This window comes from Rahnella sp. PD4, from assembly GCF_049199325.1.
In the GTDB taxonomy this organism is placed as follows: Bacteria; Pseudomonadota; Gammaproteobacteria; order Enterobacterales; family Enterobacteriaceae; genus Rahnella; species Rahnella perminowiae.
Window position 1 is genome coordinate 229127 of sequence record NZ_JBLZQF010000006.1, and the last position, 92722, is coordinate 321848.

85 protein-coding genes, 4 tRNA genes and 1 rRNA gene (1 of these 90 only partly in view) are annotated in these 92722 nt (G+C 51.2%); 38 read left to right on the top strand and 52 right to left on the bottom strand.

What is annotated here, in order from left to right; translation table 11 throughout:
• The 4 genes from cgtA to rplU form a co-directional block, all read right to left on the bottom strand.
• Positions 1-532: the 5' portion of an Obg family GTPase CgtA gene (gene cgtA, locus ACOZIO_RS16700; protein WP_129954321.1), read on the bottom strand. 641 nt of this gene lie to the left of the window's left edge; only the first 532 of its 1173 coding nucleotides appear in the window; it begins with the start codon at positions 530-532; its stop codon lies beyond the left edge, outside the window.
• Between the two features lie 33 nt (positions 533-565).
• The gene (locus tag ACOZIO_RS16705; RefSeq protein WP_129954319.1) at positions 566-1522 is read right to left on the bottom strand and encodes a DMT family transporter; all 957 of its coding nucleotides are present in this window, start codon (positions 1520-1522) and stop codon (positions 566-568) included.
• 85 nt (positions 1523-1607) lie between these two features.
• A complete protein-coding gene (rpmA, locus tag ACOZIO_RS16710; protein ID WP_013573805.1) occupies positions 1608-1865 on the bottom strand; it encodes a 50S ribosomal protein L27 in 258 nt (85 codons plus the stop codon).
• Between the two features lie 18 nt (positions 1866-1883).
• Positions 1884-2195: a 50S ribosomal protein L21 gene (gene rplU, locus ACOZIO_RS16715; protein ID WP_013573804.1), complete on the bottom strand. Its 312-nt coding sequence runs from the start codon at positions 2193-2195 to the stop codon at positions 1884-1886.
• Positions 2196-2454: 259 nt separating this feature from the next.
• Here rplU and ispB point away from each other — a divergent pair, with 259 nt between their 5' ends.
• Positions 2455-3426 (top strand): octaprenyl diphosphate synthase, encoded by a 972-nt coding sequence (gene ispB, locus ACOZIO_RS16720; RefSeq protein WP_129954317.1) that lies wholly within the window; start codon positions 2455-2457, stop codon positions 3424-3426.
• 52 nt (positions 3427-3478) lie between these two features.
• On the opposite strand, the gene ACOZIO_RS16725 is transcribed toward ispB, so the two are convergent.
• Positions 3479-3838: a DNA-binding protein gene (locus tag ACOZIO_RS16725; protein WP_129954315.1), complete on the bottom strand. Its 360-nt coding sequence runs from the start codon at positions 3836-3838 to the stop codon at positions 3479-3481.
• A gap of 668 nt (positions 3839-4506) precedes the next feature.
• On the opposite strand from ACOZIO_RS16725, the gene ACOZIO_RS16730 reads away from it, so the two are divergent.
• On the top strand, positions 4507-4779 hold the full coding sequence (locus tag ACOZIO_RS16730) for a helix-turn-helix domain-containing protein (RefSeq protein ID WP_129954313.1): 273 nt from the start codon (positions 4507-4509) through the stop codon (positions 4777-4779).
• A gap of 44 nt (positions 4780-4823) precedes the next feature.
• Here ACOZIO_RS16730 and mdh read toward each other — a convergent pair whose 3' ends face one another.
• On the bottom strand, positions 4824-5762 hold the full coding sequence (gene mdh / locus ACOZIO_RS16735; protein WP_129954311.1) for a malate dehydrogenase: 939 nt from the start codon (positions 5760-5762) through the stop codon (positions 4824-4826).
• 463 nt (positions 5763-6225) lie between these two features.
• On the opposite strand from mdh, the gene argR reads away from it, so the two are divergent.
• The 3 genes from argR (at position 6226) to yhcN (ACOZIO_RS16750) (ending at position 7877) form a co-directional block, all read left to right on the top strand.
• A complete protein-coding gene (gene argR, locus ACOZIO_RS16740) occupies positions 6226-6696 on the top strand; it encodes a transcriptional regulator ArgR (protein WP_095923673.1) in 471 nt (156 codons plus the stop codon).
• A 452-nt stretch (positions 6697-7148) separates the two neighbouring features.
• Entirely contained in the window at positions 7149-7412 is a 264-nt protein-coding gene (gene yhcN / locus ACOZIO_RS16745; RefSeq protein WP_129954309.1) for a peroxide/acid stress response protein YhcN, read from the top strand.
• Between the two features lie 201 nt (positions 7413-7613).
• Positions 7614-7877: a peroxide/acid stress response protein YhcN gene (gene yhcN / locus ACOZIO_RS16750; RefSeq protein ID WP_129954307.1), complete on the top strand. Its 264-nt coding sequence runs from the start codon at positions 7614-7616 to the stop codon at positions 7875-7877.
• 308 nt (positions 7878-8185) lie between these two features.
• Here yhcN (ACOZIO_RS16750) and mpl read toward each other — a convergent pair whose 3' ends face one another.
• Positions 8186-9571 (bottom strand): UDP-N-acetylmuramate:L-alanyl-gamma-D-glutamyl-meso-diaminopimelate ligase, encoded by a 1386-nt coding sequence (gene mpl, locus ACOZIO_RS16755; protein ID WP_129954305.1) that lies wholly within the window; start codon positions 9569-9571, stop codon positions 8186-8188.
• A 167-nt stretch (positions 9572-9738) separates the two neighbouring features.
• Here mpl and fbp point away from each other — a divergent pair, with 167 nt between their 5' ends.
• Entirely contained in the window at positions 9739-10743 is a 1005-nt protein-coding gene (fbp, locus tag ACOZIO_RS16760; protein WP_129954303.1) for a class 1 fructose-bisphosphatase, read from the top strand.
• Between the two features lie 125 nt (positions 10744-10868).
• Here fbp and ACOZIO_RS16765 read toward each other — a convergent pair whose 3' ends face one another.
• Complete coding sequence (locus tag ACOZIO_RS16765; RefSeq protein ID WP_129991637.1) at positions 10869-12440, bottom strand: methyl-accepting chemotaxis protein; 1572 nt, start codon at positions 12438-12440, stop codon at positions 10869-10871.
• Positions 12441-12756: 316 nt separating this feature from the next.
• Here ACOZIO_RS16765 and ppa point away from each other — a divergent pair, with 316 nt between their 5' ends.
• Complete coding sequence (gene ppa / locus ACOZIO_RS16770; RefSeq protein ID WP_129954299.1) at positions 12757-13287, top strand: inorganic diphosphatase; 531 nt, start codon at positions 12757-12759, stop codon at positions 13285-13287.
• Between the two features lie 116 nt (positions 13288-13403).
• Here the strand turns inward: ppa and ACOZIO_RS16775 are convergent, their stop codons facing one another.
• The 3 genes from ACOZIO_RS16775 to tamA are packed head-to-tail and all read right to left on the bottom strand — an operon-like array spanning position 13404 to position 19337.
• The gene (locus ACOZIO_RS16775; protein WP_013573790.1) at positions 13404-13757 is read right to left on the bottom strand and encodes a gamma-glutamylcyclotransferase family protein; all 354 of its coding nucleotides are present in this window, start codon (positions 13755-13757) and stop codon (positions 13404-13406) included.
• A gap of 31 nt (positions 13758-13788) precedes the next feature.
• Positions 13789-17604 (bottom strand): autotransporter assembly complex protein TamB, encoded by a 3816-nt coding sequence (tamB, locus tag ACOZIO_RS16780; protein WP_421595514.1) that lies wholly within the window; start codon positions 17602-17604, stop codon positions 13789-13791.
• Positions 17601-19337 (bottom strand): autotransporter assembly complex protein TamA, encoded by a 1737-nt coding sequence (gene tamA / locus ACOZIO_RS16785; protein WP_129954295.1) that lies wholly within the window; start codon positions 19335-19337, stop codon positions 17601-17603. The genes tamB and tamA overlap by 4 nt, the downstream gene beginning before the upstream one ends.
• A 271-nt stretch (positions 19338-19608) precedes the next feature.
• On the opposite strand from tamA, the gene msrA reads away from it, so the two are divergent.
• Positions 19609-20244: a peptide-methionine (S)-S-oxide reductase MsrA gene (gene msrA / locus ACOZIO_RS16790; protein WP_370278352.1), complete on the top strand. Its 636-nt coding sequence runs from the start codon at positions 19609-19611 to the stop codon at positions 20242-20244.
• A gap of 227 nt (positions 20245-20471) precedes the next feature.
• The gene (locus tag ACOZIO_RS16795; protein ID WP_129954291.1) at positions 20472-21821 is read left to right on the top strand and encodes a hemolysin family protein; all 1350 of its coding nucleotides are present in this window, start codon (positions 20472-20474) and stop codon (positions 21819-21821) included.
• A gap of 113 nt (positions 21822-21934) precedes the next feature.
• On the opposite strand, the gene ACOZIO_RS16800 is transcribed toward ACOZIO_RS16795, so the two are convergent.
• Complete coding sequence (locus tag ACOZIO_RS16800) at positions 21935-22141, bottom strand: DUF1107 domain-containing protein (RefSeq protein ID WP_014333674.1); 207 nt, start codon at positions 22139-22141, stop codon at positions 21935-21937.
• A 303-nt stretch (positions 22142-22444) separates the two neighbouring features.
• Here ACOZIO_RS16800 and ACOZIO_RS16805 point away from each other — a divergent pair, with 303 nt between their 5' ends.
• Complete coding sequence (locus tag ACOZIO_RS16805) at positions 22445-23002, top strand: YtfJ family protein (RefSeq protein ID WP_217219316.1); 558 nt, start codon at positions 22445-22447, stop codon at positions 23000-23002.
• 36 nt (positions 23003-23038) lie between these two features.
• Here ACOZIO_RS16805 and cysQ read toward each other — a convergent pair whose 3' ends face one another.
• A complete protein-coding gene (cysQ, locus tag ACOZIO_RS16810; RefSeq protein WP_129954287.1) occupies positions 23039-23785 on the bottom strand; it encodes a 3'(2'),5'-bisphosphate nucleotidase CysQ in 747 nt (248 codons plus the stop codon).
• A gap of 198 nt (positions 23786-23983) precedes the next feature.
• Here cysQ and ACOZIO_RS16815 point away from each other — a divergent pair, with 198 nt between their 5' ends.
• Positions 23984-25933, top strand: a complete 1950-nt coding sequence (locus tag ACOZIO_RS16815) for a bifunctional 2',3'-cyclic-nucleotide 2'-phosphodiesterase/3'-nucleotidase (RefSeq protein ID WP_129954285.1) — start codon at positions 23984-23986, stop codon at positions 25931-25933.
• A gap of 124 nt (positions 25934-26057) precedes the next feature.
• The gene (ytfE, locus tag ACOZIO_RS16820) at positions 26058-26723 is read left to right on the top strand and encodes an iron-sulfur cluster repair protein YtfE (protein WP_217138281.1); all 666 of its coding nucleotides are present in this window, start codon (positions 26058-26060) and stop codon (positions 26721-26723) included.
• A gap of 65 nt (positions 26724-26788) precedes the next feature.
• Here the strand turns inward: ytfE and fklB are convergent, their stop codons facing one another.
• A complete protein-coding gene (gene fklB / locus ACOZIO_RS16825; protein WP_129954281.1) occupies positions 26789-27409 on the bottom strand; it encodes an FKBP-type peptidyl-prolyl cis-trans isomerase in 621 nt (206 codons plus the stop codon).
• A gap of 255 nt (positions 27410-27664) precedes the next feature.
• On the opposite strand from fklB, the gene ACOZIO_RS16830 reads away from it, so the two are divergent.
• Entirely contained in the window at positions 27665-28375 is a 711-nt protein-coding gene (locus ACOZIO_RS16830; RefSeq protein ID WP_421595515.1) for a LysM-like peptidoglycan-binding domain-containing protein, read from the top strand.
• 99 nt (positions 28376-28474) lie between these two features.
• Here the strand turns inward: ACOZIO_RS16830 and rplI are convergent, their stop codons facing one another.
• The 5 genes from rplI to yjfP form a co-directional block, all read right to left on the bottom strand.
• Positions 28475-28927 carry a 50S ribosomal protein L9 gene (gene rplI / locus ACOZIO_RS16835; protein ID WP_129954277.1) on the bottom strand — a complete coding sequence of 151 codons (453 nt, stop codon included), beginning with the start codon at positions 28925-28927 and terminating at the stop codon, positions 28475-28477.
• Positions 28928-28966: 39 nt separating this feature from the next.
• Positions 28967-29194 (bottom strand): 30S ribosomal protein S18, encoded by a 228-nt coding sequence (gene rpsR / locus ACOZIO_RS16840; protein WP_002210155.1) that lies wholly within the window; start codon positions 29192-29194, stop codon positions 28967-28969.
• 4 nt (positions 29195-29198) lie between these two features.
• Entirely contained in the window at positions 29199-29516 is a 318-nt protein-coding gene (gene priB, locus ACOZIO_RS16845) for a primosomal replication protein N (protein WP_013573777.1), read from the bottom strand.
• A gap of 5 nt (positions 29517-29521) precedes the next feature.
• The gene (gene rpsF, locus ACOZIO_RS16850) at positions 29522-29914 is read right to left on the bottom strand and encodes a 30S ribosomal protein S6 (protein ID WP_013573776.1); all 393 of its coding nucleotides are present in this window, start codon (positions 29912-29914) and stop codon (positions 29522-29524) included.
• Positions 29915-30064: 150 nt separating this feature from the next.
• Positions 30065-30814, bottom strand: coding sequence for an esterase (gene yjfP, locus ACOZIO_RS16855; protein WP_421595516.1), 750 nt, complete (start codon positions 30812-30814; stop codon positions 30065-30067).
• A gap of 278 nt (positions 30815-31092) precedes the next feature.
• Between yjfP and ACOZIO_RS16860 the strand changes: the two genes are divergently transcribed.
• Together ACOZIO_RS16860 and bsmA are read left to right on the top strand one after the other, a co-directional pair.
• Positions 31093-33042: a methyl-accepting chemotaxis protein gene (locus ACOZIO_RS16860; protein ID WP_421595517.1), complete on the top strand. Its 1950-nt coding sequence runs from the start codon at positions 31093-31095 to the stop codon at positions 33040-33042.
• A gap of 96 nt (positions 33043-33138) precedes the next feature.
• Positions 33139-33450: a biofilm peroxide resistance protein BsmA gene (gene bsmA / locus ACOZIO_RS16865; protein ID WP_129954269.1), complete on the top strand. Its 312-nt coding sequence runs from the start codon at positions 33139-33141 to the stop codon at positions 33448-33450.
• 7 nt (positions 33451-33457) lie between these two features.
• Here bsmA and ACOZIO_RS16870 read toward each other — a convergent pair whose 3' ends face one another.
• From ACOZIO_RS16870 to nnr, 15 genes are all read right to left on the bottom strand, one after another.
• The gene (locus tag ACOZIO_RS16870; protein WP_266059491.1) at positions 33458-35089 is read right to left on the bottom strand and encodes an isovaleryl-CoA dehydrogenase; all 1632 of its coding nucleotides are present in this window, start codon (positions 35087-35089) and stop codon (positions 33458-33460) included.
• 134 nt (positions 35090-35223) lie between these two features.
• The gene (gene rlmB, locus ACOZIO_RS16875) at positions 35224-35967 is read right to left on the bottom strand and encodes a 23S rRNA (guanosine(2251)-2'-O)-methyltransferase RlmB (RefSeq protein ID WP_014411562.1); all 744 of its coding nucleotides are present in this window, start codon (positions 35965-35967) and stop codon (positions 35224-35226) included.
• A 96-nt stretch (positions 35968-36063) separates the two neighbouring features.
• A complete protein-coding gene (gene rnr / locus ACOZIO_RS16880; protein WP_129954263.1) occupies positions 36064-38562 on the bottom strand; it encodes a ribonuclease R in 2499 nt (832 codons plus the stop codon).
• 41 nt (positions 38563-38603) lie between these two features.
• Complete coding sequence (gene nsrR, locus ACOZIO_RS16885; protein WP_421595518.1) at positions 38604-39029, bottom strand: nitric oxide-sensing transcriptional repressor NsrR; 426 nt, start codon at positions 39027-39029, stop codon at positions 38604-38606.
• Positions 39030-39256: 227 nt separating this feature from the next.
• On the bottom strand, positions 39257-40555 hold the full coding sequence (locus tag ACOZIO_RS16890; protein WP_013573768.1) for an adenylosuccinate synthase: 1299 nt from the start codon (positions 40553-40555) through the stop codon (positions 39257-39259).
• Between the two features lie 143 nt (positions 40556-40698).
• Complete coding sequence (locus ACOZIO_RS16895) at positions 40699-40899, bottom strand: DUF2065 domain-containing protein (RefSeq protein ID WP_129954259.1); 201 nt, start codon at positions 40897-40899, stop codon at positions 40699-40701.
• Between the two features lie 94 nt (positions 40900-40993).
• The gene (gene hflC / locus ACOZIO_RS16900) at positions 40994-41992 is read right to left on the bottom strand and encodes a protease modulator HflC (protein ID WP_013573766.1); all 999 of its coding nucleotides are present in this window, start codon (positions 41990-41992) and stop codon (positions 40994-40996) included.
• A gap of 2 nt (positions 41993-41994) precedes the next feature.
• Positions 41995-43278, bottom strand: coding sequence for an FtsH protease activity modulator HflK (hflK, locus tag ACOZIO_RS16905; RefSeq protein ID WP_421595519.1), 1284 nt, complete (start codon positions 43276-43278; stop codon positions 41995-41997).
• 33 nt (positions 43279-43311) lie between these two features.
• Positions 43312-44616, bottom strand: coding sequence for a ribosome rescue GTPase HflX (hflX, locus tag ACOZIO_RS16910; RefSeq protein ID WP_129954255.1), 1305 nt, complete (start codon positions 44614-44616; stop codon positions 43312-43314).
• A 98-nt stretch (positions 44617-44714) separates the two neighbouring features.
• Complete coding sequence (hfq, locus tag ACOZIO_RS16915) at positions 44715-45023, bottom strand: RNA chaperone Hfq (protein WP_095923701.1); 309 nt, start codon at positions 45021-45023, stop codon at positions 44715-44717.
• Positions 45024-45136: 113 nt separating this feature from the next.
• Positions 45137-46078: a tRNA (adenosine(37)-N6)-dimethylallyltransferase MiaA gene (gene miaA, locus ACOZIO_RS16920; protein WP_129954254.1), complete on the bottom strand. Its 942-nt coding sequence runs from the start codon at positions 46076-46078 to the stop codon at positions 45137-45139.
• Complete coding sequence (mutL, locus tag ACOZIO_RS16925; protein WP_421595520.1) at positions 46071-47990, bottom strand: DNA mismatch repair endonuclease MutL; 1920 nt, start codon at positions 47988-47990, stop codon at positions 46071-46073. The genes miaA and mutL overlap by 8 nt, the downstream gene beginning before the upstream one ends.
• Positions 47991-48021: 31 nt before the next feature.
• Positions 48022-49794 (bottom strand): N-acetylmuramoyl-L-alanine amidase AmiB, encoded by a 1773-nt coding sequence (gene amiB, locus ACOZIO_RS16930; protein ID WP_129954250.1) that lies wholly within the window; start codon positions 49792-49794, stop codon positions 48022-48024.
• Positions 49795-49801: 7 nt separating this feature from the next.
• Entirely contained in the window at positions 49802-50269 is a 468-nt protein-coding gene (tsaE, locus tag ACOZIO_RS16935; RefSeq protein WP_129991643.1) for a tRNA (adenosine(37)-N6)-threonylcarbamoyltransferase complex ATPase subunit type 1 TsaE, read from the bottom strand.
• Positions 50270-50279: 10 nt separating this feature from the next.
• The gene (gene nnr / locus ACOZIO_RS16940) at positions 50280-51794 is read right to left on the bottom strand and encodes a bifunctional ADP-dependent NAD(P)H-hydrate dehydratase/NAD(P)H-hydrate epimerase (RefSeq protein WP_258452557.1); all 1515 of its coding nucleotides are present in this window, start codon (positions 51792-51794) and stop codon (positions 50280-50282) included.
• Between nnr and queG the strand changes: the two genes are divergently transcribed.
• Positions 51793-52947: a tRNA epoxyqueuosine(34) reductase QueG gene (queG, locus tag ACOZIO_RS16945; RefSeq protein ID WP_421595521.1), complete on the top strand. Its 1155-nt coding sequence runs from the start codon at positions 51793-51795 to the stop codon at positions 52945-52947. The genes nnr and queG overlap by 2 nt on opposite strands.
• A 313-nt stretch (positions 52948-53260) precedes the next feature.
• On the opposite strand, the gene ACOZIO_RS16950 is transcribed toward queG, so the two are convergent.
• From ACOZIO_RS16950 to orn, 4 genes are all read right to left on the bottom strand, one after another.
• Positions 53261-53336: transfer RNA gene (locus ACOZIO_RS16950), tRNA-Gly, on the bottom strand.
• 61 nt (positions 53337-53397) lie between these two features.
• Positions 53398-53473 (bottom strand) — tRNA-Gly (locus ACOZIO_RS16955).
• 59 nt (positions 53474-53532) lie between these two features.
• Positions 53533-53608: transfer RNA gene (locus ACOZIO_RS16960), tRNA-Gly, on the bottom strand.
• Positions 53609-53912: 304 nt separating this feature from the next.
• Positions 53913-54458, bottom strand: a complete 546-nt coding sequence (gene orn / locus ACOZIO_RS16965) for an oligoribonuclease (RefSeq protein ID WP_129954242.1) — start codon at positions 54456-54458, stop codon at positions 53913-53915.
• Between the two features lie 126 nt (positions 54459-54584).
• On the opposite strand from orn, the gene rsgA reads away from it, so the two are divergent.
• The 3 genes from rsgA (at position 54585) to mscM (ending at position 60187) form a co-directional block, all read left to right on the top strand.
• Positions 54585-55622, top strand: a complete 1038-nt coding sequence (rsgA, locus tag ACOZIO_RS16970; protein ID WP_129954240.1) for a small ribosomal subunit biogenesis GTPase RsgA — start codon at positions 54585-54587, stop codon at positions 55620-55622.
• 181 nt (positions 55623-55803) lie between these two features.
• Positions 55804-56772, top strand: a complete 969-nt coding sequence (gene asd / locus ACOZIO_RS16975; protein WP_129954238.1) for an archaetidylserine decarboxylase — start codon at positions 55804-55806, stop codon at positions 56770-56772.
• Between the two features lie 46 nt (positions 56773-56818).
• The gene (gene mscM / locus ACOZIO_RS16980) at positions 56819-60187 is read left to right on the top strand and encodes a miniconductance mechanosensitive channel MscM (protein ID WP_421595522.1); all 3369 of its coding nucleotides are present in this window, start codon (positions 56819-56821) and stop codon (positions 60185-60187) included.
• A gap of 96 nt (positions 60188-60283) precedes the next feature.
• Here mscM and epmA read toward each other — a convergent pair whose 3' ends face one another.
• A complete protein-coding gene (gene epmA, locus ACOZIO_RS16985; protein WP_217158649.1) occupies positions 60284-61261 on the bottom strand; it encodes an elongation factor P--(R)-beta-lysine ligase in 978 nt (325 codons plus the stop codon).
• A 283-nt stretch (positions 61262-61544) separates the two neighbouring features.
• Here epmA and frdA point away from each other — a divergent pair, with 283 nt between their 5' ends.
• The 5 genes from frdA (at position 61545) to blc (ending at position 65511) form a co-directional block, all read left to right on the top strand.
• On the top strand, positions 61545-63344 hold the full coding sequence (frdA, locus tag ACOZIO_RS16990; RefSeq protein ID WP_421595523.1) for a fumarate reductase (quinol) flavoprotein subunit: 1800 nt from the start codon (positions 61545-61547) through the stop codon (positions 63342-63344).
• A complete protein-coding gene (locus ACOZIO_RS16995; RefSeq protein WP_421595524.1) occupies positions 63289-64071 on the top strand; it encodes a succinate dehydrogenase/fumarate reductase iron-sulfur subunit in 783 nt (260 codons plus the stop codon). The genes frdA and ACOZIO_RS16995 overlap by 56 nt, the downstream gene beginning before the upstream one ends.
• Before the next feature lie 11 nt (positions 64072-64082).
• A complete protein-coding gene (frdC, locus tag ACOZIO_RS17000; RefSeq protein ID WP_129954228.1) occupies positions 64083-64493 on the top strand; it encodes a fumarate reductase subunit FrdC in 411 nt (136 codons plus the stop codon).
• Positions 64494-64502: 9 nt separating this feature from the next.
• Positions 64503-64862 carry a fumarate reductase subunit FrdD gene (frdD, locus tag ACOZIO_RS17005; RefSeq protein WP_129954226.1) on the top strand — a complete coding sequence of 120 codons (360 nt, stop codon included), beginning with the start codon at positions 64503-64505 and terminating at the stop codon, positions 64860-64862.
• A gap of 124 nt (positions 64863-64986) precedes the next feature.
• A complete protein-coding gene (gene blc / locus ACOZIO_RS17010; RefSeq protein ID WP_129954224.1) occupies positions 64987-65511 on the top strand; it encodes an outer membrane lipoprotein Blc in 525 nt (174 codons plus the stop codon).
• 76 nt (positions 65512-65587) lie between these two features.
• Here the strand turns inward: blc and ACOZIO_RS17015 are convergent, their stop codons facing one another.
• From ACOZIO_RS17015 to efp, 3 genes are all read right to left on the bottom strand, one after another.
• The gene (locus ACOZIO_RS17015) at positions 65588-65722 is read right to left on the bottom strand and encodes an entericidin A/B family lipoprotein (RefSeq protein ID WP_129954222.1); all 135 of its coding nucleotides are present in this window, start codon (positions 65720-65722) and stop codon (positions 65588-65590) included.
• Between the two features lie 120 nt (positions 65723-65842).
• Positions 65843-65956: an entericidin A/B family lipoprotein gene (locus tag ACOZIO_RS17020; RefSeq protein ID WP_370278348.1), complete on the bottom strand. Its 114-nt coding sequence runs from the start codon at positions 65954-65956 to the stop codon at positions 65843-65845.
• Between the two features lie 114 nt (positions 65957-66070).
• A complete protein-coding gene (gene efp / locus ACOZIO_RS17025; protein ID WP_013573742.1) occupies positions 66071-66637 on the bottom strand; it encodes an elongation factor P in 567 nt (188 codons plus the stop codon).
• Positions 66638-66675: 38 nt separating this feature from the next.
• Between efp and epmB the strand changes: the two genes are divergently transcribed.
• Positions 66676-67704, top strand: a complete 1029-nt coding sequence (gene epmB / locus ACOZIO_RS17030) for an EF-P beta-lysylation protein EpmB (RefSeq protein ID WP_129954218.1) — start codon at positions 66676-66678, stop codon at positions 67702-67704.
• Between the two features lie 192 nt (positions 67705-67896).
• On the opposite strand, the gene ACOZIO_RS17035 is transcribed toward epmB, so the two are convergent.
• From ACOZIO_RS17035 to ACOZIO_RS17050, 4 genes are all read right to left on the bottom strand, one after another.
• Positions 67897-68241: a DUF4156 domain-containing protein gene (locus ACOZIO_RS17035; protein ID WP_129954216.1), complete on the bottom strand. Its 345-nt coding sequence runs from the start codon at positions 68239-68241 to the stop codon at positions 67897-67899.
• Positions 68242-68539: 298 nt separating this feature from the next.
• Positions 68540-70186, bottom strand: a complete 1647-nt coding sequence (gene groL / locus ACOZIO_RS17040) for a chaperonin GroEL (RefSeq protein WP_129954214.1) — start codon at positions 70184-70186, stop codon at positions 68540-68542.
• 53 nt (positions 70187-70239) lie between these two features.
• The gene (locus ACOZIO_RS17045; protein ID WP_009636718.1) at positions 70240-70533 is read right to left on the bottom strand and encodes a co-chaperone GroES; all 294 of its coding nucleotides are present in this window, start codon (positions 70531-70533) and stop codon (positions 70240-70242) included.
• A 216-nt stretch (positions 70534-70749) separates the two neighbouring features.
• Entirely contained in the window at positions 70750-71241 is a 492-nt protein-coding gene (locus ACOZIO_RS17050; RefSeq protein WP_014333639.1) for an FxsA family protein, read from the bottom strand.
• Between the two features lie 374 nt (positions 71242-71615).
• Here ACOZIO_RS17050 and aspA point away from each other — a divergent pair, with 374 nt between their 5' ends.
• The 10 genes from aspA (at position 71616) to ACOZIO_RS17100 (ending at position 82694) form a co-directional block, all read left to right on the top strand.
• Complete coding sequence (gene aspA, locus ACOZIO_RS17055) at positions 71616-73052, top strand: aspartate ammonia-lyase (protein WP_014333637.1); 1437 nt, start codon at positions 71616-71618, stop codon at positions 73050-73052.
• A 134-nt stretch (positions 73053-73186) separates the two neighbouring features.
• Positions 73187-74488: an anaerobic C4-dicarboxylate transporter gene (locus ACOZIO_RS17060; protein WP_129954212.1), complete on the top strand. Its 1302-nt coding sequence runs from the start codon at positions 73187-73189 to the stop codon at positions 74486-74488.
• A 171-nt stretch (positions 74489-74659) separates the two neighbouring features.
• Entirely contained in the window at positions 74660-76390 is a 1731-nt protein-coding gene (locus ACOZIO_RS17065) for a protein-disulfide reductase DsbD (protein ID WP_421595525.1), read from the top strand.
• Between the two features lie 43 nt (positions 76391-76433).
• Positions 76434-77009 carry a division control transcriptional repressor DicD gene (gene dicD, locus ACOZIO_RS17070; protein WP_129954208.1) on the top strand — a complete coding sequence of 192 codons (576 nt, stop codon included), beginning with the start codon at positions 76434-76436 and terminating at the stop codon, positions 77007-77009.
• Positions 77010-77138: 129 nt separating this feature from the next.
• A tRNA-Phe gene (locus ACOZIO_RS17075) sits at positions 77139-77214 on the top strand.
• A 223-nt stretch (positions 77215-77437) separates the two neighbouring features.
• Entirely contained in the window at positions 77438-78598 is a 1161-nt protein-coding gene (locus ACOZIO_RS17080) for a mandelate racemase/muconate lactonizing enzyme family protein (RefSeq protein WP_129954206.1), read from the top strand.
• On the top strand, positions 78591-79907 hold the full coding sequence (locus ACOZIO_RS17085) for an MFS transporter (RefSeq protein ID WP_129954204.1): 1317 nt from the start codon (positions 78591-78593) through the stop codon (positions 79905-79907). Before ACOZIO_RS17080 ends, ACOZIO_RS17085 begins: the two co-directional genes overlap by 8 nt.
• Positions 79908-79997: 90 nt before the next feature.
• On the top strand, positions 79998-81023 hold the full coding sequence (locus tag ACOZIO_RS17090) for a S66 family peptidase (RefSeq protein WP_129954202.1): 1026 nt from the start codon (positions 79998-80000) through the stop codon (positions 81021-81023).
• A gap of 248 nt (positions 81024-81271) precedes the next feature.
• Positions 81272-82147, top strand: coding sequence for a winged helix-turn-helix domain-containing protein (locus ACOZIO_RS17095; RefSeq protein WP_421595532.1), 876 nt, complete (start codon positions 81272-81274; stop codon positions 82145-82147).
• Complete coding sequence (locus ACOZIO_RS17100; protein ID WP_129954198.1) at positions 82137-82694, top strand: FidL-like protein; 558 nt, start codon at positions 82137-82139, stop codon at positions 82692-82694. Before ACOZIO_RS17095 ends, ACOZIO_RS17100 begins: the two co-directional genes overlap by 11 nt.
• 25 nt (positions 82695-82719) lie before the next feature.
• Here the strand turns inward: ACOZIO_RS17100 and ACOZIO_RS17105 are convergent, their stop codons facing one another.
• The 5 genes from ACOZIO_RS17105 to ACOZIO_RS17125 all read right to left on the bottom strand — a co-directional run bounded on the left by ACOZIO_RS17105 (position 82720) and on the right by ACOZIO_RS17125 (position 87967).
• Positions 82720-82992, bottom strand: a complete 273-nt coding sequence (locus ACOZIO_RS17105) for a helix-turn-helix domain-containing protein (protein ID WP_129954196.1) — start codon at positions 82990-82992, stop codon at positions 82720-82722.
• A gap of 25 nt (positions 82993-83017) precedes the next feature.
• The gene (locus ACOZIO_RS17110) at positions 83018-83989 is read right to left on the bottom strand and encodes a fimbrial protein (RefSeq protein ID WP_129954194.1); all 972 of its coding nucleotides are present in this window, start codon (positions 83987-83989) and stop codon (positions 83018-83020) included.
• A 9-nt stretch (positions 83990-83998) separates the two neighbouring features.
• Positions 83999-84736, bottom strand: a complete 738-nt coding sequence (locus ACOZIO_RS17115; RefSeq protein ID WP_421595526.1) for a molecular chaperone — start codon at positions 84734-84736, stop codon at positions 83999-84001.
• Positions 84737-84784: 48 nt separating this feature from the next.
• The gene (locus tag ACOZIO_RS17120) at positions 84785-87187 is read right to left on the bottom strand and encodes a fimbria/pilus outer membrane usher protein (protein ID WP_421595527.1); all 2403 of its coding nucleotides are present in this window, start codon (positions 87185-87187) and stop codon (positions 84785-84787) included.
• 201 nt (positions 87188-87388) lie between these two features.
• Positions 87389-87967 (bottom strand): fimbrial protein, encoded by a 579-nt coding sequence (locus ACOZIO_RS17125; protein WP_129954190.1) that lies wholly within the window; start codon positions 87965-87967, stop codon positions 87389-87391.
• 506 nt (positions 87968-88473) lie between these two features.
• Between ACOZIO_RS17125 and acs the strand changes: the two genes are divergently transcribed.
• Genes acs through actP form a run of 3 tightly spaced genes read left to right on the top strand, consistent with a single transcriptional unit; the run spans position 88474 to position 92466 of the window.
• Positions 88474-90435, top strand: coding sequence for an acetate--CoA ligase (gene acs / locus ACOZIO_RS17130; protein WP_129991651.1), 1962 nt, complete (start codon positions 88474-88476; stop codon positions 90433-90435).
• A 55-nt stretch (positions 90436-90490) separates the two neighbouring features.
• Positions 90491-90802 carry a DUF485 domain-containing protein gene (locus ACOZIO_RS17135; protein WP_129954186.1) on the top strand — a complete coding sequence of 104 codons (312 nt, stop codon included), beginning with the start codon at positions 90491-90493 and terminating at the stop codon, positions 90800-90802.
• Between the two features lie 29 nt (positions 90803-90831).
• Entirely contained in the window at positions 90832-92466 is a 1635-nt protein-coding gene (gene actP / locus ACOZIO_RS17140) for a cation/acetate symporter ActP (protein WP_421595533.1), read from the top strand.
• A 136-nt stretch (positions 92467-92602) separates the two neighbouring features.
• On the opposite strand, the gene rrf is transcribed toward actP, so the two are convergent.
• Positions 92603-92718 (bottom strand): 5S ribosomal RNA (gene rrf, locus ACOZIO_RS17145).
• Between the last annotated feature and the right edge of the window lie 4 nt (positions 92719-92722).

Consider the following 92722-nt stretch of genomic DNA (forward strand, 5'->3'; position numbering starts at 1 on the left):
AGCGGATAAACGTCGACTTACCCGCATTTGGCAGCCCCAGCATGCCCACGTCGGCCAGCAGCATCAGCTCAAGGGCGATATCACGCTCTTCACCTTTAGTGCCCATGGTTTTCTGACGCGGTGAACGATTCACGGAGGATTTAAAACGGGTGTTACCCAGTCCGTGGAAACCGCCTTTAGCGACCATATTAACCTGACCATTTTGAGTCATATCGGCCAGGACTTCGCCAGTACTTTGGTCAAGGACACGTGTTCCGACAGGCACTTTAATGGTGATATCTTTACCGCGTTTACCGGTACAGTCGCTGCTCTGACCGTTAGTACCGCGCTCAGCACGATAAGATTTCACAAAGCGGAAATCGATCAGCGTATTGAGGTTCTCATCAGCAACCAGGTAGACATCGCCGCCATCGCCGCCATCGCCGCCATCCGGGCCGCCACGTGGAATGTATTTTTCGCGGCGGAAGCTGACGCACCCGTTACCGCCATCACCGGCCACAACCAGAATCGTGGCTTCATCAACAAACTTCATTTGTACCGTCTCCGTAAATCATTCGCCGGGCAGCTAACGTTTAGCTACCAGGTTTTGCTCTGTCCGACGTGGCCACCATCGATGGCCAATTGCGGAAAACATTGCACCTGCCACCACCACAAATGCACCAAGATACCCAATGAAATTAAGCACCGGTGCAGCAAAAAAGTCAGGCCAGGCAAGTGCCAATAAATCTGAAAATAGCAGGGTAAACAGCGGAGTGAGTGTTACTAAAGCACTCACCTGAGCCGCCTGCCATCTCGCCATCGCTTCCGCTAAGGCGCCATATCCCACTAAGGTATTCGCGCCGCAAAACAACAGACAGGCAAACTGCCAGCCGCTGAGCTGTGAAAGCACCGCCGGGCTGGCCAGCGGGAGCAATGCGATAGAACATAAAGTGTACAGCAAAAACAGGATTTGCGGTGAAGCCAGTTGGCGCAGCAATACCTTTTGCGCCACACCGTATATCACCCAGACCATCGCTGCCCCGACGCCAAAAATCACACCCAGAGTGTAATCTGTCAGACGGGTAAAAATTTCAATCAGGCTGGTATTGAAAAACAATATCAGCCCGAAAATTAGCATAAGAGCGCCAATGACCTGCGTCACGCGCATCCTTTCTTTGAGGATGATAACGCTGGCCACCATCATACCGACCGGAGAAAGCTGGCCGATAACCTGCGACGCCGTTGGACTGAGAAACTGCAAAGAGGAACTAAAAAGCACAAAGTTTCCCAGCAATCCGCAGGTGGCGACCAGCACTAAGATCAACCAGCGCGGGCGGCTGAAAATCGCTTTAGAGGGCAATCGGCGTCTTACCGCCAGAATGCAACCCAATACGATCGCAGCTATCGAAAACCGATACCAGACCACGGTAAAGGGATCCATTACCACTAACACCTGCTTCAGGGCTATAGGCAAAGAACCCCAACTCATGGCAGTAATCAGCGCCAACAGAATCCCGACAGGTGCCTGCGATTTCGTATCCATATCCCGCCAGAATGGGCTAACCAGAATGTAAAAAGCCCCGCAACGAATTGCGGGGCTTACATCTATTTACTAAGACGCGAAAAACTTATTCAGCTTCGATGCTGATGTACTTACGGTTTTTCGGGCCTTTAACTTCGAACTTGACTTTACCGTCAGCCAAAGCAAACAGAGTGTGGTCCTTGCCGCAACCCACGTTGATACCCGCGTGGAATTTGGTGCCGCGCTGACGAACGATGATGCTGCCTGCCAGTACTGCTTCGCCGCCAAAGCGTTTTACGCCCAGACGTTTAGCTTCTGAATCGCGACCGTTACGTGTGGAGCCGCCAGCCTTTTTGTGTGCCATTGTTCCGCTCTCCTAATCTTAAGCGCTGATGCCGGTGATTTTAACGTCAGTGAACCACTGACGGTGGCCCTGCTGCTTACGATAGTGTTTACGACGACGAAACTTAACGATTTTGACCTTTTCGCCACGACCGTGAGCAACGACTTCAGCTTTGATTACACCGCCAGCAACTAAAGGCAGGCCGATGTTGATTTCTTCACCGTTTGCAATCATCAGAACCTGATCGAATTCGATAGCTTCGCCAGTTGCAACGTCCAGCTTCTCCAGACGAATAGTCTGTCCTTCGCTGACACGGTGTTGTTTACCACCACTTTGGAAAACCGCGTACATATAAAACTCCGCTTTCCGCGCACTCAACTTTGTATAGTCCAGAGGGCGCTATAAATATTCACAATAGGGCGCGAATTCTACGCAAAAAATCAGCATAAGACAAGAGCACAATCACGACAAAAGAAGAAAAAAAGCGCAGTTCTTCCGATAGCATTTATCTACACTGTTTTTCAAGTACAATCCCCTTTACAGTTAGCGCCATGTGCCAATGTGAGCCAGACCTCATTGCGGTGAAGAGAACAACAGCTGAAAAAACACAATGAACCTAGAACAGATTATTGATCTTACCCAGGACGACATGGCTGCCGTCAACGCATCCATCCTTGAACAGTTGAATTCAGAGGTTTCTCTCATCAATCAACTGGGATATTACATCATCAGTGGCGGCGGCAAACGTATCCGCCCGATGATAGCAGTACTGGCAGCCAAAGCACTATCCTACAAGGGCGATAAACACATCACGGTTGCCGCCCTGATTGAGTTTATTCATACCGCCACACTGCTGCATGATGATGTGGTCGACGAATCAGATATGCGTCGGGGAAAAGCAACGGCGAACGCTGCATTTGGCAATGCCGCCAGCGTACTGGTCGGCGATTTTATCTACACCCGCGCCTTTCAAATGATGACTGATCTGGAATCGCTTCCTGTTCTGGCTCTGATGGCAAAAGCGGTTAACGTGATTGCAGAGGGTGAAGTGCAGCAATTGATTAATTGCAACGATCCCGACATCACAGAAGCCAGTTATATGCAGGTGATTTACAGCAAAACGGCGCGTCTTTTTGAAGCCGCATCGCAAGCCTCTGCCATGCTGGCGGGTGGAAGCAGCGAGCAGATTACCGCCTTGCAAGATTATGGTCGTTATCTGGGCACGGCGTTCCAGCTAATTGATGATTTGCTCGATTATGATGCTGATGGCGAAACGCTGGGTAAAAACACCGGCGATGACCTTGATGAAGGCAAACCCACCCTGCCCCTTCTGCATGCAATGCGGCACGGCGATGCTGAGCAATCTGCTATGATCCGCAAAGCTATTGAAGAAGGTAACGGGCGTCATTTACTGGAGCCTGTGCTGGCAGCCATGCATCAGTGGGGCTCTCTGGCTTATACCCGCCAGCGTGCCGAAGAAGAAGCTGACAAAGCAATCCGGGCGCTTCAGGTACTGCCTGAGTCCGAATACCGCTCGGCGCTTGAAGGCCTTGCGCATATGTCGGTAAAACGCGATTTCTGACATTTGCCTGTCGCGCCTGCTGATTCTGGCAGGTACGACAGGCACTATTGTGCTAGTTTTTTTCAGGCTCACGTAATCTGTTGAGCAACTCAGATATCCCTTCCCTCACAATGAATGAAATGATCGTTTCACGTTCAGGTTCTCTCAGTTGCTTATAACTCTCAATCCAGATCGCCAGTGGGTCCTGATGTGATGTATAAACATATTCAGCAGAACTCTCATTCATTGATAAGCTGGCGGCGGCATTACCGGGCAAACTGTCGATGTGATATTCCACTGCACGTCCCTGAACACCCAGCCTGCGGCGTTTAATCCAGCACAATCTGCGAGCCATCCCATGGACACCTTGGGTTGACGTCGGCAGTCCTTCTTTTCCGGTCAGTTCCTTTGCTGCAAACCACTCTTTTTTCATAACATTCCTTGTTTCTTATTAAGTCAGTAAGAAAGATTGTTGTTATACATCCATGAGAGTAATACCAATATTTTCTGGTAATGAGCGTTTATATAAAGGATGGTACTAACACAAGTCATTTAGAAAAACACCTATTTGACAGAAAGAAGATATTCAATTTTCAGGAGTGAGTCTATAGATGTATTTAAATGCTTCCATGAATTATGTTTATCAAACATCTGTCAGGATGGTTAAAATTTTTTTTCGGAAAGCAGGTTAAATAAAATCTTAGAAAAAATTTAAAATCAAAAATAGATTATTTAAAAAAATCATATAGAACAAATGGATACATTAAACTAGAGATAAAAAAAACCCTCCTGAAATATAATAAAACCCTCTGAATTTTTATCTTTCATCAACGTAAAAAATGAATTAGATCAAAAAAAGAACACATCAGTTACGTTTTCATTTTAATGTTATTCAATGTAAATATTATAAACCGATACAAATCACAAAAAGCAAAAGGAATTTACTTGTTTGTCTAAATCAAAATAAGAATGTATTTTCTAAATAAGTAAAATAATGGATTTTAGGAAACATTGATATGGTTGATATAATGAGTGCACTCAGTATTGAAATCTATGTTTAATAAAATATTTATTGAAAGTCATTTTCAGAAGGAAAATATCATGACGACAAGGAATGAAGACTGGCATCAGGCAGATATTATTGCAGCACTGAGAAAGAAGGGCACCACACTCGCAGCAGTATCACGATCAGCAGGCCTGAGCTCTTCGACACTTTCTAATGCATTATCACGGCCGTGGCCAAAAGGAGAATTGCTTATCGCTGGTGCTTTGGGTGTCCATCCCTCGCTGATCTGGCCTAGCCGGTATTTTGATCCCAAAACCTCACAAATCATCGAACGCCGTTGCCGTCCGACCCATGAAACACCGCGTTAAGAAAAGCAAAAGCCGCCAGTTAACCCGGCGGCTTTGTTCAATGATCACTTATTAATAAACTGTTCACCGAGCTCAATATCTTTGCGAAGAATATCCAGCATAGAATCCAGCGATTGTTGTTCAAACGCACTGAGCTGACCGACATCGATAAGTTCTGCAATACCATTTTTGCCTAACAGAACGGGTTGTGCGAAAAATCGGGCATGATCGCCTTTACCTTCCACATAAGCACATTCCACCACATTATTTTCACCCTGCATCGCCCGTACCAGTGAAAGTCCGAAGCGTGCAGCCGCCTGCCCCATCGAAAGCGTCGCAGATCCGCCACCGGCTTTAGCTTCCACCACTTCAGTCCCCGCATTCTGAATACGTTGAGTCAGTGAAGCAATCTCGCTTTCAGTGAAAGAGATATCAGGGATCTGGGACAATAAAGGCAGAATCGTCACACCAGAGTGGCCGCCGATAACCGGCACTTCAATATCTTCCGGTGGCTTACCCTTCAGTTCAGCCACGAAAGTATTGGAGCGGATGGTATCCAGGGTCGTTACGCCAAACAGTTTGTTTTTGTCGTAGACACCAGCATTTTTCAATACTTCCGCAGCAATCGCGACTGTGGTATTTACCGGGTTAGTAATGATGCCGATGCAGGCTTTCGGGCAGGTACTGGCAACTTGTTGGATCAGATTGCGCACAATCCCGGCATTCACATTAAACAGATCTGAACGATCCATACCCGGTTTACGTGCCACCCCCGCAGAAATCAGGACGATGTCGGCCCCTTCCAGAGCGGGTTTAGCATCTTCACCACAGAAACCTTTAATTTTAACCGCGGTAGGGATATGGCTGAGATCGACGGCGACACCCGGAGTGACCGGTGCGATATCATATAATGAGAGTTCGGAACCGGAAGGTAGCTGGGTCTTGAGCAGAAGCGCGAGGGCCTGACCGATACCACCCGCAGCACCTAGAACTGCAACTTTCATCCTATACTCCTTTTTTATCATTAACTTATAAGTGTCGTGGAATTAATTGGGTGTGACCTTAATCACTTACGCCGTTAAAAACAATCGCTTACCTGCAGAGAATCTGAGGTGGGTCGTTTAGAAAGTAAAAAAACACCTCCTGGTCGACCTTTTCCGCTTTTAATCACTTTTTATCGGAAAGCTTCATCATTAAAAGTAGCACCACAAAATAGGCCAGGTTAATAAATGGTTAAATTCGGTCCAATGTGAGAGCTGAATCGAGATCATGAGAGTAAACTCTTGTGCAATACAGCTCAGCCGTAATGCAAAATTTTGGCATATTCATGAAATCATCGTGGGAAATTCGTCACTTACATTCCTTGTCGCAAGCTTAATTAATGATTTTTGCAGTTAACCTCTGTTGCATAAAAATTCAATTATCTGCATAATCAGCCCCACTATGATTCAGAGACCAGGGTGCAAAATGCGTAATCCTGCTAAACAGGAAGATTTGATCAAAGCCTTCAAAGCGCTGTTGAAGGAAGAGAAATTCAGTTCTCAGGGCGAGATTGTTGTCGCTCTTCAGGATGATGGTTTCGAAAATATCAATCAGTCAAAAGTCTCAAGGATGCTGACAAAATTTGGTGCCGTCAGAACCCGTAATGCGAAGATGGAAATGGTGTACTGCCTGCCTGCTGAGATTGGCGTGCCGACAACGACCAGCCCTCTGAAAAATCTGGTGCTGGATATCGACTATAACGATGCCGTTGTGGTGATCCGAACCAGCCCGGGAGCCGCACAACTGATCGCGCGTTTACTTGACTCCCTGGGGAAATCCGAAGGGATCCTCGGAACCATTGCCGGCGATGATACGATCTTCACGACACCGGCCCGCGGATTTAGCGTCAAACAATTACACGATGCGATTCTTAGTTTGTTTGAGCAAGAGCTATAGGGCTGCAACATTTTGCTCCTTTTGACGCCCTCATTCTGTGCCTGAGGTCAGAAGATCACTCCCTCTGACCTCATTCAATACACTTTCCTTCATTGATTACTGCCTTTGCGTTTATCAAAACAGCCGCCCGCACACCCCCATTTCGGTTAAATTCCGTCACAAACCACGCCATCCCGTCACATAAAGTTTTCCAGTATGTGATTCACAGCAAAAATAAGCACAAATAGTCAAATTCATTCAACTTATTGATTTTACGAAAAATTAACCTAAAAAGACCATTTTTTACTCTTTTTTTATGCTTTTTTGTTATTAAAAATACAAATAGTTGACATATAACAACCCAAATTACTATTAGCCCGCTATTAATTTATGCCGTGACTAGATGTATACTCATTCCCGTGGTGTGAAGCACCAGTTGTTAGAAACATAATAAAATCGACGAGGTCAAAATCATGAAAGTTAAAACTACTATCGCAACATTAAGCATTCTCTCTGCATTGTCATTTGGTGTTTTTGCAGCACAACCTGTTACGCAAGAACAAGCTTCAACAATGCAGCCAACAGGCATGATCAGCGTCAGTGGCGTAGCCGGCGCCCCATCAGATATCCGTCAGGCGCTGTCAGATAAAGCCGATACCAAAGGTGCTAAAGCATTCCGGGTTATCGAAGTTCGTGAGGAAGGTAACTACCATGCGACCGCAGAAATTTACCAATAAGTTCAGGTAAAAGAAGCGAAGGGGCCTGAATGACTCAGGCCCGCGCAATGCGCACTAAGAAGGATTTGTCACTGCACCATCTACGTTCCCGCACGCTTTACGTGCTCCTGAACCCGATATTACAGCCCTGATAAATCCAAACCTCAATTGACGTTGCTCTCTGATGAAAAGCACCAACGTCTGTATATTCAGGAAAATATCATGAAAATTATTACCACTATTGCCGCACTTAGCCTGTTGTCTGCTGTTTCTTTTGCTACCTCTGCCGCGCAGCTTGTCACAAACCAGCAAGCAGAAAATCTGCGACCTATGGGCACGATTAGCGTCAGTGGCGTCAACGGCGTGCCAATGGATATCCGCCAGCAGTTGTCTGATAAAGCTGAAAGCAAAGGCGCGAAATCTTTCCGTGTGATCGAGGCTTATAACAACGGCGCTTATCACGCGACAGCAGAAATCTATCAATAAGATTTCTGAGTTTCTCACTGAGATAAAACCACTGTTTGAGTATTTATTGAATTAGCGTTACCGGGTTTCAACAGCCACAAACCAGTGATAATGAGCGCTGTTGAGGCTGGAAAGAGAGTTGACACTGCCACTGCCTGACTCTCTTGCTAACGATACCCTCGTCGTCCTGTCCGACGACACCCTTTGGCCCTCAACTTTTCGAGGGCTTTTTTTTTGCCCGTTAATGACTTGAATGACTTGCTCCGGCCACTCACAGACATAAAAAAAGCACAGCGGCTGCTGTGCTTAACTCTCATAATGCGCCAGGATTATTGCTCCGGGACGGTTTTCGCTTTCACAGCCAGTGCCGCTAACAGCTTTTCATGTATGCCACCAAATCCGCCATTGCTCATGACCAGAATATGATCGCCAGGCTGCGAGGCCTTAATCACCATATCCACCAGAGAATCGACATCTGCACTCCAGTGAGCTGGCTGAATACAATGTTCAGCCACTTCGGCCACCTGCCAGGGAATGTGCTGTGGCTGTAAAAGGAAAACTTCATCAGCACGGCCCAGCGAAGGTGCCAGTTCATTTTTACTCATGCCCATTTTCATGGTATTTGAACGGGGCTCCAGCACCGCCAGAATACGCGCAGTTCCGCCGACTTTGCTGCGCAATGCAGCAAGCGTCGCCAGTATAGCCGTCGGATGGTGAGCAAAATCGTCGTACACACAGACGTTATTTTCTACGCCGCGCAATTCAAGGCGACGGCGGGCATTAATGAAATCGCCAAGTGCCCTGCAGGCATCTTCCGGCTTCACACCCACATGGCGTGCAGCAGCAATCGCCATCAGACCGTTATGCATGTTGTGCTCGCCAACCAAACTCCAGTTCACCTGCCCGACGGCTTCGCCATGCAGATAAACCTCGAAAGTGCTGGAATCCGGCGTCAGTTTTTTCGCATCCCATACACAATTTTCGGCATCACCGACAAATTCCTGCTCACTCCAGCACCCCATTGCCATCACTTGTTTCAGCGGCGTGTCGTGCTCAGGCAGAATGATTTTCCCCTTGCCTGGCACCAGACGTACAAGATGGTGGAACTGTTTCTGAATCGCTTTCAGATCATCAAAGATGTCAGCGTGATCGAACTCAAGGTTGTTGAGGATCAGCGTACGCGGGCTGTAATGAACGAATTTGGAACGTTTATCGAAGAACGCACAGTCATATTCGTCGGCTTCCAGCACCATAAACGGGCTGTTGCCCAGACGCGCGGACACCTCAAAATTGCCCGGAACGCCGCCGATGACATACCCGGGTTCATAACCACAAGCCTCCAGGATCCACGTGACCATGCCGGCAGTGGTGGTTTTACCGTGCGTCCCCGCAACAGCAATGACCCAGCGCTCTGGCAGGACATGATCATGTAACCATTGCGGGCCCGAGACATAAGGGATCCCCTGCTCCAGCACGGCTTCGACGCAAGGATTACCGCGCGTCATCGCGTTGCCGATGATCACCAGATCCGGTTGAGGATCTAACTGGGCAGGATCGTACCCCTGGATCAGGTCGATTCCCTGATTTTCCAGCAGCGTACTCATCGGTGGATAAACGTTATCGTCCGAACCGGTTACCTGATGCCCCTGTGCACGTGCCAGCATCGCCAGCCCGCCCATAAACGTGCCGCAAATCCCAAGAATATGAATGCGCATATATTTTCCATTAATGCCTTTAAGTCAGCCGCTATTCTAACGCTCAGAATCCTCCAGAAGAAATGGATTTGCCTATGATTCATCCATATATTTGGGCTAAACTGCTCACGTTCTTGTGAAATTTTTATTAACGTACCGTTATCTATCCTCGATTCAGGGAAAGTGTCATGAAAACGTTAGGCGAATTTATTGTTGAGAAGCAGCAAGATTTTCCACATGCAACGGGTGAACTCACGGCGTTACTTTCAGCAATAAAACTCGGCGCTAAAATCATTCACCGTGATATCAACAAAGCGGGTCTGGTCGACATTCTGGGTACCAGTGGTGCAGAGAATGTGCAGGGTGAAGTACAGATGAAGCTTGATCTGTACGCCAATGAAAAATTAAAAGCCGCAATGAAGGCGCGTGGTGAAATTGCCGGTATCGCATCGGAAGAAGAAGATGAGATTGTCATTTTCGAAGGTGAACGCGCTGAAAACGCAAAATACGTCATTTTGATGGATCCGCTGGATGGTTCTTCAAACATCGATGTTAACGTCTCTGTCGGAACAATTTTCTCGATTTACCGCCGTACTACCCCGCTGGGCCAGCCGGTAACAGAAGCTGACTTTCTGCAACCGGGGAACCGCCAGGTTGCCGCAGGCTATGTGGTGTATGGATCCTCCACCATGCTCGTTTACACCACCGGCGCAGGCGTGCATGCCTTTACCTATGATCCTTCACTCGGTGTTTTCTGTCTCTCTCATGAAAAAGTCTGTTTCCCTGAAAAGGGCAATATGTACTCAATCAACGAAGGCAACTACATTAAATTCCCGCTTGGCGTTAAAAAATACATCAAGTATTGCCAGGAGCAGGATGAAGCGACGCAACGCCCTTATACCTCACGCTATATCGGCTCGCTGGTGGCAGATTTCCACCGCAACCTGCTGAAAGGTGGCATCTATATTTATCCAAGCACGGCCAGCCATCCGAACGGAAAACTGCGCCTGCTGTATGAATGCAACCCAATGGCTTTCCTGGCCGAGCAGGCAGGCGGTAAAGCCAGTGACGGTAAAAACCGTATTCTGGATATCATCCCGCAGAAACTGCATGAGCGTGCACCCTTCTTTGTAGGCAACTGTTCGATGGTTGAAGACGCAGAACGCTTTATCGCCCAGTTCCCGGATGAATAACTGAACGACATATCAGAATCATCACAACATGAGCGTGGTCCCTGTGTAGCTTCGCATTGACCTGAATGTAAAAAGGTGACCTTAGGGCCACCTTTTTTATTGTTTACCGTTCAGGATTTCTGTTCTCAGAAATGATCGGCGCGATTGAGTTTAAATACCGCCATGCTTTTTGCCAGTAACTGCGCCTGCTCTTCCAGTGAACGCGTGGCTGCTGTCGCCTGCTCCACCAGCGCGGCATTTTGCTGCGCCACCTGATCCATCTGCGTAATCGCCACGTTCACCTGTTCGATGCCGTGCGTTTGTTCTGTCGTCGCGATAGAAATTTCACGCATCAGGCTGGTCACACGCGTCACTTCGCCGGAGATTTCCAGCATAGTGTCTGCAGCGGATTTCACCATCTCTGAACCTTCAGCGACCCGGCTTTCAGAATCCACGATCAGTTCTTTAATCTCTTTGGCAGATTGAGCACTGCGTTGCGCCAGGCTTCGCACTTCACCCGCCACCACGGCAAAGCCGCGGCCCTGCTCACCTGCACGCGCAGCTTCAACCGCCGCATTCAGCGCCAGAATATTGGTCTGGAAGGCAATGCCATCAATGACCGTAATAATATCGCCGATACGTTTTGAGCTCTCTGTGATGCCCTGCATTTTATCCATGACCTGATGGACGACCTCACTGCCTTTATTCGCAATCAATGACACACTTTGCGCCAGCTGATTAGCCTGGTCAGAGTTTGCCGCATTCATGCGAACGGTTGAAGTCAGCTGTTCCATACTCGCGGCAGTTTCCTCCAGCGACGCGGCAGATTCTTCGGTACGCTGCGCCAGGTGGACGTTACCGGCAGCCAGCTCGCGCGAGCCGACATCGATCTGATTTCCGGCATCACGTACGCGACCGACAGACAATGCCAGTGAATCCTGCATCTGCTTCATCGCTTTCAGCAGACGCCCCATTTCGTTATTACGGGAATCATCTATTTCGTGGGTCAGATCGCCCCTGGCGATATATTCAAGCTGCGCGATAGAGAAATTCAGCGGATGCATAATGATTTTTTGCAACGCGAACCACGCCAGCACAGCGATAATCAGCGCGATGATAAAACTCGTGATAATCACCGTCAGCTGAATACGTGCATTGGCGCGGGCCTGTTCGATCCGCTGACGGGTGTTATCTACGGCGTAGGTACGGAAATCCGCCAGCGCTTTATCATAAGCATTGCTGTAAGGCGTGATTTTATTTTCCAGCACATCGTAATAGCCGTCTGCACTTTGCGCCTGGATTGCTGCCAGCAGCGGCATTAATCCGTTAGCTTTATAGGCATCATAGGTTTTCTTCACCGCATCGGATAAATCTCTGCCCTGCTGAGTATCATCCTGGATGCTGACAAATTTCGCCAGATCGGCATCGGCTTGTTGGATATAACCGGCAATGCGGTTTGCTGTATTTTTCGCATCATCCATCATGCCAATTTCCAGCTGACGCACCGCCACACCGCTGGCAACACGCGTGCGCAGCGAAAAACTGTAGCTGTCGGCCAGTGAACCCAGTTCATCGCCCTGAAGCTGGTTAATGTGTTGCAGCGAAATCGCACTTTGCCGGATGGCATTTGCACCCAGTACGCTAACCAGCAACAGAATCAATGTCATAACTACCAGCAGGCCAATCAGACCGGCTTTTACGCTCAACTTATTCAACATACGGTGTTATCCAGCCATTCAGGTGAAAAGGAGTTGCATCAGATGGGTAGGGATCAGGTTAATCCTGATTTTTTGTTTGAATATTGTTATCGGCAATAGTTTGAATATCTTGATAAGAAAGGGAAAAACAGGCAGTTACGCGGAAAAATGTCAGGCAAGTAAATTTTACTGCCAGGACGGAAGATTCAGCCGGGGTTGAACAGCAGGTCATGCCGGGGAATGCGCATATACGATTCGATGAAAAGGGCGGGAAATCGCGGGAGAGTTGGCTATAATGTGCAGCACTCTATTCCTGGTTCAACGAAGGAAACCAACAATGAGCTTACTGAATGTGCCGGCAGGCAAAGAACTGCCAGAAGATATCTACGTAGTGATCGAAATCCCTGCAAACGCAGACCCAATCAAGTACGAAGTAGACAAAGACACCGGTGCACTGTTTGTAGACCGTTTCATGTCTACTGCGATGTTCTACCCGTGCAACTACGGTTACATCAACCACACGCTGTCTCTGGATGGCGACCCGGTTGACGTTCTGGTTCCAACACCATACCCGCTGCAACCAGGTTCTGTGATCCGTTGCCGTCCGGTAGGCGTTCTGAAAATGACGGACGAATCTGGCGAAGATGCGAAAGTTGTTGCGGTTCCGCACACCAAACTGAGCAAAGAATACGATCACATTAAAGATGTGAATGACCTGCCAGAACTGCTGCGCGGCCAGATCACCCACTTCTTCGAGCAATATAAAGCGCTGGAAAAAGGCAAATGGGTCAAAGTTGACGGTTGGGCAGATGCTGCTGCAGCAAAAGCTGAAATCGTGACCTCTTTCGAACGTGCTAAAAACAAATAAGTTTTCTGCCGTTTGAACGACCAACGTTCGGATAAAAAAACACCGCCAGATGGCGGTGTTTTTTTATGTATTAAGCGCTGTCAGACAACGATTATTTTAAGACGACCTTGCTCAGATTACTCACTTACTGCTTCGTTACGCTTAACCCAGTCGCCACCCTCAATTCTCGGCACACCATCCAGTGAGCGAATGTAGAGGTAAATCCAGGCGCTGCCATAAGGTGTCGAAATCAGCTCACGACGATAATCTTTCGTATTACTTTTCAGCTCATCTAACTCAGCCATAATGGACGAGTTAATGCGGTAAACTTCGCAATAGACTTTGCCTTCCCCTGGTATAACAGCAGGATAATGACCCAGATTATACAGGGCGTACCCTTCCAGCTCATGGTCACCCAACCATTGAGCATTCGTCATCCAATGACTGTTGCCTTGCTTGCGTCGTAAGCTACCGTAAACAATTATTCGCATGTTTATATTCGTATAGTAAAAGTCACATGAATTAGAACTCAAACTGATAGAGCAAATCCAATGCCTGATCGATGCCCGATACCGCCTGCAGGTAAAGTTTGGGCATCAACCGGTAGCGCAGGGTGAGCGTTGCCAGTGAGTCGAATATTCCGACGCCATATTTCACCTGTAAGCCCGGCAAAACATAACCACTGACCACGACCTGAGAGCTGTCTCCCACGCCCTGAGTATCCAGCGCCAGATTGCTGACACCGAATGCCTCGCCGATTTTACCCACAAGTTTACCACTTTGCGCAACCCCTAACCCGATAAGGGCTGAAGTCATTGCGCCGCTGTCTCCTCCGGAGTTGTCTAGTCCTTGCCCGCGAAGCAGGTAGGACAAGGCTTCCTGCTGCGACATTGCCGGATCTGAGAATATTTCAAGTTTAGGCGCATCAGCCTCACCGGTCACTCTCAAACCAGCCACTACATCATTTTCTGTCGCATCCGGGTTGCGGATCGCTTCCAGATTCAGTAGCGGTTGGTCCGCCGGACCGGAAAACAGCAACTGGCCTTTACGCACAATAAGATCCTGCCCGTAGGCATGGAAGCGTCCGGACGGAATATTAATTTGCCCGTTCAGTCCCAGACCTCGGCTGTCCTGTGCCACTTTCAGCGCACCTTCCAGCCGGGCTTTCAGGCCAAAGGCATCGAGGCGGACATCTTTACCAATGTTCACCATCAGATTGCTATTGATCGGAATAGAGGCTGAAGCCGGTGCGATCGGCTGACGCTGATCGTTGAGCATCACTTCATCCGACGATACGCCTACAGCGCTTTCCGGTAACTCCTGCGCCGTAATGCGCGCCCAGGGAATATCTACCGTTCCGTTTAACGAGAACAACTGCGGTGTGGCATCAAACACTAAATCCGGCGAAACGTCCAGACGGACCATCGGCGGCACGGAAACCCGCACTTTGTTGCCCCGGGCCGCAATCCGGGCGCGCCAGGCGTTAAGCTCACTCCAGTCGGCGTTACCGTTCAGTTCGAGCTGGCCCTGTGCCGTTTTGATTACCCCTTCCATGATGGAAGACATGCCGTTGAAATTGATGCCTATATTGGCATCAGTGATATCAAACGGCATAAATTGCGCGTCAAAATCCACATCGGTTAGTGCCAGTTTGCCGAAGACCAGCGGCTTCTGTGCATTGCCGCCGAGACGCAGACTGGCATTCAAAATACCCGAGGCTTTTTCACCGTCCATCAGCGCGGGCTGCAGCAAGTCCATTGAGATACGGGCAATATTCACATTACCGCTGAGGTTACGTTTTCCCTGCGGATCGGCAATCTGGATGCTGCCGTCAAGCTGACCGTTGTGAGTGATTTTAATCAGCCAGTCGAGACTGGCACGCCCGTTGTTCAGCCCGGCGTTCAGATTCAGCGTATCAAATGCTACCGGCAGCGGGCTGCCCTGTACCAGTTGCTGAACTTTGACACCTTTACCCACCAGTGAAACGCTGGCCTGCGGCAGACCACCTTCCGCTTTCCAGCTCACATCGGCTTTCCCACTGAAAACACCACTCAGTTGTGTGTCATCCGTCAGGAAAGGTTTGATCATCGCCAGGTCAAAACGGTTGAGTACCACACTCGCCTGTCCGCTGGCACCGGCATCAATTGTTTTCGGCACACATAAATCCGCGTTCGGGTTTTGCCAGCAATGCGGGCCAACGGTAATTCGCTGCTCTTTATTGAAATAATCCAGTGCAACCGAACGGTTCAGACGCCACTGTCCGACCGGGGTATCAAACAAAGTATTGGTGATACTGCCTTTCCATTCCTCGGTCGCACGGTCAAAACTACCGTTCAGCGCCAGGTGACCTGAAACCGGTTTGCCCTCAACTTTTAACGTCAGTTCATGTTTTTTCTCGTCACCTTTGGCATCGAGATTGATATCGGTAATATCCAGCGCATCCTGTTTAAGCTGCTGAACACGCACGGCAAGGTTGCCCTGGATCTGATCGGTAGAGCTGACATCGCCTTTAATATCCACGCGGCGCACCGTCAATGCCTGCCATTTCAGACCCGTCGCGGTCAGATCCGCCAGCAACTTCGGTGCCTTAAGATCCCCGCGCAGTTGCAGCATTCCCTTCACTACGCCGCCCAGCCCCGGTAAAGCGCCATCAAGATGCGGCGCGTCCACTTTGGCGTCCAGATCCCAGGTATCGCTGAGTGTGCCTTTTACATCCAGATTGTTGCGGCCCAGTTCCAGGTGCAGTTGTGGAATATCCCACTGACCGTAACTGTTTCCACGCACGTTACCCTGCGCTTTAACGGCGTTTTGCTTAACATTCCCGGTCAGGTCCAATACGGGGATCTGCATCTGCCACGTACCGCCATACAGGCTGCCGCGCGTGGTGATTTTGCCCTGCAACTTCGACGGCCAGTCCGGATATTGTTTGGCTGTGTTAATGCCGGTCAGCTTCAGTTCACTGTTCCAGCTGATGGCTTTACTCCAGTCCACCACACCGGTCAGGTCGGCATTCCCTTCCAGCGCGGCCAGACGCAGTAACTTCAGCCTGAACTGCTCAACATTGCCTGTACCGTCAAGCGTCAATGTGGCAGGCGGGATCTGATCGCCTTTGAAATCGGAACGTAGCGAAAGTGCGTAACCGGTCGCTTTACCGCTGACGTTAAACGTGAAACCTTTCACCTGATATTGCGGTGTACCGGTCAGCGGCCATTGCAGCGCATCGCTGCTGAGTTTCAGGTCCAGCGGCAATCCGGCTTCTGCCAGCTGCGTTTGCAGCGCAAGCTGAGCACGGACCGGGCCGGAAAGATTCAGACCAACATCCAGCTTATCGCGCAGCCCGCCCGCCACTTTCAGTTTGATCTTCTCGCCTTTCAGCGGATCAATATTCACGGCGGTATTGACGGTCATTTCAACCGGCCAGTTCTGGTTGAGTGTCGCCTGCCCCACACCATCCACCGAGCCCTGCGGCGAGCGAACGATCAGTTTATCCAGCGTCACACGCTGATTTTGCGTACTGGCTTTCAGCTCGAAACGGGTGATCAGCACATCAGTGTCACCGGTGAGGCGCAGGTTTTCGGCGAGAATTTGCTGAATATCCAGATCGACCGGCAGACGGAAATCAGGAAGCTCAGGCAGCAGCGGTTTGGCGAACAATGCCTGCAAGGTTTCACCCAGCGGCTTCTCCGGCACGACCGCCACCGGTTCCGCTGGTTTGCCGGTCGCTTTTTCGACGGCTTTATCCTGCGCGGCCTGCACCACTTCCGGTAACGGGCTGACCGGCGTTTTCGGCAGCGCAATCAGTAATCCGCCAATGCGCGTGGGCATCAGTTGGATTGCGCGGCCTTCCCAGCGGGCCCCTGTACGGAATGACGCCAGAGAAATAGCCCGGTCATCCAGCGTGATATTAATGTTATCCAGCGTCAGTAAGCGCAACGAGATCGGATACGGCGTACTGAGATTGGTCAGCGGCTCGCTGTTTTCGGGCTCAGGTTGTGCGGCGGCGGGTGTCATTTTTTGGGTATTGACCACCACATTAACGTCTTTAACCCGCAACGCATTGACGCACAGCGCGCTGTTTTTCAGGCAGGAGAAATCAAGGGAGAGGTGAAACTCCCCGGCTTTGACATCGACGCCCGGCATTTCGTAATGCACACCTTTCAGCGTCAGGTCACGCCATCCACCTTCGGTACTGGCAATGTTCAGCCCCGGCACAAACCGGTTAGCGCCATTGATCATCAGATGCAGGCCGGTTTGTGTGCCGACCAGAAAGGCCACCAGGCTGATTAACAACACCAGGAAAATCAGGAATCCCAGGCAGATCTTTTTAAATAAACTCATAATTCCGGACCCAAGCCGATATAAAACTGCAATCCATGCTCATCTTTGTCACCCACAGGGGCGGCAACATCGAGTTTCACCGGGCCGATCGGTGAAGCCCAGCGCACACCCACACCCGCACCGGTTTTGAAATCGTTTTGTGTAATGTCATTAACCGCCTCGCCGGAATCAACAAACACCGCACCCCACCATTTTCCGGTTACGTTGTACTGATATTCCACCGAACCGGTGCCCAGATAGGACGCACCGGTCAGTTTGCCTTCGTCATCCCGCGGAGAAATGGATTTGTATTTGTAGCCGCGAATGCTGCGGTCACCCCCGGCGAAGAAGCGCAGGGACGGCGGCACACGCTCAAAATCGTTGGTTTCAATCCAGCCGAGATTGCCACGAAATACGAAACGATGTTTGTCAGCCAGCGTACGGATCCAAACGTTTTGCGCCTGAACGACTGCAAAATCGACGTCAGACCCCCAGGTGGTGTTGGACACATCAAGAGAATAACGCTGGGAATCGCCCCAGGTTGGCATCAGGCCGCCGCGCTGACGCGTGCGGTTGAGACTGACGCCCGGGTAGATCAACATGGTGGTATTGGTGACGCTACCCTGCGTAAAGTGATCGAGGCTCCAGCGCAGATTGACCGCATGTTGCCAGCCGCTGGAAAGATCCCAATAACGCGCCAGGTTCACCGTCGTGGAATCTGAATTGGTATCGTTAAGATCTTCACGTTTGAAGCCGCCCTGCACCAGATAGTATTGTTCCAGCGGGGATTTCAGCAGCGGAATTTTATAACTGAGATCTAAAGATTGCTCCGGTCCGGAAAGCGTGGTTGAGGTTTCAAAACTCTGCCCGCGATCGTTAACCCACGGTTTCTTCCAGTTGGCCGTCACCCGCGGGCCGATGTCCGTGGAATAACCGATACCGGTTTCGATCGTATTTTCGGTACGCGGTGACACCACGGCATTCAGCGGCAAAGTTTTCGTGGTTTTGGCATCAGTAAAATCTGGGGACACGACAACGGAATTAAACCACCCGGTAGCAGACAGGCGACGGTTAAGTTCAGCCAGTTGCGCGGTGGTGTAATAATCGCCCTGATGGAATGGCACCAGATTTTGCAGATATTCATCACGGATCTGCGATCCCTGATAATGGACGTCACCGAAGCGGTAACGCTCACCGCTGTCGAACTGAATGTCCCAGAACGCTTTGTGTTCATCTTCGATGACGCCCAGCTGGCTTTTGCGCATCGTGGCGTCAAAATAGCCTTTGCGCAGGGCAATGCCGGTCAATGCGCTTTTGAAATTGTCGTACGTCCCGTGGTTTAAAATCGTCCCTACCGCAGGTACATCGCGCTGTTTGAGCTGTTCGAATTCATTATCTTTTTCCGCCTGCCCTTCAATCACTACGCGGGTGCCAGCGATCTTCACGGGTATTCCCGGTGTCACTTTGGCAATCAAAACCGGACGCCCCGGCGGCGGCGTTTCACGGTAATCAAAATCGATGGTCGGCGAATAATACCCCAGTGGCCGTAAACCCTGCTCAATGGCGGTACTCACACGGGCACGGAACCGTCCGTTAGCCCCGACTTCATCGCTTTGAATTGATGATAAACGAACGCGGACGTTCCTTTCTAAATCGCCATCCAGGCCTTCCAGTTGCAAACGCACCTTCGCTGCCATGGAAAGTGAGGGGGCCAGCAGTACCAATAACAAACCCAGTTCACGATATCGTGGCACACGCACTCCTGCTAAATTTTACTGTCCTGTTAAAATATCAGATGCCCGCCGGAGATTATCTGCCCGTCTTTGGCAGATTCATCTTTTTAACGTCTGATGAAAGCATTTTAGTGCTAATCCTCTGAAAATGTTCAACGACGAAGCAACGTCCTCCGTATTGTGTGCAAAGACGCAATCAGATACAACTAACACTGACCTGTGGTCGTTGTTATTCGTACCAACTTTTTGTTACAAACCTCGTTCACTAAAGCAACAACTGGAGTTTCCCGTGGTGCAACTTTCCGATAAAACGCAGTCTGTTACTCAGGCAGAAGCGTTACCTGGCCGTACAACCCCTATGCCGGTGGCGACCCTTCATGCAGTAAATGATCATTCAATGACACATGTCCCTGATAACATGGAAGTCGCGATTTTTGCGATGGGCTGCTTCTGGGGTGTAGAACGTTTGTTCTGGCAACAGGAAGGGGTTTACAGCACGGCAGCCGGTTACAGCGGCGGTTTCACACCGAACCCGACCTATCGGGAAGTGTGCACTGGCCAGACAGGCCATGCGGAAGTCGTGCGTGTGGTCTTTGACCCGGCGGTAATCAGCTACGCAAAACTACTGCAGATTTTTTGGGAGAATCACGACCCGGCGCAAGGCATGCGTCAGGGCGGCGATATCGGCACGCAATATCGCTCCGCGCTGTATGTGCTGAGTGCAGAACAGCAGGATCAGGCGCTGGCAAGCCTGGCGAGTTTCCAGCAAGCGATGGACGAAGCGAACGATAAACGCACCATCACCACGGAAATCACCGAAGCCCTGCCGTTCTATTATGCAGAAGACGAACATCAGCAATATCTGTTTAAAAACCCGGAAGGCTACTGCGGATTAGGCGGCATCGGCGTCTGTCTGCCGCCGCAATAATGCGGCATTTTTAAGCGCTGGCGGCAGTCTCAGTGCTGCTGCTATACTATGCGGGTCACAAATGTGGCACTTGAAACTATTTCTGGCAATTATCTTTGTTTTTCATTCTTAACGCTTTTTTCTTCTGAACAACTTTTTAATGGTTTTCTTAAAATGGTGTTCTTTAAGCAACAAAAATAATGAGTGCCTTTCCCTGCCGGTTAAGTTCGGTGTTAAACGGATAGATTATGTTAAACAGTATCTTACTGATTCTCTTATTAATCGCGATCAGTGCCTTTTTCTCGCTGTCTGAGATATCGCTGGCCGCTTCCCGCAAGATAAAACTTAAACAGTTGGCAGACGAAGGAAACGTCAATGCCGCCCATGTTATGAAATTACAGGCGACGCCTGGTTTGTTCTTTACGGTTGTGCAAATTGGCCTCAATGCCGTCGCGATCCTTGGTGGTATTGTGGGTGATGCCGCATTCTCCCCTGCTTTCCAGACGTTTTTCATCCGCTTCATGTCGCCTGAACTGGCGGATCAAATCAGCTTTATCTGTTCCTTCGTGCTGGTTACCAGCTTGTTTATTCTGTTTGCTGACCTGACACCGAAGCGCATCGGTATGATTTCACCTGAGTCGGTTGCCGTCCGTATAGTCAACCCGATGCGTTTCTGTCTGATGATCTGCCGCCCGATGGTGTGGTTCTTCAACGGAATGGCCAATACGATCTTTCGCATTTTCAAACTACCGATGGTGCGCAACGACGACATCACCTCCGACGATATTTATGCGGTGGTAGAGGCTGGTGCGCTGGCGGGTGTGCTGCGTAAGCAGGAACATGAGCTGATTGAAAACGTGTTTGAGCTGGAATCCCGCACTGTACCGTCTTCCATGACATCACGTGAAAGCGTGATATTTTTTGACCTGCGTGAAAGCGAAGAAAGCATTAAAGAGAAAATCGCCACCCACCCGCATTCCAAATTCCTGGTATGTGACGGTCATATTGATCAGGTTGTCGGTTATGTCGATTCGAAAGATTTACTGAACCGCGTGCTGGGTAACCAGAGTTTAATGCTGAGCAGCGGCGTGCAGATTCGCAATGCGCTGATTGTGCCGGATACCCTGACGCTCTCCGAAGCGCTGGAAAGTTTCAAAGCGGCGGGTGAAGACTTTGCCGTTATCCTCAATGAATATGCGCTGGTAGTTGGCATAATCACGCTTAATGACGTGATGACAACCCTGATGGGTGACCTTGTCGGTCAGGGCATGGAAGAACAGATTGTGGCACGTGACGAGCATTCATGGCTGATCGAGGGGGGGACACCTATCGAAGACGTGATGCGCGTACTGCATATCGAGGAATTCCCGCAATCCGGCAACTATGAAACCATCGGCGGCTTTATGATGTTCATGCTGCGTAAAATCCCGAAACGCACAGACTTTGTGAAATTCGCCGGCTATAAATTCGAAGTGGTCGACATCGACAGCTACAAGATTGATCAGTTACTGGTGACGCGTATTGTCGATCAACCGGTGACCCCTCTGTTGCCAAAAACGCCGCAGGAAATTAAAGACGAGAAGAAAGCGCAGGGGTAAGGCGTTTTTTTGCAAGCATGGAAAATTCAAATATCAGAAACACTAACGGCTCCTGCAGGGAGCCGTTTTTTTTTGCGTACGCTGCGAAATCGCAGTGACAACACGCAAGGCCATTAGCCCATTTCTGTCTGTAAATGCGTAACCTGCCGGTTAACTTCAGACATCACGCTAAAATGGCGCTTATCACGAACCTTGGGCAACAAAATCTTGCCATGGTCAAACTCAAAAGCGCCGACGTCCTTGATATACAAACGTCCACGAAACAGTGTCTTAACGTACTTTGCGACTTTCATCGGATTGTAACGCTGGAAAATTCTCATTTTTCTATTGTTCTCCGTTAAATCACTACAGTACCGGCCACGTCGCAGGGCGACAGATACCGGGACAGAAAAATATAGTGAAGAGACCTATAACATAGCAGGGCAGTCAGGCATTGCCAGTGGATTTAACTGCTTTTACATTGCTTTTCAGTATTGTCTTAAACCCTGACATTCAAATGCAGTATAACCCTGCCTTATGTGGCAATTTTGTAACCAGCAACACAAATTTAACATACCAACAGGACAGACCACTTACAGCGTCCTATGATTGGCGTGACTGTTCTTTTGTGCCCCGGAGAATCTATGCTTTTAAGAAGTCTTTTTGTGATCAGTTTTATGACATTTTCGCTTTTTGCCTCTGCCCACAACTTTACCGTGGGTCAGCGTCTGGCACCGGTCGGGGTGGATGATAAAGGCGAACTTAATGACATTAATGATGTGTTCAGTTACAGCAAATGGAACAGCGCCAAACTGCCTGGAAAAGTGCGTATCGTGCAGCACATGGCGGGAAGAAGCAGCGCTAAAGCGTTGAATGAGCCATTGATCAGCGCCATCAGAGCAGCAAACTTACCGCATGACCGTTACCAGACCACCACTATCGTCAATACTGACGATGCTATTATCGGCACCGGCCTGTTTGTGCGCAAAAGCATTGAAAGTGGCAAACGTGAATTCCCGTGGTCGCAGGTGATTGTCGACAGCAACGGCGTGGTGAAAAAGGCGTGGCAACTGCAACCGGAAAGCTCGGCGGTAGTGGTGCTGGATAAAAACGGAGTGATTAAATTCGCTAAAGACGGACAATTGTCGCCGCAGGATGTTCAGCAGGTGATTACGTTGGTGGATAGCCTGGTAAAAGAATAAAACGTGAAAACCCCGGCCACAAACCGGGGTGTCATATCAGAATAAAGACACTCTGAAGCCCGGATTCAGGAACGACTCGCGTGGCACATAGTTCAGCGTCTGGCCTTTCCAGTCATGTACCTGCGCTCCGGCGGCCAGCGCGACAGCATGCCCGGCACCGGTATCCCAGATATTGGTCGGCCCGAAGCGCGGATAAAGCTGCGCAGCCCCTTCAGCCACCAGACAAAACTTCAGTGACGAGCCAATCGCCACAGTCTGATGCTCGCCCAGTTGTGCCAGATAATCCTGCAATTCAGGGTCATTACTGAAGTGTGAACGGCTGACAACCACCAGCGGCGGATGTGCTTCTTTCACGGCAATCTGCTGACGCACGCCCTGCTCTTCTTTCCAGGCTTTGCCTTCTGCAGCGCTGTACATCACTTGGGTCACCGGCACGTACACCACGCCTAACACCGGAATACCGTCTTCGATCAGCGCAATATTCACAGTGAATTCACCGTTACGTTTCAGGAATTCTTTGGTGCCATCCAGCGGGTCAACCAGCCAGTAGCGTGTCCAGGTCTGACGTTCACTCCAGCTTTGCGGATCTTCCTCCGACAGCATCGGCGTTTGTGGATCCAACCTTTGCAGGCCGGCTTTAATCACGTGGTGCGCGGCAATATCGGCTGCCGTGACCGGTGAATCATCTTTTTTATGGCGTGCGTCGAGCGGTTGTTCACCGTCATACACCGCCATGATCGCGTCACCGGCATCGCGCGCTAACTGACAAATCTGCTCTAACATCGTTTACCTCAGGGCATTAATTCTCATGACTAAAGCCTAGTTTTTTTTACTACGAATAGCTATCCCGTAATGTAGTCAGCCCATAAAGTTGTTATATCTCACATTTATCCATGACAGCTGATTACATTCTCATCAAACTTTGAGATACATATCCGGTTTTTCTTTACGGGCATCATCCCTTTCTCTGGAGGCAAGGCAATGAATAAGCGTCATCTGACGTTATCCCTGCTGGCGGCACTGACGGCGGCATCCGTTCAGGCGTCACAGGTGGATCTGCGCATTATGGAAACTACGGACCTGCACAGCAACATGATGGACTTCGATTATTACAAAGATAAACCGACCGATAAATTTGGACTGGCGCGCACTGCGAGCCTGATCCATGCGGCACGTAACGAAGCAACCAACTCAGTATTAGTCGACAACGGTGACATCATTCAGGGTAGCCCGCTGGGCGATTATATGGCGGCAAAGGGCCTGAAACAGGGCGACGTCCACCCCGTATATCTGGCAATGAACACACTCGGTTACGCCGTAGGCAATCTCGGCAATCACGAATTTAATTACGGTCTGGATTATCTGCAAAAAGCGCTTGCAGGTGCAAAATTCCCTTACGTGAACGCCAACGTGATTGATGTGAAAACCGGCAAGCCCCTGTTCACGCCGTTCCTGATCACCGAGAACGCGGTAAAAGACAGAGAAGGTAAATCCCATAATCTGCGCATCGGCTATATCGGTTTCGTGCCGCCGCAAATCATGGTTTGGGACAAAGCCAATCTGCAGGGCAAAGTCACCGTGGCGGATATCACCGAAACCGCTAAAAAGTGGATCCCGGAAATGCGTAAGCAAGGTGCCGACATTATTGTCGCTATTCCGCACTCCGGCCTGTCGGGCGATCCTTATAAAACCCTGGCAGAAAACTCGGTCTATTACCTGAGCCAGATAAAAGGCATCGATGCCATCCTGTTCGGCCACGCGCACGCCGTTTTTCCGAGCGAAGAATTCGCCAGCATCAAAGGCGCGGATATCAGACAAGGCACGCTGAATGGCGTTCCTGCCGTCATGCCGGGCATGTGGGGCGACCATTTGGGCGTCGTGGATATGGTACTGAACAACGACAGCGGCAGTTGGAAAGTCGAAACCGCCAAAGCCGAAGCGCGCCCGATTTACGATAAAGAGCAGAAGAAATCGCTGGCGGCGGAAGATCAGGGTCTGGTGAAAGTACTCGCCTCCTCTCACGACGCAACGCGTAAATTTGTCAGTAAGCCAATCGGCAAATCCAACGACAATATGTACAGCTACCTGGCGCTGGTTCAGGACGACCCGACGGTACAAATCGTCAATAATGCGCAGAAAGCCTATACCGAACATTTCATTCAGGGCGACCCGGATTTAGCCGGTCTGCCGGTACTGTCTGCTGCGGCGCCGTTTAAAGTCGGCGGCCGTAAAAACGATCCGGCCAGTTTCGTGGAAGTGGAAAAAGGCGAACTGACTTTCCGTAATGCAGCGGATTTGTATCTGTATCCGAACACGCTGGTGGTGATGAAAGTCACCGGGCAGGAAGTGAAAGACTGGCTGGAATGCTCCGCCGGGCAGTTTAATCAGATTGACGTGAACAACACTAAACCGCAGTCGCTGATCAACTGGGACGGTTTCCGTACTTATAATTTCGACGTCATCGACGGCGTGAATTACCAGATTGATGTCAGCCAGCCGGCGAAATTCGACGGTGAATGCACGCTGATCAATAAAGATGCGGAACGTATTAAAAACCTGACCTACAACGGTAAGCCGATTGACCTGAAAGCCACCTTCCTGGTTGCCACCAATAACTACCGGGCTTACGGTGGGAAATTCGCAGGTACCGGCGATACGCACATCGCGTTTGCGTCACCGGATGAAAACCGTTCTGTGGTTGCGGCCTACATCGGCGCCGAAACCAAAAAAGCGGGCGCAGTCACGCCAACGGCAGACAACAACTGGAAGCTGGCGCCAATTCAGGCATCGCAGCCTCTGGATATCCGTTTCGAAACCTCGCCTGGTGAGAAAGCTGCAAACTTCATCAAAACCCACGCTCAATATCCGATGACGGCAACAGGCCCGGATGCCATCGGTTTCGAGATTTATCGGGTCGATTTGCAAAAATAATGCTCCCTTTAAACGCCCCGCCTGGGGCGTTTTTTCTTCCTGTACTTCCTTTGAGCTATAGCCGTGACTTAAACATGCATTTATAATGCATGTTATAGATTCTTTCATTTAACGAGGCTTCATCATGGACTATCGCGACCAACCCCTTGGCGCTCTGGCTGTTGCCATTCCGCGTGCTACACGTTTGTTCCGTCAGTACGATCTCGATTTTTGCTGCGGTGGTAAACAAACCCTGTTGCGCGCGGTTACCAAAAAAGAGCTGGATATTGATCTCATCGAACAACAGATTGCTGAAATTGCCCAACTGCCGGATACCTCTACTGACTGGAAAACCGCACCGCTGGCGCAAATTATCGATTTTATTATTCCACGCTACCATGACCGTCACCGTCAGGAGTTGCCGGAACTGATTCTGATGGCCGGCAAAGTGGAACGGGTACACGGTGACAAATTACCTTGCCCGCACGGACTGGCGGTTCAACTGCAACTGATTCTGGAAGAGCTGACCAGCCACATGATGAAAGAAGAACAGATCCTGTTCCCAATGATACGCGGCGGAATGGGCCGTCAGGCCGCCGGTCCGATCTCAGTCATGGAACGTGAGCACGATGATGCGGGACAGATTCTGGAAGAGATTAAACGCCTGACCAATGGTGTAACGCCGCCTGACGGGGCGTGTGTGACCTGGCGGGCACTGTACGCCGGTATCAACGAATTTATCACCGACCTGATGGAGCATATCCATCTGGAAAACAACCTGTTGTTCCCGCGCGCGCTGCGTGGCGAATAAGTCAGGTTTCAGCAACAGAAAAGGGCGCATAAGCGCCCTTTTCTGTTGCTGTTATCCCTGAGGAATTACAGAATTTCCAGCAGCTCAACTTCAAAGATCAGTGCGCTGTATGGAGGGATGGAAGCACCCGCACCACGTTCACCGTAAGCCAGGTTATGTGGGATATACAATTCCCATTTAGAACCTACCGGCATCAGGGTCAGTGCTTCGATCCAGCCTGCGATAACACCATTGACCGGGAATTCAGCCGGTTCACCACGCTGTACGGAACTGTCGAACACAGTGCCGTCAATCAGTTTACCGGTGTAGTGAACACGTACACGATCCTGGCGGCCCGGGATTGAACCTTCGCCCTGAGTGATGACAGAGAATTGCAGACCGGATTCGGTGCTGCTCACGCCTTCGCGCTGTGCATTGGCCGCCAGAAATTCCTGCCCCTGAACAGCCAGAGCTTCCTGACGTTCACGACGAACAGTATCAGCACGTTCGTGGACTTCACGCAGCGCGCGGTGAACCACGTCAACAGGAACGGCTGGCGTATTCCCTTCCAGCGCATCGCGTAAGCCTGCCAGCAGTGCGTCAGGCTCTAAGCCCTGCAAACCTGATTCCTGCAATTGTTGACCGACCTGCAGGCCGATACCGTAACTTGCCTGCGCTTCTACGCTGTCAAATGAAGGGGTAGTCATGAAATTTCCTTAGCTCTTAAAAATATCGAAGGCGCAGCATAGCAGCGCAAGGCTTTTGGGTAAAATCCTCTGTGAGGCAACATGACAGCAGAGGCAGTTCCTTCCCCTTTTCGGGAAATTTTTCGCATTTGATAGCCTTCAGGGCATCGTTTGGGTGATATTTGTGCTTTGTCCCTTTCCGCATCAAGCAGTTAAACAGCTATACTAGGCAGCAACAGGCAGTCGACATTACGACAGTTAACAAGAGAGGTCGTCATGGGCAGAATCCCGCCCAGGAGAAGGAAAGCCATCCGTATTTATCAACCCATGTTGAGATCCTGGATTGCCATTATGAACAGGCCGATGCGCGATACCACAGCGCCGCAGAGTGAAAGTGAGAGTGAAATCACGTCTGCAGAAACGGAGACCGGAACTTCCGCCTCAACCCGGGGCAAAACGCTGCTGAGCAAAATCTGGCATATGAGTGACGATTTTCACTGGTTGTCGCCCCTGCCATATGCACACCGCCGCGGCATTATTCTCGCTGTCCTGGTGATTCTGCTGGCGTTGTTGTGGCCGTATACGCCAGAAAATACCTATACACCGTCGCAATCGCAACAACCGACCAGCATCCCCATGCAGGCCGATTTGCGTAACGATCAGGGTCGTACTACGCAAATGGCGCAGCCTGAGCCTGTTCAGCCGCAGAGTAATGACAACAGCGGTACATGGCGCAGTTATCAGGTGCAATCGGGTCAGACGCTGGCACAGTTGTTCCGCGATAATAATATGGCGGTCAATGATGTATTTTCGATGGCACGGATAGAAGGAGCGGACAAACCGCTGAGCACTCTGAAGACCGGGCAGGAAGTGAAGATACAGCGTGATGCACAGGGAGTGGTCATGGCCCTGCAAGTGACAACTGATCAAAATGTTACGGTGACATTTACCCGTCAGCCGGACGGCAGTTTCCAGCGCGGCAACTGATCCGTTTTTTTATCCTTTCCCTGTCTGTACATTTTCCTGAACGCAGAAAAGCAAAACGCCGGCACAAGGCCGGCGTTTCACGGGTTAACTGACGCGTTATTACGCTTCAGCAACCACAACTACGTTCAGTTTAGCGAATACGTCGCTGTGTACCTGGAACTCAACTTCGTGTTCACCAGTGGTACGCAGAACGCCATTCGGCAAACGAACTTCGCTTTTAGCAACTTCAACGCCAGCAGCAGTTACTGCATCAGCGATATCGCGGGTACCGATAGAGCCGAACAGTTTGCCTTCGTCGCCTGATTTAGACGCGATGGTTACTGAACCCAGTTCGTTGATTTTAGTTGCGCGAGCTTCAGCAGCGGACAGAACGTCAGCCAGTTTAGCTTCCAGCTCTGCACGGCGTGCTTCGAAAAATTCAACGTTTTTCTTGGTAGCAGGAACAGCTTTGCCCTGTGGTACCAGGAAGTTACGAGCGTAGCCCGCTTTAACGTTAACTTGATCACCCAGGCTGCCCAGGTTTGCTACTTTATCAAGCAGAATAACTTGCATTACTTTATCCTCTCAAAGTCGTTAATAGACAGTGGCCGATTACTGATGACGATCAGTGTATGGCAACAATGAAAGGTAGCGAGCGCGCTTGATGCAACGAGCGAGCTGACGCTGGTATTTTGCACGAGTACCGGTAATACGGCTCGGGACAATTTTACCGCTTTCGGTAATGTAGTTTTTCAGTGTAGCGATGTCTTTGTAATCAATCTCTACAACGCCTTCCGCGGTGAAACGGCAGAACTTGCGACGACGGAAATAACGTGCCATTAGGCTAGTCTCCAGAATCTATCAAATCAATCTGCTCGGCATGTAACACCACTTTATTCAGACCATTGCGCCCTTGATGGCAGCTAATGAATCCGGTAACAGTGAGTTGCGTGCCGACCGTTATACTGTGAGTTAATGCTTGTGACGCTTGTCCACTGACAACCACGGGCATTCTGCACCATGCTTGTCGGTTGAATCCGGCTTCCTGCTGCGATGATTTATGCTCTAGCACAAACTGGCAATGCGGAATGCCCGAAGGACTGACTTTACGAATGGGGGTCTTGCACACAGTGCCTGACAACACCAGACGATTCGCCGTCACGGCAATTACTCTTCAGAATCCCCAGCTTCAGCATCATCATTAGCTTCAGCAAAATCTTCACGACGATCACGACGTTCGTCTTTTGCTTTAACCATTGGAGATGCTTCAGTTACCGCGTGTTTAGTACGCATAACCATGCTACGGATAACGGCGTCGTTGAAGCGGAAGTTAGTTTCCAGCTCATCGATCGCTTCCTGCGGCGCTTCAACGTTCAGCAGAACGTAGTGCGCTTTGTGCAGTTTGTTGATCGGGTAAGCCAGTTGACGGCGGCCCCAGTCTTCCAGACGGTGAATCTGACCCGCAGCGTTAGTGATTACTGCACTGTAACGCTCGATCATGCCCGGAACCTGTTCGCTTTGGTCAGGGTGAACCATAAAAACGATTTCGTAATGACGCATCGAATTGCTCCTTACGGATTATTCAGCCTCCTGTCAGGGTCAACCGCGGCCCATGGAAGCAAGGAACGTGTTTGTGTGCGGTCGAAAAAATGACGCGCAATTATATGTACAGCCTGTGGGAAACTCAAGGAGAAAGGCAGATTAATTTCTTTACAGCTTTTCGGCAAAGAAAGCTGTGGCTTCAGCCAGCGCATGAACCGAGACTTTATGCTTTGCACCGGCCTCAGAAATAAAAGTCAGATGGGTATCCGCGCCACTTTCAGCCAACTCCTGCCGCAAACGCTGGCTTTCGCCAAACGGCACCACATCATCTTCTTCACCATGCCAGACAAACAAAGGAATATCTGCGATTAATGCTGCTTTACCGCTGAAATCCAGACGCAGTAAAGGCGCAATCTCGCGTTCAAATATGTCACGCTGCACAATGCCACCGGCATTGTAAGCAGGGAAAAGATGGTGGGATAAACGCGCAAAATAACCAGAACCCATCAGGTTTGCCGCCGCTTTAATCCACGGGAATTTGATCAGCGCTGCCATGGTGGTCATGCCGCCCATAGAAACGCCGCCGACGCCTAAACGCTGCGGATCCGCCAGACCCCGTCCGACAAACGCTTCTTTTAGCAAGGCCAGCTCATCAATATTGTTCTGTAAAATATGCCAGAAATTCGCCAGACAGCGCTCTTCACTGTGTCCCGCACGCGCGCCGTGCATTAACGCATCAGGCAGGATCACTCGAAAACCCGTTTTCGCCAGTGTGTAGCCGAAATACGAGTAAATCTCTTTAGAAGACAGAAAACCGTGATAGAAAAAAATCGTCGGGAGTTGCTGCTGATACTGGCCGGCGGGCACGGCATGAATCACCTGGATCCCGTCAATATTTTCTTCGTACATCTCAACCATCGTATCTTCCCCTGCGTATTTAGAAAAAATTTCGGTCTCTGTCGGTGTTGATATTCTACGGGTCTGAAAAATCGCGACCACAACCTTTTTCGTATGGTTTATAACCCGTTATTCGAAACCCGCTTTTTCAGTGGGCCAGCCTTAATCCAAATTCACACATTCGCATTTATTTCATTGATTCAGATCAATTTAAAATGAAATAAATAGTTACATTTGAACATTAATCCTTTCCCGTTCTCCGCCGTTAGTGCGCTATCAGAAGCTAACGGGAAAAAACCATGAAAAAAACATCAAAACGTGCATTTCGACGGTGGAGCATTGGCGCAAAACTGGCCAGCATCGCCTCTCTGCTCGTCGGAACCTTATTTATTATTTTCACTTTGTCACTGACGCATTCTGCCGGAAAGCAGGTCAGTGAACTGACCGTTAACGCCATTTCTGAACAGGTCACCGGCGTGGTAGATATGATTGAAATGTACAACGCCAGCCTGAATGCGGAAGTGGACAGCTATACGCGTCTGTTCAGTCATTTTCTGCCGTCGGATTTCGAACTGGACACTACCAGCCCGATCATGGTGGGTAATCAGTCCACACCGGTCATTAAAGCAGGTGGTACGCCACTGAATCTGGACAGTAAAATCCCTGATGATTTTCTGGCACGCACCGGCGCAATTTCTTCGATATTTGCCCGACGCGGCGATGACTTTATCCGCGTAACCACGTCCCTGAAAAAACAGGACGGCAACCGCGCTATTGGCACGTTGCTCGACAATACCAGCCCGGCTTATGCACAGATCATGGCCGGACAATCCTTTAACGGGCTGGCGACGTTATTTGGTAAACAATACATTACCAAATACCAGCCGGTGCGCGATGCGCAGGGCAATGTGATCGGGATTTTGTTCGTGGGTGTCGATATCACGGCAGAATATGCCGATATGCGCCAGAAAATCCTGTCCAAACGTATTGGTGAGAAAGGGTATTTCTTTGTGCTCAACAGTGCACCGGGGAAAGATCGGGGTAAATATCTGGTTCATCCGACCGGGGAAGGTAAAACCCCTGCGTGGCCTGACGGCGAGTTACAACAGGTCATGTCGCAGCCAAAAGGCCAGCGCGAATACATGGATGCGGCCAGCCAACATCAGCAATTTATGGTATATGCGAATGTTCCGGCCTGGCATTGGGTGGTCGTGGGCAGCACAGATAAAAACAGCCTGATGGAACAGGTCAACAGTACGCGCAATCAGTTTCTGCTGATAAGCCTGCTGGCGCTGGCGTGTTTTGCGGCTCTGTTTATCGGACTGACCCGCAAACTGGTCAGCCGCCCGCTGAGCGAGGTCGTGCGTATCGCACAACAATATGCCAGCGGGGACCTGCGCGCGCGCGCTGAGACGCAGCGCATCGATGAAATTGGTGCACTGATGCATGCCATGGACGGTATTGGTCACGGGCTGGAAAAAATTGTCGGCGAGGTACGGCAGGTTTCGTCTGAAATCATGATGAATACCCAAGGATTAGCGCACGACAGCGATCAGATCACTCAGCAAATCGGCACACAAGCCAGCAGTCTTGAAGAAACATCGGCCAGTATGGAGCAGATTACCGCTACCGTTCAGAACACTGCGGACAACGCCACACAGGCCACACAGCTGGTGCAACAGACCGATAAAGCGGCCACCGTTGGCGCGGAGGCGGTGAATCAGTCGGTCATGAGCATGGAGGCGATTAAACACGCTTCAACGCGCATCGCGGATATCACAACCGTTATCGAAGGCATTGCCTTCCAGACTAATATCCTGGCCCTTAATGCCGCCGTAGAAGCCGCCAGAGCCGGTGAGCACGGACGCGGATTTGCGGTTGTCGCCTCGGAAGTCAGGGCACTGGCGCAGCGCAGTTCAAATGCCGTGAAAGAGATTGAAAATCTGGTCGCAGATTCCCTGAATAAAGTCGAAGACGGCCATCAGAGCGCGGCCAAAACGCAGGCAAACATGAGCAATATCTTACAGGGCATTAATCAGGTAAAAGTGCTGATGAGCGATATCGATGTGGCAGCACACGAACAGTCTTCCGGTATTTCGCAGGTAAATATTGCCATTATGCAGATTGGCAAAGCGACGCAGGAAAACGCCACACTGGTGGAAAATTCCCAGCAAACTGCGGCGGCACTCAGTGAACAAGGTCGCCATCTCTCACAACTGGTCAGCGTCTTTAAAATTTCCGAACGATAGAATGCGAGTCTGCGCGGCAATAAATGCCACGCAGACTCGCCAGCATACCGGTGAAAGGGCTACACTTTGATCATTACCCTTTTACCGGAAATCACGATGACATTTCTCCGACGCCCTGCCCTGCTGCTTTTACTGGTGGCACTGAATGGTTGCAGTCATCTGACGCAAACCGTACCGGTTGCACCGCCTGCACCGACGGACAAAGCGCAGGAAATTACCCGGGCGCAAACCTCCACGCTGACCAAAATTGGTAATGTTACTGCTGACGTAATTGGCAGCCCGATGGATGCCGAAGCCGAAATCCAGCGCAAAGCCGACGCTGCGGGTGCCCGTTACTACGTGATTATGTTTAACAGCGAAACCATCATGCCAGGCCGCTGGTATTCTCAGGCCATACTTTACCGCTAAACGTTCGTTATTCAGCGCCGATGGCGCGGTTGAGCAGTAACTGACATAGCCGTTCCGGCAGCCGTGTTTCTCCGCGCGGATCCAGCACCATGCGACACCACGCATCTGCCACCGGTGGCGACGCAAACGCCAGCATTTGCGTCGCTGTCATCAGGTTACATAGCTGGCCGGTCAGCCAGCGCCCTTGCGCTTCTTCCGGCGCATGCAGCCGGTGTAAAAACTGGCGTGACACCCGGTCAAAGATGCGGTTTTGTCCGCGCACCTGCTGCAAAATCTGCTGAACCATTTCCGCACTGGCAGGCAGCTTTTTCAGCGTGCGCAACACATCAAGACACATGATATTTCCCGACCCTTCCCAGATACTGTTGACCGGCATTTCGCGATACAAACGCGGTAACTCGCTATCTTCGCAATAGCCAATCCCCCCCAGCACTTCCATCGCCCCGGCTACAAACGACATCCCCTGACGGCAGACTTCGAACTTCGCAGCGGGCGTGAGCAGGCGGCATAACAATTGTTCCGCCGGATTATTGCGCTCTCCGCAAGCGGTAGCCAGACGCATCAGTAGCAGGGTTTGCCCTTCCAGATATAACGCCATCCGGCTGAGTGTCTGACGCATCATAGGCTGTTCGGTTAAGGGTTTACCAAACACCTGTCGCTGGAACGCATGATACAACGCTACGGACAATGCCCGGCGCATCATGGCGTGGCTGCCCAGCGCACAGTCAAACCGTGTATGACCGCCCATTTTGAGGATATGACGAATGCCTTCACCTTCCTCTCCCAGCAACCAGCCAGTGGCGTTCTGAAACTCCACTTCACTGCTGGCATTCGAACGGTTACCGAGTTTGTCCTTCAGCCGCTCAATGCGGATAGCATTGCGTGACCCGTCAGGCAAAATCCGTGGCAAAAAGAAACAGGAAAGTCCGCCACCTGCCTGCGCCAGCACCAAATGTGCATCACTTTGCGGCACGGAGAAAAACCATTTGTGCCCCACCAGGTGATAAGGTTTTCCGCTACCGCGGCCTTCCAGTGCTGTCGCCCGCGTGGTGTTACTGAGCACGTCCGAGCCCCCCTGTTTTTCCGTCATGCCCATACCGATCAGCACGCCTTTCTTCTGATCGCCGGCTTGCAGATGCGGATCATAACGGTCAGATAACAGGGGTTTCATCCAGCCACTGAAATCCGGCGGAAGATATTTTTGCAGCAGCGGGATCGCACCAAATGTCATTGTCACCGGACATAGCGTCCCCGCTTCAACCTGGCCGTGAAGAATAAAACGCGCTGCACGCGCCACTACTGCTCCCACCCGCGCATCTTCCTGCCACGGTAAATTGTGCACACGGTTGGCGATCAGCCCCTGCATCAGCAGATGCCATGCCGGGTGGAAACGCACGTCATCAAGACGCTCGCCGGTAGCGTCATAGCGCAAAAGATCAGGCGGATTAGCATTCGCCAGCCTTCCCAGCTCAAGCGATTCCGCAGAACCTAATTGTTGCCCGAGGGACGCCAGCACATCTGCATCCCAGCCCGCCTGCTGGCGGGAAACCGCTTCACGCAGCGGCGTATCGGAAAGAAATAAATTACTGTTACTCAGCGGCTTGGGTTGATTGAAAACCCGGTGTGTTTCCCAGTCCATCGCCTGCTCCCTGTCAAAAGGATATGGCGTAAGTATGGTAAAAATCGGGGAATTAACAGGCGGACAGATCACAAACGCAGAAATGCAAACGGGAGCCCTGAGGCTCCCGTTTTAATCAGCGCAAAAAATAACAATCAACTCTTCTTCAGACCGCGCTGGCGAACCGCTTCGAACAGACAAACACCGGTGGCTACAGAAACGTTCAGGGAAGAGACACTCCCCGCCATGGGGATGCTGATCAGCTCGTCACAATGTTCGCGGGTCAGCCGGCGCATGCCTTCACCTTCCGCCCCCATCACCAGTGCCATCGGGCCTGTCATTTTACTCTGGAACAGATCATGATCGGCCTCACCGGCCGTGCCGACGATCCAGACATTATGTTCCTGCAGTACGCGCAATGTACGCGCCAGATTGGTCACGTTGATCAGCGGCACGTTTTCAGCGGCACCGCTGGCGACTTTCTTCGCAGTGGCATTCAGTTTCGCAGAACGGTCACGCGGAACAATTACCGCGTGAACCCCGGCGGCATCCGCAGTACGCAGACAGGCGCCCAGGTTATGCGGGTCCGTTACGCCGTCAAGCACCAGCAGGAACGGACAATCAAGGCTTTCGAGCAACGCAGGCAGGTCATTTTCCTGATACTGACGACCTTCACGCACGCGCGCGATGATCCCCTGATGCACAGCACCTTCGGATTTCTCATCCAGCCACTGGCGGCTCGCCACCTGGATGACGATACCGCTGGCTTCCAGCTCGTCGATCAGCGGTTTCAGGCGTTTATCGTCACGGCCTTTCAGGATAAAAACTTCCAGAAAGCGTTGCGGATCGTTGTCGAGTAAGGCTTTAACGGAATGAATACCGTAAATAATTTCGCTCATGATGCTCTTTAAAATAGACTTGCGGACAGCATGCTGTCCGCAATTTAGTAAGGATAGTTACAGACGATTCTATCATAGAAGAATCGTCAGAAAGGATTAGCTGTCAGACTGCTTTTTCTTCGCGCGTTTGGCTCTGGTCGCCGCCGCAATTTTTGCGGTTTTGTCAGAAGGCTTTTTGGCTTTCTTCGGCTTACCGTCTTTACCCACAGCACTGACTGCTTTTTCTTTCTTAGGTTTTGCCGGTTTCGCATCATCTTTGCGGAATGCGCTGTCCGGTTCAAAGTTCACGTTTTTCTTAGCGCTGCGGCGACGGCCAGCGTTGGCTGGCGCAGCAGAACGCAGGGTACGTTCGCCCCCTTTTTTCGCGCGGTCACGCGCGGTTTTGCCTTCGCCCCGCGCTTTGCGGGTGCTGGACACCAGCGCGAAATCGATTTTACGTTCGTCCATGTGCACCGCTTCGACGCGAATTTCTACCGTATCGCCCAGGCGATAAACCGCGCCGGAGGATTCGCCCACCAGACGCTGGCCGATGTTATCGTAACGGTAATAATCGTTGTCAAGCGATGAGACGTGCACCAGACCGTCAATGAACAGATCGTTGAGGCGTACGAAGAAACCGAAGCCAGTGACACTGGCGATAATGCCGGTGAAGACTTCACCCACATGATCCTGCATGAAGTCGCATTTCAGCCAGTCAGCCACGTTGCGGGTGGCTTCGTCCGCGCGGCGTTCCGCCATCGAACAATGCTCACCGAGTTGCAACATATCTTCGTAATCACTGTGCCAGCCACCGGTCGGCGTCCAGCGATCTTTCAGCGTGCCATGCTCTTTCGCCAGCAGATACTTGATCGCACGGTGCAATGCCAGATCCGGATAACGACGGATTGGCGAAGTGAAATGCCCGTAAGACGGTAACGCCAGACCAAAGTGGCCACGGTTTTCCGGATCGTAAATCGCCTGTTTCATCGAACGCAACAGCATGGTTTGCAGCATTTCGCGGTCAGGACGGTCGGCCAGTTCATCCATGATCTGAGCATAATCCTTCGGCTCAGGCTTCATGCCGCCGCCCATCACCAGACCCAGTTCACCCAACACGCTTTTCAGCGCGGAGATATGGTCATCGCTTGGACGGTCATGCACACGGAACAGTGCCGGTTCGTTATGTTTTTCAACAAAACGTGCGGCAGCGATGTTCGCCAGAATCATGCACTCTTCAATCAGTTTATGAGCATCGTTACGTACAGTCGGCTCGACACGTTCGATACGACGCTCAGCATTAAAGATAAATTTCGCTTCTTCGGTTTCGAACGCAATACCGCCGCGCTCTGCACGCGCCTGATCCAACATTTTGTACATGGTGTGCAGTTCAAGCAAATGCTTAACCAGCGGCGAATATTGCTCGCGCAGTTCCGGATCGCCTTCGATGATGCGCCAGACTTTGTTGTATGTCAGACGTGCATGAGAGCTCATTACCGCTTCGTAGAACTTAGAGCTGGTCAGCTTACCCTGGGCGGAGATGGTCATCTCACAAACCATGCACAGGCGGTCTACCTGTGGGTTCAGGGAACACAGGCCGTTGGACAGCACTTCCGGCAGCATCGGGACAACCTGCGACGGGAAGTACACCGACGTAGCACGGCTGCGGGCTTCATCATCCAGCGCCGTGCCGTGACGGACGTAATAGCTCACGTCGGCAATGGCCACCCACAGGCGCCAGCCACCGCCGCGTTTTTTCTCGCAATATACGGCATCATCGAAGTCGCGCGCATCTTCACCATCAATGGTGACCAGCGGCAGACTGCGTAAATCGACACGGCCTTTTTTCGCTTCTTCCGGCACCTGTTCGCTCAGGTCTTCGACCTGTTTCAGCACCTGTGGCGGCCAGACGTGGGGGATTTCATGAGTACGCAGAGCGATATCTACCGCCATGTTGGTACCCATTTTATCCCCGAGGACCTCAACGATTTTACCGACCGCTTTAGTGCGTCGGGTCGGACGCTGTGTCAGCTCAACGACCACCATATAGCCCATGCGTGCGCCATTAATGGCGTCAGCCGGGATCAGGATATCAAAGCTCAGGCGGCTGTCGTCAGGCACCACAAAACCGGCGCCAGCGTCAGTAAAGTAGCGACCCACAATCTGGCTGGTTTTCGGCACCAGAACACGCACGATGCGAGCTTCACGGCGGCCTTTACGGTCGGTTCCGACTGGCTGTGCCAGTACCACGTCGCCGTGGATGCACATTTTCATTTGTTCCGCAGAAAGATACACATCGTCTTTCTTTACGCCTTCAAGGCGCAGGAAACCGTAACCATCGCGATGACCGATGACCGTGCCTTTCAGCAAGTCGAGACGCTCAGGCAGCGCGTAACACTGGCGACGGGTAAAGACTAACTGCCCGTCACGTTCCATCGCGCGCAGACGGCGACGCAGGGCTTCCAGTGCTTCTTCTCCGGAGAGATTAAGTTCGTTACCAATTTCTTCCCGGCTGGCTGGGGTTTCACGTTTGGCGAGGTGTTCCAGAATAAATTCACGGCTGGGAATAGGTGATTCGTATTTTTCTGCTTCTCGTTCCAGGAATGGATCTTGTGACATAGCGGTTCCTCCGTTGTCATCAGCAGTTTGTTGAAAGTCTTTCATTCAACAAGCAATAATTGGTAGAGCGTTGAGTTATCTTTGACCATATCGGCCAAAGTGTACTGATTCAGCTCATCAAGAAAATGTTCTACAGCAGTGTGCAGGACTTGTTTTAGCCGGCATGCAGGCGTGATATGACAAAAATCACTGGCACAGTTGACCAGCGAAAGAGGTTCCAGCTCGCGCACCACGTCGCCAATGCGGATGGTGTCTGCGGGCTTGCCCAGCTTGATACCCCCGTTCTTTCCGCGAACGGCTGTGACCAGACCAGCACGGCTCAACTGATTAATGATTTTCACCATGTGGTTACGCGATACACCGTAAACCTCGGTGACCTGCGAAATGTTGGTCATCTGATCGTCCGGCAATGACGCCATATAAATCAAGGCTCTCAAACCATAATCAGTAAAACTCGTTAACTGCACACATACCTCTGGGTAGCTATTACCCGGTCTTTCCACGTCAGCAATGACAACAGGGTGAAGATGATTGTTTATTATGACACTTTGATGATAAACCAGCCGCGAACTTTGCAGCTAATCATTTAGATAGTGGATGGTTTATAGAAAGTAAACAAGCGAAGGGAGTCAGAAAAAAACAAACCGGGCAATTTTGCCCGGTTATGACGTCTTTACACAATCAGCTCTGGCTGTTATGCATCAAACGGGTCACGCAGAATCATCGTTTCGCTACGATCCGGGCCAGTAGAGATAATATCAACCGGCACTTCAGTCAGTTCTTCGATACGCTTGATGTAATTCAGCGCTGCCTGTGGCAGGTTTTCCACTTCTTTCACGCCAAAGGTGGTTTCGGTCCAGCCTGGCATAATTTCGTAGATTGGCTCGATACCTTCCCAGCCTTCAGCAGCCAGCGGCGTGGTGGTCATTTCGCGGCCATCAGGCATGCGGTAACCGACACACAGCTTCACTTCTTTCAGACCGTCCAGCACATCCAGTTTGGTCAGACAGAAACCAGACAGGGAGTTGATCTGCACAGAACGACGCACCGCTACGATGTCCAGCCAGCCACAACGACGGCTACGGCCAGTGGTCGCACCAAACTCGTTACCTTGCTTACGCAGGAACTCGCCGGTTTCATCAAACAGTTCAGTCGGGAACGGACCTGCACCCACGCGGGTAGAGTAGGCTTTCACAATGCCCAGCACATAATCAACATAACGTGGACCAATGCCCGAACCGGTGGCAACGCCGCCAGCAGTGGTATTGGAAGAGGTGACGTACGGATAAGTCCCGTGGTCGATATCCAGAAGCGTGCCTTGCGCGCCTTCGAACATGATCAGGTCACCACGCTTACGCGCGCCGTCCAGCAGCTCAGACACGTCAACAACCATAGCCGTCAGGATGTCGGCAATCGCCATCACATCATCCAACGTTTTCTGGAAATCAACGGCTTCTACTTTGTAGTAGTTAACCAGCTGGAAGTTATGGTATTCGATGATTTCTTTCAGCTTGATAGCGAAAGTTTCTTTGTTGAAGAGATCGCCTACGCGCAAACCGCGACGAGCCACTTTATCTTCATAAGCCGGGCCAATACCACGACCGGTCGTACCGATCGCTTTATCGCCACGCGCTTTCTCACGCGCCATGTCCAGTGCGACATGGTAAGGCAGGATCAGCGGGCAAGCTTCAGACAGTAACAGACGTTCGCGTACAGGGATGCCACGAGCTTCAAGTTCGCCCATTTCTTTCATTAAGGCGTCAGGAGCCAGAACAACACCGTTGCCGATGATGCTGGTCACGTTTTCACGCAAAATGCCAGACGGAATTAAATGAAGAACGGTTTTTTCACCGTTGATAACCAGAGTGTGACCGGCGTTGTGACCGCCCTGATAGCGCACAACATATTTAGCCCGTTCAGTAAGCAGGTCTACGACCTTGCCTTTCCCTTCATCACCCCATTGAGTGCCGAGTACGACGACGTTCTTACCCATCTCAAGAATCACCAGGTTGCTTAAAAAAGGATTCTAACATCTCATTCTGTGCTTTCCAGCACTTTTAGCACACGTTTGCGGGAAAATTTTAATTGCGTGCTACCGGTCTCAGCGAGACGTGACACACCGCATGTAACAAAACCTCACCCTCCCACACGACTACGCAACATGTAGTAAATTACGAAGCCTGCAACCACAAGACCACCGCCAAAACGGCGTAAAACCGTGTCCGGAAGATTCGCCAGCGAAAGGATCATTTTTCTCCACGTTTTTGGATAAATCATTGGTCCCAGGCCTTCAAGAACCAAAACTAATGCCAGCGCCAGCCAGATTGTCGAATTCATGATGAGTCAGTCTCGCAACATCCCTTCTTAAAAGAGAGGGTTTCAGAAAAGACAAAAGGCCCCCTAAGGGACCTTTTGGAAATTGCAGAAGCAATTATTTATTTTTTTCAGGTGACTTCATGAAGCGGAAGAAATCGCTGTCAGGGCTTAACACCATGACGTCGTTGCCGCTCTTGAAGCTGGCCTCGTAAGCACGCAGGCTACGGATGAATGCGTAGAAGTCAGGATCCTGGCTGAACGCGTCAGCAAACAGTTTCGCCGCTTCGGCATCCCCCTCACCACGGGTGATACGGGCAGTACGTTCTGCTTCAGCAACGGTACGTGTTCTCTCGTAATCCGCAGCCGCCTGGATTTTAGTCGCCTCTTCTTTACCCTGGGAGATGTGACGCAATGCCACCGCATTACGTTCAGCACGCATACGATCGTAAATCGCGCTGGACACTTCTTCCGGCAAGTTGATTTGTTTCAGACGTACATCCACTACTTCAATACCCAATGCCGCCATGCTGTTCGGGTTCACCGCAGGTTGTTTACCTTTGGTTTCCTGCTCAACACGTTTTGCTGCAGAGGCAATCGCATCATCGGCTTCAGTGGTCGCTTCAGGCTCATCGCCTACGCTACCGGTGTTCAATGCATCACGCACATCCAGGGTCAGACGACCACGGGAATCGGTCACGATGTCTTTTACGTCAAGGCGACCAATTTCAGAACGCAGACGGTCACTGAATTTACGTTTCAGCAGGATTTCTGCCTGAGACACATCACCGCCGCCCGTTGCCAGGTAGTAGCGGCTAAAATCACTGATACGCCATTTCAGGTAAGAATCGACGATTAAGTCTTTCTTCTCGCTGGTCACGAAGCGGTCAGCCTGGTTATCCATGGTCTGGATACGCGCGTCGAGCATTTTAATGGATTCCACGAATGGAACTTTGAAATGCAGGCCCGGTGCATAAACCAGCGGTTTGTTATCACTGTCGCGCAGAACTTTGCCAAAACGCAGCACGATGCCACGCTGACCTTCCTGGACCACAAACAGTGAGGCATAAAGCGCCACCAGCACCACAACGACGATAAGTAAAAATGACTTACGCATTGTTATTCTCTCCCTACGCGAAGTGTATCGTCACGCTGTGCATTTGCACGACGCTGGTCCATGACACTGCCAGACGAACGGGAACTGCTGTTATCGGCACTGCTTTTACTATTACTGCTGGTCAACCCAGGAACGGAAGGCAACAGACCTGTTTCATCATTCTTGCTGGTATCATTTGCAGCAGCGTTATTTCCGCGCAACATTTGATCCAACGGCAAGACCATCAGGTTATTCCCTTTATCACTCACCAGCACTTTACGGGTGTGGCTGAGCACTTTTTCCATGGTTTCGATATACAGACGTTCGCGGGTAATTTCAGGCGCAGCTTTATATTCAGGTAACAGTTTGGAGAAACGGGCCACTTCACCCTGTGCTTCCAGAACCGTACGATCTTTATAAGCTTTAGCATCTTCCAGCAAGCGCTGTGCTTCACCGTTTGCCAGAGGCTGGATCTGGTTCGCATAAGCTTCTGCTTCACGAATAGACTGTTGCTCTCTTTCACGGGCAGCGATCGCATTATCGAAGGAAGCTTTCACTTCTTCAGGTGGGCGCGCAGTCTGGAAGTTGACGTCCTGGATGGTGATACCCATTTTGTACGGACGAATGGTTTCTTCCAGTACACGTTGGGTATCACTACGCACGGTGGTACGGCCTTCAGTCAGGATTTTATCCATCGTATATTTGCCGATAACACCACGCAGTGCGCTGTCCGTTGCCTGGCTCAGGCTGTCGTCAGGGTTGGCGACGCTGAACAGATAGGCTTCAGGATCCGTCACGCGGTACTGCACGTTCATTTCAACGCGCACAACGTTCTCATCGGATGTCAGCATTACACCAGACGCAGCCAGTTCACGTACCGATTCTACGTTCACCGCACGCACCTGATCGATGAAGGTTGGTTTCCAGTTCAGGCCCGGTTCAACCAGATGGCTAAACTTACCAAAACGGGTTACCACGCCACGCTCAGCTTCTTTGATGGTATAGAAACCCGTTGCAGCCCAGATAACCACCACCGCAGCGACCGCGATGCCAGCAATCCGGGTGCCACTCATTCCATGACCGGAACCGGTTGGCGTACCGTTGTTGTTACCTGAACCTTTTCCGCCGAAACCACCCAGTTTTTTGCTGAGCTTACGGAAGATATCATCCAGGTCAGGTGGCCCCTGATTACGGCCGCCTTTGTTGTCGTTATTTCCACCAGAATTTCCACCAGAGTTGCCGCTATTATTGCTGCTGCCCCAGGGGTCGCGGTCCTGTCCGTTATTACCGGGCTGATTCCACGCCATGTTATAGCTCCATTATTCTATGATTGGTGTTCTTCAGGCTAAATCAGACAGGCTCTGGTTGCGGACATAGCTTTCCAGTTCCTGCTCTTGTTTGCAGAGGCGACGCCAGTCAACGATGGGCATTCGCACCACCAGACCAATACTGCCATCCTCTTCAATCCATTCTTTTTCAATGGCCTGAAGCTGGTAAAAACGGCTACGAAGGCGGCCTGCTTCCGGCGGCAAGCACAATTCATGCTGCGCGATTTCGCCAGAGAGTCGCTCCGTTAATGCCTGAAAAAGCAACGGAATACCTTCACCTGTCACGGCTGAGAGCCAGACCCTGACCGGCAAATTCTCCTCGTTGCGGTCGATACGCGGGACAAAGTCATCCAGCATATCTATTTTGTTCATCACTAACAGCGCAGGAATTTCATCTGCTTCGATCTCTGCCAGCACCGTATTCACCGCGTCAATATTTTCTTGAACCCGGATGTCCGCTGCATCAATTACATGGAGTAACAGAGATGCCTGTCGGGTTTCCTGCAATGTTGCCTTAAAAGCCGCAACCAAATCATGGGGCAGGTGACGAATAAACCCTACGGTGTCCGCCAACACGGTTTCCCCGACATCTGCCACCATAATACGGCGCAGTGTAGGATCGAGCGTAGCAAACAACTGATTGGCCACATAAACATCGGCCTGAGTAATACGATTAAAAAGTGTAGATTTCCCGGCGTTGGTATACCCCACCAACGACACCGTCGGAATATCTGCACGAACACGTGAACGGCGACCCTGTTCACGCTGCTTAGCCACTTTTTCAAGCCGGCTGAGGATCAAAGTGATTCTGTCGCGCAGTAAACGGCGGTCAGTTTCGAGCTGGGTTTCACCCGGGCCACGCGCACCAATGCCGCCGCCCTGTCGTTCAAGGTGGGTCCAGCCGCGAACCAGTCGGGTAGCGATGTGGCGTAATTGCGCCAGTTCTACTTGTAACTTACCTTCGTGTGTCCGGGCCCGCTGGGCAAAAATATCTAATATCAATCCGGTGCGGTCGACAACGCGACATTCGCATAAGGCTTCCAGGTTTCTTTCCTGGCCGGGAGACAAGGCGTGATCAAACAGGATGACAGAGGCGCCCGTTGCTTTGACGGCATCTGCGATTTCTTGGGCCTTTCCTTCACCGACAAAGTATTTTGGGTGCGGTGCCTTGCGGCTCCCGGTGACGACTTGCAACGCCTCTACACCTGCAGAAGATACCAGCGATTCAAATTCGCTCAGGTCTTCCGTGTCTTTGTCTTGCGAGAAATAGATATGAACCAGTACGGCCTGCTCACCGGCTTCATAACGGTCAAACAAGCTTGCGACCTCTCATTGGGAAAAAATTCGCCAGCCGGGGGTGCATAAGCATAATCGGAATACTTATGAACCCCTTCGTGGTTGACCAACGTTGCGCTTTATTCAGCGTCATCGTTTTCCTGCTGCGGCTGTTGCGCAGACGGAGTGCTACCATGGTGATAATTGTTGGTGCTGCCCGTACCTGGATTATTGCTATGATGTGACACCGGGCGGGAAGGCACTACGGTGGAGATAGCGTGTTTATACACCATCTGGCTAACCGTATTTTTTAACAGAATGACAAACTGGTCAAAAGACTCAATCTGGCCTTGCAGCTTAATACCATTCACCAAGTAAATAGAAACCGGAACACGTTCACGACGCAATGCGTTCAGGAACGGATCTTGCAAAGATTGCCCCTTAGCCATTCTATCTTTTCCTTATTAGTTTGTTGTTTGTAACTTTGAGCCTATCAGCTCGAAAATAAATCACATAAAAAATTGCGCGCTGAGTACTGATCAATTGTACACAATCACCCAACCTATGCACTAACAACCTGAATTACACGGTTTAAGGCTTCTTCTGGCTTCTCAGAATCGAGCCATTCGACACCCTCCCAACTTCGTAACCAGGTCATCTGACGTTTGGCCAGCTGTCGTGTCGCGCAAACACCACGATAAACCATTTCATCGTAATCGAATTCACCAGACAAATATGACCACATCTGGCGATAACCCACACAACGAATGGAAGGCAAATCTGTATGCAAATCGCCCCGGGCTATCAGCGTTTTGACTTCGTCTTCAAAACCATTGGACAACATCTGGCTAAAACGTTCCTCGATCCGCGCATGTAAAAGTTCACGGCGGGTCGGCGCAATCGCAAACTGATGGACACGATAGGGTAATGTTTCACCCGAAATTTTAGTCAGTTCCGTTAAAGTTTTACCCGAAATAAAAAAAACTTCCAGTGCTCTGGACAGTCTCTGTGGATCATTCGGATGAATTCGCATAGCCGCAACGGGATCGATTTCACGCAACTGGTCATGTAACGCCTCCCAGCCCTGTTCCGCCGCCTGCTTTTCAATACGTTCGCGCACGGCAGGATCAGCCGGTGGCAACGGGGAAAGACCTTCAAGCAACGCCTTGAAATAAAGCATAGTCCCACCTACCAATAACGGGATCTTATTGCGCGAGGTTATTTCTGCCATTTCCCGCAATGCGTCTTGACGAAAGTCAGCCGCCGAATAAGCCAGTGCCGGGTCGAGGATATCGATCAGCCGATGCGGCGCCTCCGCCAGTTCTTCTGCAGTGGGCTTCGCCGTACCAATATCCATCCCCCGATAAATCAGGGCAGAATCGACGCTGATAAGCTCGACAGGCAGGTGTTTCATCAGCGATATCGCCAGTGCTGTTTTACCGGATGCGGTCGGCCCCATAATAAAGATGGCCGGGGGAACTGCGTGTTTTTCAGAATCAGTCATGCTTAAAAGCCGCCAGTGCGGGCTGTAAATCAAGAGGTTGCAGAAGGCCGGACGGAGGCGATTTCACCAATTGCGGGCAAAGACGCTCAACATCCGTGAGTAATTGTATGGCTTGTGAAATTGTCCAGACCTCATGCTCGCAGCCGCAGTGGCGGGCAAACCACATAGCTACCGCATCAGAAGTCACCTCCTGCTGAACAGCAAGATAACCTAACAGATCAGGTATCAACTTTTGTAAATTTTGTTGGCGTAATGGTAAAGGTACCGCGCGAACCGTCACACGCTGTGACTCACTGAGCATTTCTAAACCAAAATGCTGTAATAGCGCCTGATGCCGTGCCAGCACGGTCGTCTCTTCTTTTTTCAGCGTCAGCTTCAGCGGAATTAATAACGGTTGTGGTCGCAACCCCTCTTCGGGTGGTGTCAGCTGCGCCCATTTCAGCCAGCGATCAGCAACCGGTAATGCCAGCAATACCAGATTTTTGCCGCGCTCAAGTAACGCATATTCCGAGGAACATACCGTCAGCACACGCCCGAAACTCTGGCTGTGTGATTCCAGTGCCGGTTCCGTCAGTGTACGGGCCGCCGGAATGGCTGGCTTAGCGGGCGGTGCCGCAGCAGGTGCCGGTTCCTGTAAAGAAAACGACGCCGGCGCAGATTGCAACAAACGTCCGTAAGCCTGGCTTTCTGAGGGATTGTAAGCGGGCTCCGTGTTGCGGTAAGCAGGTTCACGGGGCTGGCTGACGCGGGCTGTTTCAGGAAATACATTTTCACGTGGCGGATTGTTTTCACGCGGTGCCGGCGTTTTATGTTCTGCCGGTTGCGAGAAATGATTGCCGCCCGCAGCCTGACGGTTTTCCTGCTGCCAGCGCGGTGTATCTGCCTGAAGTTGTGGTTCATCAAGCACGGGAGCCCCCGTCTGCTGCAATACGGACATCACCGCCTGATAAATAAAATCATGCACCAGCCGCGACTGATGGAAACGCACTTCGTGTTTGGCAGGGTGCACATTCACATCCACCTGATGCGGATCGACATCCAGATAAAGCACATATGCGGGCTGCTGATCGTCCTTGAGCTGATCCTGATACGCCTGGCGGATCGCGTGATTAATGAGGCGATCTTTCATCATGCGGTTGTTCACATAGCAATACTGCATATCACTCAGGCTGCGTGAACCGGCCGGATCCGCCACCCAGCCACGGATAGCCAGATCACCATGACTCCATTCCACGGCCAGTGCGTGCTCGACAAATGTCGGGCTGCAAATACTGGCCAGACGACGGGAGAACTGTGCCGGGTCTTTCACCGCACGATACTGACGAATAAGTTTACCGTTGTGGCTGAGGTTGACAGAAACGTCAAAGCGCGCCAGTGCAATCCGCCGGACAACTTCATCGATATGGGTAAATTCGGTTTTCTCAGTACGCATGAATTTGCGGCGGGCGGGCGTGTTGTAAAACAGATCCAGCACTTCAACCGTCGAGCCTTGCGGATGTGCCGCCGGTTTGACGGTTACCGCCATATCACGCCCTTCGGCATACGCCTGCCAGGCTTCATGCTGTTCAGCGGTGCGTGATGTCAGGATCAGGCGCGATACAGAGCTGATACTTGCCAGCGCTTCGCCGCGGAATCCGAGGCTCAGAATGGCTTCCAGATCATCAAGACAGGTAATTTTACTGGTGGCATGACGTGCCAGCGCTAAAGCCAGATCGTCTTTGCCAATCCCACAGCCGTTATCGCGAATGCGGATAAGTTTGGCACCACCACGATCGATATCAATATCAATACGCGTCGCGCCCGCATCAAGGCTGTTCTCCACCAGTTCCTTCACCACGGAAGCCGGTCTTTCGACAACTTCACCCGCTGCTATCTGGTTAGCAAGTTGTGGCGGCAGTACCTTGATTGGCATAGCGGCTCCTGTGGCAGCGGTCATTTACCGCCTATGACTGAGGAATAGTTAAGGTTTGGCCGAGCTGTACCTCGCCAGACTTCATATGATTTGCGGTTTTGATGTCATTCATGCTGACACCATATTGGCTGGCGATCGCCGACAGCGTATCGCCGCGTTTCACTTTATGTTTCGCGGGCTTCTTCGACGTTTTTGTTGTCGAAGCAGGTGCGGCGGCTGTTGAAGATGTGCGGGTTCCCGCAGGGACTTTCAATCGCTGACCGACCCAGACACCGTCTTTTTTCAGTTTATTAAGATCGCGCAGCGCCGCGTTTGTCGTGCCGTAGCTGTTCGCGATCCCGGTCAGGGTTTCACCCCGGGTCACTTTGTGGATCTGCGTGGCACCGGCTGCACCGGCAGTCACTTCAATCGGGCCAGGCTGGTTAGCGGCAGTACTGGCTGTCGCGCTACTGTCTGCCGCCGCTGCTGATGAGGCCAGCAGCGGACGGTTTTCGACCTTTGGGCCATTTTGTATCGGATGCGACTGGAAATAATTACGCAGGCCGATGTGGATAGCCCTCGCAATTTTATCCTGGTACGCGCTGCTGCCCAGCAGCCGCTCCTCAGTTGAATTACTGATAAAGCCGGTTTCCACCAGCAGGGAAGGAATATCAGGCGAACGTAAAACACCTAAACTGGCATGTTCCGGCTTCGCTTTATGCAAAGAGCCAACAGAGCGCAGTTCGCGCAATACACGGGTCGCAACGTCATAGCCCACGCGCTGTGAATGACCAAACTGTAAATCCAGCACCGCCTGACTGAGATACGGGTCTGAAGCGGTATTTGCCAGCACATCCCCAGCGCCGCCGAGCAGTTCTGACTGTTTCTCGTGTTGCTCCAGCCAGTTCCCCATTTCACTGTTAGCACGACGATTCGATAACACCCAGACTGATGCACCGCGCGCACTGCGGCTCGGCGCGGCATCAGCGTGAATAGAAACCAGCACATTAGCATTTTTCTTACGCGCTACATCGGAACGGCCCATGACCGAAATAAAGTAATCCCCGTCGCGGGTTAATACCGGCTGGAACATCGGGTCTGCATTAAGAATCGCCTGTAATTTACGGGCAATTGAGATAGTGACATTTTTTTCTTTTAGCCCGCCAGCGCCGATTGCGCCCGGATCCTGCCCGCCATGACCGGCGTCAATAGCGACAATAATTCTGCTGTCACTGGTCGACACGGTAGAAGAACGTGAATTATCCGGCGCCACCGTCGTCGCGACGACTTTGGTCTGATCATGGGTAAACGGATTTGATTTCGCGGAAGGCGTAACCATTCTGCCCGCATTTGGCGAGGACGTGTTGGTCCCCACGGCAACCGGTGCACTCCGACGTGCCGGAGCAGCGGCGTTCATGGTCAGCACCACGGTGTACTGGTTGCCATCTTTCTGTTTTGTGGCGTTGGTTCGGACTTTCTGATTCAGTTCAAATACCAGACGCTGACTCTGCGCATTGGGCGGCGTACTGGCACGTACACGCGTCACCAGATTCTGTCCGTTAAAATTCAGCGGCAGGCCTTTCATCACGCCGTCCTGCCGGATATCCATGACCACACGTTCAGGGTTGTGCAGCGGAAAAAAAGAGTAATCCGGTGAACCATCAAATGAAATCGTGACGGTAGATTGCGTGGCACCATTGGAAACATTGATGTTTTTCATGCCAGCCGCAAAAACCGGCGAGGCCAGCACGGCAAACAACATCAGCGCCGATAACAACGTCATCATCGTCGCTGAAATATAAAGAGAGGTAAAACGTGAGTTCATCGCGTGATCATCCTTGCTGTTGAACACGATGCAGCAATTTTATGCCGGATTCAGAAACCGCCGCCAACTTTGCGGTGCGCCCGGTTGGGGAATAATCCAGCGTCAGTTCAATATCCGGTTCAGGCAATACCCCTGCACCCTGCTGTGGCCATTCCACCAGGCAAATGGCGTCCTGTGCGAAATAATCGCGGATCCCCATGAACTCCAGTTCTTCCGGATCAGCAAGGCGATATAAATCAAAATGATAAACGGCAATCTTATCCAGCTGATAAGGCTCTACCAGAGTGTAAGTCGGGCTTTTCACATTACCCTGATGGCCTAATGCCTGAAGAAACCCCCGGCTGAAGGTCGTTTTACCGGCTCCCAGATCGCCATAAAGATGGATAACCGCTGAGCCTTCGCAGGCTTTCGCCAGTGAAGCACCTAGTTGCAGCGTTGCCGCTTCGTCGGGTAAAGAGATATTAAGTTGATTCATTCAGTGATATCTATTTCTTCAGGTCTGGATTAACTAACGGGGCAATCACCGCTAAAAGATCAGTTGCCAGCATACCGCGCGTTCCCTGCCGGTGGGCAATTTCGTCTGCGGCAGCGCCATGAAGCACTGAGCCCGCGCAGGCCGCATCATATACATTAAGTTTCTGAGCCAGCAATCCGCCAATAATACCAGAAAGTACGTCGCCCATGCCGCCGGATGCCATTCCGGCATTGCCGACATCCGCTATCGCCATCTCACCACGTTCGCTGGCAATCAGCGTGCCTGCACCTTTAAGCACTACCACGCCACCATATCGCTCAGTGAGCTTCCTGGCGGAAAGTAAGCGGTCACTCTCAATATCTTTCACGCTGCAACCCAGCAATCTTGCCGCTTCGCCCGGATGAGGCGTCAGTACACGATTTTGCCGTTTCCGCGGGTTGATTGCCAGCAGGTTAAGCGCATCGGCGTCCCATAAGGCGGGTTTATCCCAGTCTGCCACACGTTCCACGGCCTGTTTGCCCCATTCTCTCTGACCCAGACCGGGACCGATAACGACTACCTCTGCCCACTCAAGCCCTGCATCCAGCGATGCAGCCGTGAGTTCCTGCACCATCAGCTCCGGTCTGGCAGTCAGTAGCGGTCCCGCATGTTCTTTGTGAGTAAGTACTCGCACCAGCCCGGCCCCGGTACGCAGCGCAGCCTCTGAAGCCATACGGATCGCACCCGCAAAGCCGGTATCGCCACCCACCACCAACAAACGGCCATATTCCCCTTTATGGGAACAGGGACGTCGCGGGTGCAACCATTGGCCCAACTGAGTTGCATCCAGCCTCTGTAAGGGTGCCAGATGCCCGCCCAGCCAGCTTTCAAGTCCCAGCGCATCGCCGTGTAATTTCCCCGTATAGTCACGTGCCTGCCCGGTCAGCAAACCGGGTTTCAGAGCGATGAAACTGATCGTGTGCGTAGCATGCACCGCCTTGCCCGCGGCCTGACCGGTTTGCGCATCCAGTCCCGAAGGGATATCTAAAGAGATCACAGGTAAAGACGCTGAGTTGATGTCGTCAATCAGTGCAGCGTAAGGCGCGCGTGGCGCGGAAGATAAACCGGTACCGAGCAGACCATCAATAATCAGATCCGCATCCTGCGGCCATGGTGAATCCACCGGGTTAACCGTGCCGCCGCTTTTCAGCCAGCCCTCACGCGCTGTCTCTGCTTCTTCAGGCAGCGGCTTACTCCCCTGAACAGCCAGCAGTGTTACGCGTAGCCCTGCGTTTTTCGCCAGTCGTGCAACTTCAAAACCATCGCCACCGTTATTACCGTGACCACATAAAATCAGCCAGTGACGGGTTTGCGGAAACTTACGCTGCGCCAGTAAAAAAGCGGCTTTTGCCGCGCGTTGCATCAGTGTAAACAGAGAAATCCCCGTTTCCTGCGCCGCCTGTCGCTCAGCCTGTCGTAGCCAGTCAGCAGAAAATACGGAATGTGGTAAACTCGCCTCGTTTCGTTTTTCACGTTGGTTCGTCATGACACTCCCTCTCGATCTCGTTCAACTGGCTCAACATATCAAGCAATGGGGCCAATCGCTAGGCTTCCAGCAGGTGGGTATCTGCGATACAGACTTATCTGTGGAAGAGCCTAAACTGCAAGACTGGCTTGATAAACAATATCATGGCGAGATGGACTGGATGGCGCGCCACGGTATGTTACGCGCCCGTCCGCATGAATTACTGCCCGGTACGCTGCGGGTGATCAGCGTGCGGATGAACTATTTGCCTGCCAAGGCCGCTTTTGCCAAGACCCTGAATAATCCGCAGCTGGGTTATGTCAGCCGTTATGCTCTCGGACGCGACTATCACAAAGTGTTGCGCCAGCGCCTGAAAAAACTCGGCGATATGATTCAGGCATATTGTACTGAGCATGCTGATCAGACCGTGACTTTCCGCCCTTTTGTAGATTCTGCACCAGTGATGGAACGCCCGCTGGCGGCGAAAGCCGGTCTGGGGTGGGTTGGTAAACACTCACTTATTCTTAACCGTGAATCCGGCTCGTGGTTCTTTCTCGGCGAACTGCTGATTGATTTGCCTCTGCCCGTGGATCAGCCTCAGGAAGAGAAATGCGGAAAGTGCGTGGCCTGCATGACAACCTGCCCGACCGGTGCGATCGTTGCCCCTTATACTGTCGACGCCCGCCGCTGTATTTCCTATCTGACCATTGAACTGGAAGGCGCAATTCCGGAAGAATTCCGTCCGCTGATGGGTAACCGTATCTACGGCTGCGATGACTGTCAGCTGATCTGCCCCTGGAATCGTTATTCACAACTGACCGGAGAAGACGATTTCAGCCCGCGCGCCGCACTTCATGCCTCTGAACTGATTGAATTATTTGGCTGGACGGAAGAAAAGTTTTTGCGCATCACGGAAGGCTCGCCAATCCGGCGTATCGGACATTTGCGCTGGTTGCGCAATATTGCGGTGGCGTTGGGCAATGCCCCGTACTCCCGTGAGGTGCTTAATACACTGCAATCGCGGGAAGGTGAGAATGCGTTGCTGGATGAACATATCAGTTGGGCGATTGCACAGCAGGTTGAAAGAAGAAGTGAACATCAGGTGGAAGTGCAATCTTCACAGCAAAAGCGCCTGATCCGTGCGGTTGAAAAGGGTCTGCCAAGGGATGCATAACCCTTCCCCAAAGCGTTAATTGGAAAAGCGATATTTTCTGTGCATAAAAATAAAAATGCTTTGCCAATCAAGTGCAAAAAAAAGAGCAAGTGATCGTCATAACGTTTCGTTATAAATTAATTTTATTTAAAATCAAGGCATTAAATTTTATCAATATACCAAGCACAAAAAACAGACAGTTTAAAAAAACGCCTAATCCTGTGGATAAGTCTGTTTAAAACATTACTACAAATCGTGTAATGATCAGGTCATTTATGCACAGAAAATGCAGGAAGACACTATTAAGAAATGATTTTGAACTGAAGAAGAAAACTGGAGCGGGAAACGAGACTCGAACTCGCGACCCCGACCTTGGCAAGGTCGTGCTCTACCAACTGAGCTATTCCCGCATTGAGATGTCTGACATCTGCTGTACTGGCATTTGCCATAAATGTACAGGCTTTGAAATTTTGGAGCGGGAAACGAGACTCGAACTCGCGACCCCGACCTTGGCAAGGTCGTGCTCTACCAACTGAGCTATTCCCGCGTCGCATGGCACTGCATTATTTACGTCTTAAATCTTTAAATCTCAAAAGCTTAAAAATTTGGAGCGGGAAACGAGACTCGAACTCGCGACCCCGACCTTGGCAAGGTCGTGCTCTACCAACTGAGCTATTCCCGCTCTGCGCACTCAACGAAATTCTTCATCGGTACGGGGTGCGCATTATACGAGAAATCCTTTTTGCCGCAAGCCCCTGAAAGCAAAAAAACGTTTTTTTCGTTCAAGTGCCGATTAAACCATCAAAGCGACGATTTAATCAGCGAAACGCGATGATTTTGTGCTCCGTATGCCTTTTTAACTTTTTTTAAAATAAATCGCCTAAATCATTCACGTTGCAGGAAGGCGGCAAACTCACAACAAATCGGTCAGTGATTCAGGTGAGAGAGTGCAGCCAACGCATCTGCAGCCTGAAGGATGACGGAGATTAAAGATTAATAAAATGTTCGCGGTAGTACGCCAGTTCAGCCACAGATTCACGGATATCATCCAGCGCCTGATGAGTATTTTGCTTCTTAAAACCACCCAGCACTTCCGGTTTCCAGCGACGCGCCAGTTCCTTCAGCGTGCTGACGTCCAGATAACGGTAATGGAAATAGGCTTCCAGCTCCGGCATATATTTAAACAGAAAACGTCTGTCCTGGCCGACGCTGTTGCCGCAAATCGGCGATTTGCCCGCAGGAACCCACTCTCGCAGGAAGTCGATAGTTTTTTGCTGGGCGGCATTGTCATCAAACGGACTGGCTTTGACGCGATCAACCAGACCGCTGCCGGTGTGGGTGCGCACATTCCAGTCATCCATCAGCGCCAGCTGCGCGTCAGACTGATGGACTGCCATGACCGGGCCTTCGGCCAGAATGTTCAGATGCGCGTCGGTCACCAGCGTCGCAATCTCAATAATACGGTCACGTTCAGGATCCAGACCGGTCATTTCCAGGTCAATCCAAATTAAATTCGAGTCATTAGCGGCCATGATGTGTCCTGTTACAAAGTAGAGAGTTGACGGAGTTCTCCGTCATTCGGGCAATTAATATAAAATAGCTGGTATCATAGTCGTTTTGGTCGCACCGAGCGATTAAAGCCAGTCAAGTGAGGCGCAGTGACTAAATCAAAACTGTCTAAAGGGCAACAACGTCGCGTTCAGACTAACCATCAGCGTCGTCTGACACAGACGGACAAACGCAAAGAGCTGGACGATTCTCTGCATGGCGAACCGCAGGACGGCGTCGTCATCAGCCGTTTCGGGATGCATGCGGACGTTGAAGCGGCCGACGGCAGCCAGCACCGTTGCAATATCCGCCGAACCATCCGTTCTCTGGTGACCGGTGACCGCGTGGTATGGCGCGCCGGCGAAAATACCAGTGTGAAAGGTATCGTCGAGGCGGTCCATGAAAGAACTTCCGTTCTCACACGCCCTGATTTCTATGATGGCGTCAAACCCATTGCCGCAAACATTGACCAGATCGTGATTGTCTCCGCCATCCTGCCGGAACTGTCGCTTAATATTATTGATCGTTACTTGGTGGCGTGCGAAACGGTTGAAGTTGAGCCGCTGATTGTGCTCAATAAAATCGATCTGCTCGACGACGAAGGCCGTCAATTCGTTCAGGGCATGATGGATATCTACCGCAAAATAAATTACCGCGTCCTCGAAGTGTCGAGCCAGACCGGTGAAGGTATGCCTGCGTTTGAAAAGGCGCTGACTGACCGCATCAGTATTTTCGCCGGTCAGTCCGGCGTGGGTAAATCCAGTCTGCTGAACGCCCTGCTGCCACCGGATGAAAAACAAATTCTGGTGAATGAAGTGTCCGATAACTCAGGCCTGGGTCAGCACACCACGACAGCGGCGCGTTTGTATCACTTCCAGCATGGCGGTGACGTTATTGACTCCCCGGGCGTGCGTGAATTCGGTTTATGGCACCTTGCGCCAGAGCAGATCACCCAGGGCTTTGTCGAATTCCGCCCTTTCCTCGGCTACTGTAAATTCCGCGACTGCAAGCATGGCAGTGATCCGGGCTGTGCAATCCGTGATGCCGTAGACCGTGGTGAAATAGCCGAAGAACGTTTCGACAATTACCACCGTATTCTGGAAAGCATGGAAGACGTAAAAACACGTAAAAACTTCGATGCACTTTAATACTAATTTGTTGAATTAATATGTTAATGGCAATCGGGTAACGTTAACGGAAGTTGAACCGTTGATTTCACCCCGTTACAATCCTCCGCCATACAACACTGCATGCCCCTGAATACCATTCGGGGGCGCCTGCAAAATGGCCGGTACGCCGGTCATTCATATCATTCAAGAGGTTTTCCCCGTGCTGGACAGTATCAAAATCAAACTTCAATATTTACTTCCTAAACAAGGACTGACCCGTCTGGCTGGCTGGGGCGCAGATAAGCGTGCTGCCACGCTGACACATTGGGTGATCAGAGCATTTGCCCGTTTTTATAACGTCGACATGAAAGAAGCACAAAATCCGGATCTCAAATCATATGCCACGTTTAACGAATTCTTCGTGCGTCCGCTGCGCGAGGGCGCACGTCCGGTGGTCAGTGGTCTGGATATGCTTTGCCTGCCAGCCGACGGTGCAGTCAGCCAGTTAGGGGCAATTACCGGGGGCAAACTGTTCCAGGCTAAAGGTCATTTCTACAGTTTAGAAGCATTGCTGGCAGGTAACTATTTGCTGGCAGAGCAATTCAAAGACGGACAGTTTGCCACTGTTTATCTGGCACCACGTGATTATCACCGGGTGCATATGCCGTGCGACGGCGTGCTGCGTGAAATGATTTATGTCCCGGGAGATTTATTTTCAGTCAACCCGCTGACCGCCGCGAATGTACCCAATCTTTTCGCCCGTAACGAACGCGTCATCTGCGTCTTTGATACTGAATTCGGGCCGATGGTACAGATTCTGGTTGGCGCAACGATTGTCGGCAGCATTGAAACCGTCTGGGCAGGCTGCGTCACGCCGCCGCGCGAAGGCATTATCAAGCGTTGGACTTATCCGGCAGCCGGTGAAGAAGGTGCCATCGCGCTGGAAAAAGGTCAGGAAATGGGCCGTTTCAAACTGGGTTCCACGGTGATCAACCTGTTTGCCGCTAATCAGGTTCGCTTCATGCCGAATCTGAGTAATGGCACGGTGACCCGCATGGGCGAACCGTTCGCCGAAGCTCTGCGTGCTCCGGCAGCAGCAGCGGAACCTGTGGTAGCAGAATCCTCTGTCACTAAAGAAGCGCCAGCAGGTGTCGCAACCGCTGAACCGCAGGCTCCGAAAGATTATTAAGTTCGCGCTGAACTGACATACAGAACTGAAAAAAGGATATGACCGAGTGCGCCTGTTCCCCGCCTTGCTGATGAGTTTACTGCTGTCCCTGCCATTGATGGCGGGTGCAGCACCGACTGAAGATCAGCTCAAACAAGAGTTGAAACAGGCGGAAGCCAATAAAGAAATGGCCAATCAGACGCAGGTGGTTGAGGCGCTGCAAAGCGCACTCAACTGGCTGAATGAAGCCAGCGTTTCAGCCGGGCGCTCGGCGGAATATCAAAAGGTCATTGATGACTTTCCAAAACTGACGCAGGCCCTGCGCCAGGAATTGCAAAATCAGCCTGACAAGCCGCCCGCGCTGGATGACAGCATCTCCACGGCTCAGCTCGAGCAACAAATTCTGCAAGTCAGCAGTCAGCAGCTGGAAGAAACCCGCCAGTTGCGTCAGGAGCAGGACCGCTCCCGCGACATCAGCGACTCACTGAGTCTGATCCCGCAACAGCAATCCGAAGCCCGCAACGCGCTGAGCGACATCGATCAGCGCATACAGGCGGCGACCGCGACGGCAATCTCCTCACCGCTGGCACAGGCCCAGCTCAGCGCACTTCAGGCCGAATCTGCAGCGCGTAAAGCCAAGGTTGATGAACTGGAACTGGCTCAGCTTTCTGCCAATAACCGGCAGGAACTGTCGCGAATGCGCACAGATCTCTACAAAAAACGCGCCGACTTTCTTGATCAGCAATTACAGGCCTTACGCAATACACTGAATAACCAACGCCAGCGGGAAGCTGAACAGGCGCTGGAAAAAACCGAGCTGCTGGCCGAACAGAGTGGTGAATTGCCGCACTCTATCAGTCAGCAGTTGCAGGCCAACCGTGAGTTGTCGCTGGCACTGAATCAGCAGGCGCAGCGGATGGACCTGATCTCATCTCAGCAGCGTCAGGCCGCTGCACAAACTCAACAGGTACGTCAGGCGATTAATACCATTCGCGAACAGGCACAGTGGCTTGGCGCGTCTAATTTACTTGGCGAAACACTGCGGGCGCAGGTTGCGCGTCTGCCGGATATGCCGAAACCGCAACAGCTTGACCGCGATATGGGCCAGTTGCGCGTGCAGCGCCTGCACTATGAAGATTTACTGGATAAGCAGGCTATTTATCGCCAGGCAAGGCAGGATGACGGAAAACCGCTAACTGCGGCTCAGCAAAAAATTCTGGATGCACAGTTGCGGACGCAGCGTGATTTGCTCAATTCCCTGCTTTCAGGTTGCGATACCCAAATTCTTGAACTCACCAAGCTGAAAGTGGCGAACAGCCAGCTGGTGGAAGCGCTGAATGATGTTCATGACGCCGCCCACCGTTATCTGTTCTGGGTGGCAGACGTCAGCGCCATCGGCATTTCTTACCCGGTGCAGGTCGCGCATGATCTGAAACGTCTGCTTTCACTGGATTCACTCAGTCAGCTTGGCGGTGCGTCCATGATGATGGTCACCAGCAAAGAAACGCTGCTGCCATTATTTGGAGCACTGATTCTGGTGATTATCAGCATCAGTTCGCGCAAACATTATTACGCGTTCCTGGCACGTGCCAGCAGTAAAGTGGGTAAGGTCACACAGGATCATTTCTCGCTGACCCTGCGCACCGTGTTCTGGTCGATTCTGGTCGCCATGCCGTTGCCGGTGCTGTGGGCAGCGCTGGGCTTCGGGCTGCAAAGCGCGTGGCCGTACCCGATTGCAGTTGCGATCGGCGATGGTGTCACCGCAACCCTGCCAATCCTGTGGGCATTTATGGTCAGTGCCGCGCTGGCGCATCCGCAAGGGTTATTTGTCGCCCACTTCGGCTGGCCGCAACGTGCGGTATCACGTGCCCTTCGCTACTATGCGCTGTCGATCTGGGTGCTGGTGCCGTTAATTATGGCGCTGATTACCTTCGATAATCTTAACGATCGGGAGTTCTCAAATACGCTGGGGCGGCTGTGCTTTGTTATTTTGTGTCTGGTGGTCGCGCTGGTCACCCACAGCCTGAAACGCGCGGGAATTCCGCTGTATCACGATAAAAAAGGCAATAGCGAAAACGTCATCAACAAAGCCTTATGGTGGATGCTGCTGGGCGCGCCCGTTGTGGCCGCACTGGCTTCGCTGATGGGCTACCTCGCGACCTCACAGGCGCTGCTGGCACGCCTGGAAACCTCGGTAGCCATCTGGTTCGTATTACTGGTGATTTACCACATTATCCGGCGCTGGATGCTGATCCAGCGCCGTCGTATTGCGTTCGAACGCGCCAAGCAGCGCCGGGCAGAAATGCTGAATCAGCGTGCCCGCGGTGAGGACGATGCCCATCAGGTCAGTACCAGTAATGAAGGGACGGTTGAGATCGAAGAACCCGTGGTGGATCTGGATGCTATCTCCGCGCAATCACTGCGACTGGTACGTTCCCTGCTGACATTGATCGCCCTGATCTCGGTGATCTTCCTGTGGTCTGAGATCCACTCGGCCTTCTCGTTCCTGGAAAATATTCATCTCTGGCAGGTTGCGTCTACGGTTCAGGGCGTAGAGAGCATGCAGCCGATCACACTGGGATCGGTGTTGATCGCCATTCTGGTGCTGATTATCACGACGCAACTGGTGCGTAATCTGCCCGCGCTACTGGAACTGGCGCTGTTGCAACATCTGGATCTGACGCCGGGCACCGGTTATGCCGTGCTGACCGTGACCAAATATGTGTTGCTGCTGATTGGCGGCCTGACAGGTTTCTCGCTGATCGGGATCGAATGGGCAAAACTACAATGGCTGGTGGCAGCACTTGGTGTCGGTCTCGGCTTCGGTTTGCAGGAAATTTTCGCTAACTTTATTTCCGGCCTGATTATCCTGTTTGAAAAACCGATCCGTATCGGCGATACCGTGACGATCCGCAACCTGACCGGCAGCATCACCAGAATCAATACCCGCGCCACAACGATCGCCGACTGGGACCGTAAGGAGATTATCGTGCCGAACAAGGCCTTTATCACCGAACAGTTCATCAACTGGTCGTTGTCAGATTCCGTTACCCGTGTGGTGCTGACCGTCCCTGCGCCGTCGGAAGCCAACAGTGAAGAAGTGACCGAAATTCTGCTCAGCGCCGCGCACCGCTGTTCGCTGGTGCTGGACATGCCTGCGCCGGAAGCCTATCTGGTGGATCTCCAGCAGGGGATTCAGATTTTCGAGCTGCGTATGCATGCCGCTGAAATGGCACACCGTATGCCGCTGCGCCATGAAATCCATCAGCTGATCCTGTCCGGATTCCGCGAGCATGGCATTACGCTGCCGTTCCCGCCATTCCAGGTGCGTATGGAAACACTGCACCGCGCGCAAAATGGCAATAACGCGACCTTTACCAGCAGCAGCGGCAGTGGTCGCAGCGGAAACAGTTCGCGCTCACCGGGCGACTTATAAAAGCCAAAAGAAAAGCAAAAAGGCAGATCCTTCTGCCCTTTCAGATTGCTGACAAAGTCCTGACCCTGAGGTCAGGGCTGAACAGCAGAATCAGGATCAGGCGCGCGTCACCGGGAAGGCCAGCACATCGCTCAGGCTGGCGGCACCCAGTGCAATCATAATCAGACGGTCAACGCCCAGCGCCACACCAGAACACTCCGGCATGCCGTGCGCTAACGCATCCAGCAGATTGTTATCAATGGGATGCTGCGGCAGGCCGCGTGCCGCGCGTTTACGGTTGTCCTGCTCGAAACGCTGACGTTGTTCACGACTGTCTGTCAGTTCACGGAAACCATTTGCCAGCTCAATGCCTTTGTAATACACCTCAAAACGCTCGGCCACGCGGTGATCTTCCGTGCTGATTTCTGCCAGAGATGCCTGCGTCGCCGGGAAGTGATAGACGAATGTCGGCTTATCGCGGCCAATATGCGGCTCCACTCCCATCGTAAATAACAACTGTAACAGGGTGTCGCGGTCTTCTTCGATGTCGGCAATATTGGATAAATCCAGTTTTGCCGCCGCTTCGCGCAGCTCAGTTTTATCGGCAGAGAGGGGATCAATACTTAAATGGCGGGTAAATGCCTGCTGATAAGACAAGGTTTCAGCACTGTCGCAATCGAGTACCTGCTGGAGCAGATCATCCACTTCATTCATCAGGCGGTACATGTCATAACGCGGACGGTACCATTCCAGCATGGTGAACTCCGGGTTGTGATGACGTCCGGCTTCTTCATTACGGAAACTGCGGCCCATCTGGTAAATCGGCCCGCTGCCCGCTGCCAGCAAACGTTTCATGTGATATTCCGGGCTGGTCATCAGATACAGCGTCATGCCGTCAGCCGCACCCGGCCCGACAAAACGCGTCTCAAACGGTACCAGATGAATGTCGGTCACCGTGGCCTGACTCATCGCTGGCGTTTCAACTTCCAGTACGCCGCGATCGGCAAAGAAACGTCGGATCTCAGCGAGGATTGCCGCACGCTTCAACAAATTGGCGACAGAAGCACTGGGTTGCCAGCTTGCTGTTTCGCTCATGGTGATTTACTCCGAATTCAGAAAAGTCATGCAGTCTACCCGCATCCCCGCAGGCAAACAATTATCTCATTTTGCGAAGCAAAAAGCAGAGAAAGCCCAAACCTGCATTCACATCAAATTACCGCTTCTACCCCTTTGGTATCATAATTCCCTTACAAACAATAAGAATATCAGCCATCGGGACAGCGCCTGTATGTCATCGGGGTTCACTAACTCTTCGAATATGAAGAGCTTTTCGCGGGTGTTTCAAACCCGATCTCATTGATGATAGTGGAGGAATGCAGTGCAAACCTTTAACGCCGACATTGCAATTATAGGTGCAGGTGGGGCGGGTTTACGCGCAGCAATAGCCGCAGCGGAAGCCAATCCCAACCTGAATATCGCGTTGATTTCGAAAGTGTACCCAATGCGCAGCCACACGGTCGCTGCCGAAGGCGGTTCTGCCGCAGTGACACAAGATCACGACAGCTTTGATTTTCACTTCCAGGATACTGTTTCCGGAGGCGACTGGCTGTGTGAGCAAGACGTGGTGGATCATTTCGTGCATCAATGCCCGACTGAAATGGCCCAGCTAGAACTGTGGGGTTGCCCCTGGAGCCGTAAAGATGATGGTTCCGTCAATGTCCGCCGCTTCGGCGGGATGAAGATCGAACGTACGTGGTTTGCAGCGGATAAAACCGGTTTCCACATGCTGCATACATTGTTCCAGACCTCGCTGAAATATCCGCAAATCAAGCGATTCGACGAACATTTCGTTCTCGATATTCTGGTCGATGAAGGCCAGGTTCGGGGCGTTGTCGCGATTAATATGATGGAAGGCACCCGCGTACAAATCCGGGCCAACGCCGTGGTCATGGCAACCGGCGGCGCTGGCCGTGTTTACCGTTATAACACCAACGGCGGCATCGTCACCGGCGACGGTATGGGCATGGCGTTCCGTCATGGCATCCCTCTTCGTGATATGGAATTCGTACAATATCATCCGACCGGCCTTCCGGGCTCCGGTATTCTGATGACTGAAGGTTGCCGGGGTGAAGGCGGTATTCTGGTCAATAAAGACGGTTACCGTTATCTCCAGGATTACGGTATGGGGCCGGAAACGCCGCTGGGTGAACCGAAAAATAAATACATGGAACTGGGCCCGCGCGACAAGGTATCGCAGGCGTTCTGGCACGAATGGCGGGCCGGCCGGACTATCGAAACACCGCGTGGTGACGTGGTGTACCTGGATTTACGCCATCTCGGCGAGAAAAAACTCCGTGAACGTCTGCCGTTCATCTGCGAACTGGCTAAAGCTTATGTCGGCGTCGATCCGATTACTGATCCGATCCCTGTTCGTCCTACCGCACACTACACCATGGGCGGCATCGAAACCGATGCGCAGTGTGAAACCCGCATCAAGGGTCTGTTTGCGGTCGGTGAGTGTTCGTCCGTCGGCCTGCATGGCGCAAACCGTCTCGGCTCAAACTCGCTGGCCGAACTGGTGGTGTTCGGCCGTATGGCCGGTGAAAAAGCAGCAGAACGCGCCGTACAAGCTAAAGACACCGGCAACAACGATGCGCTCGACGCACAGGTTCGTGATATCGAAAATCGTATCGCCGCGCTGATGGCACAGGAAGGCGACGAAAGCTGGGCAGCCATCCGCGACGAAATGGGTCTGGCGATGGAAGAAGGTTGCGGCATTTACCGCACCACCGAACTGATGCAAAAAACCATCAATAAACTGGCTGAACTGAAAGAACGCTTTAAGCGGGTGAAGATTCAGGATACCTCCAGCGTTTTCAATACGGATTTGCTGTACACCATCGAACTGGGGCATGGCCTGGAAGTGGCCGAATGCATGGCGCATTCCGCCCTGCACCGCTGCGAATCCCGCGGCGCGCATCAGCGTCTGGATGAAGGCTGTACTGAACGCGATGACGTGAATTTCCTCAAGCATACTCTGGCCTTTTATCAGCCAGACTCCGCCCCGCGTCTGGAATATGGCGATGTGAAAATTACCACGCTGCCACCGGCAAAACGCGTATATGGCGGAGAATCTGAGACTCACGATAAAAAAGATAAGGAGCAATCACGTGGCTAAAATACGCAGCCTGAAGGTTGAAATCATGCGCTACAACCCGGAAACGGACAGCGCGCCGCATCCGGTGGTGTATGACGTGCCTTTCGATGAAACAACGTCGCTGCTCGATGCTCTGGGCTATATCAAAGATCATCTGGCCGCTGATCTTTCCTATCGCTGGTCCTGCCGGATGGCAATCTGCGGCTCATGCGGCATGATGGTCAATCGCGTGCCGAAGCTGGCATGTAAAACCTTCCTGCGGGAATATCCGGACGGTATGCAGGTGGAAGCGCTGGCGAATTTCCCGGTTGAGCGTGATCTGGTGGTCGATATGACCCACTTTATCGAAAGCCTGGAATCCATCAAACCTTACATTATCGGCAATACCCGCACGGTGGGTGAAGGCCCGGGTAAGCAAACTCCGGCGCAAATGGAGAAATACCATCAGTTCTCCGGCTGTATCAACTGCGGTTTGTGTTACGCCGCCTGCCCGCAGTTTGGTCTGAACCCGGAATTCATCGGTCCGGCCGCTATTACGCTGGCACACCGCTATAACCTTGATAACCGGGACCACGGCAAGGCACAACGTATGCCGCAGCTAAACACTCAGAACGGTGTCTGGAGTTGTACGTTCGTCGGGTATTGCTCCGAAGTTTGTCCGAAGCACGTCGACCCCGCAGCCGCCATTCAGCAAGGCAAAGTCGAAAGCACCAAAGACTTCATGATCGCGAGGCTGAGACCGCAATGAGGGAGGAAAATATGACAACTCAAAGTACGGGCAGCAAACGTAAGCCCTACGTGCGTGAGATGAAAGCCAGCTGGTGGAAAAGCTTACCGTTCTACCGTTTTTATATGCTGCGTGAGGGCACGGCGGTGCCGGCCGTGTGGTTCAGTCTCTTACTGCTGGCAGGGATTTTTTCGTTACGTAACGGGCCTGAAAGCTGGGCGGGTTTTGTGAATTTTCTGCAAAACCCGGTGGTCTTGCTGATTAACCTGATCGCCCTGCTTGCGGCGTTGTTGCACACCAAGACCTGGTTCGAACTGGCACCGAAAGCCTCTATTGTGATAGTGAAAGGCAAAAAAATGGGGCCGGAACCGGTGATTGCCGGTTTCTGGGGCGTGACAATCGTCGTGACGCTGGTTGTGCTTGTCATTGCACTGTTTCTTTAAGGAGGCGACATGAAAAATACTCTTCCTAAACGTTCAGACGAGCCGGTGTTCTGGGGATTGTTTGGCGCGGGCGGTATGTGGAGCGCGATTTTCGCACCGGTGATGATCTTGCTGGTGTGCTTCCTGCTGCCGCTGGGCTTCTTCCCCGGTGACGCACTGAGCTATCCGCGCGTACTGGCATTTGCACAAAGCGGGATCGGGCGTCTGTTCCTGCTGCTGATGATCGTTCTGCCTTTGTGGTGCGGGCTGCACCGGATCCACCATGCCATGCACGACCTGAAGATCCACGTTCCGGCCGGTAAATGGGTATTTTACGGTCTGGCGGCGATCTTAAGTATCGTGACCCTTATCGTATTGATCCGCCTCTGATCCGCAAAGATCCCCCTTTCCAGCGGTCATCTCTCTGGCCGCTGTTTTCATTCTTTCTGCACTGATTTTCCCTTTTTCTTTTTTGTTACCTACACTTAGAGAACATACTAAGGAAGGAAGGTCTATGCGTATCTGGTCAAAACTCAGCGTTATCATCACAGCACTTCTGTCGGTCGCGTGCAGCGTAACGCCGCCTGCTGACGTCAAAGTCGTCAATAATTTCGAACTCACCCGTTATCTCGGTACCTGGTATGAAGTCGCCAGACTGGATCATAGTTTTGAAAGCGGACTGGAACGCGTCACCGCTAATTACAGTTTGCGTGATGATGGTGGGGTAAAAGTGATTAATCGCGGGTTTAATCCGCAAAAGAATAAATGGCAGGAAAGTGAGGGCAAAGGTTACTTCACCGGATCGCCGGCGCGGGCGGCGCTCAAGGTGTCATTCTTCGGCCCGTTCTATGGCGGCTATAATGTCATTGAGCTGGATAAGGATTACCGGTACGCGCTGGTATGCGGGCCGGATAAAAGCTACTTGTGGATCCTCTCCCGTACGCCAACACTGGATGACCGCGTGAAGCAGCAACTTCTGCAAACAGCACAAGGCTACGGATTTGATACCAGCAAACTGGTGTGGGTGAAACAGCCTTAATTCCCGTGCCGTAAAAACAACACTGCCTGCATCAATGTGCAGGCAGACATCAACTTACTTTACTATTACCCGCCCGCTATTGCGCGCTTTTCTGGATCGCTTGCCCACCGGCAGATACATCTTCCCCTACACCACGCGTGGTATTGCAGGCGGTTAACGCGGAAGACAGGACAACAACAGATAAGATAGCGAGGATACTTTTCTTCAGCATATAAATTTCCTTCCTATAAGAGAATGTAAAGTACGACACTGTTAGTGTAGCTAACTTTCCGGATATAGAAGGCAACAGGCAGGATTTTAGGACATTTGGTAAAAAACGAGGCTGAAGAAATCAGCCTGCTTTGGAAATCGCACCACCCAGATGTTGGATGTCTTCACCGAAACCATGAACCGTGTTGCAGCCGGATAACGAAGCCAGCAACGTCACTGAAACTACGATAAACATTATCTTCTTCAACATGGTAAACACAATCCAATTCAAAAAGTTGGGGCTGGAAAGCTGCGGCAGGATTTACTCTGCGGCAGCTTTCATCCGGCGTAATAAATAAGTATCGAAAACTTATTTAACGCGGGAAACGTATTCGCCAGAGCGGGTGTCACAACGGACAATTTCGCCGATCTGCACGAATAATGGCACTTTAACCACGGCGCCAGTGCTCAGGGTAGCTGGCTTACCGCCTGTACCTGCGGTATCACCTTTCAGGCCCGGGTCAGTATCAACAACTTCCGCTTCGATGAAGTTTGGTGGCTGAACCGCGATAGGACGGCCATCCCACAGCGTTACGATACATTCTGCGTTGTCCTGGAGCCATTTAGAGGCGTCAGAAACCGTCTTCTCTTCAACCTGATGCTGTTCGAAAGTCTCAGGGTGCATGAAGTGGTAGAACTCACCATCGTTGTACAGGTAGTTCATGTTGGTATCTACAACGTCAGCGCCTTCGCATGAGTCGGTAGATTTAAACGTTTTTTCTACACGGGAACCGGTCAGCAGACGACGCATTTTAACGCGTGCGAAAGCCTGGCCTTTGCCTGGTTTTACGAATTCACTGGATTCGATAGCGTAAGGCTCGCCCTCGAACATGATTTTAAGACCCGGACGGAAATCGTTGCTAGAATAAGTCGCCATGATGGCCCTCTAATTTTAAACTGGTATTAGCCAAAAAAATGGCAAACATTGTAACCCTAAACACGCCATTTAGAGAAGATTGGTTGTATCAACTCGGCGATGTTATCACTGACCCGGATGAACTGCTTACTCTTCTGGCACTTAACGACAATGCAGAATTGCAAAGTGGGCGTGAAGCCCGTCGTTTGTTCCCGCTTCGCGTGCCCCGCGCCTTTGTGGCACGTATGCAGCCGGGCGATCCACAGGATCCTTTATTGCTTCAGGTATTAACCGCGCACGAGGAGTTTATCGCCGCGCCGGGCTTTACCACTGACCCGCTTGATGAACAACGCAGCGTTGTTCCGGGTCTGTTGCACAAGTATAGCAATCGCGCCCTGTTATTGGTGAAAGGCGGATGTGCGGTAAATTGCCGCTACTGTTTCCGCCGTCATTTCCCGTATCAGGACAACCAGGGAAATAAGGCCAACTGGGTTCAGGCGCTGGATTATATCCGCACACGCCCCGAACTCGATGAAATTATTTTCTCCGGTGGTGATCCGCTGATGGCCAAGGATCATGAACTCGACTGGTTAATCGGTGAACTGGAAGGCATCGCACACATTAAGCGGCTGCGTATTCATACCCGTTTGCCGGTGGTTATTCCTGCACGTATCACGGATACCTTCTGCCAGCGCCTGGAAAAATCACGCCTTCAGGTGCTGATGGTAACGCATATTAATCACGCCAATGAGATCGATAATGCATTACGCGCCAGTATGGCGAAGCTGAAACGCCATGGCGTGACGTTGCTTAATCAGAGCGTGTTGCTGCGGGGGGTAAATGATTCTGCCGAAGTGCTTGCCACACTGAGCAACGCGCTGTTTGACGCGGGTATTTTACCTTACTACATCCACGTGCTGGATAAAGTACAAGGTGCGGCGCATTTCATGGTGAACGACGACGAAGCGCGCGTCATTATGAAACAACTGATGAGTAAAGTGTCAGGTTATATGGTGCCGAAACTGACCCGTGAGATTGGCGGCGAGCCGAGCAAAACCATTTTGGATCTGCGCCTGAAGCAGTCTTAACACATCCTTCCTCCCCCCAATAATTCAAGTTGCAGCAAGGCGGCAAGGGATGGAGTCCCGATGAGCTTACTCAGGTAAGTGATTCGGGTGACTGAACGTAGCCCACTCACCTGCGGCTTAAAGTATGAAGGGGGGAATGCAAAAAGGGATGCCAGTGGCATCCCTTTAATATTTTTATCGCTCAGGCGACGACTATGGGCACTTATAAACCTGACCGACCATTTTGCTGTCAACCGGTGCAAAGCTGGACAGGAAATTCTGGGACGGGCTGTTAGCACCATAAATGGTGTTGCCGCCCATCGCTGCCGCTTTGTTGCGCAGGTCATTAGCTGCGCCACGCATGGAGCTGCCGTCACCGCCGGTACCGGAGAACCAGTTGCTTTGGGCACCGGTGACTTGGCCAAGCAACTGACAATTTGCGCCTGGTTTGTCGTCTGTGAATTTCACCTGCTGACCCGCTGCATCCAGTTGATGAGTGGTACTGCACCCGGCAAGCAGCGCGATAGCTGACAGGCCCAGTAACATTTTAATCCGCATCACTTTCCCCATTTGTTTTTGTAATCACATAAAGCCTATCAGAAAACACCTGGCTTTCTTAGGCATCCGTTGCCACGTATACCTAAGCTGGCGGTAACGGTAAAAATCCGAAAACCACGTAGAAACGAGTCTACACGTTAAAGGCCGGAGACAATGAGAGTTATCTTACTGAACCTGATAAAAAAGGGTCAAACAAAAAAACCCGGCCTTTTCAGACCGGGTTTTTTCAGTATATGAAGTCAGTGAGCAAAAAGCCCGCTGATTTCGCATACCTGCGGATGAACGCAGGGGGGGATGATTACATCATGCCGCCCATGCCGCCCATGCCACCCATACCGCCAGCACCGCCCATATCGACTTTATCGTCTTTAGGCAGGTCGGTGATCATGCACTCAGTGGTGATCATCAGGCCAGCTACAGAAGACGCGTACTGCAGAGCAGAACGGGTCACTTTAGTTGGATCCAGGATACCCATTGCAATCATGTCGCCGTACTGTTCAGTGTAAGCGTTGTAACCGAAGCTACCTTCGCCTGCTTTAACGGTATTGGCGATAACAGAAGCTTCTTCGCCTGCGTTTACAACGATCTGACGCAGTGGAGCTTCCATTGCGCGCAGAGCAACGCGGATACCCACGTTCTGATCATCGTTGTCGCCAGTCAGGTTAGCCAGGGTATGAGCAACGCGAACCAGCGCCACACCACCACCGGCAACCACGCCTTCTTCTACCGCAGCACGGGTTGCGTGCAGGGCATCTTCAACGCGCGCTTTTTTCTCTTTCATTTCAACTTCAGTCGCTGCGCCCACTTTCAGAACGGCTACGCCGCCTGCCAGTTTAGCCACACGCTCTTGCAGTTTTTCACGATCGTAATCAGAAGTTGCTTCTTCGATCTGCTGACGGATCTGAGAAACACGGCCCTGGATAGTGGCTTCTTCACCCACACCATCAATGATGATGGTGGTGTCTTTGTTGATCACAACACGTTTAGCCTGACCCATATCTTCCAGGGTCGCTTTTTCCAGTTCCAGACCGATCTCTTCAGAGATAACAGTACCACCGGTCAGGGTTGCGATGTCTTGCAGCATGGCTTTACGACGATCGCCGAAGCCCGGAGCTTTAACCGCAGCCACTTTCACGATGCCACGCATGGTGTTCACGACCAGAGTCGCCAGGGCTTCGCCTTCAACGTCTTCAGCAATGATCAGCAGTGGTTTACCGGCTTTAGCAACGGCTTCCAGCACTGGCAGCATTTCGCGAATGTTAGAAATTTTCTTGTCAGCCAGCAGGATGAACGGGCTTTCAAGTTCAACAGAACCGGTTTCTGGTTTGTTGATGAAGTATGGGGAAAGGTAACCGCGGTCGAATTGCATACCTTCAACAACGTCCAGCTCGTCTTGCAGGCCAGTACCTTCTTCAACCGTGATCACGCCTTCTTTACCGACTTTTTCCATCGCTTCAGCGATCAGTTTACCTACGGTTTCGTCGGAGTTAGCGGAGATCGTCCCTACCTGTGCGATAGCCTTAGAGTCAGCGCAAGGTACAGACAATTTTTTCAGTTCTTCAACCGCAGCAACGACAGCTTTGTCGATACCACGTTTCAGATCCATCGGGTTCATCCCAGCAGCAACAGCTTTCAAACCTTCAGTGATGATTGCCTGCGCCAGAACAGTTGCAGTAGTGGTACCGTCACCCGCTGCATCGTTCGCTTTGGACGCGACTTCTTTCACCATTTGTGCGCCCATGTTTTCGAACTTGTCTTCCAGTTCGATTTCACGTGCAACGGACACGCCGTCTTTAGTGATGGTAGGTGCGCCGAAAGATTTGTCCAAAACCACGTTGCGGCCTTTAGGACCGAGGGTCACTTTTACTGCATCAGCAAGGATGTTTACGCCACGCAGCATTTTCACACGGGCGTCATTACCGAATTTTACTTCTTTAGCTGCCATTTTTAATTTCCCTTAAATTCGTTCTGTTCAGAAAAAAGTGGGTCGGGGGACAATCAGGCTTCAACAATGGCCAGAATGTCGCTCTCGGACATGATCAACACTTCTTCATTGTCGATCTTCTCAGCTTTCACGCCGTAACCGTCGTTGAAAATGACGATGTCGCCAACTTTCACGTCCAGCGCTTTAACTTCACCGTTTTCCAGAATGCGACCATGGCCGACAGCCAGGATTTCGCCACGGGTAGATTTACCTGCAGCTGAGCCAGTCAGAACGATGCCGCCAGCAGATTTAGATTCTACTTCTTTACGCTTGACGATAACGCGGTCATGCAATGGACGAATTTTCATTGATAACTCTCCTGTGAGCGGGTCCATATCTATTTTTAGGATTGAATGCCTGGCAGATTCCTGCCCGGCCTCGTGGTTTGTTTAATGGGGGCGATACCTCACCCTTCAAGGGGAAGAACAGAAAAAAATTTCTCTTTTTCTTTCGCTGCACGGATGACTAAAAATTGACCTCCGCAGTGCTTCCCAACAATCTTTTAACAATTAAGGCCACAGAGATTAGCGATCGCGGTGCTCTGTGTCGTCATCTTTTTTAGGTGAAACCAGACGTTCCTGCGTTTCATCCGTCCGCTGGAACTCGCCATCAAAGGTATTCCCTGTTGGCGCACTGCTTCCCCAGTTACCACCGGAACGCACAATATTCAAATGAGGCATCAGTTTAAGCGTCAGTCGTTTCTGGATCGGCGGTAGTAAGAGCAGCAAACCGAGGAAATCGGTAAAGAAGCCCGGTACCAACAGCAGAAACCCGGCAATGACCAGCGAAACACTTTTGACCATCTCAGCCGCCGGGCTTTCCCCAACCGCCAGTTTTTGCTGCAATTGCATAAACGTTTTCATCCCCTGATTCTTCACCAGGGACACGCCCACACAGGAGGTGAAAACGACCAGCAGCAACGTTGTTGCGACGCCCACCACCGCAGCCACCTTGATAAATAAGGTGATTTCAATGTAAGCCAGCAGGAATAACAGTAGTAACGGTAACCAGCGCACCGCATTCTCCTTGTAATTTGGCTCCGGAAGCGCTGTCGCAGCGGCATTCCAAAACCCTGAATAAGGGCCTGCTTGGGATCTTCGCTATCAAAGAAATGCAGGCTGACTACACTGAGATGGTGCTCATTCATTATCATTTCAAGCACCGGGCTTGATTTAATTGAGCCGGTAAATGAATTGTGAGAATTCTCACAGATACTAAAAACATGCACACTAATAGGGCAGGATAGTGATCTTAGTACGTGCAATTCATCTGGAGCAGCATATGATCGCCTTCGTTGCTAAAACAACGGTTGATCGTTTTAAATTTATCACGGCAAGTAACATAATTTTAAACATCGCATAACACATTCTGTACCGAAGAGAAGGTTCTCATGTCAAACACCATTCGTATCGAGGAAGACCTGCTGGGCACGCGCGAAGTTCCGGCAGAAGCTTATTACGGCATTCACACCCTGCGGGCGATTGAAAACTTCTACATCAGCAACACCAAGATCAGCGATGTCCCTGAGTTTGTTCGTGGCATGGTGATGGTGAAAAAGGCTGCGGCTCTTGCTAACAAAGAACTGCGCACCATTCCACGCCATATTGCGGATATCATTATTCAGGCGTGCGACGAAGTGCTTGATAAAGGCAAATGCATGGACCAGTTCCCTATCGACGTGTATCAGGGCGGCGCGGGAACCTCGGTAAATATGAACACGAATGAAGTGCTGGCGAACATCGGTCTTGAACTGATGGGACACCAGAAAGGCGATTACCAGTTCCTCAATCCAAATGATCATCTGAACAAATGCCAGTCGACCAATGATGCCTACCCGACCGGTTTTCGTATCGCCGTGTACGCGTCTTTGCTAAAGCTGGTTGATGCTATTTCCCAGTTAGGGGATGGTTTTGAGCGTAAAGCGAAAGAATTTGAAAACATCATCAAGATGGGCCGCACACAGTTGCAGGACGCCGTTCCGATGACGCTCGGTCAGGAATTCCACGCGTTTAACGTGCTGCTCAAAGAAGAAACCCGCAACCTGATGCGCACCGGCGAATTACTGCTCGAAGTCAACCTCGGGGCGACGGCAATCGGTACACGCCTGAATACACCAGAAGGTTATCAACAACTGGCGGTAGAAAAGCTGGCAGAAGTCAGCAATCTGGCCTGCGTACCGGCAGAAGATCTGATTGAAGCGACCTCAGACTGTGGCGCGTACGTGATGGTCCACAGCTCACTGAAACGCCTGGCCGTGAAGCTTTCTAAAATCTGTAATGACCTGCGTCTGCTTTCTTCCGGACCGCGCGCGGGTTTAAACGAAATTAACCTGCCGGAATTGCAGGCGGGCTCATCCATTATGCCGGCCAAAGTGAACCCGGTGATCCCTGAAGTAGTGAATCAGGTGTGTTTTAAAGTCATCGGTAACGACGTTTGCGTCACGATGGCGGCTGAAGCAGGCCAGTTGCAGCTGAACGTGATGGAACCGGTAATTGGTCAGGCGATGTTTGAGTCAGTGCATATCCTGACTAACGCCTGTTACAATCTGCTGGAAAAATGCATCAACGGTATTACTGCCAACAAAGAAGTGTGTGAATTCTACGTTTTCAATTCAATCGGCATCGTCACCTACCTTAACCCGTTCATCGGCCATCACAACGGCGATATCGTCGGCAAGATTTGTGCTGAAACCGGTAAGAGCGTCAGAGAGGTGGTGCTCGAACGTGGCCTGCTGACAGAGGCGGAGCTGGACGATATTTTCTCTATCGAAAACCTGAAACATCCGGCCTACAAAGCCAAACGCTATACCGATGAAAATGAACAGTAACAGATTTCACTGCTGACCTTTTGAGGCTCGTTGTTCTGCGGAACAGCGGGCCTTTTTACTTTGCACGACACAACAATTACACAACAATTAATTATCAATTCCTTAAGGAATGCGGGGAATAGGGACGGACAACCATGTTAATTATCGAATTTATTATCGTACTGGCGGCGATTTTCCTCGGTGCGCGCTTAGGCGGCATCGGCATTGGTTTCGCGGGCGGGCTTGGCGTTCTGGTGCTCGCCCTGATAGGCGTTAAACCGGGAACTATCCCCTTTGACGTCATCTCCATCATCATGGCCGTGATCGCCGCGATCTCGACCATGCAGGTGGCTGGCGGGATGGATTATCTGGTGCAACAAACCGAAAAATTGCTGCGCCGAAATCCCAAACACATCACCCTCCTCGCACCTGTTGTCACCTATTTTCTGACGATTATGGCGGGCACTGGCAACATTTCACTGTCAGCATTACCGGTTATTTCTGAAGTCGCCAAAGAGCAAGGGATTAAACCCTGTCGCCCGCTTTCCACCGCCGTAGTTGCTGCCCAGATAGCAATTACTGCCTCGCCGATTTCTGCCGCAGTGGTGTACATGGCTTCCACCATGGAAGGTCACGGCGTCAGTTATTTGCATCTGCTGATGGTGATGATTCCGTCCACGCTGGCCGCAGTGATCCTGATGTCACTGATTGTCAGCGCGTGCTTTGACTCGAAACTGTCCAATGACCCGGTTTATCTCAAACGGTATGAAGAAGGCCTGATCCAACTGCGTGGTAATAAAGCGCTGGAAATCAAACGCGGCGCCAAACTTTCGGTATTGCTGTTCCTGCTCGGCGTCCTGACGGTGGTCGCTTATGCGGTCATTAACAGCCCTAGCCTGGGCTGGGTCGCGCAACCTGTGATGACCACTAACAGTGCCATCCTGATTATCATGCTCAGTGTCGCCACACTAATCACCTTGCTGTGCAGTATTGATACCGACGCCATTCTGACATCCAGCACATTCAAATCCGGCATGAGCGCCTGTATTTGTATTCTCGGCGTGGCCTGGCTGGGTGACACCTTTGTGCAGGCCAATCTCAGTTGGATCAAAGAAACGGCGGGCGGATTGATCCAGGTACATCCGTGGCTGCTGGCAGTGATCTTCTTCTTCAGTTCAGCGCTGTTGTATTCGCAGGCCGCCACCACCAAAGCCCTGCTGCCGATGGCCCTGGCGCTGAGTGTATCCCCCCTGACTGCCGTAGGTTCATTTGCTGCCGTGTCAGGTTTGTTCATTCTGCCCACTTACCCGACACTGGTTGCCGCCGTGCAGATGGATGACACCGGCACCACCCGCATCGGGCGCTTCGTTTTCAACCATCCGTTCTTTATCCCCGGCACCATTGGCGTATTCCTCGCGGTACTTTTCGGATTCGGTTTCGGCAGTATTATTCTCTGACAGTTTTCCGGGGGCTGCGGCCCCTGTTAAGCACTGCGGGACTTTCTGCTCAGCGATTGGTCAGGGTATACTCACAATTCATCAACGCGCGATGGCATGACGCCGTGCGCATCTTCTGTCGATTCACTCAGTGGCTGTTCATCTGCCGCGACAAAGAGAACTGTACTCCGCATGGATCACCGCATTCTTCGAATTTTCTTCCTGCTTTGCAGCCTGTGTCTTTTGCCGTTTCAGGCGAATGCCTCTTTATTTGGCAAACCCGCCGCGGCGCAGTTTGTACCCGTCGATCAGGCATTCAGCTTTGATTTTCAGCAGCAAGGGCACGATCTCAAACTGAACTGGCAAATCCGTGACGGATACTATTTGTATCGCAGCAAAATTGAGCTGGAGCCCAAAAATGCCCGGCTGGCAGCATTCCTGATGCCAAAAGGACATGATCATCATGATGAATTTTTCGGTGACAGCGAAGTTTATGAAAATGCCCTGAACCTGACGGTTCCGTTGCGACAGGCCAGCGCTGATGCGACTGTTCGTGTTACTTACCAGGGGTGCGCCGCCGCAGGATTCTGCTACCCGCCGGAAACCCGTGAAGTGCCGCTGAATGCCGTCGCCGAACCGACGCGTGTCATCATGCCTGCACCGGATAGCGCACCGGTTATCGCGACACCTGAAAAGCTATCCACACCATTGCCGTTTTCTCCGCTGTGGGCATTGCTGATCGGCATTGGGATTGCCTTTACGCCCTGTGTTCTGCCGATGTATCCGCTGATTTCCGGCATCATTCTCGGGCGTAAGCGCCCTCACAGCATGAAACGCATTTTCCTGCTGTCGCTGGTTTACGTGCAGGGCATGGCGCTGACTTACACGCTGCTCGGCATGGTCGTCGCCGCAGCCGGTTTACAGTTCCAGGCCGCGTTACAGAGCCCGTGGGTGCTGATTGTACTTTCGATGATATTCATTGCGCTGGCCTTGTCGATGTTTGGCGTCTTCAGCCTGCAATTGCCTTCTTCGGTGCAGACCCGTCTCGCGCTGTGGAGCAATGAACAAAAAGGCGGTTCACTGCCCGGCGTCTTTATTATGGGCGCACTGGCCGGACTGATTTGTTCTCCCTGCACCACCGCGCCACTCAGCGCTATCCTGCTGTATATCGCCCAGAGCGGCAATCTGCTGTCTGGTGCAGGCACGCTCTATCTCTATGCGCTGGGTATGGGCATTCCGCTTATCATCGCCACGATGTTCGGCAATAAATTGCTGCCCCGAAGCGGGCCGTGGATGCAATATGTTAAGGAAGGGTTTGGCTTTGTCATTCTGGCGCTGCCGGTATTCCTGCTCGAACGTGTGACTGGCGATATCTGGGGGTTGCGTTTGTGGAGCCTGCTCGGCATGGCCTTCTTCGGCTGGGCATTGCTGCTCAGCCTGAAAAGTCACCGTGGGGTGGTACGCATCCTGCAAATTGTGTTTCTTGCTGCAGTACTGATCATCAGCCGGCCGTTGCAGGACTGGGCATTTGCACCCGCGGAAAATACAATGACACAGACGCATGCACTCAGTTTCCAGAAAATTCATAACGTGGCGCAACTGGATACCGCCCTTCAGGGCGCGGAGGGAAAACGTGTCATGTTGGATTTATACGCCGACTGGTGCGTAGCCTGTAAAGAGTTCGAAAAGTATACCTTCCCGGCACCAGAAGTGCAGAATGAACTGTCGGACACTTTATTACTCCAGGCGGATGTCACCCAAAATTCTCCTGAGCAGAAAGCGTTACTAACTCGTCTGAATGTTCTTGGCCTGCCGACAATTATATTCTTCGGGCCGGATGGTCATGAGTTGCCACAGTCGCGGGTTACGGGTTTTATGAATGCGAAGGAATTCAGCACGCATTTGCAGAAAGCCCGCCCGTAAACGACACTACATTTTGAAGTACGCGAATTGTGAGGAGGCAAACGTGCTACGTGAACAAGTTCTCGATAAAACCCTTAATTTCCTGGAACAACGTGGCCTTGCAACATTGTCACTGGAAACTGTCGCCGAGCTGGTTGATGTTCCGCTCATCGAATTACGCCGTTTCTGGCCGGATGCCGAAGCCCTGCTTTATGACAGCCTGCGTTATCACGGTGAGCAGATTGATATCTGGCGTCGTCAGCTGATGCTGGATGAATCGCTTTCCGCGCCACAGAAATTGCTGGCTCGTTATAAGGTACTGGATGAGCAGGTACGGCAGCAGCGCTATCCGGGATGTCTGTTTATCGCAGCCTGTACGTTTTTCCCTGACAGCGATGCACCTATTCATCAGTTGGCTCAGCAGCAAAAACGAGCCTCCTACGACTACACCTTGTCGCTTTTACAGGAAATGGGCTCGGATGATGCGCAAATGGTCGCTCAGCAGATGGAACTGATCCTCGAAGGGTGTCTGAGTAAACTGCTGGTGAAGCGCCAGCTAAACGATGTGGAAGTCGCACGCCGTCTGGCAGAGGATGTTCTAAATATCGCCCGCTGCCGTGAACATGGTGCACTTTCCTGACTTACCCCTTTCGCTACCCGACGATTTCATCCTTTTTGCATGAAAAGTCAGCAAACAAACGTCTTTTATGTGTTTTAGACGACAAAGCCGTTGACGGCACATGCCCGATACGGTTTAATGCGCCCCGTTGCCCGGATAGCTCAGTCGGTAGAGCAAGGGATTGAAAATCCCTGTGTCCTTGGTTCGATTCCGAGTCCGGGCACCATATTTAGAAGAACCCGCCTATGGCGGGTTTTTTGCTTTCCGCTAAACGTCAAAGTCTCACTTTCGTGACTTGCTTCTCACTTCTTTATTCATTTGCCCAAAATTCCCGTTTAATCCTGCTTAAAAGTTAGGCCGACGTCCGTTAACGGCCATATTCCCGCGTTTTAGACTGTTTACTTAGGCTGATAAGTATCCTCACAGCCCTACAAAAACAGGAACATCTCATGAAAATAATCAGAATTGAGGTATTGCGCGTTGCTATCCCGTTCAGCAGCGGCAGGGAAAAAATACAAGGGACTCAGACCGAGGCTTATAACGCAGCGTCTCCCGAACTCAGCAGGATGGAAACGTTGCTGGTAAAAATCACGACTGACACAGGTCTGCACGGTTGGGGAGAAGGTTTCGGACATCTTTGTAATCCCATGACCGAAACTGCGCTGAACGGTCTGGTTGGGCGTTTTTTCCTCGGCCAAACCTGCCCGCAAAGCCCGCAGGAAATTGCCGTACTGATGCAGCAGGCCGAGGTTAACTTTCATGCTTTCGGGCGAACCGGTCCCGTGATATTTGCCCTTTCCGCTGTTGATATTGCGCTGTGGGATTTACTGGCGAAATGGCGGGAACAGCCGCTTTGGCAAATGCTGGGCGCAAAACGTCAAAAAATCGGCATTTATGCCAGCCTGGTCAGTTATGGTAACCATCCTGAACGGGTAGCGGCAAAAGTGCTGAGTACTTATCGGGCGGGATTCCGCGCCATTAAGCTGCATGAAACGGCTTATCCGGCCATTGCCGCTGCCAGAGAAATATTACCTGCCGATGCTGAACTGATGATCGATGTGAACTGCCCCTGGACCGTGGAGGAGGCAGTGAAAAAGGCACAGGCTTTGCTGTCTCTTAATCTGGGCTGGCTGGAAGAGCCGGTCTGGCCACCGGATGATTTGGCCGGCCTGGCGGAAGTTCGAAAACAAGGAACGCGTATTGCTGCTGGCGAGAATGCAGCAGGCGTGCAAGGCTTCGCCGAACATTTCGAACGCGGTGCAATCGATATCGCACAGCCCAGTGTCAGTAAAGTCGGCGGTATCACTGCCATGTTGAAAGTATTTACTCTGGCTGAGCAATACCAAATCCGGGTTGTGCCGCACTGTTTTTATTATGGTGCCGGCCTGATGGCCACAGCCCAACTGGTCGCTATGCTCGATGACAGTGTAAGCCTGGAAGTGCCTTACATACAGTGGCAAGACGCGCTTTATTCACAACTGAATTTCGAACCCTATATGCGGTTGCCGGACATACCGGGGCTGGGCTTTGAGCCGTCACTTTCCGTCATCAAGAAGTATCTCATCAGCTCGAAAACCCTTTCTCTGACTGCCGGAGCCGCTCATGCGTAAATCCAATTATCGTGTCGTGATCGCCCTGTTACTGTTCTTTGCCGGCATGCTCAATTATCTGGACCGCGCAGCGCTATCGGTAATGGCCCCCCTGATCAAGGGTGACCTGCACATCAATGATGCTCAAATGGGGATTTTGTTCAGCGCCTTCTTTATCGGCTACTGCCTGTTTTGCTTTATTGGCGGGTGGAGTGCAGACAAATTTGGTCCGCGCAAAGTCTTCGCCTTCGCTGCCGCATTCTGGTCAATATTTTGCGGTGCAACCGCGCTGGTGAACAGTTTCGCGCATTTGCTGGTCGTGCGCGTCATGTTTGGTATCGGCGAAGGCCCGATGGGGACCACCACCAACAAGTCGATTTCTAACTGGTTTCCGCGCAAAGAAGTGGGCCGCGCGGTCGGTTTTACCAACGCGGGTCAACCGTTGGGGGCGGCCATCGCCGCGCCGATTGTCGGGCTGGTCGGTCTGCATTTTGGCTGGCGTATTGCCTTCGTGGTGATTGCCGCGCTGGGCTTTGTCTGGCTTGCAGCGTGGATGACTTTTTTTCGTGATAAACCAGAACAGCATCCACAAGTATCAGAGGAGGAAAAACGTCTGATTACCCGTGATCGCCCCGCAACACCGATCACCAACGATATCAGAGAAAAAGATGCACACAGCCTGTGGTATTACGTATTTTCCAAACCGGTGCTGGGTGTGGCTGCGGCCTTTTTCTGTTTCAACTATATCCAGTATTTCTTCCTGTCATGGCTACCAAGCTATCTCACTGATTTCCAGCATCTCGATATTAAGAGCATGAGTATTATCGGTATTTTGCCCTGGCTGGGTGCAACCGCGGGTTTCATCGGGGGCGGGATCGTCGCCGATATTCTTTTCCGACGTAGCGGGAATTTTCTCTTCTCACGTAAAGCGGTGATTTTCGCAGGTCTGATTGTGGCTGCCGGTTGTGTGCTGATGACGGCTTATACCCGCAACACCGCAGGCGCCGTAGCGCTGATTACAGTCGCCAGTATTTTTGCTTATATGACGCCACAGGCATGCTGGTCATTGTTGCAGGATATCGTTCCGGCGCACCGTATCGGAACGGCGGGCGGTTTTGTGCATTTACTGGCGAATCTGGCCGGGATTTTATCCCCGAGTATCACCGGATTTTTAATTCAGTACGGCGGGGGTTATCAGACAGCCTTCATCCTCTCAAGCGGTCTGGCGATCGTTGGAGTGATTGCAATGGCTATTCTGGTACGCCAGAGCAAAGTGACGGAATTATTTGGCAAAAAAGCACCGCCGGAAGAAATCGCAACCGGTCATTAATCCTCCGGTTTTATCCTGTATGCCCTGTTCAACCTGCAATTGAATTGATACATTGCGGGTTGAACATTGAGCAGATTTATAGGATGTAAAATGCTTTCGTCAGAACTTACGCTGTTCCCCCCTGCATTAAAAGCCGGCGACACTATTGGTTTTTTCTCTGCCTCATCACCGGTGACTGCCACCGCGCCCAACCGTTATTTGCGCGGGAAGAAATTCCTTGAAGACAAAGGATTTGTGCTGAAAGCGGGCACAATGACCGGCCAATATGATCACTATCGTTCCGGCTCCATTCAGGCTCGCGCTGAAGAACTGAATCAGTTGATCCGTGATCCGCAGGTGCGTTGTGTGATGTCGACAATTGGCGGTAACAACACAAACTCCCTTTTACCTTATCTGGATTATGATGCGCTGCGTGCCGACCCGAAAATCATCATTGGTTATTCCGACACGACTGCTTTGCTGGCCGGAATTTATGCGCAAACCGGGTTAATCACCTTTTACGGCCCGGCGCTGGTGGCTTCTTTTGGCGAATTCCCGCCACTGGTTAACGAAACCTACGCGTCTTTTTCGGACATTCTGATGACGCACCACTCAGAGCCTTACCGTTATGCTTTACCGCAGCACTGGACGGACGAAAAGCTCAACTGGAATGATGTCATACCGGTCAGGGCAAAAACGTTATACGCCAATACCTGCCGTTTCCTGGGCAAAGGCCGTATTGAGGGGCGTGTCATCGGGGGTAATCTGAATACGATGTCGGGCATCTGGGGCAGCCCTTATATGCCTGAAATCCGTCAGGGCGATATTTTATTTATCGAAGACAGCCTGCATGATATCGCTACCGTTGAACGCTCTTTTTCTATGCTGAAACTGAACGGGATTTTCGACCGTGTAAGTGCCATTCTGCTCGGTAAACATGAACTGTTCGATGATGCAGGATCTGCAAGGCAACCTGCTGACGTACTGCTGGAAGTGCTTAACGGGCAAGATATTCCGCTGGTTGATGGCTTCGACTGCTGTCATACCCATCCGATGTTAACGCTTCCGCTGGGAGCCCGTATCTCTGTTGACTTCGCTGAGCGACACATTGACATTGTTAGCCAGTATCTGCGGTAATTATAAAAAATCACGTACTACTAAAAATCTGTAGGTGATTTATATTTCTTCGCCCTGTGCCTCCTACCCTCAGATGACACACCATTGCTCTGTAAACATTTACGACAGAAATCTGTTTTTAGAATTGAACGGTTTATACTGGCTGCCCTGTCGCGTGGGATATAAATGAAACATATGCGCAGGGCACACATTGTTCTCATTACATGAACATGTGTGTGAGCAGGATATTCTCAACAGGGAGGCGTAAAATACACATGAATTATCTGATTGAAAATCATATAGTCTTCAACCCTGAAGATAACTCACTTTCATTACCGGGTGATTCAGAAAACCAGATTGCCGTTTCTAACCCTGCTCGCAGAATATTATTATTGTTAATAGAACAGCAGGGTATTGTTGTAGAGCGTGAGATTTTTTTCAAAAAAGTTTGGGAAGACTATGGACTGACAGCAAGTAATAACAATCTTAACCATTGTATCAGTAAATTACGCAAAGCGATGGTGACATTAGGTTATCCTGACGAATTCATCGTTACCGTTCCTAAGGTTGGCTTTACTATTCGCAAAGAAATCATTATTGAACCATATTTCACACATGACCTTTCTCCGGAACCCGTTCATAACAGGGAGTTCAAAACAGCGCCGGAAGTTGGGCTGACAGAAGCGATGCCGGAGGGAGAAACCAGCGTGCCGGCAGCACTGCCCCTAACGGTAAAAAAAGAATCCGACAAGCCTAAAAAGAAGCTCCGCCATGATCTGATGATAAGCCTCCTGGTGACGACAGCCCTGACTCTGAGTGCATTTCTCATTCTGTACTATGAAGTGCGTGATCCGAAAACGGAGCTGAAAGTTGCCAAAATAGGTGTCTGTGATTTGTATTCAACTGTGCCTGTAATTGTATCCCGCAAGCTCGAGTTTATTCAGCTGGCAGAGAGTTTTCTGCATAAAAATAATATTAAATGTAAACCGGGGAACATTTTCATTTTTCAAAGCGAGCGTTTTACTTCGCCTGTCAATACGGGTTCAGTCCGGGATTTCATGGCGCAGTGCATTACAGACGATAATCACAAGGCTAACATTTGCATAAGCTATTATACAAATGACAGGACCACGCATGACCAGTGATAAAAAATTCAACATCCGGGAAAATAAGATTATTATCCTGCCTTTACTTCCTGCAATCGTAATATTGATTTTAATCTTACAAGGTTATTGGGTGAAGAATGACAGGAAGGTATTTCCGGTTAACATCCCGTGTCGTGGAAATATGATTGTAGAAGCACAATATGATAATCAGAGAGCCAAAATGGTAACGACTCTCTACTTCAGTTTTCTTGACGGACACAAAATTTTAGTTTCACTGAGTGGGACAGGTTATTTATATGACAAACAAGGGAATATTACACAACGAAAAACACTGCTGAGGAATATTTATTATGACTACATTCACGAAGGCAAATCCTCCGGCACATATTCGCTCACCAGTACCCAGATAAATATCGACAGTGTAGACAATATGGACTGGAAAATGTCGTCTCTTCTGCTGATGAACAGTTTTTTTCTGACCGGTCACACAGATACACTGGCACTGAAGAAATATGACGATAACACCCTGTTGATTGAAAGCAATCAGTCTCCGGTTACGCTGTGCGTCTTCAAAAAAGGTATTTAAATACAACCTGATGCCAGCACGTCATCTATTTATAGTAAAGGTACAGTTGAAACCCGCAGGCCTGCGCATAACGAGACAAGGTGCAAAAACTGGCCTGCGCCGGCCGCTTTTCAAGGCGGGTAATAGCGGGTGGCGTGACGCCAAGCCGCCTGGCCAGCTCTGTTTTACTCAGCCCTGCATCTTCACGCAGTGTTTGCAGCAAGGCGTGAATTTGAGTTTCTGCGATAAGTTCCGGCGCCTGAGCCGAATAAACCGGTTCCTCGAGTGCCTGCGCCCGCAATTTTGCCGTTCTTAGCATATCGTTCTCCCTTTTTAAGCTGGCGTCAGTAATAGTTGATCTTGACGATCACCGACGCATCAAACTGCCCGAGAGAAAGTGTTTTTCCCGGGATCGCACTCAGTTTTGCTGTAAAGTTTTTAGTCACTTCATTCACATTGTTCAGTTCCGCAAAGTTATCGTAGCGGTTGAACGTGATGGCCTTATCCTGGTCGTTGTAGAGCATCAGCTTCGCGCCATTGGCGAGGTCAATTGCCGTGTTATCCAGCAACGGGCTGGCGGTAGAAAATTCCGCCTGCAGTGAGAAGTTATCCAGGCACCCTTGTTTTACCGCTTTAATAGCAAACGGCAGTGAAACGCCGGACGATCGGGACAACGTTGTACTTTGAATTGCACCGAAATCGACAATCTGTGACTCAGGATAAACTTTCAGATCAGAGCCACAGGCCAGAAAACGGATCCCCTGTAAACCCGATAAGTTGTATTTGAGGTTTTTTGCACCCGGCGTTTTGTTGATACCGCGGCTGCCATCGAGCTGGAATACCGTGAACTGATCAGCTCCCTGATAATGCCCGCCGGAAGGCGCATTCCCGCTGACTTTGATATACAAACGGAATGTGACATTCACCGTCACATTCTGCCCTTTCTTGATCGGTGTGCTGTTGGTGCTCAGTCGCTGTTCGTTCTGCTCCAGATCCTGCCCGTTATAACTGACGCCAAGCAGTAACCCCTCGCCAATCGACTGGGATTTAGGATTAAAGTAGAAGTGTACGACGTCAATGATCGAGCCCAGCACATTGTCGCAATAGGCCGTGACATTGATGTCATTGGATTCCCAGACTTTCGTTCCTGGTGGCACGTTGGCCGGAATCGCCAATTGCCCGACAGGAATGGCCGGTTTGTCGACTATTCCGCTACCTTTCTCGACACAATCGAGCGCCAGCACGCTACGGGAAAAAAATAACAGCAGCAGGAGCAATATCATCCGGCCTGCCTGAAATCTGCAAATACCAGCCATCACCACTCCTTAATGTTTCGCGTCTTTGCTGATGCGCTGACATTGTTGGGTCTGACAGCGGTACTCATTTACCTGCAATCCGCCGTAATCATCCATGTAACCCAGGCTGTATTGCTGGCTAACATACTGACTACCAATAAGATTTTCCGTGGAAAGCGGTGCCAGCATTACACTGTCAAAACCGGGAATATTGCCTTTGTTATCTTTGCCCAGATAGCCAACGGTGATATAAAACGGCGTCGGATTGGTCAGTTTTAATCCGTCACTGAGACGGCTAACCTGCAGTTGCTCCTGCCAGTTGCCTTTCACCAGACTTCTTATTTCCGCCGGACGGAAAAACAGCTTCACCCGACTTTGGATCGCCACCTGCATCACGTTTGCCATATCACTTTTTGGCGGCACTTCACGCACGTTAAAGTAAAAAAGGGATTCGCGATCTTTCGGCAGACCGGCGGTTTCAGGTAACTGCAGAATGCGGATCTGGCTTTTCTGACCTGCATCAATACGCTGCATTGGCGGTAACGCCACCAGCGGCGAAGTGATTTTTTCGCCTTGTGCATTCTCCAGCCAGACCTGCGCCAGATACGGTAAATCTTTGCTTTGGTTTTCCAGCATTACGCTGACGGATTTATCACTGGCATTATAAATGATGCGCGTCCGGTCCAGATTAACGGCAGCAAAAACCGGATAAACGGCCCCCGTCATCAGCAGTAATGTTGCCCAAAACCGTAATAAATGCTTGTTCATCCTGTTATTCCTTCCCTGAGCTGTTTGGGTGAAATTGTTGTTCAAAGATTAAGTGCATGGCAGCAATACCTGCCCTGAGCGGGTAACGGGCTGCGGCAGTACCTGAATCTGACACTGCTGTTCGTCTCCCCAGTGGACGGTCAAAGATTTCTCTCCTGAGACCCCGGCCAGATAAGCCAGACCGCCGTCGCCGACAAGCCCCGCCTCAAAACCTGAACTGTTGTCCGTTACGGCAGCGCCCAGCGGCGGGTAACTGCCATCTTTAAGGCGGATCACTGCCATCAGCCGTTCGCCCTTAATGGCGCGGATTTTGCGAAAGCCTATTGCACCTTCCGTCAGGGTTTTGCTGACCACCGAGCTGTAAACTTCCACGTCGTCCGGCAAATGGTTCACATCAACACGGATATCGGAGGTCTGGTAGCTGGACACGCCGTTCACGACTGCAATACCGTAATCGTTGGTGACTGACGCACCGTCGCTGATCGGAATGCCTTTTACGCCAGCCGACACCATCATGCGTGGCTCGCTGCCTGCGCTGCTCTGATGCAATGCTGCACCCGCAGCCGTCGCGGTAAACGAGCCATACCAGTTGGCGTTCACCGAGCGGTAATCGTTATTTTTCACGCTGCCGTTCGCGCCAAACTGGCCGTACGGCGACATGTGCTGGTAGTTGGCGCGGAACACGCCGTTGCCTTTTTGCAGATCCGGGCTGCTCCCGCCCGCGCCCACACGCCAGCTATTGTTCGGATCCTGGCTGTTGTAATACGACGCCGTTTGCGAGAAACCACTTTGCGAATCCTGCTGGGCGTCGTAACTGATTTGCTGCCCTGACGACAGCGGCAAACTGAACGACAGAAACATCTGGTTCTCATCGGTATCACGGTAATTCAGCTTGCTGGCGGAAAAGGTGGCTGAGATGCCGGTAAAGCGGCCGATATCGAAAATCTTGCTGACCGATACGCTGTAATTATTACTCGCACTCTCATTCCAGTAGACTTTGTGCGTCGCCGAGAGATAGAGCGTGATGGCGGGCCAGGACAGGTACTGATTGGCCGTCACGGTGTATGTTTGTTTGTCATCGCGGGAGTAACCGTCACCATTTACCTTGTCCAGGAACTGGCTGAACGACATAAACGTTTTCTCCGAGAAGCGATATCCGGCAAACGTAATCTGACTGCCGGTCGAGTCAAACCGCTTGGAATAGTTGGCGCGGTAACTCAGTCCGGTTTGTTTCCCTGCCACCGGCACGGTTGCCGAGGAACGCGTAACATCAAAAGACACGGCGCCGAGTTTTTGCAAGTTTTGCCCAACACCGATGGCCTGCGCCTGATAATTCCCGGTGGTGGTGATCAGACCGCCATACAACGAGAAATCATTCAGCGCCCCCCAGGACATTTCGCCGCTGTAAAAACCCGGCTGTAAGACGTGATTGCTGCTGCCGGTGGTCGGTTTGCCCATTGCGGTTTTGAAACGTACCTGACCTTTGCGGGTCAAAAACGGAATGGTCGCGGTGGTCACCTGATAAGTCGTCACGCTGCCATTTTCTTCTTCAATTTTGACGTCCAGTGCGCCCTGTACCGCTTCGGTCAGATCCTGAACGACAAAGGGACCCGGTGACACGTTGGTCTGATAGATCACCCGCCCGTTTTGACTGATGCTCACTTTGGCATTGGTTTTGGCGATACCCGTAACCTGCGGCGCATACCCTCGCAGCGACGGCGGTAACATACGCTGATCGCTGTTGAGCGAAACCCCGAGAAAACGGAATGAATCGAAAATATCTGAACTGAAATAGGTCTGCCCGCCGGTCAGGCGTGCGCCAATAGAAGGCAGTGCGCGGTACAAATAAGTCTGCGTCCAGGTGAACTTATCACTGGCCGGCGTGCCTGCTGTACGCGACGAAGAATATTGATAATCGGCACGGGCACGCCACGGCCCGAAGTTAAAACCGGTGGAGCCGTAACTGCTGAAACTGGTGGTGCTGTCGCCAGACTGCGGCATGTATTTGCTGCCGAGCAGATTGTAATCGAGTAATGCACCGTTGACGCCATCATCCCACTGCGAAGGCGGCACCCAGTTTTGATCATGAAAGGTCAGCCAGGCCTGCGGAATGCTGATGTTCAGCGTTTGTCTTTCCTGATCGTAACGTGCAGTGACTTCCTGCTGCTGATCGAGTGATGTGCATTTGCCGTGATGCCACAAAGTCAGTTTTTCGCGCGCGTATTTGGTGAGATCGAATTTATCTACCAGTGAAGGCGGTAAACACAGACGGCTGTTTTTCTTATCCGCAGCGGGAACATAGTGAATCACGCTTTGTTCGCCGAGCGTGCGACCATTGAGCACCACATCCAGCAGGTATTCGCCGGGCGCGATATAATCAGCAACCTGAAATCGTGAAAGATCGACATTATTGCGATCGGCAGAATCAATGAAGTTAACGTTAAATTCCACTGCGAAGCTTCTGACTGAAATAAAGCATCCCGACAGAAGAAAAATAAACCATAAGGCACTCTTCATTTCAGCCGATGTTCTATTCATCGCAAACGACATAATAAAATCACTTCTTACGAAAATAGTCATCCACACCATTCCCCGGTGCGGGCACAACCGAAAAAATAAAGGGGAGAGAACTCCCCTAAATAGCAGCGATATTTATTTGTAATTCAGCGCGTAAGTCGCCTGAGAAACGATCGTACCTGTTGAAACAGGCTGAGAGTTAGCTTCCACACGGGCGGCAAATACCAACTCATTATTCCCTGTGACCAGGTTTATATCTTTCGAGGTGTCACCCACTTTGAGCAGGTCACCGTTGGCGTCAATCAGGCGGATGCCCGCACCCTTTGCACTGCCGGTGTTAGCCAGTAATTCGGAGGCACTGCTGTCAGGCGTACCGGCAAAAGAAACGGCAACTTTGGACATCGCCGGATATTCCACTGCGCCCGCAGTCTGTGCGGTCAGATTGCAATCCTGCAAATGAATAGTGTAATTCACATTTTGAGAGTATTTATTGCCGCTTTCGAGCACCTTATTCGCAACCTGTCCCATGTTTACATTAATGTCTTCATCACCTGCTGCAATTGAGCAAGGTGCATTAATCACCGTCCCGGTAAAGTGAATACGGCCTGAACCCTGATCGGTTCCTGTCGGAGGTGTAGTATCATCCGCAAAAGCCGATACAGAAATAAAGGCAGATAAAGCGATAATCAGTGTCTTTTTTTTGGCGTTAAACATAATGAGTCCTTGAGATTTAACGGTAGCTATTAAGCGTTAAGCAGCTTTTAAGCGATATTTTTCGCTGTACCGAAGAGAGCACCCCTCTCTTGCCAGATCAATATACTGATATTTTTAATTTAACGTTATAATAATTTGTCAATTGGCAATATTAAGAATTTTAATCTCAGATTAATCTTTAAACATGAGGTTTATGAAAGGAAATTAACTCAGAAGTTAAAATATTTGATATTAAATGTTCCGTAATCGATAAGAAAATCCCCCTGTCAGAGCTCAGGTTAAGCTTTATTTAACTCTTTAATTACATTAAAAATCATTATTTTTAACCTTTCCCGCTATTTCTCTTCTCTCCAGACTTATGTGGACTGCCCCGCATGTCGGATGAATATATCCTGCTGTTTTTTCTCCGCTTGCGTGATCTGCCCCCCAGAAAGCAAACAAAGCCATACCGCAAACTACACTTAACCTTTGATTGACATATCATTAACAAATTAAAGGAGAAAACCATGAGCCATGTTTATAAGCACCCTATTCCTGCCTCTGTGGCAGAGCGTACCCTGATCACACCTGAGAAATATCAGCAATATTATCAACAGTCTGTTGAGGACCCTGATGCATTTTGGGGGGAACAGGCCAAAGTACTCGACTGGATTAAACCTTTCACAAAAGTGAAAAACACTTCATTTGCGCCGGGAAATGTCGATATCCGGTGGTTTGAGGATGGCACCCTGAATCTCGCAGCCAACTGTCTGGATCGTCATTTAGCCGACAAAGGTGAGCAGACCGCATTGATTTGGGAAGGTGATGACCCAAAAGTTGAAAACAAATACGTTACCTACAAACAGCTTCATCATGATGTTTGCCAGTTCGCGAATGTCTTAAAGAGTTTGGGCATTAAAAAAGGGGATGTTGTCGCTATTTACATGCCCATGGTACCGGAAGCCGCTGTCGCGATGCTGGCCTGTGCCCGTATCGGTGCTGTACATTCCGTTATCTTCGCCGGTTTCTCCCCGGAAGCCGTTGCCGGTCGCATTATAGATTCCAACGCCAGGCTGGTCATTACCGCTGACGAAGGCCTGCGCGCCGGACGTACCATTCCACTGAAACAAAATGTGGATGATGCGCTGAAGAATCCGGCGGTTACCAGCATCACACATTCCATCATTTTCAAACGTACCGGCAAACAGGGGGAATGGAAAGAGGGGCGTGACATCTGGTGGCATGATGCGATTGAAGGCGTTTCTGCAGATTGTCCGCCCGAAGAAATGAAAGCAGAAGATCCGCTTTTCATTCTTTATACCTCCGGTTCTACGGGTAAACCGAAAGGCGTATTGCATACCACGGGAGGGTATCTGGTCTATGCCGCCCTGACGTTCAAATACACCTTTGACTACCATGACGGCGACATCTACTGGTGTACGGCCGATGTCGGCTGGGTAACGGGCCACAGTTATTTGCTCTACGGCCCGTTGGCATGCGGGGCCATCAGCCTGATGTTTGAAGGTGTCCCCAATTATCCGACACCAGCCCGTATGGCACAGGTAATTGATAAGCATAAGGTGAATATCCTGTATACCGCACCTACGGCGATCCGTGCACTCATGGCTGAAGGGGATAAAGCTATTGAAGGCACCCGCCGTGAGTCACTGCGGGTCATGGGGTCGGTTGGCGAACCGATTAACCCGGAAGCGTGGGAGTGGTACTACAAAACTATCGGTAACAGCCAATGCCCGATCGTCGACACCTGGTGGCAAACAGAAACCGGCGGTTTCATGATAACCCCGCTGCCGGGTGCCACTGAGCTCAAAGCAGGGTCGGCAACACGTCCGTTCTTCGGTGTTCAGCCTGCTCTGGTAGATAACGAAGGCGTTCCGCAGGAGGGGGCGTGTGAGGGTAATCTGGTGATCACTGATTCGTGGCCAGGCCAGGCACGAACTCTTTTCGGTGACCATGAGCGTTTCGAGCAGACCTATTTTTCTACATTTAAAAATATGTACTTTAGTGGTGACGGTGCGCGCCGTGACGAAGATGGTTATTACTGGATAACCGGCCGTGTTGATGACGTGCTTAATATTTCTGGCCATCGTCTTGGGACGGCTGAAATTGAGTCAGCATTAGTTTCTCATCCTAAAATCGCAGAAGCTGCCGTTGTGGGTATTCCACATAACATTAAAGGTCAGGCTATTTATGCCTACATCACACTGAATCACGGCGAAGAACCGTCACCGGAACTCTATACCGAAGTACGCAACTGGGTGCGTAAAGAGATAGGGTCCATTGCCACACCTGACATTCTTCACTGGACAGATTCGTTGCCAAAAACCCGTTCCGGCAAAATTATGCGTCGCATTCTGCGCAAAATTGCAGCCGGAGACACAAGCAATCTGGGAGATACCTCTACGCTGGCGGATCCAGGCGTAGTCGATAAATTGCTGGAAGAAAAACAATCAATGAAAGTGCCGTCATAATTTTTCACCGCCCTGGCGCGGTGAACTCTATCAATGCCTCACAGGAGTCACTGAGATGAATGATCTCATTTATCAGAGAGTTGTAAGTAATCCGCGCTTCAGGGAACTGGTGCAAAAACGCAGTCGTTTTGCCTGGCTACTGTCAGGCATCACCCTGGTTCTGTATGTCGCTTTCATTTTATTGATTGCGTTCGATCCGCAGTGGCTGGGAACACCTCTTTATGACGGTGCCACCATTACCCGTGGCATTCCCGTAGGCGTTGGGCTGATCGTTATTTCATTCGTACTGACCGGGATTTATGTCGTTCGTGCAAATGGCGAATTTGACCGTCTGACAGCAGACATTATCCGCGAGGTGCAGCCATGATGGCACGCTGCGGCACGTTTCTGTTATTGATGTTATCCCTCGTTTTCCCGTCCAGTTTATTTGCTGCGGAGGGCATCGCCGGGGAAGTTAAACGTCAGCCTCTTAACGTTGAAGCTATCGTCATGTTTGTGCTGTTTGTTGGCGCGACCTTATACATCACTTATTGGGCAGCAAAGCGTACCCGCTCTCGTCAGGACTACTATACCGCTGGCGGCCGCATCACTGGCCTGCAAAACGGTATGGCGATTGCCGGCGATTTCATGTCTGCCGCTTCTTTCCTGGGTATCTCCGCACTGGTTTATACATCAGGTTATGATGGCCTGATTTATTCCATCGGTTTCCTGATCGGCTGGCCGATTATTTTATTCCTGATTGCCGAACGCCTGCGTAACTTAGGGAGATATACCTTCGCCGATGTCGCGTCATATCGGTTGAAACAAAAACCTATCCGGCTGCTTTCAGCTTGCGGTTCGCTGGTGGTTGTCGCGCTTTATCTGATCGCACAAATGGTCGGTGCCGGTAAGTTAATCCAGCTATTGTTTGGGCTTAACTATCATGTCGCGGTGATCCTGGTAGGTATCCTGATGGTGCTCTACGTGTTGTTTGGCGGGATGCTGGCGACAACTTGGGTACAAATCATCAAAGCTATTCTGTTGCTGGCTGGCGCGACATTCATGGCGATCATGGTCATGAGATCTGTAGGCTTCAACTTCAATACGCTCTTCACTCAGGCGGTTGCTGTCCATTCTAAAGGGATTGCAATAATGAGTCCGGGAGGATTAGTTTCAGATCCGATATCTGCACTGTCTCTGGGGCTCGCACTGATGTTTGGCACCGCCGGTTTACCGCATATCCTGATGCGTTTCTTCACCGTGAATGATGCCAAAGAAGCCAGAAAAAGCGTGTTCTACGCCACTGGTTTTATCGGCTACTTCTACATTTTGACTTTTATTATCGGTTTCGGCGCTATCGTCCTGGTCAGCTCAAACCCGGCGTTTAAAGACGCCAGCGGCATATTACTCGGCGGCAATAATATGGCTGCCGTGCATTTAGCGGATGCGGTCGGTGGGAGCTTCTTCCTCGGCTTTATCTCTGCCGTGGCTTTTGCAACGATCTTAGCGGTTGTCGCAGGCTTAACGTTGGCAGGTGCTTCAGCCGTATCTCATGATCTGTATGCCAGTGTCATCAAAGACGGTAAAGCGACAGAACGGGATGAGTTAAGGGTTTCGAAAATCACCGTTATCCTACTGGGTATTGTTGCTATTGCATTGGGCATTCTTTTTGAAAAACAGAACATTGCCTTCATGGTAGGATTAGCTTTCTCTATTGCTGCTAGCTGCAATTTCCCCATTATTCTGCTCTCGATGTACTGGTCTAAGCTGACAACGCGGGGGGCTATGATAGGTGGATGGCTCGGATTGCTTACGGCAGTCATACTAATGATCCTCGGGCCCACAATCTGGGTTCAGATCTTAGGGCATACCAAGCCGATTTATCCTTACGAATACCCTGCGCTGTTCTCAATGATTGTTGCTTTTGTTGGTACCTGGTTCTTCTCAATTACAGACAATTCACTTGAAGGACAGAAAGAGAGAGAACGCTTCTATCCTCAATTTGTGCGGTCCCAAACTGGTATCGGGATTTCCCAAAGTTCAAATCACTAATGTATAAGCGCAGAAATAAGAAAAGCCAATCCTGAGGGATTGGCTTTTTTGAATATCGCATCTTTAATCAAAGGCTTATCAAACGCAGAAAAGACAAAAGCCCTGCACATTGTGCAGGGCTTTTGTCTTATTTGATGCCTGGCAGTTCCCTACTCTCGCATGGGGAGACCCCACACTACCATCGGCGCTACGGCGTTTCACTTCTGAGTTCGGCATGGGGTCAGGTGGGACCACCGCGCTAGTGCCGCCAGGCAAA

What these genes read in the sequence shown, in the direction of transcription:
- epmA (WP_217158649.1), bottom strand. Translation starts at nt 61,261, where the DNA reads ATGAGCGAAACAGCAAGCTGGCAACCCAGTGCTTCTGTCGCCAATTTG.
- blc (WP_129954224.1), top strand. Translation starts at nt 64,987, where the DNA reads ATGCGTATCTGGTCAAAACTCAGCGTTATCATCACAGCACTTCTGTCG.
- ytfE (WP_217138281.1), top strand. Translation starts at nt 26,058, where the DNA reads ATGGACTATCGCGACCAACCCCTTGGCGCTCTGGCTGTTGCCATTCCG.
- ACOZIO_RS16995 (WP_421595524.1), top strand. Translation starts at nt 63,289, where the DNA reads ATGGCGGAGAATCTGAGACTCACGATAAAAAAGATAAGGAGCAATCAC.
- ACOZIO_RS17110 (WP_129954194.1), bottom strand. Translation starts at nt 83,989, where the DNA reads ATGGCTGGTATTTGCAGATTTCAGGCAGGCCGGATGATATTGCTCCTG.
- ACOZIO_RS17105 (WP_129954196.1), bottom strand. Translation starts at nt 82,992, where the DNA reads ATGCTAAGAACGGCAAAATTGCGGGCGCAGGCACTCGAGGAACCGGTT.
- epmB (WP_129954218.1), top strand. Translation starts at nt 66,676, where the DNA reads ATGGCAAACATTGTAACCCTAAACACGCCATTTAGAGAAGATTGGTTG.
- frdC (WP_129954228.1), top strand. Translation starts at nt 64,083, where the DNA reads ATGACAACTCAAAGTACGGGCAGCAAACGTAAGCCCTACGTGCGTGAG.
- nnr (WP_258452557.1), bottom strand. Translation starts at nt 51,794, where the DNA reads ATGACGAACCAACGTGAAAAACGAAACGAGGCGAGTTTACCACATTCC.
- ACOZIO_RS16830 (WP_421595515.1), top strand. Translation starts at nt 27,665, where the DNA reads ATGGGCAGAATCCCGCCCAGGAGAAGGAAAGCCATCCGTATTTATCAA.
- ACOZIO_RS16775 (WP_013573790.1), bottom strand. Translation starts at nt 13,757, where the DNA reads ATGCGAATAATTGTTTACGGTAGCTTACGACGCAAGCAAGGCAACAGT.
- rpmA (WP_013573805.1), bottom strand. Translation starts at nt 1,865, where the DNA reads ATGGCACACAAAAAGGCTGGCGGCTCCACACGTAACGGTCGCGATTCA.
- yhcN (WP_129954307.1), top strand. Translation starts at nt 7,614, where the DNA reads ATGAAAATTATTACCACTATTGCCGCACTTAGCCTGTTGTCTGCTGTT.
- efp (WP_013573742.1), bottom strand. Translation starts at nt 66,637, where the DNA reads ATGGCGACTTATTCTAGCAACGATTTCCGTCCGGGTCTTAAAATCATG.
- ACOZIO_RS17100 (WP_129954198.1), top strand. Translation starts at nt 82,137, where the DNA reads ATGACCAGTGATAAAAAATTCAACATCCGGGAAAATAAGATTATTATC.
- ACOZIO_RS16795 (WP_129954291.1), top strand. Translation starts at nt 20,472, where the DNA reads ATGTTAAACAGTATCTTACTGATTCTCTTATTAATCGCGATCAGTGCC.
- rpsF (WP_013573776.1), bottom strand. Translation starts at nt 29,914, where the DNA reads ATGCGTCATTACGAAATCGTTTTTATGGTTCACCCTGACCAAAGCGAA.
- ACOZIO_RS16730 (WP_129954313.1), top strand. Translation starts at nt 4,507, where the DNA reads ATGACGACAAGGAATGAAGACTGGCATCAGGCAGATATTATTGCAGCA.
- hflC (WP_013573766.1), bottom strand. Translation starts at nt 41,992, where the DNA reads ATGCGTAAGTCATTTTTACTTATCGTCGTTGTGGTGCTGGTGGCGCTT.
- frdD (WP_129954226.1), top strand. Translation starts at nt 64,503, where the DNA reads ATGAAAAATACTCTTCCTAAACGTTCAGACGAGCCGGTGTTCTGGGGA.
- orn (WP_129954242.1), bottom strand. Translation starts at nt 54,458, where the DNA reads ATGGCCGCTAATGACTCGAATTTAATTTGGATTGACCTGGAAATGACC.
- groL (WP_129954214.1), bottom strand. Translation starts at nt 70,186, where the DNA reads ATGGCAGCTAAAGAAGTAAAATTCGGTAATGACGCCCGTGTGAAAATG.
- ACOZIO_RS16725 (WP_129954315.1), bottom strand. Translation starts at nt 3,838, where the DNA reads ATGAAAAAAGAGTGGTTTGCAGCAAAGGAACTGACCGGAAAAGAAGGA.
- ACOZIO_RS16870 (WP_266059491.1), bottom strand. Translation starts at nt 35,089, where the DNA reads ATGGACTGGGAAACACACCGGGTTTTCAATCAACCCAAGCCGCTGAGT.
- ACOZIO_RS17045 (WP_009636718.1), bottom strand. Translation starts at nt 70,533, where the DNA reads ATGAAAATTCGTCCATTGCATGACCGCGTTATCGTCAAGCGTAAAGAA.
- rplI (WP_129954277.1), bottom strand. Translation starts at nt 28,927, where the DNA reads ATGCAAGTTATTCTGCTTGATAAAGTAGCAAACCTGGGCAGCCTGGGT.
- actP (WP_421595533.1), top strand. Translation starts at nt 90,832, where the DNA reads ATGTTATCCCTCGTTTTCCCGTCCAGTTTATTTGCTGCGGAGGGCATC.
- rplU (WP_013573804.1), bottom strand. Translation starts at nt 2,195, where the DNA reads ATGTACGCGGTTTTCCAAAGTGGTGGTAAACAACACCGTGTCAGCGAA.
- ACOZIO_RS17135 (WP_129954186.1), top strand. Translation starts at nt 90,491, where the DNA reads ATGAATGATCTCATTTATCAGAGAGTTGTAAGTAATCCGCGCTTCAGG.
- bsmA (WP_129954269.1), top strand. Translation starts at nt 33,139, where the DNA reads ATGACATTTCTCCGACGCCCTGCCCTGCTGCTTTTACTGGTGGCACTG.
- ACOZIO_RS17115 (WP_421595526.1), bottom strand. Translation starts at nt 84,736, where the DNA reads ATGAACAAGCATTTATTACGGTTTTGGGCAACATTACTGCTGATGACG.
- ACOZIO_RS17125 (WP_129954190.1), bottom strand. Translation starts at nt 87,967, where the DNA reads ATGTTTAACGCCAAAAAAAAGACACTGATTATCGCTTTATCTGCCTTT.
- tamB (WP_421595514.1), bottom strand. Translation starts at nt 17,604, where the DNA reads ATGAGTTTATTTAAAAAGATCTGCCTGGGATTCCTGATTTTCCTGGTG.
- ispB (WP_129954317.1), top strand. Translation starts at nt 2,455, where the DNA reads ATGAACCTAGAACAGATTATTGATCTTACCCAGGACGACATGGCTGCC.
- ACOZIO_RS16800 (WP_014333674.1), bottom strand. Translation starts at nt 22,141, where the DNA reads ATGAGAATTTTCCAGCGTTACAATCCGATGAAAGTCGCAAAGTACGTT.
- rnr (WP_129954263.1), bottom strand. Translation starts at nt 38,562, where the DNA reads ATGTCACAAGATCCATTCCTGGAACGAGAAGCAGAAAAATACGAATCA.
- ACOZIO_RS17060 (WP_129954212.1), top strand. Translation starts at nt 73,187, where the DNA reads ATGTTAATTATCGAATTTATTATCGTACTGGCGGCGATTTTCCTCGGT.
- ACOZIO_RS17035 (WP_129954216.1), bottom strand. Translation starts at nt 68,241, where the DNA reads ATGCGGATTAAAATGTTACTGGGCCTGTCAGCTATCGCGCTGCTTGCC.
- fbp (WP_129954303.1), top strand. Translation starts at nt 9,739, where the DNA reads ATGAAAACGTTAGGCGAATTTATTGTTGAGAAGCAGCAAGATTTTCCA.
- tsaE (WP_129991643.1), bottom strand. Translation starts at nt 50,269, where the DNA reads ATGAATCAACTTAATATCTCTTTACCCGACGAAGCGGCAACGCTGCAA.
- ACOZIO_RS17085 (WP_129954204.1), top strand. Translation starts at nt 78,591, where the DNA reads ATGCGTAAATCCAATTATCGTGTCGTGATCGCCCTGTTACTGTTCTTT.
- acs (WP_129991651.1), top strand. Translation starts at nt 88,474, where the DNA reads ATGAGCCATGTTTATAAGCACCCTATTCCTGCCTCTGTGGCAGAGCGT.
- ACOZIO_RS16705 (WP_129954319.1), bottom strand. Translation starts at nt 1,522, where the DNA reads ATGGATACGAAATCGCAGGCACCTGTCGGGATTCTGTTGGCGCTGATT.
- yjfP (WP_421595516.1), bottom strand. Translation starts at nt 30,814, where the DNA reads ATGGTTGAGATGTACGAAGAAAATATTGACGGGATCCAGGTGATTCAT.
- yhcN (WP_129954309.1), top strand. Translation starts at nt 7,149, where the DNA reads ATGAAAGTTAAAACTACTATCGCAACATTAAGCATTCTCTCTGCATTG.
- ACOZIO_RS17065 (WP_421595525.1), top strand. Translation starts at nt 74,660, where the DNA reads ATGGATCACCGCATTCTTCGAATTTTCTTCCTGCTTTGCAGCCTGTGT.
- queG (WP_421595521.1), top strand. Translation starts at nt 51,793, where the DNA reads ATGACACTCCCTCTCGATCTCGTTCAACTGGCTCAACATATCAAGCAA.
- mpl (WP_129954305.1), bottom strand. Translation starts at nt 9,571, where the DNA reads ATGCGCATTCATATTCTTGGGATTTGCGGCACGTTTATGGGCGGGCTG.
- ACOZIO_RS16860 (WP_421595517.1), top strand. Translation starts at nt 31,093, where the DNA reads ATGAAAAAAACATCAAAACGTGCATTTCGACGGTGGAGCATTGGCGCA.
- ACOZIO_RS16895 (WP_129954259.1), bottom strand. Translation starts at nt 40,899, where the DNA reads ATGAATTCGACAATCTGGCTGGCGCTGGCATTAGTTTTGGTTCTTGAA.
- mutL (WP_421595520.1), bottom strand. Translation starts at nt 47,990, where the DNA reads ATGCCAATCAAGGTACTGCCGCCACAACTTGCTAACCAGATAGCAGCG.
- miaA (WP_129954254.1), bottom strand. Translation starts at nt 46,078, where the DNA reads ATGACTGATTCTGAAAAACACGCAGTTCCCCCGGCCATCTTTATTATG.
- cysQ (WP_129954287.1), bottom strand. Translation starts at nt 23,785, where the DNA reads ATGTTAGAGCAGATTTGTCAGTTAGCGCGCGATGCCGGTGACGCGATC.
- rlmB (WP_014411562.1), bottom strand. Translation starts at nt 35,967, where the DNA reads ATGAGCGAAATTATTTACGGTATTCATTCCGTTAAAGCCTTACTCGAC.
- ACOZIO_RS17090 (WP_129954202.1), top strand. Translation starts at nt 79,998, where the DNA reads ATGCTTTCGTCAGAACTTACGCTGTTCCCCCCTGCATTAAAAGCCGGC.
- ppa (WP_129954299.1), top strand. Translation starts at nt 12,757, where the DNA reads ATGAGCTTACTGAATGTGCCGGCAGGCAAAGAACTGCCAGAAGATATC.
- mdh (WP_129954311.1), bottom strand. Translation starts at nt 5,762, where the DNA reads ATGAAAGTTGCAGTTCTAGGTGCTGCGGGTGGTATCGGTCAGGCCCTC.
- ACOZIO_RS16815 (WP_129954285.1), top strand. Translation starts at nt 23,984, where the DNA reads ATGAATAAGCGTCATCTGACGTTATCCCTGCTGGCGGCACTGACGGCG.
- ACOZIO_RS17020 (WP_370278348.1), bottom strand. Translation starts at nt 65,956, where the DNA reads ATGTTTATCGTAGTTTCAGTGACGTTGCTGGCTTCGTTATCCGGCTGC.
- ACOZIO_RS16765 (WP_129991637.1), bottom strand. Translation starts at nt 12,440, where the DNA reads ATGTTGAATAAGTTGAGCGTAAAAGCCGGTCTGATTGGCCTGCTGGTA.
- ACOZIO_RS17080 (WP_129954206.1), top strand. Translation starts at nt 77,438, where the DNA reads ATGAAAATAATCAGAATTGAGGTATTGCGCGTTGCTATCCCGTTCAGC.
- aspA (WP_014333637.1), top strand. Translation starts at nt 71,616, where the DNA reads ATGTCAAACACCATTCGTATCGAGGAAGACCTGCTGGGCACGCGCGAA.
- ACOZIO_RS16805 (WP_217219316.1), top strand. Translation starts at nt 22,445, where the DNA reads ATGCTTTTAAGAAGTCTTTTTGTGATCAGTTTTATGACATTTTCGCTT.
- ACOZIO_RS16890 (WP_013573768.1), bottom strand. Translation starts at nt 40,555, where the DNA reads ATGGGTAAGAACGTCGTCGTACTCGGCACTCAATGGGGTGATGAAGGG.
- hflK (WP_421595519.1), bottom strand. Translation starts at nt 43,278, where the DNA reads ATGGCGTGGAATCAGCCCGGTAATAACGGACAGGACCGCGACCCCTGG.
- argR (WP_095923673.1), top strand. Translation starts at nt 6,226, where the DNA reads ATGCGTAATCCTGCTAAACAGGAAGATTTGATCAAAGCCTTCAAAGCG.
- amiB (WP_129954250.1), bottom strand. Translation starts at nt 49,794, where the DNA reads ATGAACTCACGTTTTACCTCTCTTTATATTTCAGCGACGATGATGACG.
- ACOZIO_RS17015 (WP_129954222.1), bottom strand. Translation starts at nt 65,722, where the DNA reads ATGCTGAAGAAAAGTATCCTCGCTATCTTATCTGTTGTTGTCCTGTCT.
- hfq (WP_095923701.1), bottom strand. Translation starts at nt 45,023, where the DNA reads ATGGCTAAGGGGCAATCTTTGCAAGATCCGTTCCTGAACGCATTGCGT.
- fklB (WP_129954281.1), bottom strand. Translation starts at nt 27,409, where the DNA reads ATGACTACCCCTTCATTTGACAGCGTAGAAGCGCAGGCAAGTTACGGT.
- rpsR (WP_002210155.1), bottom strand. Translation starts at nt 29,194, where the DNA reads ATGGCACGTTATTTCCGTCGTCGCAAGTTCTGCCGTTTCACCGCGGAA.